General features: G+C 72.5%; 105 protein-coding genes and 1 tRNA gene (1 of these 106 cut by a window edge). 67 read left to right on the top strand and 39 right to left on the bottom strand.

Going from position 1 to position 114454, the window contains the following annotated elements; translation table 11 throughout:
- Positions 1-771 carry the 3' portion of an aKG-HExxH-type peptide beta-hydroxylase gene (locus AC27L3_RS21050; protein WP_487235603.1) on the top strand. The gene continues 570 nt to the left of window position 1, outside the view, so only the last 771 of its 1341 coding nucleotides appear in the window; its start codon lies off the left edge, out of view; it ends in the stop codon at positions 769-771.
- A gap of 57 nt (positions 772-828) precedes the next feature.
- Complete coding sequence (fxsT, locus tag AC27L3_RS21045; RefSeq protein WP_487235602.1) at positions 829-3861, top strand: FxSxx-COOH system tetratricopeptide repeat protein; 3033 nt, start codon at positions 829-831, stop codon at positions 3859-3861.
- 74 nt (positions 3862-3935) lie between these two features.
- Here the strand turns inward: fxsT and AC27L3_RS21040 are convergent, their stop codons facing one another.
- The 4 genes from AC27L3_RS21040 to AC27L3_RS21025 all read right to left on the bottom strand — a co-directional run bounded on the left by AC27L3_RS21040 (position 3936) and on the right by AC27L3_RS21025 (position 10673).
- Positions 3936-7757, bottom strand: a complete 3822-nt coding sequence (locus AC27L3_RS21040; RefSeq protein WP_487235601.1) for a multifunctional oxoglutarate decarboxylase/oxoglutarate dehydrogenase thiamine pyrophosphate-binding subunit/dihydrolipoyllysine-residue succinyltransferase subunit — start codon at positions 7755-7757, stop codon at positions 3936-3938.
- A gap of 234 nt (positions 7758-7991) precedes the next feature.
- On the bottom strand, positions 7992-9101 hold the full coding sequence (locus AC27L3_RS21035) for a sensor histidine kinase (protein WP_487235600.1): 1110 nt from the start codon (positions 9099-9101) through the stop codon (positions 7992-7994).
- 38 nt (positions 9102-9139) lie between these two features.
- A complete protein-coding gene (locus AC27L3_RS21030) occupies positions 9140-9877 on the bottom strand; it encodes a response regulator transcription factor (protein WP_344437289.1) in 738 nt (245 codons plus the stop codon).
- Positions 9878-9986: 109 nt separating this feature from the next.
- Positions 9987-10673 carry a spermidine synthase family protein gene (locus AC27L3_RS21025; protein ID WP_487235599.1) on the bottom strand — a complete coding sequence of 229 codons (687 nt, stop codon included), beginning with the start codon at positions 10671-10673 and terminating at the stop codon, positions 9987-9989.
- Positions 10674-10832: 159 nt separating this feature from the next.
- Here AC27L3_RS21025 and AC27L3_RS21020 point away from each other — a divergent pair, with 159 nt between their 5' ends.
- The 5 genes from AC27L3_RS21020 (at position 10833) to AC27L3_RS21000 (ending at position 18317) form a co-directional block, all read left to right on the top strand.
- Complete coding sequence (locus AC27L3_RS21020; RefSeq protein WP_487235598.1) at positions 10833-11492, top strand: rhomboid-like protein; 660 nt, start codon at positions 10833-10835, stop codon at positions 11490-11492.
- Positions 11493-11702: 210 nt separating this feature from the next.
- Entirely contained in the window at positions 11703-14099 is a 2397-nt protein-coding gene (gene lon, locus AC27L3_RS21015) for an endopeptidase La (RefSeq protein ID WP_487235597.1), read from the top strand.
- A gap of 109 nt (positions 14100-14208) precedes the next feature.
- Positions 14209-14790, top strand: coding sequence for a Uma2 family endonuclease (locus AC27L3_RS21010; RefSeq protein ID WP_487235596.1), 582 nt, complete (start codon positions 14209-14211; stop codon positions 14788-14790).
- Positions 14791-14843: 53 nt separating this feature from the next.
- Positions 14844-15374 carry a DinB family protein gene (locus AC27L3_RS21005; RefSeq protein ID WP_487235595.1) on the top strand — a complete coding sequence of 177 codons (531 nt, stop codon included), beginning with the start codon at positions 14844-14846 and terminating at the stop codon, positions 15372-15374.
- Between the two features lie 117 nt (positions 15375-15491).
- On the top strand, positions 15492-18317 hold the full coding sequence (locus AC27L3_RS21000) for a M4 family metallopeptidase (RefSeq protein ID WP_487235594.1): 2826 nt from the start codon (positions 15492-15494) through the stop codon (positions 18315-18317).
- Between the two features lie 101 nt (positions 18318-18418).
- Here the strand turns inward: AC27L3_RS21000 and AC27L3_RS20995 are convergent, their stop codons facing one another.
- Entirely contained in the window at positions 18419-19324 is a 906-nt protein-coding gene (locus AC27L3_RS20995) for a lysozyme (protein ID WP_487235593.1), read from the bottom strand.
- Positions 19325-19549: 225 nt separating this feature from the next.
- On the opposite strand from AC27L3_RS20995, the gene AC27L3_RS20990 reads away from it, so the two are divergent.
- Entirely contained in the window at positions 19550-20044 is a 495-nt protein-coding gene (locus AC27L3_RS20990; protein WP_487235592.1) for a MarR family winged helix-turn-helix transcriptional regulator, read from the top strand.
- Between the two features lie 228 nt (positions 20045-20272).
- On the opposite strand, the gene AC27L3_RS20985 is transcribed toward AC27L3_RS20990, so the two are convergent.
- Entirely contained in the window at positions 20273-21043 is a 771-nt protein-coding gene (locus AC27L3_RS20985) for a protein phosphatase 2C domain-containing protein (RefSeq protein ID WP_487235591.1), read from the bottom strand.
- 183 nt (positions 21044-21226) lie between these two features.
- On the opposite strand from AC27L3_RS20985, the gene AC27L3_RS20980 reads away from it, so the two are divergent.
- The 5 genes from AC27L3_RS20980 to AC27L3_RS20960 all read left to right on the top strand — a co-directional run bounded on the left by AC27L3_RS20980 (position 21227) and on the right by AC27L3_RS20960 (position 26875).
- Positions 21227-23920 (top strand): sensor histidine kinase, encoded by a 2694-nt coding sequence (locus AC27L3_RS20980; protein WP_487235590.1) that lies wholly within the window; start codon positions 21227-21229, stop codon positions 23918-23920.
- 86 nt (positions 23921-24006) lie between these two features.
- On the top strand, positions 24007-24513 hold the full coding sequence (locus AC27L3_RS20975; protein ID WP_487235659.1) for a roadblock/LC7 domain-containing protein: 507 nt from the start codon (positions 24007-24009) through the stop codon (positions 24511-24513).
- On the top strand, positions 24510-24914 hold the full coding sequence (locus AC27L3_RS20970) for a DUF742 domain-containing protein (protein WP_487235589.1): 405 nt from the start codon (positions 24510-24512) through the stop codon (positions 24912-24914). Before AC27L3_RS20975 ends, AC27L3_RS20970 begins: the two co-directional genes overlap by 4 nt.
- Positions 24895-25605 (top strand): GTP-binding protein, encoded by a 711-nt coding sequence (locus AC27L3_RS20965; RefSeq protein ID WP_487235588.1) that lies wholly within the window; start codon positions 24895-24897, stop codon positions 25603-25605. The genes AC27L3_RS20970 and AC27L3_RS20965 overlap by 20 nt, the downstream gene beginning before the upstream one ends.
- Before the next feature lie 7 nt (positions 25606-25612).
- Positions 25613-26875: a styrene monooxygenase/indole monooxygenase family protein gene (locus tag AC27L3_RS20960; protein WP_487235587.1), complete on the top strand. Its 1263-nt coding sequence runs from the start codon at positions 25613-25615 to the stop codon at positions 26873-26875.
- A 337-nt stretch (positions 26876-27212) separates the two neighbouring features.
- On the opposite strand, the gene AC27L3_RS20955 is transcribed toward AC27L3_RS20960, so the two are convergent.
- The 4 genes from AC27L3_RS20955 to AC27L3_RS20940 form a co-directional block, all read right to left on the bottom strand.
- Positions 27213-28256, bottom strand: a complete 1044-nt coding sequence (locus AC27L3_RS20955; protein ID WP_487235586.1) for a C40 family peptidase — start codon at positions 28254-28256, stop codon at positions 27213-27215.
- Positions 28257-28364: 108 nt separating this feature from the next.
- Entirely contained in the window at positions 28365-28661 is a 297-nt protein-coding gene (locus tag AC27L3_RS20950; RefSeq protein WP_487235585.1) for a hypothetical protein, read from the bottom strand.
- A gap of 23 nt (positions 28662-28684) precedes the next feature.
- Positions 28685-29419, bottom strand: coding sequence for a TetR/AcrR family transcriptional regulator (locus tag AC27L3_RS20945; RefSeq protein WP_487235584.1), 735 nt, complete (start codon positions 29417-29419; stop codon positions 28685-28687).
- A 111-nt stretch (positions 29420-29530) separates the two neighbouring features.
- Positions 29531-30454, bottom strand: coding sequence for an AurF N-oxygenase family protein (locus tag AC27L3_RS20940; RefSeq protein WP_487235583.1), 924 nt, complete (start codon positions 30452-30454; stop codon positions 29531-29533).
- Between the two features lie 244 nt (positions 30455-30698).
- Between AC27L3_RS20940 and AC27L3_RS20935 the strand changes: the two genes are divergently transcribed.
- Together AC27L3_RS20935 and AC27L3_RS20930 are read left to right on the top strand one after the other, a co-directional pair.
- Positions 30699-31793, top strand: coding sequence for a ferritin-like domain-containing protein (locus AC27L3_RS20935; RefSeq protein WP_487235582.1), 1095 nt, complete (start codon positions 30699-30701; stop codon positions 31791-31793).
- 150 nt (positions 31794-31943) lie between these two features.
- Entirely contained in the window at positions 31944-32750 is an 807-nt protein-coding gene (locus AC27L3_RS20930; RefSeq protein WP_487235581.1) for a polysaccharide deacetylase family protein, read from the top strand.
- On the opposite strand, the gene AC27L3_RS20925 is transcribed toward AC27L3_RS20930, so the two are convergent.
- Together AC27L3_RS20925 and AC27L3_RS20920 are read right to left on the bottom strand one after the other, a co-directional pair.
- Positions 32701-33966 carry a hypothetical protein gene (locus AC27L3_RS20925; protein ID WP_487235580.1) on the bottom strand — a complete coding sequence of 422 codons (1266 nt, stop codon included), beginning with the start codon at positions 33964-33966 and terminating at the stop codon, positions 32701-32703. The two genes, AC27L3_RS20930 and AC27L3_RS20925, sit on opposite strands and share 50 nt — an antisense overlap.
- An 80-nt stretch (positions 33967-34046) precedes the next feature.
- A tRNA-Arg gene (locus AC27L3_RS20920) sits at positions 34047-34118 on the bottom strand.
- A 114-nt stretch (positions 34119-34232) separates the two neighbouring features.
- Between AC27L3_RS20920 and AC27L3_RS20915 the strand changes: the two genes are divergently transcribed.
- The 25 genes from AC27L3_RS20915 to AC27L3_RS20795 all read left to right on the top strand — a co-directional run bounded on the left by AC27L3_RS20915 (position 34233) and on the right by AC27L3_RS20795 (position 59975).
- Positions 34233-34703, top strand: a complete 471-nt coding sequence (locus AC27L3_RS20915; RefSeq protein ID WP_487235579.1) for a response regulator — start codon at positions 34233-34235, stop codon at positions 34701-34703.
- A gap of 45 nt (positions 34704-34748) precedes the next feature.
- Positions 34749-35564 (top strand): ArgS-related anticodon-binding protein NrtL, encoded by an 816-nt coding sequence (nrtL, locus tag AC27L3_RS20910; RefSeq protein ID WP_487235578.1) that lies wholly within the window; start codon positions 34749-34751, stop codon positions 35562-35564.
- Positions 35565-35579: 15 nt separating this feature from the next.
- Positions 35580-36971: a diaminopimelate decarboxylase gene (lysA, locus tag AC27L3_RS20905; RefSeq protein ID WP_487235577.1), complete on the top strand. Its 1392-nt coding sequence runs from the start codon at positions 35580-35582 to the stop codon at positions 36969-36971.
- A 114-nt stretch (positions 36972-37085) separates the two neighbouring features.
- Positions 37086-38378, top strand: coding sequence for a homoserine dehydrogenase (locus tag AC27L3_RS20900; protein WP_487235576.1), 1293 nt, complete (start codon positions 37086-37088; stop codon positions 38376-38378).
- A 25-nt stretch (positions 38379-38403) separates the two neighbouring features.
- On the top strand, positions 38404-39498 hold the full coding sequence (gene thrC, locus AC27L3_RS20895) for a threonine synthase (protein ID WP_487235575.1): 1095 nt from the start codon (positions 38404-38406) through the stop codon (positions 39496-39498).
- A 358-nt stretch (positions 39499-39856) separates the two neighbouring features.
- Positions 39857-40771: a homoserine kinase gene (gene thrB / locus AC27L3_RS20890; protein WP_487235574.1), complete on the top strand. Its 915-nt coding sequence runs from the start codon at positions 39857-39859 to the stop codon at positions 40769-40771.
- 413 nt (positions 40772-41184) lie between these two features.
- On the top strand, positions 41185-43206 hold the full coding sequence (gene rho / locus AC27L3_RS20885; RefSeq protein WP_487235573.1) for a transcription termination factor Rho: 2022 nt from the start codon (positions 41185-41187) through the stop codon (positions 43204-43206).
- Positions 43207-43537: 331 nt separating this feature from the next.
- Entirely contained in the window at positions 43538-44656 is a 1119-nt protein-coding gene (locus tag AC27L3_RS20880) for an LCP family protein (RefSeq protein ID WP_487235572.1), read from the top strand.
- A 143-nt stretch (positions 44657-44799) separates the two neighbouring features.
- Complete coding sequence (gene rpmE, locus AC27L3_RS20875) at positions 44800-45024, top strand: 50S ribosomal protein L31 (RefSeq protein WP_487235571.1); 225 nt, start codon at positions 44800-44802, stop codon at positions 45022-45024.
- Positions 45025-45150: 126 nt separating this feature from the next.
- Entirely contained in the window at positions 45151-46230 is a 1080-nt protein-coding gene (prfA, locus tag AC27L3_RS20870) for a peptide chain release factor 1 (RefSeq protein WP_365965224.1), read from the top strand.
- A gap of 37 nt (positions 46231-46267) precedes the next feature.
- Positions 46268-47113 (top strand): peptide chain release factor N(5)-glutamine methyltransferase, encoded by an 846-nt coding sequence (prmC, locus tag AC27L3_RS20865; protein ID WP_365965223.1) that lies wholly within the window; start codon positions 46268-46270, stop codon positions 47111-47113.
- A gap of 69 nt (positions 47114-47182) precedes the next feature.
- A complete protein-coding gene (locus tag AC27L3_RS20860) occupies positions 47183-47830 on the top strand; it encodes an L-threonylcarbamoyladenylate synthase (protein WP_344437322.1) in 648 nt (215 codons plus the stop codon).
- Positions 47827-48480 (top strand): arsenate reductase/protein-tyrosine-phosphatase family protein, encoded by a 654-nt coding sequence (locus AC27L3_RS20855; RefSeq protein ID WP_487235570.1) that lies wholly within the window; start codon positions 47827-47829, stop codon positions 48478-48480. The genes AC27L3_RS20860 and AC27L3_RS20855 overlap by 4 nt, the downstream gene beginning before the upstream one ends.
- 100 nt (positions 48481-48580) lie before the next feature.
- Positions 48581-49891, top strand: a complete 1311-nt coding sequence (locus tag AC27L3_RS20850) for a serine hydroxymethyltransferase (protein WP_487235569.1) — start codon at positions 48581-48583, stop codon at positions 49889-49891.
- A gap of 112 nt (positions 49892-50003) precedes the next feature.
- On the top strand, positions 50004-51305 hold the full coding sequence (locus tag AC27L3_RS20845; protein ID WP_487235568.1) for an MraY family glycosyltransferase: 1302 nt from the start codon (positions 50004-50006) through the stop codon (positions 51303-51305).
- A 280-nt stretch (positions 51306-51585) separates the two neighbouring features.
- The gene (locus AC27L3_RS20840) at positions 51586-52020 is read left to right on the top strand and encodes a Cg1360 family ATP-synthase-associated protein (protein WP_487235567.1); all 435 of its coding nucleotides are present in this window, start codon (positions 51586-51588) and stop codon (positions 52018-52020) included.
- A 267-nt stretch (positions 52021-52287) separates the two neighbouring features.
- A complete protein-coding gene (gene atpB / locus AC27L3_RS20835; RefSeq protein WP_487235566.1) occupies positions 52288-53100 on the top strand; it encodes a F0F1 ATP synthase subunit A in 813 nt (270 codons plus the stop codon).
- A gap of 78 nt (positions 53101-53178) precedes the next feature.
- Complete coding sequence (gene atpE, locus AC27L3_RS20830; protein ID WP_365965217.1) at positions 53179-53430, top strand: ATP synthase F0 subunit C; 252 nt, start codon at positions 53179-53181, stop codon at positions 53428-53430.
- Positions 53431-53472: 42 nt separating this feature from the next.
- A complete protein-coding gene (locus tag AC27L3_RS20825) occupies positions 53473-54036 on the top strand; it encodes a F0F1 ATP synthase subunit B (protein ID WP_487235565.1) in 564 nt (187 codons plus the stop codon).
- Positions 54033-54848, top strand: a complete 816-nt coding sequence (locus AC27L3_RS20820) for a F0F1 ATP synthase subunit delta (RefSeq protein ID WP_487235564.1) — start codon at positions 54033-54035, stop codon at positions 54846-54848. The genes AC27L3_RS20825 and AC27L3_RS20820 overlap by 4 nt, the downstream gene beginning before the upstream one ends.
- A 120-nt stretch (positions 54849-54968) precedes the next feature.
- Positions 54969-56540, top strand: a complete 1572-nt coding sequence (atpA, locus tag AC27L3_RS20815; protein ID WP_365965214.1) for a F0F1 ATP synthase subunit alpha — start codon at positions 54969-54971, stop codon at positions 56538-56540.
- Positions 56541-56544: 4 nt separating this feature from the next.
- Positions 56545-57462, top strand: coding sequence for a F0F1 ATP synthase subunit gamma (locus AC27L3_RS20810; protein ID WP_487235563.1), 918 nt, complete (start codon positions 56545-56547; stop codon positions 57460-57462).
- A 4-nt stretch (positions 57463-57466) separates the two neighbouring features.
- On the top strand, positions 57467-58909 hold the full coding sequence (gene atpD, locus AC27L3_RS20805) for a F0F1 ATP synthase subunit beta (protein ID WP_365965212.1): 1443 nt from the start codon (positions 57467-57469) through the stop codon (positions 58907-58909).
- Between the two features lie 116 nt (positions 58910-59025).
- Positions 59026-59403 (top strand): F0F1 ATP synthase subunit epsilon, encoded by a 378-nt coding sequence (locus tag AC27L3_RS20800; RefSeq protein ID WP_487235562.1) that lies wholly within the window; start codon positions 59026-59028, stop codon positions 59401-59403.
- A 122-nt stretch (positions 59404-59525) separates the two neighbouring features.
- Entirely contained in the window at positions 59526-59975 is a 450-nt protein-coding gene (locus tag AC27L3_RS20795) for a DUF2550 domain-containing protein (RefSeq protein ID WP_344437337.1), read from the top strand.
- Positions 59976-60076: 101 nt separating this feature from the next.
- On the opposite strand, the gene AC27L3_RS20790 is transcribed toward AC27L3_RS20795, so the two are convergent.
- Positions 60077-60628, bottom strand: a complete 552-nt coding sequence (locus AC27L3_RS20790) for a hypothetical protein (RefSeq protein ID WP_487235561.1) — start codon at positions 60626-60628, stop codon at positions 60077-60079.
- A gap of 158 nt (positions 60629-60786) precedes the next feature.
- Here AC27L3_RS20790 and AC27L3_RS20785 point away from each other — a divergent pair, with 158 nt between their 5' ends.
- The 3 genes from AC27L3_RS20785 (at position 60787) to AC27L3_RS20775 (ending at position 64776) form a co-directional block, all read left to right on the top strand.
- Positions 60787-61992 (top strand): sensor histidine kinase, encoded by a 1206-nt coding sequence (locus tag AC27L3_RS20785; protein WP_487235560.1) that lies wholly within the window; start codon positions 60787-60789, stop codon positions 61990-61992.
- Positions 61989-62651: a response regulator gene (locus tag AC27L3_RS20780; protein WP_487235559.1), complete on the top strand. Its 663-nt coding sequence runs from the start codon at positions 61989-61991 to the stop codon at positions 62649-62651. Before AC27L3_RS20785 ends, AC27L3_RS20780 begins: the two co-directional genes overlap by 4 nt.
- Positions 62652-62817: 166 nt before the next feature.
- Positions 62818-64776 (top strand): glycosyl hydrolase family 18 protein, encoded by a 1959-nt coding sequence (locus AC27L3_RS20775; protein ID WP_487235658.1) that lies wholly within the window; start codon positions 62818-62820, stop codon positions 64774-64776.
- Positions 64777-64924: 148 nt separating this feature from the next.
- On the opposite strand, the gene AC27L3_RS20770 is transcribed toward AC27L3_RS20775, so the two are convergent.
- Genes AC27L3_RS20770 through AC27L3_RS20760 form a run of 3 tightly spaced genes read right to left on the bottom strand, consistent with a single transcriptional unit; the run spans position 64925 to position 67080 of the window.
- A complete protein-coding gene (locus tag AC27L3_RS20770) occupies positions 64925-65497 on the bottom strand; it encodes a cob(I)yrinic acid a,c-diamide adenosyltransferase (protein ID WP_487235558.1) in 573 nt (190 codons plus the stop codon).
- Between the two features lie 14 nt (positions 65498-65511).
- The gene (locus AC27L3_RS20765; protein ID WP_487235557.1) at positions 65512-66276 is read right to left on the bottom strand and encodes an ABC transporter permease; all 765 of its coding nucleotides are present in this window, start codon (positions 66274-66276) and stop codon (positions 65512-65514) included.
- Positions 66277-66285: 9 nt separating this feature from the next.
- Positions 66286-67080, bottom strand: a complete 795-nt coding sequence (locus AC27L3_RS20760; RefSeq protein ID WP_487235556.1) for an ABC transporter ATP-binding protein — start codon at positions 67078-67080, stop codon at positions 66286-66288.
- A gap of 80 nt (positions 67081-67160) precedes the next feature.
- Between AC27L3_RS20760 and AC27L3_RS20755 the strand changes: the two genes are divergently transcribed.
- From AC27L3_RS20755 to AC27L3_RS20740, 4 genes are all read left to right on the top strand, one after another.
- Positions 67161-67790, top strand: a complete 630-nt coding sequence (locus tag AC27L3_RS20755; protein WP_487235555.1) for a TetR/AcrR family transcriptional regulator — start codon at positions 67161-67163, stop codon at positions 67788-67790.
- Between the two features lie 182 nt (positions 67791-67972).
- A complete protein-coding gene (locus AC27L3_RS20750) occupies positions 67973-68821 on the top strand; it encodes a 3-hydroxyacyl-CoA dehydrogenase family protein (RefSeq protein WP_487235554.1) in 849 nt (282 codons plus the stop codon).
- 143 nt (positions 68822-68964) lie between these two features.
- Complete coding sequence (locus AC27L3_RS20745) at positions 68965-69330, top strand: STAS domain-containing protein (protein ID WP_487235553.1); 366 nt, start codon at positions 68965-68967, stop codon at positions 69328-69330.
- Between the two features lie 260 nt (positions 69331-69590).
- The gene (locus AC27L3_RS20740) at positions 69591-72236 is read left to right on the top strand and encodes an ATP-binding protein (RefSeq protein ID WP_487235552.1); all 2646 of its coding nucleotides are present in this window, start codon (positions 69591-69593) and stop codon (positions 72234-72236) included.
- Between the two features lie 375 nt (positions 72237-72611).
- Here the strand turns inward: AC27L3_RS20740 and nucS are convergent, their stop codons facing one another.
- Entirely contained in the window at positions 72612-73271 is a 660-nt protein-coding gene (nucS, locus tag AC27L3_RS20735) for an endonuclease NucS (RefSeq protein WP_487235551.1), read from the bottom strand.
- 208 nt (positions 73272-73479) lie between these two features.
- Here nucS and AC27L3_RS20730 point away from each other — a divergent pair, with 208 nt between their 5' ends.
- Positions 73480-73872 (top strand): SCO5389 family protein, encoded by a 393-nt coding sequence (locus AC27L3_RS20730; protein WP_487235550.1) that lies wholly within the window; start codon positions 73480-73482, stop codon positions 73870-73872.
- A 110-nt stretch (positions 73873-73982) separates the two neighbouring features.
- Here the strand turns inward: AC27L3_RS20730 and AC27L3_RS20725 are convergent, their stop codons facing one another.
- Positions 73983-75020 (bottom strand): LLM class flavin-dependent oxidoreductase, encoded by a 1038-nt coding sequence (locus AC27L3_RS20725; RefSeq protein WP_487235549.1) that lies wholly within the window; start codon positions 75018-75020, stop codon positions 73983-73985.
- A gap of 217 nt (positions 75021-75237) precedes the next feature.
- Here AC27L3_RS20725 and AC27L3_RS20720 point away from each other — a divergent pair, with 217 nt between their 5' ends.
- The gene (locus AC27L3_RS20720) at positions 75238-75570 is read left to right on the top strand and encodes an ATP/GTP-binding protein (protein WP_365965197.1); all 333 of its coding nucleotides are present in this window, start codon (positions 75238-75240) and stop codon (positions 75568-75570) included.
- A 16-nt stretch (positions 75571-75586) separates the two neighbouring features.
- Here AC27L3_RS20720 and AC27L3_RS20715 read toward each other — a convergent pair whose 3' ends face one another.
- From AC27L3_RS20715 to mce, 7 genes are all read right to left on the bottom strand, one after another.
- On the bottom strand, positions 75587-77017 hold the full coding sequence (locus AC27L3_RS20715; protein ID WP_487235548.1) for an ABC-2 transporter permease: 1431 nt from the start codon (positions 77015-77017) through the stop codon (positions 75587-75589).
- Positions 77014-78222 carry an ABC transporter ATP-binding protein gene (locus AC27L3_RS20710; protein ID WP_487235547.1) on the bottom strand — a complete coding sequence of 403 codons (1209 nt, stop codon included), beginning with the start codon at positions 78220-78222 and terminating at the stop codon, positions 77014-77016. Before AC27L3_RS20710 ends, AC27L3_RS20715 begins: the two co-directional genes overlap by 4 nt.
- A 109-nt stretch (positions 78223-78331) precedes the next feature.
- Positions 78332-79102, bottom strand: a complete 771-nt coding sequence (locus AC27L3_RS20705; protein WP_487235657.1) for an ABC transporter permease — start codon at positions 79100-79102, stop codon at positions 78332-78334.
- 2 nt (positions 79103-79104) lie between these two features.
- Positions 79105-80085, bottom strand: coding sequence for an ABC transporter ATP-binding protein (locus AC27L3_RS20700; protein ID WP_487235546.1), 981 nt, complete (start codon positions 80083-80085; stop codon positions 79105-79107).
- 100 nt (positions 80086-80185) lie between these two features.
- A complete protein-coding gene (locus tag AC27L3_RS20695) occupies positions 80186-81124 on the bottom strand; it encodes a coiled-coil domain-containing protein (RefSeq protein ID WP_344437353.1) in 939 nt (312 codons plus the stop codon).
- A 123-nt stretch (positions 81125-81247) separates the two neighbouring features.
- Positions 81248-86146: a polarized growth protein Scy gene (scy, locus tag AC27L3_RS20690; protein ID WP_487235545.1), complete on the bottom strand. Its 4899-nt coding sequence runs from the start codon at positions 86144-86146 to the stop codon at positions 81248-81250.
- Between the two features lie 163 nt (positions 86147-86309).
- Entirely contained in the window at positions 86310-86750 is a 441-nt protein-coding gene (gene mce, locus AC27L3_RS20685) for a methylmalonyl-CoA epimerase (protein ID WP_487235544.1), read from the bottom strand.
- A gap of 139 nt (positions 86751-86889) precedes the next feature.
- On the opposite strand from mce, the gene AC27L3_RS20680 reads away from it, so the two are divergent.
- Both AC27L3_RS20680 and meaB read left to right on the top strand, forming a co-directional pair.
- The gene (locus tag AC27L3_RS20680; RefSeq protein ID WP_487235543.1) at positions 86890-88101 is read left to right on the top strand and encodes an acetyl-CoA C-acetyltransferase; all 1212 of its coding nucleotides are present in this window, start codon (positions 86890-86892) and stop codon (positions 88099-88101) included.
- Between the two features lie 74 nt (positions 88102-88175).
- Entirely contained in the window at positions 88176-89135 is a 960-nt protein-coding gene (gene meaB / locus AC27L3_RS20675; protein ID WP_487235542.1) for a methylmalonyl Co-A mutase-associated GTPase MeaB, read from the top strand.
- Between the two features lie 126 nt (positions 89136-89261).
- Here the strand turns inward: meaB and AC27L3_RS20670 are convergent, their stop codons facing one another.
- Positions 89262-89747 carry an RICIN domain-containing protein gene (locus AC27L3_RS20670; protein WP_487235541.1) on the bottom strand — a complete coding sequence of 162 codons (486 nt, stop codon included), beginning with the start codon at positions 89745-89747 and terminating at the stop codon, positions 89262-89264.
- Between the two features lie 438 nt (positions 89748-90185).
- Between AC27L3_RS20670 and AC27L3_RS20665 the strand changes: the two genes are divergently transcribed.
- The 3 genes from AC27L3_RS20665 to AC27L3_RS20655 all read left to right on the top strand — a co-directional run bounded on the left by AC27L3_RS20665 (position 90186) and on the right by AC27L3_RS20655 (position 92071).
- A complete protein-coding gene (locus tag AC27L3_RS20665; protein ID WP_487235540.1) occupies positions 90186-91097 on the top strand; it encodes a hypothetical protein in 912 nt (303 codons plus the stop codon).
- A 150-nt stretch (positions 91098-91247) separates the two neighbouring features.
- Positions 91248-91544, top strand: coding sequence for a hypothetical protein (locus tag AC27L3_RS20660; RefSeq protein WP_487235539.1), 297 nt, complete (start codon positions 91248-91250; stop codon positions 91542-91544).
- A gap of 155 nt (positions 91545-91699) precedes the next feature.
- Positions 91700-92071: a helix-turn-helix domain-containing protein gene (locus AC27L3_RS20655; RefSeq protein WP_487235538.1), complete on the top strand. Its 372-nt coding sequence runs from the start codon at positions 91700-91702 to the stop codon at positions 92069-92071.
- Here the strand turns inward: AC27L3_RS20655 and AC27L3_RS20650 are convergent.
- From AC27L3_RS20650 to AC27L3_RS20635, 4 genes are all read right to left on the bottom strand, one after another.
- The gene (locus tag AC27L3_RS20650; RefSeq protein ID WP_487235537.1) at positions 92004-92321 is read right to left on the bottom strand and encodes a DUF397 domain-containing protein; all 318 of its coding nucleotides are present in this window, start codon (positions 92319-92321) and stop codon (positions 92004-92006) included. The genes AC27L3_RS20655 and AC27L3_RS20650 overlap by 68 nt on opposite strands.
- The gene (locus AC27L3_RS20645; RefSeq protein ID WP_487235536.1) at positions 92318-93127 is read right to left on the bottom strand and encodes a helix-turn-helix domain-containing protein; all 810 of its coding nucleotides are present in this window, start codon (positions 93125-93127) and stop codon (positions 92318-92320) included. The genes AC27L3_RS20650 and AC27L3_RS20645 overlap by 4 nt, the downstream gene beginning before the upstream one ends.
- 124 nt (positions 93128-93251) lie before the next feature.
- Complete coding sequence (locus AC27L3_RS20640; protein WP_487235535.1) at positions 93252-93443, bottom strand: hypothetical protein; 192 nt, start codon at positions 93441-93443, stop codon at positions 93252-93254.
- A 146-nt stretch (positions 93444-93589) separates the two neighbouring features.
- The gene (locus AC27L3_RS20635; RefSeq protein ID WP_487235534.1) at positions 93590-94153 is read right to left on the bottom strand and encodes a TetR/AcrR family transcriptional regulator; all 564 of its coding nucleotides are present in this window, start codon (positions 94151-94153) and stop codon (positions 93590-93592) included.
- Positions 94154-94218: 65 nt separating this feature from the next.
- Here AC27L3_RS20635 and AC27L3_RS20630 point away from each other — a divergent pair, with 65 nt between their 5' ends.
- Positions 94219-94713: an SRPBCC family protein gene (locus tag AC27L3_RS20630; protein ID WP_487235533.1), complete on the top strand. Its 495-nt coding sequence runs from the start codon at positions 94219-94221 to the stop codon at positions 94711-94713.
- Between the two features lie 57 nt (positions 94714-94770).
- Here the strand turns inward: AC27L3_RS20630 and AC27L3_RS20625 are convergent, their stop codons facing one another.
- From AC27L3_RS20625 to AC27L3_RS20610, 4 genes are all read right to left on the bottom strand, one after another.
- Complete coding sequence (locus tag AC27L3_RS20625; RefSeq protein ID WP_487235532.1) at positions 94771-95244, bottom strand: MarR family winged helix-turn-helix transcriptional regulator; 474 nt, start codon at positions 95242-95244, stop codon at positions 94771-94773.
- An 85-nt stretch (positions 95245-95329) separates the two neighbouring features.
- Positions 95330-96097 carry an AIM24 family protein gene (locus AC27L3_RS20620; protein ID WP_487235531.1) on the bottom strand — a complete coding sequence of 256 codons (768 nt, stop codon included), beginning with the start codon at positions 96095-96097 and terminating at the stop codon, positions 95330-95332.
- Positions 96097-96747, bottom strand: coding sequence for an AIM24 family protein (locus tag AC27L3_RS20615; protein ID WP_344437372.1), 651 nt, complete (start codon positions 96745-96747; stop codon positions 96097-96099). The genes AC27L3_RS20620 and AC27L3_RS20615 overlap by 1 nt, the downstream gene beginning before the upstream one ends.
- Positions 96747-97385 carry an AIM24 family protein gene (locus AC27L3_RS20610; protein WP_487235530.1) on the bottom strand — a complete coding sequence of 213 codons (639 nt, stop codon included), beginning with the start codon at positions 97383-97385 and terminating at the stop codon, positions 96747-96749. Before AC27L3_RS20610 ends, AC27L3_RS20615 begins: the two co-directional genes overlap by 1 nt.
- A gap of 180 nt (positions 97386-97565) precedes the next feature.
- Here AC27L3_RS20610 and AC27L3_RS20605 point away from each other — a divergent pair, with 180 nt between their 5' ends.
- From AC27L3_RS20605 to AC27L3_RS20595, 3 genes are all read left to right on the top strand, one after another.
- Complete coding sequence (locus AC27L3_RS20605; protein ID WP_487235529.1) at positions 97566-97910, top strand: DUF3817 domain-containing protein; 345 nt, start codon at positions 97566-97568, stop codon at positions 97908-97910.
- Positions 97907-98203 carry an MTH1187 family thiamine-binding protein gene (locus tag AC27L3_RS20600; protein ID WP_487235528.1) on the top strand — a complete coding sequence of 99 codons (297 nt, stop codon included), beginning with the start codon at positions 97907-97909 and terminating at the stop codon, positions 98201-98203. Before AC27L3_RS20605 ends, AC27L3_RS20600 begins: the two co-directional genes overlap by 4 nt.
- Positions 98204-98474: 271 nt before the next feature.
- Positions 98475-99143, top strand: a complete 669-nt coding sequence (locus AC27L3_RS20595) for a hypothetical protein (protein ID WP_487235527.1) — start codon at positions 98475-98477, stop codon at positions 99141-99143.
- Here AC27L3_RS20595 and AC27L3_RS20590 read toward each other — a convergent pair.
- A complete protein-coding gene (locus AC27L3_RS20590; RefSeq protein ID WP_487235526.1) occupies positions 99128-101944 on the bottom strand; it encodes a hypothetical protein in 2817 nt (938 codons plus the stop codon). The two genes, AC27L3_RS20595 and AC27L3_RS20590, sit on opposite strands and share 16 nt — an antisense overlap.
- The gene (locus AC27L3_RS20585; protein ID WP_487235525.1) at positions 101941-102360 is read right to left on the bottom strand and encodes a hypothetical protein; all 420 of its coding nucleotides are present in this window, start codon (positions 102358-102360) and stop codon (positions 101941-101943) included. Before AC27L3_RS20585 ends, AC27L3_RS20590 begins: the two co-directional genes overlap by 4 nt.
- A gap of 211 nt (positions 102361-102571) precedes the next feature.
- Here AC27L3_RS20585 and AC27L3_RS20580 point away from each other — a divergent pair, with 211 nt between their 5' ends.
- The 5 genes from AC27L3_RS20580 (at position 102572) to icmA (ending at position 106477) form a co-directional block, all read left to right on the top strand.
- Positions 102572-103246: a DUF4166 domain-containing protein gene (locus AC27L3_RS20580; RefSeq protein ID WP_487235524.1), complete on the top strand. Its 675-nt coding sequence runs from the start codon at positions 102572-102574 to the stop codon at positions 103244-103246.
- A 120-nt stretch (positions 103247-103366) separates the two neighbouring features.
- The gene (locus tag AC27L3_RS20575; protein ID WP_487235523.1) at positions 103367-103702 is read left to right on the top strand and encodes a hypothetical protein; all 336 of its coding nucleotides are present in this window, start codon (positions 103367-103369) and stop codon (positions 103700-103702) included.
- A 55-nt stretch (positions 103703-103757) separates the two neighbouring features.
- Entirely contained in the window at positions 103758-104273 is a 516-nt protein-coding gene (locus AC27L3_RS20570) for a MarR family winged helix-turn-helix transcriptional regulator (RefSeq protein WP_487235522.1), read from the top strand.
- A 43-nt stretch (positions 104274-104316) separates the two neighbouring features.
- The gene (locus tag AC27L3_RS20565) at positions 104317-104652 is read left to right on the top strand and encodes a DUF3817 domain-containing protein (protein ID WP_487235521.1); all 336 of its coding nucleotides are present in this window, start codon (positions 104317-104319) and stop codon (positions 104650-104652) included.
- Positions 104653-104776: 124 nt separating this feature from the next.
- Entirely contained in the window at positions 104777-106477 is a 1701-nt protein-coding gene (gene icmA, locus AC27L3_RS20560; protein WP_487235520.1) for a coenzyme B12-dependent isobutyryl-CoA mutase large subunit, read from the top strand.
- Positions 106478-106589: 112 nt separating this feature from the next.
- On the opposite strand, the gene AC27L3_RS20555 is transcribed toward icmA, so the two are convergent.
- A complete protein-coding gene (locus tag AC27L3_RS20555) occupies positions 106590-107237 on the bottom strand; it encodes a TetR/AcrR family transcriptional regulator (protein WP_365969754.1) in 648 nt (215 codons plus the stop codon).
- A gap of 244 nt (positions 107238-107481) precedes the next feature.
- Here AC27L3_RS20555 and AC27L3_RS20550 point away from each other — a divergent pair, with 244 nt between their 5' ends.
- The 4 genes from AC27L3_RS20550 to AC27L3_RS20535 all read left to right on the top strand — a co-directional run bounded on the left by AC27L3_RS20550 (position 107482) and on the right by AC27L3_RS20535 (position 111495).
- Entirely contained in the window at positions 107482-108453 is a 972-nt protein-coding gene (locus tag AC27L3_RS20550) for a tetratricopeptide repeat protein (protein WP_487235519.1), read from the top strand.
- Between the two features lie 576 nt (positions 108454-109029).
- Positions 109030-109674, top strand: a complete 645-nt coding sequence (locus AC27L3_RS20545; protein WP_487235518.1) for a DUF6230 family protein — start codon at positions 109030-109032, stop codon at positions 109672-109674.
- Between the two features lie 110 nt (positions 109675-109784).
- Complete coding sequence (locus AC27L3_RS20540) at positions 109785-110240, top strand: DUF6114 domain-containing protein (protein WP_487235517.1); 456 nt, start codon at positions 109785-109787, stop codon at positions 110238-110240.
- Positions 110230-111495 carry a hypothetical protein gene (locus AC27L3_RS20535; RefSeq protein WP_487235516.1) on the top strand — a complete coding sequence of 422 codons (1266 nt, stop codon included), beginning with the start codon at positions 110230-110232 and terminating at the stop codon, positions 111493-111495. The genes AC27L3_RS20540 and AC27L3_RS20535 overlap by 11 nt, the downstream gene beginning before the upstream one ends.
- Positions 111496-111551: 56 nt before the next feature.
- On the opposite strand, the gene pyk is transcribed toward AC27L3_RS20535, so the two are convergent.
- Both pyk and AC27L3_RS20525 read right to left on the bottom strand, forming a co-directional pair.
- Complete coding sequence (pyk, locus tag AC27L3_RS20530; RefSeq protein WP_487235515.1) at positions 111552-112979, bottom strand: pyruvate kinase; 1428 nt, start codon at positions 112977-112979, stop codon at positions 111552-111554.
- An 84-nt stretch (positions 112980-113063) separates the two neighbouring features.
- Positions 113064-114275 (bottom strand): acetate kinase, encoded by a 1212-nt coding sequence (locus tag AC27L3_RS20525; RefSeq protein ID WP_487235514.1) that lies wholly within the window; start codon positions 114273-114275, stop codon positions 113064-113066.
- Positions 114276-114454: the final 179 nt, after the last annotated feature.

Genomic DNA, 114454 nt, shown 5'->3' with positions numbered 1-114454 from the left:
CGCTCCGGCGGCCGGGTCACCGGCGCCGGGCCCGGCTGGCACGGCCTGGTGCGGCTGCCGGGCAGCACCGCCCGCCTGGAGGACCTCGACCCCTACCGCACCCCGCCCACCGGCGTCGGCCGCGCCGCACTGCCCCCCGCGGACCGCGGCACGCACCGCGCCTGGCCCCGCACGTGGCGCGCGGCGCTGACCCTGCTGCGCGACGCCGACCCCGCCCGCGCCGCCGAGGTGACGGCCCTGCTGCGCTGCCTGGTGCCGCTCGCGCCGCGCGACGGCGGCTCCGGCGCCAGCGCCACCTTCCGGGCGGCGCCCGGCGCGGTGCTGGCCACCCCGCCGGGCACGGCCGCGGCCCTGGCCGAGGTCCTCGTCCACGAGACCCAGCACAGCAAGCTCGCCGTCCTGCACGACCTCGCGCCCCTGCACCGCGCGAGCGCCGCCCCGCGCCACCGCGTGCCCTGGCGGCCCGACCCGAGGCCGCTCGGGGGCGTCCTGCAGGGGACGTACGCCCACCTCGCGCTCGCCGACTTCTGGGCCCGGGCGGCGCGCCGCCCGCACCTCGCGCCCCGTGCGCGGCACGGTGCCCGCGCCCGCCGCGATTCCTACCTCCGGCAGGTCGCGCAAGCCCTGCCCGTCCTGCTTGAATCGGCTGAACTGACCTCCGTCGGGCGGCAGTTCGCGGCCACCATGGAGCGACACCGGGCCTGTCTCGAACAGCCGGACGAGCGCGTCACGAAAACCGACGCACTGTCACGTGATGGTGACGTAGGGTAATCTTTGTCGGGCCGGCTCCCTGGCCGGTGCGGCGCGAAGGACAAGGGAGGCGTGCGGATGGCCACGCAGCGGCAGGCCGCCGGCACCGGCGCGCAGGGCACCGGCGCTCAAGGAGGGGGCGGCGAGCACTTCCTCGTCGTCTTCGCCGGGTTCCACCGGCCCTGGGCCACCTGGATCGCCCACCGCCTGGAGACCCACGGCCACCGGGTCAGCCTGCACCGCTGGGATCCGCCGCGCGAGATCCCCCTGGAATCCGCGCTGGGCGACCTGCTGCTGGCCTCCGGCCGCATACTGCTCGTCCTCAGCGACTGGTTCTTCCAGCTCGGCCCCCGGCCCGAGGGGGAGTGGAGCGAGGCCCTGCGCGGCGTCGTCGCCGCCAACGCCCAGCGCTTCGCCGCCGTCAACCTCACCAACCGCGCCCTGCTGCCCGCCACCGCCGTCCTCGAACCCGTCGACCTGTGGGGCATCGGCGCCCAGGAGGCCGAGCGCAGACTGCTCGGCAGGCTCGGGCTGCCCACCGGCGGCCCCCGCCGCCCGGTGCCGGCCGGCCCCGGCTCCCGCTACCCGGGCGACCCGCCGGCCGTCTGGGGCGAGGTCCCCCGCCGCAACGTCCGCTTCACCGGCCGCGACGACCTGCTCAACCGCCTCCAGCAACACCTCATGGACGCCGAGCACAGCACCGCCGTCGTCGCCCTGCTGGGCATGTCCGGCATCGGCAAGACCCAGATGGCCGCCGAGTACGCCCACCGCTTCAGCTCCGACTACGACGTCGTCTGGTGGGTCAACTCCGACACCCGCGGCACCCTGCGCGAACGCCTGGGCGAACTCGCCCCCGAGCTCGACCTGAACGCCGGCTCCGAGCCCGGCGAGCGCATCCGCGCCCTGAAGGAGGCCCTGCGCCGCGGCGACCCGCACGGCCGCTGGCTGCTGATCTTCGACGGCTGGGACGACCTCGAAGGCGCCGACGACGTCCTGCCCGAGGGCCCCGGCCACGTCCTGATCACCTCCCGCAACCGCGGCTGGGGCGAGGGCCGCGCCATGGTCCTCGACGTGCCGGGCTTCGAGCGCGGCGAGAGCACCGGCTACCTCATGCGCCGCGCCCCGCGGCTGACCGCCGCCGAGGCCGACGAGGTCGCCGCCGAGCTCGCCGACCTCCCCCTCGCCCTCGTCCAGGCCGCCGCCTGGCTCGGCGAGTCCGACATGGCGGTCGGCGACTACCTGCGCATGGTCCGCGACGGCGAGCTGTCCGAACTCGCCGACCAGACCGGCCTCGACGACGTCCCGCGCTCCTCCCTCACCTCCTGGTCGATACTGATCAACCGCCTGCGCGAGGCCCAGCCCCACGCCGTGGAGCTGCTCGCCCTGTGCGCCGCCTTCGCCCCCGGCCGCATCCCGATCGGCCTGGTGCGCCACCTGCCCGCCTCCGACCTGCCCGAGGGCCTGGCCTGGCTCGCCACCGACCTCGCCGGCTGGACCCGGGCCCTGGACACCCTCGTCAACTACTCCGTCTTCACCCGCGACACCCGCACCGCCCTCGCCGGCGAGGAACCCGGCCCCGAGCAGGAGTCCGTGCACATGCACCGGCTCGTCCACGACATCGTCGGCCGGCTCACCTCCCCCGGGGAACGGGCCCTGCACCGCAAGGTCGTCCGCCGCACCCTCGCCGCCGCCGACCCCGGCAACCCCCAGGACAGCCGGCTGTGGCCGCGCTACGCCGAGCTGCTGCCCCATCTCGAACCCTCCGGCGCCCTCGCCAGCCGCAACGAGCGCGTCCAGGAGACCGTGCTCAACCTGCTGCGCTACTGCCATCGCAGCGGCGAGTTCCGCACCGGCGTCCAGCTGGCCGAGCAGGTGCGCCAGGCATGGTCGGAGTTCCACCCGCCGGAGCACCCGCGCATGGGCGAACTCACCACCCAGCAGGGCAACATCCTGCGCGCGTACGGCTCCTTCCGCGCCGCCTACGAACTCGACCGCGAGCTGCTGGACCGGCTGCGCGCCGCCCCCCGCACCGAGGGCACCGCCCTGATGACCGCCACCAGCTGCCTGGCCGCCGACCAGCGCTACCTCGGCCAATACACCGAGGCCCTGCAGGCCCAGCGCGAGGTGCTGGAGACCGCCCTCGACCTGCTCGGCCCCGACGACTACCTGACCCTCCTCGCCCAGCACAACCTCGGCGCCGGCCTGCGCCTTCTCGGCCGCTACGCCGAGGCCTACGAGGTCGACCTCGAAACCCTGCGCAAACGCGAGTCCCTGCTGCGCGCCCGGCACCCCGCCACCCTCGTCTCCGGCAACGCCTGCGCCCGCGACCTGCGGCTCATGGGCCGCTACAACGACGCCCTGGCCCGCCAGGAGCTCGGCATGCGGCTGCACCTGCAGGTCCTGGGCCCCCAGCACCCGCAGACCCTGCGCGCCCGCCACAACCTCCTGCTGTGCCAGCGGCGCGCCGGAGTGCTGCAGGACGCCGGAGCCGCCATGGCCAGCCTGCTGGAACACACCGAGCAGGTGCACGGCCGCCGCCACTACGCCACCATCGGCCTCGTCGTCGACCACGGCAACTACGCCCGCGAGCACGGCGACCTCGGCCAGGCCCGCGAGCTCATCGCCGAGGGCGAGGCCGGCTTCCGCGAACTCCTCGGGCCCGCACACCCCATCAGTACCGGCATGCTCACCAACACCGGCCTGATCCTGCAGGCATCGGGCGACCGGGCCGAGGCCCTCAGCCTCTTCGAGGCCGCCCTGGCGGGCCTGACCGCCACCCTGGGGCCCGACCACCCGTGGGTGCTGGGCTGCGCCCTCAACACCGCCGGCGGGCGCAACTTCACCGGGCGGCTGGACGCCGCCCACGAGCTCAGCCGCGACACCCTGCGCCGGGCCCGGCAGGCCCTGGGCGACGACCACCCCTTCACCCTCTCGTGCGAGGTGGCGCTCGCCATGGACCTGCGGGGGCTGCGCGAGCACGAGGAGGCCGGCAAGGTCGAGGAGGACGCCCTGCAACGCCTCACCCGCACCCTCGGCGCCCAGCACCCCCACACCCTCGCCGCCCGCCAGCGCATCCGCCCGTACTGGGACTTCGAGCCCTACCTGGGCTGACGGCGCCGGGGAAACGGGCAGGGCCCGTACCACCGAAGTGGTACGGGCCCTGCTGTGCGGCCAGAGGCTCGGGCTTACGCCTCGAAGACCTCGGCCACGAGCTGCGCCTGCTCGGCCTGGTGACGCTTCGCCGAACCCACCGCCGGGGAGGACGAGTGCGGGCGGGAGATCCGCCGCAGCCGCTCCCGGGCCGGGATGTCGGCGCCGACCGCCAGGTCCAGGTGGTCGATCAGGTTGAGCGCGATGAACGGCCAGGCACCCTGGTTCGCCGGCTCCTCCTGCGCCCAGATGTACTTCTCGGCACCGGCGTACTTCTTGAGCTCCTCCTGCAGCTCCGCACCCGGCAGCGGGTACAGGCGCTCCAGACGGATGAGGGCGGTGTCCATGGCCCCGCGCTTGACCCGCTCGGCCTCCAGGTCGTAGTAGACCTTGCCGGAGCAGAAGACGACCTTGCGGACGTCCGCCGGGTTGACCGTGGAGTCGCCGATGACCGGGCGGAACCGGCCGCTCGTGAACTCCTCCGCCTTCGACGCCGCGGCCTTCAGACGCAGCATCGACTTCGGGGTGAAGACGATGAGCGGCTTGTGGTGCGGGTTGTGGACCTGCCAGCGCAGCAGGTGGAAGTAGTTCGACGGCAGCGTCGGCATGGCGACCGTCATGTTGTTCTGCGCGCACAGCTGGAGGAAGCGCTCGATGCGGGCCGAGGAGTGGTCCGGGCCCTGGCCCTCGTAGCCGTGCGGCAGCAGCAGGACGACGCCGGAGGTCTGGCCCCACTTCTGCTCGGAGGAGGAGATGAACTCGTCCGTCACCGACTGGGCGCCGTTGACGAAGTCACCGAACTGCGCCTCCCACATCACCAGCGCGTCCGGGCGGGCCAGCGAGTAGCCGTACTCGAAGCCCATCGCCGCGTACTCGCTGAGCAGCGAGTCGTAGACGTTGAAGCGCGCCTGGTCCTCGGAGAGGTAGAGCAGCGGGGTGTAGTCCTCGCCGGTCTCCCGGTCCACCAGCACCGCGTGGCGCTGGCCGAAGGTGCCGCGGCGGGAGTCCTGGCCGGCCAGGCGGACGGGGACGCCCTCCATCAGCAGCGAACCGAAGGCGAGGGTCTCGCCCATGGCCCAGTCGATGGTGCCGTCCTCGACGCTGGAGGCGCGCCGCTGCAGCTGCGGCAGCAGACGCGGGTGCACGGTGACGTGCTCCGGCAGGGTGACCTGGGACTCGGCGATCCGCTTGACGACCTCCTGGGAGATCGCGGTGTCCACGGCGACCGGGAACTCCGGCTCGGCGGCGGGCACCGGGGCCTGGGCCGGCTCCGACGTGGCGTCGCGGACCTCGGTGAAGACCTTCTCCAGCTGGCCCTGGTAGTCCTGCAGCGCCTGCTCGGCCTCCTCCAGGGTGATGTCGCCCCGGCCGATCAGCGACTCGGTGTACAGCTTGCGCACCGAGCGCTTCTTGTCGATCAGGTCGTACATCAGCGGCTGGGTGAACGAGGGGTTGTCGGCCTCGTTGTGGCCCCGGCGGCGGTAGCAGATCAGGTCGATGACGACGTCCTTGTTGAACGCCTGGCGGAACTCGAAGGCCAGCCGCGCCACGCGGACCACGGCCTCCGGGTCGTCACCGTTCACGTGGAAGATCGGCGCCTCGATCATGCGCGCGACGTCGGTGCAGTACAGCGACGAGCGCGAGGACTCCGGCGGCGCGGTGAAGCCGACCTGGTTGTTGATGACGATGTGCACGGTGCCGCCGGTGCGGTAGCCGCGCAGCTGCGACATGTTCAGCGTCTCCGCGACCACGCCCTGGCCCGCGAAGGCCGCGTCGCCGTGCAGCTGGATCGGCAGGACGGTGAAGTCCGTGCCGGCCTTGCCGATGATGTCCTGCTTGGCGCGGGCGATGCCCTCGACGACCGGGTCGACCGTCTCCAGGTGGGAGGGGTTGGCGGCCAGCGAGACCTTGATCTGCTCGCCGTCCAGGCCGGTGAAGGTGCCCTCGGCGCCCAGGTGGTACTTCACGTCGCCGGAGCCGTGCATCGACTTCGGGTCGAGGTTGCCCTCGAACTCGCGGAAGATCTGCGCGTAGGACTTGCCGACGATGTTCGCGAGCACGTTCAGCCGGCCGCGGTGGGCCATGCCGATGACGGCCTCGTCCAGGCGGGACTCGGCGGCCGCGTCCAGCACCGCGTCCAGCAGCGGGATGACGGACTCGCCGCCCTCCAGCGAGAAGCGCTTCTGGCCGACGTACTTCGTCTGCAGGAACGTCTCGAACGCCTCGGCCGCGTTCAGGCGGCGCAGGATGCGCAGCTGCTCCTCGCGCTCCGGCTTGTGGTGCGGGCGCTCGACGCGCTCCTGGATCCAGCGGCGCTGCTTGGGGTCCTGGATGTGCATGTACTCGATGCCGGTGGTGCGGCAGTACGAGTCGCGCAGCACGCCCAGGATGTCGCGCAGCTTCATCATCGACTTGCCGGCGAAGCCGCCGACGGCGAACTCGCGCTCCAGGTCCCACAGGGTGAGCCCGTGCTCGGTGATGTCGAGGTCGGGGTGCTTGCGCTGGCGGTACTCCAGCGGGTCGGTGTCGGCCATGACGTGGCCGCGGACCCGGTAGGAGTGGATCAGCTCGAAGACGCGGGCGGCCTTGGTGACGTCGTCGTCGTGGGAGGCGTCGATGTCCTTCAGCCAGCGGATCGGCTCGTAGGGGATCCGCAGCGCCTCGAAGATGTCGTCGTAGAAGTTGTTCTCGCCCAGCAGCAGCTGGTGCATGATCCGCAGGAACTCGCCCGACGCGGCGCCCTGGATGACGCGGTGGTCGTAGGTCGAGGTCAGGGTCATGACCTTCGAGATGCCCAGCTTGTTCAGGGCGTCCTGCGAGGTGCCCTGGAACTCGGCCGGGTACTCCATGGCGCCGACGCCCATGATGACGCTCTGGCCGGGCATCAGGCGCGGCACGGAGTGGACGGTGCCGATGCCGCCGGGGTTGGTGAGCGAGCACGTCACCCCGGTGAAGTCGTCCATCGTCAGCTTGTTGTTCCGGGCGCGGCGGACGATGTCCTCGTAGGCCTGCCAGAACTCGAAGAAGTTGAGGGTCTCGGCCTTCTTGATGGCCGCGACGACCAGCTGGCGCTCACCGTTCGGCTTGACCAGGTCGATGGCCAGACCGAGGTTGACGTGCGCGGGCTTGACGAGGGTCGGCTTGCCGTCCTTCTCCATGAAGGAGTAGTTCATCGACGGCATCAGCTTCATCGCCTGCACCATGGCGAAGCCGATGAGGTGGGTGAAGGAGACCTTCCCGCCCCGGGCGCGCTGCAGGTGGTTGTTGATGACGATGCGGTTGTCGAACAGCAGCTTGACCGGCACCGCGCGCACGCTGGTCGCGGTCGGCACCTCCAGGCTGGCGTTCATGTTCTTCGCCACGGCGGCGGAGGGGCCGCGCAGCGTCATGAACTCCGTCTCGGCGGCCGGGGCCGCCTCCTCGGCCTTGACGGCCTTCTTCACGACCGGCTTGGGCGCGACGGCCTTGGCCGGGGCAGCGGCGGCGGGCTTCGCAGCCGGAGCCGGGGCGGCCTGCGCGGGCTTCGCCGGGGCGGCCGGAACGGTTGCGGCCTGGGCCGCGGCCGGGGCGGCCGGGGTCGCAGCACCCGCACCAGCGGCCGGCGCGGCACCGGGCGCCGCGGGGGCGGCCGGGGCGGCCCCGGTCACCTCCGGCGTCGGCGGGGCCGACGCCGTGCCCGGCTTGTAGTCGGCGAAGAAGTCCCACCAGGCTCGGTCGACCGAGTTCGGGTCCTGGAGGTACTGCTGGTAGATCTCGTCGACGAGCCACTCATTGGGACCGAACACATCGGCAGGACTCTTGCCCTGCCCGGCTTGGTCGGTCGAGACGCTCGAGGTGTTGGGGGACTGTGGCGACACGGCGGCAACCGCCCTCTTCCGCTTCCTAAGGTGGTGGACAGCGGGAATAAAGGCTACGCCTGTCGGGACCCTTAATGCAGGCCACCCCGGCCAGTCGTCGCCTAAGTCACACTCTGCCCCGGGTTTCGGGGCATGGCGACGCGGGAAAACCCGGAGGTTCTGCTTCCTCCCGGGTTCCCCGATCACCGGACCGTGCCCCGGTCCGGTCGCGGATGTGTGCTCCCACCAACGACCCTACGCCAACCCGGCCCGCGGGGCCTGTCCCGGAAGCGTGACCTTGATGCGGCAGCCACGGGGCGACTCCGCCACCCCGATGCTCCCGCCGTGCAGGTCCACCGCCCAGCGCGCGATGGCCAGCCCCAGTCCGGTGCCCCCGTCACCCGGCTGGCCGGCCGGCTGGGCACCGGAGCCCCGGTTGAAGCGCTCGAAGACCCGGTCCCGTTCGGAGGCGGGGATGCCCGGGCCCTCGTCCAGCACCTCCAGGGCCAGGGACTGCGGCCCCTCCCCCCGGCGCGCCCGGACCGTCACTCGGCCGTGTGGGGGACTGTGCTTGACGGCGTTGTCCACCAGATTGGCGACCACCTGGTGCAGCCGCTCGACGTCCGCGTGGGCCGTCAGCTCCGGCGGCGCGACGTCCAGATGCAGGTGGACGTCCTTGCGGGCGCGCGGAGAGGAACCGCTGCCGCAGGCCATGCCGGCCTCCTTGAGCACCCCCGCCAGATACGGCCACACCTCGAAGCGCCGGGCGCGCAGCGGCACCACCCCGTTGTCCAGCCGGGACAGATCCAGCAGCTGCTCCACCAGCCGGCCCAGCCGCTCGGTCTGGCGCAGCGCCGTGCGCATCGTCTCCGGATCCGGCTCCGAGACCCCGTCCACCACGTTCTCCAGCACCCCCCGCAGACCGGCGATGGGGGTGCGCAGCTCGTGCGAGACGTTGGCCACCAGCTCCTTGCGGTGGGTGTCCACCGCCTCCAGGTCGGCCGCCATCCGGTTGAAGGCGTCCGCCAGGTCGCCGAACTCGTCCCGCCGCCGGGCCCGCACCCGGCGGGTGTAGTCCCCCTGCGCCATCGCCCGGGTGACCTCGGTCATCTCGTCCAGCGGGGCGGTCAGGCCGTGCGCCACGAACTGGGTGATCAGCAGCGAGGCGATGATCGAGAACACGGTGATCACCCGCAGCTCGGTCGCCGAGCGGATCGCCATGAACACCAGCAGGGTGGTGATCGCCACCGAGCCGATCACCAGGGCGCCGAGCGCCGCCTTGACCGACCGGTACGGATCCAGGGGCCGCAGGGCCAGCCAGAGCCGGCTGCCCAGCCCGGGCGGCGGGGTGCTGCCGTCAGTCATGCCGCCTCACCAGCCGTGCCTCACCCGTCATGCCGTCCTCACGCCGCCGGCGTCTCCAGGGCGTATCCCACCCCGTGCACCGTACGGATCCGCTCCGCGCCGATCTTGCGGCGCAGCGCCTTGATGTGACTGTCCACCGTGCGGGTGCCGGAGGCGTCCGCCCAGTCCCACACCTCCGCCAGCAGCTGCTCGCGCGAGAGCACCGCGCGCGGGGTGTTGGCCAGGCACACCAGCAGGTCGAACTCCGTCGGCGTCAGGTGCACGTCCCCGCCGCGCACCCGCACCCGGCGCTGGGCGTGGTCGATCTCCAGCTCGCCCAGCCGCAGGATGCCGCTGCGCGGGGTGTGCGCGGCCAGCGTGGCCCGCTCCACCCGGCGCAGCAGCACATGCACCCGCGCCGCCAGCTCCCGCATCGAGAACGGCTTGGTCATGTAGTCGTCCGCGCCGACCCCCAGCCCGACCAGCATGTCGGTCTCGTCGTCGCGCGCGGTCAGCATCAGGACGGGCACCGGCCGCTGCGCCTGCACCCGGCGGCACACCTCCAGCCCGTCGAAGCCCGGCAGCATCACGTCCAGCACCAGCAGGTCCGGTTGCCACGCCTCGGCGGTGTCGACGGCGGCGGGGCCGTCGCCCGCCGTACGCACCTGGAACCCCTCCGCCCGCAGCCGGGCCGCGATGGCATCGGTGATCGTGCGGTCGTCCTCGACGACCAGCACCCGGCGCTGTGCCCCGACGCTCGCCGCGGCACCGCTCGGGCCGATGTGTGTCTGTTCCATACGCCCCGCCCCTAGCGTCCTCCATGCGGAAATCCCGGCACCGGTGCCGGGAATCCCCGCCGGTCCTGCAGCTGTGCAAGGCAGGGTACGGGCACCCGGCGCGGCTCGGCTACGCGGCGCGGATCGCGAGGTGGACGACGTCCGGGACGCCTCGGGCAACCGCGATCTCTTCCGTCGTTACCCCGGCGAATCCGGCATTGCGAAGGGCTTGTTCGAACGCCGGCGAGGGCTGAGCCGACCACACGGCGAGCACCCCGCCGGGCGCCAGCCGCCGTCGGCAGGAGGCCAGTCCGGCGGGGGAGTAGAGGCTGTCGTTGTCCTCCGTGACGGTCCAGTCGGGGCCGTTGTCGATGTCCAGGCACAGCGCGTCGAAGAGGGGGCCCGACCGGTCCGCCAGGTACGCCACCAGGTCCGCGTGCACCACCTCCGTACGGGGATCGGCCAGGGCCGCGCCCGAGATCGCCGACAGCGGGCCGGCGCGGTGCCAGTCGATCACCGCCGCCTCGCGCTCGACCACCGTGATACGCCCCCAGCGCCGCTCGGCCGCCGCCCGGGCGAGCGAGAACCCCACCCCCAGTCCGCCGATCAGCACCGACGGCCCCTGCCGCCCCGCCGGCAGCGCGGCCAGCGCCGCGTCCACCAGCAGCCGCTCGGACCGCCCGTCCGAGGTGTCCATCAGGAAGCAGCCATTGGCGATGATCTCGTGGTGTCCGCCCCGGCGGCGCAGCACGACCTCACCGTGCGGCCCCTCACGGCGGTCGATCACGACCGGCGCATCAAACGAATCGACAGGCATTGCGTACCTCCTCGCGTCGTTGGCGAACCGGCCGACGCCGAAAAGCGTCAAGAGGTTGACAAAGGTGACCCGAGTCACGCCCCGGAGTTGATCCGGCGGCCGGTCCTGCACCTTAATGTTCAGATCCGGGAGGACGTGCACGGAAAGGGGCCTGACCGAGTGACTGCGGTTGACGCCGACAAGCGCCCCGCCGCGACCACCCCTCGCCGGAGCCTGATACGGCTGCTGCCCACCCCCACGGGCACGCCCTTCACCTTCTCCTACGGCCTCGTCCTGCTCGCCACCGCGATATACGCCGACCTCGGCGACCAGGCCACCGTCACGCAACTGCTGAAGGAATCCAGCACCGACGCGGCCCACCTCGCCGACCGTCCCGTCCTCGTCCTCCTCGCGAGCGCCCTGTGGGTGGCCGGCGGCCTGTACTCCGCCTACGGCCCCGCCCTCCTCCTCGTCCTCACCGCCCTCGAACGCCGCGTCGGCGGCGCCCGCACCGCCGGCGTCTTCCTCGCCGGACACGTCCTGGCCACCCTCGCCACGGAACTCCCCGTGGCGGGCGCGGTGGCGGCCGGCCGCCTCCCCGAGGCGTCCCTGCACCGCCTCGACTACGGCATCAGCTTCGGCCTCATGGCGTGCGTGGGCGCCCTGTCGGGCTTCCTGCCACGGGTGGGGCAGTGGCTGCTGCTGGGGGTGGCGGGGGCGATGTGCGCCCAGGACCTGATCGAACTCATCGACCCCATGTCGAGCTGGGGCCACCCCATAGCCCTCCTGATCGGCCTGGCCTGCCACCCCTTGCTGCGCGACCGCCCTGTCGGTGGCTGAGCCCGGGTGCCGCCCTCCCCCCGTCTCCCCGGGGGCTCCGCCCCCGGACCCCCGGTCCTCAAACGCCGGACGGGCTGCAATGCAGCCCGTCCGGCGTTTGAGGACCGGGCGCCAACCGTGATCGCTCACAGCGAACACCCGCCCGGGAACATCCCGCACCGGTCATGCATTGAGTCGGTACAGCTCAACTTGCCTGCCGAAGGGGAGATCATGGCTTCGACGTCCGCACCGCTCACCCTGCCCGTCCTGCCCCTCGACGACGAGGTCGTCCTGCCCGGGATGGTCGTTCCCCTCGACCTCTCGGACACCGAGGTCCGCGCCGCCGTCGAGGCCGCGCAGGCCGCCGCGGCGAGCGGCGCCAAGCCGCGTGTCCTGCTCGTGCCGCGCGTCGACGGCACGTACGCCGGCACCGGCACGCTCGGCACCGTCGAGCAGGTGGGCCGGCTCTCCGACGGCGACCCCGGCGCGCTGATCCGCGGTGTGCGCCGGGTCCGGATCGGTGCCGGTACGACCGGCCCGGGCGCCGCCCTGTGGGTGGAGGGCACCGCCGTGGAGGAGGTCACCCCCGACCCGCTGCCGGGCGCGGTGACCGAGTTGATGAAGGAGTACAAGGCCCTCGCCACCAGCTGGCTGCGCAAGCGCGGCGCCTGGCAGGTCGTGGACCGGGTGCAGCAGATCGACGATCCGGGTCAGCTCGCCGACAACTCGGGTTATTCCCCGTTCCTGACCGTGGCCCAGCGCGTGGAGCTGCTGGAGACCGCGGATCCGGTCGCCCGTCTGAAGCTGGCCGTCAAGCGCCTCGGTGAGCACCTCGCCGAGCAGGACGTCGCGGAGTCCATCGCGAAGGACGTCCAGAAGGGCGTGGACAAGCAGCAGCGCGAGTTCCTGCTGCGCCGCCAGCTGGAGGCCGTCCGCAAGGAGCTCGCCGAGCTCAACGGGGACCCGGAGAGCGAGTCGGAGGACTACCGCGCCCGCGTCGAGGCCGCCGACCTGCCGGACAAGGTGCGCCAGGCGGCCCTGAAGGAGGTCGACAAGCTCGAACGCGCCTCCGACCAGAGCCCCGAGAGCGGCTGGATCCGCACCTGGCTGGACACGGTCCTGGAGATGCCGTGGAACGAGCGCAGCGAGGACGCCTACGACATTCCCGGCGCCAAGGCCGTTCTCGACGCGGATCACGCGGGCCTGGAGGACGTCAAGGAGCGGATCACCGAGTACCTGGCGGTGCGCAAGCGGCGCGCCGACCGGGGGCTGGGCGTGGTCGGCGGGCGGCGCGGGGGCGCGGTGCTCGCGCTCGTCGGCCCGCCCGGCGTGGGCAAGACCAGCCTCGGCGAGAGCGTGGCCCGTGCGATGGGCCGGAAGTTCGTCCGGGTCGCCCTTGGCGGCGTGCGCGACGAGGCGGAGATCCGCGGCCACCGCCGTACGTACGTCGGTGCCCTGCCGGGCCGCATCGTGCGGGCGATCAAGGAGGCCGGCTCCATGAACCCGGTCGTCCTGCTCGACGAGATCGACAAGGTCGGCTCCGACTTCCGCGGCGACCCGGCCGCGGCCCTGCTCGAAGTGCTGGACCCGGCCCAGAACCACACCTTCCGCGACCACTACCTGGAGGTCGAGCTCGACCTGTCCGACGTGGTCTTCCTCGCCACCGCCAACGTCCTCGAAGCCATCCCCGAGGCGCTCCTGGACCGCATGGAGCTGGTGCGCCTGGACGGCTACACGGAGGACGAGAAGGTCGTCATCGCCCGCGACCACCTGCTGCGCCGGCAGCTGGAGCGGGCGGGGCTGGCGCCGGAGGAGGTCGTCGTCGAGGACGCCGCGCTGCGCAAGCTCGCCGGCGAGTACACCCGCGAGGCGGGCGTGCGCAACCTGGAACGCTCCATCGCCCGGCTCCTGCGCAAGGTCGCGGCCAAGCACGAGCTGGGGGAGCAGGAGCTGCCGTTCACCATCGGCGTGGAGCAGCTGCGCCCGCTCATCGGCCGGCCCCACCACACGCCCGAGTCCGCGCAGGACCCGGCCGAGCGCCGTACGTCCGTGCCGGGCGTGGCCACCGGCCTGGCGGTCACCGGCGCGGGCGGCGACGTCCTCTTCGTCGAGGCGTCGCTGGCCGACCCGGAGACGGGCGGCGCGGGTCTGACGCTCACGGGCCAGCTGGGCGACGTCATGAAGGAGTCGGCGCAGATCGCCCTGTCCTTCCTGCGCTCCCACGGTGCCGAGCTGGAGCTGCCCGTGGGCGACTTCAAGGAGCGCGGCGTCCACCTGCACGTGCCCGCCGGGGCCGTGCCGAAGGACGGGCCGAGCGCCGGCATCACCATGACCACCGCCCTGGCCTCCCTCCTGTCCGGCCGCCAGGTGCGCCCGGACGTGGCGATGACGGGCGAGGTCTCGCTGACGGGCCGGGTCCTGCCGATCGGCGGCGTGAAGCAGAAGTTGCTGGCCGCGCACCGCGCGGGCATCACGACGGTGATCATCCCCAAGCGCAACGAGCCGGACCTCGACGACGTCCCGGCCGAGGTCCTGGCCGCGCTCGACGTGCACGCGGTCTCGGACGTGCGCCGGGTGCTGGAGCTGGCCCTGACCCCGGCGACGGCCACCGTGCCGCTGGCGGCGTAGCGGCGCGCGATGTGACGCACCTCTCCCGCTGCCCGGCGTGCCGGGAACGGCGTGCGTATCGTTGTACTGCGCGGCTGCTGACATCAGTGGCAGCGGGGAGGAGCGCCAAGTGACCATCGTGCTGACCGACAGGACCAAGATGGCCGGCGAGCAGAGCTTCGACGACATGTTCGAGCTTCTCTACGAGATCGTCCCCGAGGGGTACAAGGGCGAGATCGTCGAGGGGGCTGTTCATATGTCGCCGCAGAGGCCAACGCACTGGGGAATCATTCGGGCCGTGCTGCGTCAACTGGAGGCGCACTTCGGAGAGGACAGCATCATTCAGTGCGACGTCCGCCTCGACCTGCCGGGCTACCGCAACGGTTTCGCCCCGGACCTGTTCAAGCTCTCCGACGGGGCCGAGAAGGACGACAAGGGCAAGTGGCGTTATCAGGACGTCGAGTTCGTCTTCGAAGTGATCTCGCGCGAGACCGCCGACAGCGACTACGGCAAGAAGAAGGCCGCCTACGCCGCCGGTGAGATCCCGGTGTACGTCATCGCGGACCCGTACACCGGGCAGTGCCATGTGTACACGGTCCCCAAGGACGGCGAGTTCCGCGCCTACCGCAAGCTCGACTTCGGCGACCCGATCGACCTGACCGACACCCCTCTGGGGCTCACGCTCTCCACGGCCAAGTTCCCGCGGGACTGAGGTCGCTGCGCGAGGGGTGACCGGCCGGGCCCGTCCGTGCCAGGGTGAGGCCCATGGTCTCGATGCCGGACGGGCGGGTCGTGCCGCCCCTGCACGCAGATGAACGGGCCATGCTGGAGGCATGGCTGGACTTCCACCGTGAGACCCTCGCGCTGAAGTGCGCGGGGCTCGACGACAAGCAGCTGCGTACCGCCTCCGCCGAGCCGTCGTCCATGACGCTGCTCGGTCTGGTGCGGCACATGGCCGAGGTCGAACGGAACTGGTTCCGGCGGATCTTCGCCGGCCGGCCGGACACGCCCTGGTTGTACGGGGAGGCCAAGGACCAGGGCTTCGTCCTCGACACCGACGAGGGCATCGACGAGGCCCTGGCCGCCTGGCGGGCGGAGATCGCCGCGGCCCGGGAGCTCGTCGCCGGTGCCTCGCTCGACGACTGCGGCACGCTCACGGAGGAGGGCGTGCGCTTCATGGGCGAGGAGCGGGTCTCGCTGCGCTGGATCCTCCTCCACCTCGTCGAGGAGTACGCCCGCCACAACGGCCACGCCGATCTGCTGCGCGAGCGCATCGACGGTGCTACCGGCTCGTAGACCCCGGCCGAAATCAACCCCCCACTCCGCACGCCCCATTGATCGGCTCCCGCCTCACGGGTTGCATATGCGCCGACCACAGAAATTCCGGCGTTCCGTACGTACGGAGGGGGAACCTTGCGCAGTTCCAGAGCTCGTTCAGGAAGACCGGTAGTCAAGAGCGGAATAGCAGGGGCGGCAGCGCTGGTGAGCGCTGCCGCCCTTGTCGTCGGTGCGCTGCCGGCCCAGGCCCTCGCGGCCGGGAGCGGCAGCGGCGGCGACCCGGCGGACGTCGTTCCGGGGAAGGGAACCTCCACCCCTTCCCTGGTCGACGGCATCCGGGACGCCGCCAAGGCCACGGGCAGCGCGGCCGATGCGGCCCGGGGGCACCTCGCGGACAAGAAGAACCGTTACCGCATAGCGAATCCGGCCCGTGACCTCACGCCCGTGCAGACCCTCGCCGCGGGGACGACGGAGACCGTCCGGCTGCAGCAGAAGCACCGCGGCGTCGAGGTCCTCGGCGGGCAGTACGTCGTCCGGATGGAGAAGAAGGACGGCAAGCGCGTCGTCACCGGCACCTCCGGCAAGTACTTCACCGCGCTGACCACCGGCACCACGCCCGACGTCGGCGAGGAGCTCGCCGTCCGGCGGGCCGTCGGCGCCGTCACGGCGCAGCTCGGCGCCAAGAAGCTCAAGGCCAAGGCCGGCGGGCCGGCCCTGACGGGTACCGCCCGCGGCCTCGTCGTCATCCCCAAGGGCCCCGGCGTCCTCACCCAGCACGTCACCGTCCGCGGCGTGGACCCCGCCACCGGCGAGCCGGTGCTGCGCGAGGTTTACATCGACGCCAAGGCCGGCTTCCCGGTCCTGCAGTACAGCGGGATCAAGACCTTCGGCGCGCCGAAGGCGCAGCCGGCCCCCGGCGCCCCGGCCGGTGACGCCAAGGAGGGCAGGGCCCCCGACGGCGGGCGCAACCCCGGCCTCCAGGGCTCGGGCGTGAAGTACGACGGCACGACGGTCGAGCTGGAGTTGTTCTTCGACACCGCGCGCGGCGAGTACGTGATGAACGACCACGCGCGGATGTGGGACACCAGCAAGAACGTGATCTCGACCTGGGACGTCCGCGGCAAGGACGTCACCGAGGTCAGCGGCACCTGGCCCGAGGGCATCAAGGAGTTCGGCTCCAAGACGCCGCAGTTCGGCAAGGACGCCACCGAATCCGGCGCGGTCGATGCGCACTGGGCGGCCGGCAAGGTCTACGACTACTACAAGAAGGTCCACGGCCGCGACAGCCTGGACGGCCGCGGCATGGCCATCAACTCCCTCGTCGGCGTCTCGTACTTCGGCATGCCGTACGTCAACGCCTTCTGGGACGGCACCAAGATGGTGTACGGCGGCGGCGACAAGGAGTTCCGGACGCTCTCCGCCGACCTCGACGTGGTCGGTCACGAGATGACGCACGGCGTCGTGGAGAACTCCGCCAACCTCGTCTACGCCGGCCAGTCCGGCGCCCTCAACGAGGCCCTCGCGGACTACTTCGGCAACGCCATCGCCGTCGACGCGGCCGGCATGTCGATGGACGACCCGGACGCGGGCCTGCTGGGCGGCAACCTGTGCCGTACCAAGTCGCCGCGCGACTGCGCCTTCCGCGACCTCAACGACGGGGCGACGACGGCCAAGAACTTCACGGGCACCTCCTTCGCCTACGACAACGGCGGCGTGCACCTGAACTCCACGATCTTCTCGGGCGCCCTGTGGGACATCCGCGAGGACCTCGGCCGCACGCTCGCCGACAAGATCGCCTACAAGGCGCTCACGGAGTACATGACCCCGCTCGACGGCTTCACCGAGGGCCGCAACGCGGTCATCGCGGCCGCCCGGGCCCTGAACGTCACCGGGCAGCAGCTGAACGTCGTCAAGCGCTCCTTCAACGCCCACGGCATCGTCCCGAACTGGGAGCAGGCCCTGGGCGTCGACTCCGACCAGCTGCTGGGCCGGCTGAACACCGCCGAGACCGGCGTGGGCGCCGGCGGCGGCTGGTGGGCCGCGGCCAAGTCGAACGACGACGGCACCGAGGCGTACTCGGTGTGGGCCGGACGTACGGACGGCTCCGGCACGCCCAAGCTGATCAGCCCGAACGACGGGCGCTTCCACGTCAACCCGGCGACCGACGGGAAGACGGTGGTCTGGTCGGCGTACAGCCCGGCCGGCATCGACGTGCTCTCCCGGCCGCTGGCCGGCGGCCCGGTCAAGAAGCTCTACAGCACCCCCGACACCGTCTCCGGCGTGCGCGTCGAGGGTCAGGTCGTGGTGCTGGAGAAGATGGACCTCTTCGGATCCCGCCACGTGGGCTACCTGCGTCCGGGTGACAAGCAGCCCACCTGGGTGGACGGCGGCACCTCCGACGTCGGCTCCGCGGCGCCCTCGATCAGCCACGGCCGCATCGCGTACGCCAAGTCCTACCGCGACGGCGAGGACTACCGCAGCGGCGTGGAGGTCCTCGACCTCGCCGGCGGCACGCGCACGCTGATGAAGCAGCTCGGGCAGCCCCAGGCCGTCGGGCAGACGGCCATCACCGGCAAGCACGTCTACTGGCTGGCCGACGAGAACGTGGACGACGGCCAGGTGGCCGTGCGCCGGGCGAACCTCGACGGCAGCGGCACGGTGGACGTGAGCCCGGAGAAGGGCGAGCGGGCGCTGTACGCCTTCGACGTCACCGCCTCCGACGACGCGGTGACCGTCTCGGCCCAGGTGCCGGACAGCCGCGCCCGCAACGAGTCGCTGGCCAAGCTGTGGCAGTTCGGCGCGGACGCCACCGGCGCCACCGCCCCCGCCCGGGTCTCCTGCAACCGCGGTGAGCAGATCGGCGCGGCCGCGGCCGGCGGCAAGCAGGTGGTGTGGATCGACGGCACCACCGGCTACACCGATCTGGTGACCCGCACCCGTCCCGCGGGCCACTGCGGCTGACTCCCGACGGAGGCGGCTGGCGGACCGCCCGTCCGGCCGACGCCCGTCCGGGCCCCCGGCGCGCCGATGCGCGCCGGGGGCCCGGTGGCGTACGTGCGCCGTCACCCGTAGGCGAGCGCCTTGAGCCGGGAGTAGGAGCCGTTGAAGCGGTTGTGGTCGCCCACCGTGCTGCCGCTGTCCGTGTACTGCCAGAGGGTGTGGAAGCCCCATCCGTTGGGCAGCTCGCCGGCGGAGGAGCCGTAGCGCGGGATCCACAGGGGGTTGTACGAACCGAAGCCCCCGTAGTTGCCGGTGCACCGCTTCCACCACGTGGTGGTGGTGTAGACGACGGCGTCGCGCCCGGTGCGCGCCCGGAAGGTGGCGAAGAAGTCGGCCATCCAGCCGATCAGGTCGCCGGCGCTCATGCCGTAGCACGTGTCGCCATAGGGGTTGTACTCCATGTCGAGCACGCCCGGCAGCGTCCGGCCGTCGCCCGACCAGCCGCCGCCGTGGTCGACGAAGAAGTCGGCCTGCTCGGCGCCGCTGGAGTTGGCGGGCAGGGCGAAGTGGTACGCGCCGCGGATCATGCCGCGGTCGTAGGAGCCGTTGTACTGCTGGGCGAAGTAGGGGTTGGTGTAGCTGGTGCCCTCGGTGGCCTTGACGTAGGCGAAGCGGGCGCCCTTGTTCCACAGGGTGGACCAGGCGACGTTGCCGTTGTGGCTGCTGACGTCCACTCCCTCGACGGTGGGGACGCCGGCCGAGCCCTCGTCGGTCTGCGGGCCGCTCTCGTGGGCGCGGACGGTCGAGCCCATCCAGTCGCGCTCGGGGTGGACGGGTTGGATGCCCGCACCGGCCGCGGGCGCCGCGGTGTCGGGCAGGGTCAGCGGGACGAGCAGGGCGAGGAGCAGGGTGAGTGCGAAGAGCAGGGGGACGGACCGGATGCGGCGGGCGTGGGCGGTGTGGGGGGCGCGTGGGGTCGCCGATCTCGGAGGAATCGGGCGACCCGGGCCGGAACGATGCTCGGGCATATGGTGCCTCCGAAGCCAAGGGTGGGGGGAGGGTGGGGGAGAGTTCAATGGCCAACCGATTGGTATGACCATGCCATTAATCAAGCTACGGACGGAGACGCGCAGCGCGATAGGGACCCGGGGTGCTGCCGTTGGTCTAATCCTGCGAAATACTGACCGAGCTGCGGCGACACGACGCGGCCAAACCGGATTTTTCAGCGGCTGAAAGCAGGAGAGGGCGTCCACGTGCACCAGACCGGTAACCCGCTTCCCGAGGACGGCGGCCCCCACGGCTGCGCCGGTGCCGGCGAGGACGAGGCCTTCCTCGCCCTGGAGCGCGAGCTCGCGGTCTTCCTGCGCCGCGCCCGGGCCACCTCGGGCGAGCTGGCCCGGCAGGTCCACCCCGACCTCGAGCCCGCCGCCTACGGCCTGCTGGTCCGTCTGGAGGAGTCCGGCCGGCAGCGCGCCACCGATCTGGCCGCCTACTTCGGGGTGGGCAAGGCCACGATGAGCCGTCAGCTGCGGGCCCTGGAGGAGCTCGGCCTCGTCAGCCGCGACCCCGACCCCGCCGACGGCCGGGCCTCCCTCATCCGGATCACCGAGGAGGGCCGCGCCCGGTTCACCCGCGTGCGCGACGCCCGCAGGGCGCAGTACGTGAGCCGGTTCGCCGACTGGGACCGCGCCGAGGTCGCCGAGCTCGCCCGCCTGATGCACCAGATGAACGAGCGCGCCGAGTCCTAGACCGCGTCCGGCGCCCCGTCTGCGGGAGCGTCGTGGCTTGTCGCGCAGTTCCCCGCACCCCTTACGGGGCACTGCACCGGCCCACGGCGCCCTGTAGGGGCGCGGGGCGGTGTCGATCTGCGGCTGCCGCCGCGTGGGCGCGATCGGCCACTGACGGCCCGCAGTCGACGCGCCACCCCGAGGCCCGGGTGAAGCCCCGCGCCCCTACGGGGCGCCGGGGCGCCGGGGCTACAGCTGAACGTACACCGCCGTCGCGTCGTCGTGCGGCTTGCCCCGGGGGAAGGCGCGGCACCGCGCGTCGGCCGCCTCCGCCTGCCGTACGCGCTCGACGAGCGCCTGGGGACCCTCCTTCGCCAGGAGCGCGAAGCACTCCGCCCACGCGCCCTCGCGGAAGACCTCCACCCAGCGGGATGCGCCGTCCGTCAGTGCGGCCAGCGCACGGACGGCCTCGCGCGCCGTCGTCCCCGTGACCGCGCGGGCGGCCACGCCCGGGTCGGCCGCGGCCGTGAAGAAGCCGCCCTCCGCATTGCGCTGGTCGTCCGTCACCGGGCCGAGCGCCACCAGCCGGTCGAGGCGGTCGTCGAGCACCGCGCGCACCTCGCCGTCGGCCCCCTCCAGCAGCAGCACCGAGTCCGACAGCACCAGGTGCTCGACCACCTCCGCGTCCCAGCGCACGGCCACCACCGTGGCCTGCGGGGTCAGTCGGGCGGACAGGTCGCAGGTGTCCCGGTGGGCCTGTGCCGTGCGCGCCACCGCCTCCGACAGGCACGTGCCGAGCGGCATCAGCCGCTCGCCGGCGGCCAGTTCCAGCAGCGTCGTACCCAACCGCGTGGTGAACCAGGGCACTCCGTGCACGCATCCCGTCCCGCGCGCCGGCGGCGTCACCCCGTCGAGGACGACGAGCGCCCCGCCGGCGCCCGAGGCGGGCAGGGCGACGGCCGCGAAATCCTCGTTCGGGCGGCCCGAATCCCCTGGCTGACCGGCAAGTTCGATGCGCATGCGACCAGTGTGCCGGATGCCCGAATTTCCGTGCCCTTCGACGCGCATCCTTCCGGCGCGCCGCGCTGTTGATGTAGTGGGGGCACTTGCCGGGGGGATGCGGTGGGTGACACCCGACAGGGGTCAGATCGGTCAGGGTCAGTCGGCGGTGCGCCGGACGACGAGAGCAGATTGCGAGCACCGGTGCGGAAGAAGCGACTTCGCGGCGGCCAGCGCGAACAGCAGACCACGGCAGTGCCGGAGCGCACCGCCCGCGTACGCAACCGGCTCATCGCCTCCGTGGCCGTCGTCTCCCTCGCCGCCCTCGGCGCGGGCGCCTTCGGCATCGCCGACGCCATACGCGACCTCGCCGACTCCCGCGACCTCGCCGCCGGTGCCGCCACCGGCAGCGGCGCGGTCGCCCTCGCCCACTCCCTGGCCGACGAGCGCGACGCCATGACCGAGTTCGTCGCGGGCGGCCGCTCCGGTGCGCCCGTGCCGGTGGCCGCCTCCGAGGAGCAACGCGCCCGCGTCGACCGGCAGATCCAGGAGTTCGGCCCCGGCGCGCCTGCCGCCCTGCGCCACCGCCTGGCCGGCCTGCCCGAGCTGCGCCGCCGCGCCCTGGCCGGCCCCGGCGACGCGCTCGGCGTCTTCACCGCGTACACCGCCACCGTCCAGGCGCTGCACGACGCCGAGTCCGACGTCGTCCAGCGTCTGCCGGCACGCGCCCGGTCGGCCGAGGCCACGGCCCTGCCCGCGCTCGGCCGCGCCGGCGAGGCGGCGTCCGCCACCCGGGCCCTGTTCGCCGCCGCCCTGGCCGCCCACGGCACCCAGCCCGGCTACGGCCAGGCCGCCCTGCAGCAACGGCTGCGGGAGCAGGCGGCCCTCGCCGACTTCCGCCGGCTCGCCCCGGCCGCCCTGCGCGCCGAGTACGCCCGCACGGTCGCCGGGCCGCAGACCGCCGCGGCGGAGGCCCGGCTCGACCGGCTCCCCGAGCGGCCCCAGCCCGCACCGGCCGAGCTGGAGCGGCCCGGCCCCGTGCGGGCCCAGCTCACCGCGCGCCTGGAGCAGCTGCGCGGCCTGGAATCGACCCTCGCCACCGAGGAGATGGCCCGGCTCGGGGCCCTGCGCGACCGCGACGCGACCGCCCTGCAGGTGCGCTGCGCGCTCGCCGCGCTGGCCTTCCTGCTCGTCGTGGCCACCGGGGTGCAGTCGGCCCGCTCCGTCACCCGGCCGCTGGCCGCGCTGCGCCTCGGGGCGCGCCGCCTGTGCGCCGAGCCGGGGGCCCGCGAGCCGCTCTCCTTCCGTGGCCGCGACGACGAGTTCGCCGAGATCGGCCGCTCCGTCAACGTCCTGCACGGCACCGTCGTGCGGCTGCGCGAGCGCATCGCCCTCCTGGAGGGCGAGCGCAACCGCCTCGACGTCGCCCGCCAGGATCTGGCGGAGGAGCGCGACGCGCTGCGCGAGCGCTGCCACGAGCTCGACGAGCGCATGAGCGGGCTCTCCGGCCGGGTGCACACCACCTTCGTCGGCCTGTCCCGGCGCACCCTCGGCCTCGTCGAGCGCCAGCTGACCGTCATCGAGTCCATGGAGGCCCACGAAGCGGATCCCGACCGGCTGGAGGTGCTCTTCACCCTCGACCACCTCGCCACCCGCATGCGCCGCTACAACGAGAACCTGCTCACCCTCGCCGGCGCCGAGCACTCCGGCGGCCACGCCACCCCCGTCCCGCTGCTGGACGTGCTGCGCGCGGCCGTCAGCGAGATCGACCGGTACGAAAGGGTGCGCATCCACTCCCTGCCCGCCCGCGCCCAGGTCGCCGGCTTCGCCGCCGACGACATCAGCCACCTGGTCGCCGAGCTCCTGGAGAACGCCACCGCCTTCTCCCCGCCCGACGTCCAGGTCCAGGTCTCCGGCTGGCTGCTGGAGAACGGCGAAGTGATGCTCTCCGTCCAGGACGAGGGCATCGGCATGGCGCCCGAGCGCCTCGACGAGCTCAACGCCCGCCTGGCCCAGGCCGGTCCCGGGCCCCGCGCGGAGGCCCCGGGCGCTCACGACGAGCCCGTCATGGGGCTCGGCCTGTACGTCGCGGCCCGGCTCGCCGCCCGGCACGGCATCCGCGTCCAGCTGCGCGAGCAGCGGCCCGGCGGCATCACCGCCGTCGTGGTGCTGCCCGGCCGGCTGCTGCCCGCCGAGCCGCCCGCGATGAGCGACCCGGCCGCCGCGCCACCCGTCCCCGGTGCGGCCCGCACCGGGCCGCCCACCGACCTGCCCGGGGCCGCCGCCGAGGTCAACTCCCACGTGCTCCAGGGGCGTTCCTTCCATCCACCGTCCGTGCCCGGGCCGCGCCGCGCGGCCCCATGGGCCCACCAGGACGAGCAGACCATCCAACTGACCACCATTCGCAAGCCCGTACCGCCGGAGGCTGCGCACCGGCACGCCGCGCAGCCTCATCCGGCGCACTCCCCCCACCCCGCCGCCCACTCCCCGTACGTCACCCACGCCTCGCCCCCCGAGTACGGTCACCCGGGCCACGCGCCCGTCGTGCCGCCCTCGCCGCACCCCGACTCCCGGCTGCAGCCCGAGCCCCGGCACACGTCGCCGGCCGCTCCCGGCGTCACCGGTACGGGTCTGCCGCGGCGCACCCCCAGGGTGGTCGCCCAGAAGCCCGTTCCGCTGAGCGTGCGGCAGGGCGTCGACCCCGAGGCCCTGCGCCGCAAGCTCGCCGGCTTCCAGCAGGGCGCGCGCGAGGGGCGCCGGGACGCCGAGGAGGAATGGGCGACGGAAGTGGCACCGGGGTTGACGCGCCGTGATCACGGCATCGCCGATCGTGGTACTGATCGGGGACGAGCGGGGGCGCCGGACGAGGGCGGCACTGTCGAGGAGGCACGCGGTTGACTGCATTTTCCCAGGGGGCGACGCCCGTCACCCCCACCTGCACCACGGGCGGCACCACGGCCCGCGCCGCCGCGGGCCGCGCCGGGATCCCGGCCCTGGCCCTGAGCGACGAGGCCCGCAGCCTGCACTGGCTGCTGACCGACCTGGTCGAGGAGGTGCCCGGCGTGCGATCGGTCGCCGTGGTCTCCTCCGACGGCCTGCTGCTGCTCTCGTCGTCCCCCGACCACCGGGCCGCCGCCCCGTACGGGCAGCAGCACGACCAGGCGCCCGGCCGGCACCCCGGCCCGCCGTACGGGCCGCGCGGCTCGACCGCCGACCTGGCCACCATCGTCGCCGGCCTGGGCAGCCTGACCACCGGCGCGGCGGCCCTCATGGACGGCGGCCCGGTCAAGCAGACCATGGTCGCCATGGACGGCGGCGGGCTGTTCGTCATGACCATCAGCGACGGCTCGCTCCTCGGCGTCCACACCACGCCCGACTGCGACATGGCCGTCGTGGCCTACCACATGGCCCTCTTCGTCGGCCGGGCCGGACACGTCCTGACCCCCGAACTCCGCAGGGAGCTGCGCAAGTCGGTGGAGGCGGGCACATGACCGCCCCCGCCCTGTGCGCCCCGGCGGGCCCCGTGCCCCCGCGCAGGACGGCCCGCGTCCGCCCGTACTCGCTGACCGGCGGGCGCACCCGCTGCGGGCACGTGCTGCTGCTGGAGACCTTCGTGGCCGCGCCGGACGGCGGCGACGGCGCCACCGGCGCCGGCGGCGGGCTGGCCGCCCGGGTGCTGCCCGAGGTGCGGGCCGTGCTCGGGCTGTGCCGCCGGCTGCGCTCGGTCGCCGAGGTCGCCGCCCTGCTGAAGATGCCGCTGGGCGTCGTCCGTCTCCTCCTCGCCGACCTCGCCGAACAGGGAAGGATCCGCGTCTACGGCACCGGTCACGTCACCGGGCGGCCCGACCGCGCACTGCTCGAAAGGGTGCTGAGTGGACTTCGCAGCCTCTGACACCGGGGAGCACACCCGGGAGCACACCGGCCGGGGCACCACCGGCCCCGCCACCGGCCTCGCCGGGCGGACGCCGAGCTGGCAGACCGACCTCAGCCGCGCCCCCGCCGCCACCAAGATCGTCATCGCGGGGGGCTTCGGCGTCGGCAAGACCACCTTCGTCGGCTCGGTCTCCGAGATCACCCCCCTGCGCACCGAGGCCCTCATGACGGCCGCCGCCGAGGGCCTGGACGACGTCACCGCCGTGCCGCAGAAGGCGACGACCACCGTCGCCATGGACTTCGGCAGGATCACCCTGGAATCCGACCTCGTGCTCTACCTGTTCGGCACCCCCGGCCAGCAGCGCTTCTGGTTCATGTGGGACGACCTGGTGCGCGGGGCCATCGGCGCCGTCGTGCTGGCCGACACCCGGCGCCTGGCCGACTGCTTCCCGGCCCTCGACTACTTCGAGAGCTGCGCCCTGCCGTACGTCGTCGCCGTCAACCACTTCGACGACGCGCCCCGGCACGCCCCCGAGGAGGTGCGCGAGGCCCTCGCCCTCGCCCCGGACGTCCCCGTCCTCGCCATCGACGCGCGGCGCCGGATCTCCGTCGTCGACACGCTGGTCACCCTCGTGCGCCGGGCCCTCGCCCTGAGCCCCGGCCCGGCCGCGCCGGCCGGCGCCCGGGCCACCACAGCGGAGCGGAGCTGAGCCGGCGGTGCGACGGATCCTCATAGTGGGCGCCGGCCAGGCGGGACTCCAACTCGCCCTGGGCCTGCAGGCCAAGGGCTACGACGTCACCGTCATGGCGAACCGCAGCGCCGAGGAGATCCGCACCGGGCGGGTGATGTCCACCCAGATGATGTTCCGCACGGCCCTGCGCTACGAGCGCGAGCTGGGCCTGAACTTCTGGGAGGGCCTCGCCCCCCGGGTCGAGGGCCTCGGCGTGTCCGTGGCCGGCACGGCCCCCGGTGTGCCCGGGGTGCAGCGGCCCGTCGACTGGACGGGCCGGCTCGACGGCCCCGCCCAGTCGGTCGACCAACGCGTGAAGATGGCCGGCTGGCTCGACGCCTTCGCCGAGCGCGGCGGCCGCGTCGTCGTGCACAGCGCGACCGTCTCCGACCTCGACTTCCTCGCCCCCCGCTACGACCTGGTGATCGTCGCCGCGGGCAAGGGCGAGATCGTCTCGCTCTTCGACCGCGACCCCGCCCGCTCCCCGTACACCGCGCCGCAGCGCTGCCTGGCCCTGGTGTACGTGCACGGCCTCGGCCCGCACGAGGGGCACCCGGCCGGCGACGTGGCGCGCTGGAGCCTGGTGCCCGGCGTCGGCGAGCTGTGGGTCATCCCCGCGCTGACCACCTCCGGCCGCGCCGACATCCTCTTCTGGGAGGGCGTGCCGGGCGGGCCCGTCGACGGCTTCACCGGCGCCTGCGGGCCGCGCGAACACCTGGCGCTGACCCTGGAGCTGCTGGAGCGGTTCGTGCCGTGGGAGTACGGGCGCGCCACCGCCGTCGAGCCCACCGACGCCGGTGCGGCCCTGGCCGGACGCTACACCCCGGTCGTCCGCGACCCGGTCGGCCGCCTGCCCTCCGGCGGCCTGGTGCTGGGCGCCGGGGACGCCGTCGTCGTCAACGACCCGCTCACCGGCCAGGGCGCCAACTGCGCCGCCAAGTGCGCCACCTCCTACCTCGCCTCGATCCTGGAGCGCGGCGAGGAGCCGTTCGACGCGGACTGGATGCGCACGGCCTTCGAGCGGTACTGGTCCTCGGCCCGGCACGCCACCCGCTGGACGAACGCGATGCTCGCCCCCCAGCAGCCGCACGTGCGCGCCCTGATCGGCGCGGCGGCCGGCGTGCAGCCGGTGGCGGACCGGTTCGCCAACGGCTTCGACGACCCCTCCGACTTCGACGACTACTTCTTCGACGCGGCGAGGGCGGAGGCATACGTGGCCCGCGCAGCAGCGGACCAGAGCGCCCCGTAGGGGCGCGGGGCAGTGCCGATCCGTGCGGGTGCGTCGTGGCTTGTCGCGCAGTTCCCCGCGCCCCTTCAGGGCGCCGTGGTCGCCGCCTGGCGAGGGCGCGCCGGATGCGCCCCAGGTCTGTCCGGCGGGTCTTCGTCGCGGGGCGCCCACGTGCGCCCCGTCAGGGGCGCGGGGAACTGCGCGACAAGCCACGGCGCGCCCGCAGACGGGGTGCCGTGCTTCGCCCGGGCCCCGGGGTGGCGCGTCGGCTGCGGGCCGTCGGTGGCCGATCGCGCAGTTCCCCGCGCCCCTACGGGGCGCCGTGGCGGCCGCCTGGCGAGGGGGCGCCGGACAGGCCCTAGACGTCCGGGCGCACGGCGCCCAGCAGGGGGTTGGAGGCGAGGGGGGAGACCTTGACGACGTCGCCCGTGCGCGGCGCCTGTATCACCTGGCCGTCCCCGAGATAGAGGGCCACGTGCGTGGCGCCCTCGAAGTACAGCACCAGGTCGCCGGGGCGCAGTTGCCCGAGCGGTATCCGGCGCAGCGTCCGCCACTGCTCCTGGCTGGTGCGCGGTATCGGGTTGCCCGCGTGGGCCCAGGCCTGCGAGGTGAGGCCGGAGCAGTCGAAGGAGTCCGGGCCGGCCGCGCCCCACACGTACGGCTTGCCGACCTGCGCCAGCGCGTACTGCACGGCCAGGCCGCCGGCGCGCGAGGGGGCCTGCGGCCCGCCGAGCGCGCCGGACGCCAGCAGTCGGCGCTGGGCGTCGCCGACGTCGCGCGCCTCCAGGCTGCGCAGCTCGGCGAGCTGGTCCGGGGTGAGCGAGGCCAGCAGTCGTTCGACCTCGCCCAGCCGCTTGCGGACGGTGTCGCGCTGCTGCGCCTGCGTGGCGGCGAGGGTCTGCTGGACGTCGAGCGCCTTGCGGGCCTTGGAGGCGAGGGCGGCGGACTGCTGCTCGTCCTGGGTCAGCCGCTCGACGGCCCGGGCCCGGTGGCCGGCCGCGCGCCGGATGGCGTGGGAGCGGTCGGCGGCCTGCCGGGGGTCGCGGCTGAGCAGGAATTCCATGTACGGCGAGATGCCGCCCGTGGTGCCCCGGTACTGCTCGCGGGCGATCCGGCCCACGTCCTCGCGGCTGGAGGTGAGCGCGACGCGGGCGTCGGCGAGCTGCTCGTTGAGCTTGTCGACCTCGGCGCGCTGCCGCTTGAGCTTGTCGTCGGTGGCGTTGTACGCCTCGGATGCCTCCTCGGCCTGCCGGTACAGCGTCCGCAGCCGGTTCAGCAGGGAGCTGACCGGCTGCCCGGGAGGGTCGGCGGGCGCCGCGCCGGCCACCGGCGCCGGTCCGGCGAGCAGCGTGCTCGCCAGCAGCGCCGCCGTGCACACGATGCGCACGATGCGTCCTGACACTGGTTCACCTCCGGGCACGGGCGTGGGCGGGCGCCCCGCACGCCGCAGGAGGATCTTGCCATGTCCGGTATGACTAATAAGAGTGCAGTGTCGGGTCGGGCGGACCCTTCACTCCGGCGGACGCGTCCCGGGGGCCCTGCCCGGCCTGCCCCACGGCAGCCGCAGCCCCGGACCGGGCCGGCCCTCCGGGTCGTACGTGTACTTCCACCCCTTCGGCAGGCCCAGCCGGCGCGTCGTGGCCGCCGGCATCCGCCGGTAGACCAGCACGACCGGTGGCGTGCCCGGCTCCATGGCCGGCACCGGCACCTCGTACGTCTTCGGCGGCAGCCCGTTCAGGCCGACGAGGACGTCCAGCACCCGGCCGTCCAGGGGCCCGCCCTCGAAGAGGGTCTTCTCGCTTCTCACGCCCCCAGTCTGCCCCCTGTTCCTCATCGGTGCAGGTGACCGGCCTCCTCGATCAGCGGCGCCAGCCGCCGGGCGAGGTCGCCGACCGGCCCCTGCGCCGGTTCTGCCGCCAGCGCCGCCCGGGCCACCTCGCCCGTCTGCGCGTCCCCCGCACCGGTCGTCAGCAGCAGCGCCACGAACTGCTCCACCAGCCAGTCGCGCAGCTCGTCCCGCGGCGGCAGCTTGCCCTCGTCCAGCCACGTCAGGGATGCGGCCTCGACCGTCGCGATCCACGCGCGCACCATCAGGCGCAGCCGTACGCCCGGGTCGGGCACCGACAGGTGCTTGAGGATCTGGGCCGCCGCGGCCCGGCGCACCTCGTCGACGATGGCTCCCGTACGGCCCGTACCCGACGTCTCGGCGACACTGCCGCCCCGCAGCAGCGCGCTGAACCCCGCGTCGTGCTCGTCGACGAAGGCGAGGTAGCGGTCCAGCACCGCCCCCAGCCGCCCGGACAGCGGCCCCGCCTCCGGCTCGGCGAAGCACAGTTCCAGATCGTCGGCGGCGCTGCGCAGGGCCGCCTCGTACAACTGCTGCTTGCCGCCGGGGAAATAGCGGTAGACCAGCGGCCGGGAGACGCGCGCGGCAGCCGCGACCTCGTCGAGCGAGACGTCCTCGGGGGCCCGGTGGGCGAACAGCGCCAGGGCCGTCGCGATGAGCTGGGCCCGGCGTTCGGAGACGCTGAGCCTGCGGTAGGAGGCGGTTCCGCTGCCGGTCATGGACGGCAGGGTAACGGCCGCCCCCTGCCGGCCTGCAGGGCGCGCGGCCCCGGGTCCGGCGCCCGGGCCCGGCTCATCGCGACGGCCCTGGCCCCGGCCCCGCGCCCGGGCTCAGGCCAGGAGCCCGGAGCTGCGCCACAGGCGGCCGCCGGCCCCGCGCAGCAGGCCGATCTCGCCGAGGAAGTCCGTCAGGCGCTTCGCGCCCGCCTGCATCACCTTGCGGCGGTGCGCGCTGGCCTTGACCTGGGCGACGGCCTCGTGGCGGTTCAGGCCCACCTCCGTGTACACGCGCGGGTTGATGAAGGCCACGGAGAAGACGCGGGCCGCCTCCCCCGCGCTCACCCGCGTCAGGTGCGCCTCCCAGCGCGGGCAGTGCGCCATCTGCCGCCGGAGCTCCTCGCGCGCGTACCGCACGTGCCGGGCCTCCTCCACGACGTGGATGCGCGTGACCCCGCGCACGAGCGGCTGGACGCGCGCGTCGGGGAAGGTCAGGCGCTGCATGTGGTCGAGGATCTCCTCGCCGAGCAGCGTGCACGTGAACGAACCCGGGGTGGTGGAGACGGTCTTCAGGACGCGGGCGAGGTTGTGGTGGCGCCGGGAGACCGGGTACGTGGGCGTGCCCAGGGTGCGGATCATCCGGGCGAACATCTTGGAGTGCCGGCACTCGTCGGCTATCTCGGTGAGCGCGTACCCGACGTGGGAGCTGGTGACGGGCTTGTCGTAGATGTGCCGGACCAGCAGCTGCATCAGGATGATCTCGAACCAGATGCCGAGCGAGGCGAGCGAGGCGATCTCGTGCCGGGACAGCTCGATGCGCTGCTCCTGCGACATCCGCCGCCACAGCGGGGTGCCGTAGAGGGAGACCAGCTCCGGCGGGCAGAACCACAGGCCCGGTTCGAACGGCGCGTCCCAGTCGAGCTCGGTGTCGGGGTCGAAGGAGTGCCGGGCGGAGGACTCGAGCAGCCGCTCGGCGACGCGCTCGCGGTCCTTGAGGGGTCCGAACGCGTCGTGGTGCCGGTCGGGCGCGGTCGTCATGACGGCCTTCCCCTTCATTCGAATGCGAAGTCGTCGATCTGGTCTTCGAGTTACCGACGGTAGGTTCTTATGAGACTGCTTGTCAGCAAGCGGAGTCAAGCCCCTGGTGAACCTCTTGTGCGCCCCGTACGGGCCCCTTGCGATCGCCTTGCGAGCCACGCAGGCAGGTTCATTGACCCCGCACCGCACGCGTGTGAGCCTGCAGAGGACCCCGCAGGCGCAGTCGACTCGGGAGGCATCGGCCATGACGCACGACCTGTACACCCACCCGCCCGCCGGAGCCGTCTGGGAAGTGCCGGCCTCCGGCGCCGCCCGGTTCAGCTGGGACTACGACGAGGGACGCGAACGGCTCCTGGCCCTGTACCAGAAGGGCAAGGACAAGCAGTGGGACTCCACCAAGCGCATCGCCTGGGACACCGAGGTCGACCCCTACGACCCGCTCGGCGTGCCGGACGAGAACCTCACCGTCTTCGGTACGCCGTACTGGGACAAGATGAGCGAGCAGAACAAGCGCGATCTGCGCCGGCACTACGCCTCCTGGCAGTTCAGCCAGTTCCTGCACGGTGAGCAGGGGGCGCTGGTGTGCGCGACACGCATCGTCGAGGCCGTGCCCGACCTGGACGCGAAGTTCTACTCCGCCACCCAGGCCATGGACGAGGCACGGCACGTGGAGATCTACAGCCGCTTCCTGCACGAGAAGATCGGCATGCTCTACCCGGTCAACCCCAACCTGCAGTCGCTGCTGGAGGACACTCTGCGCGACTCCCGCTGGGACATGCCCTGCCTGGGGATGCAGGTCCTGATCGAGGGCCTGGCGCTGGCGGCGTTCGGCATGCTGCGGGACTCGACCGACAAGCCGCTGCCCAAGCAGATCCTCGCCTACGTCATGCAGGACGAGGCGCGCCACGTCGCCTTCGGCCGCATGGCCCTGCGCGACTACTACCGGCAGTTGTCGGACGCCGAGCGGCGCGAGCGCGAGGAGTTCGTCATCGAGGGCTGCTACCTCATGCGCGACCGGCTGCGCGGCGAGGAGGTACTGGCCGATTTCGGCATCCCGGCCGCCGAGGCCGCCGAACTGAGCGAGCGCTCCGAATACCTGCAGATCTTCCGCAAGTTGCTCTTCAGTCGCATCGTGCCGTGTGTGAAGGACATCGGCCTGTGGGGCGAACGACTCCAGCGTGCCTACGCGGACATGGGCGTCTTCGAGATGGGCGACGCCAACCTCGACGGACTCATGGCCCAGGACGAGGAGATCGCCGAACAGCTCGACGCCCGCCGCTTCGCCGCCGAGGAGGAGGCCCGCGCGTCGGAGGTGGCGCAAACGATCGCGGAAGCGTAACGACGGTGGGGCAACGGGGGAAAATGCGCAAGGTTTGCGCCTTACTTGTCTGAGTTCTGTGAGCGATGGCGCGTTAGGGAACGCTTTGGGGTACATCGCCGTCTTAGGCGGGCAGAACTCAGGTACGTGCACGAGGGGGTGGGGGACACCATGACCCGACTGTCCGCCCGTAGGAGGCACTTCGTGATCGCGGCGGGGGGAGTGCTGGCTCTCGCCGGAGTGATATCAGGTTCCGTCGCCGTCGCCACCGAAGGCCACGGCGGCCACCAGGGCGCCGCACGAGCCTCCCGGCTCCCGCCGCGCGCCGACAGCACACCACCCACCTCCGCCCCGCCCACCACGAGCGGGCCGGTCTCCGCCGACATCAGCCACGAGACCGAGCCGGGCGGCCGCACCGTGGCCCTCACCATCGACGACGGCCCCGACCCCAAGTGGACGCCGATGACCCTCGACCTGCTCAAACACGAGGGCGTCAAGGCCACCTTCTGCATGATCGGCCCCCAGGCCCGCGCCCACCCGGACCTCGTCAAGCGCGTCGTCGCCGAGGGCCACCGCCTGTGCGACCACTCCGTCGACCACAACACCGCGATGGACAAGCGCTCCGAGGACTACCAGAAGCAGCAGATCCTCGACGCCAAGAAGATGATCGAAGCCGCGGCCGGCGGCACCGCCGCCGTCCCCTACTACCGTGCCCCGGGCGGCGCCTTCACCCCGTACAGCCGCAAACTCGCCGCCGACAACGGCATGCGCCCCCTCGGCTGGGGCGTCGACACCCGCGACTGGCAGCGCCCCGGCGTCGACCGCATCGTCGAAACCGTCAAACGCGAACTCCCGGGCGGCCCCGTCATCCTCTTCCACGACGGCGGCGGAGACCGCAGCCAGAGCGTCGAGGCCCTCTCCCGCTGCATCACCTGGCTGAAGGCGGAAGGTTACGGCTTCGCCTTCCCGAAGGCCTGACGGGACGCGTGATCAGCCACGTTCCGCCGACGACAAGGAGGGCGAAGACGGCAAGACCCGCGCCGAGGGCGGTGATCAGCCACAACCGGTCGCGCAGCGGGATCGCACCGTTCAGCGTCACCTGCAGGGAACCCACCGCAAAGGCGATCGCGGCCGTGAACACGGCGACGAGTTCCACCGCCCGCACGGCCGACGATCGCGTCTGCTGCAACTCCGCCTCCACCCGCTCCCAGCGCAGCCGGTGCTCGGCCTCGCGCCCCTCCATCCGGCGCTGGAACTCCGCCTCCCGGCCGGCCCGCAGCCGGGCATCCAGCACGGTCGTACGCAACCCCAGGTACTGCTCCTGCAGCAGCCGGTGACTGCCACGGCTCCCGACGGCCGGCAGCAGGGCCAGCGCCCGATCGACGCTCTCCAGCGCCTCGTCGTACACACCGCACAAGTACTGGCCGTAGGCCAGCCGGAACCGGAAGAGGTGATCCGCGGCGTACTCCGCGACGGCCTCCTGCGCCCGCGAGCGCAGCAGCTCGCCCTGGCCGTCGAAGGGGGCGGCGGTGTGGATGCCGTTCAGGCACACGTCCACCACATGCCGGGTACGCCGCGCGCCCGCGCCCCACGCCTCGTCCAGCAGCCCGGTGGCGTACTCCGCCGTCAGCGCCCGGCTGCCGAACGCGGCGAACGCTCGCAGCGCCGTGAACAGCGGATCACTGCGGTGCGGACCGGCCGCCAGGGCCAGCAGGGACGACTCGAGGAACGTGTGGAGCTCGTCGAAGCAGAAGTTCGCGCGCAGTTTTCCCGCGTGGTACAGGGTGGCGAAGTGGGCGATGTCGCCGGGGGCGGTGTCCCGGGCCACGATCTCTCCCGTCGCCTCGGCGAGTTCGGCGGCCGATTCCACGGTGTCCCTGGTGATGAAGGCGTAGCCCAGGCTCCACTTCTCCAGCACCTCCGTGCGCACCCCGGCCGCCACATGGGCCCCCAGCCAGGCGGCACACGCCGCCGCGGTGCGCACACCCGGCACCCGCAGGAACCGCAGCCGCCAGTACCGGTCCGCACAGATCAGCCGGGCATCGGCCGCGAAGTCCGCCGACACCACGTCGAACGGCGGCTCCACCCCCGCCGCCACCAGCTCCTCCGCCGCCTCCTCGCACACCCGGTCCAGCTCCCGCGAGTCCCCGCCCCGCACCTCGTCCAGCCGCGCGGTCAACGACGCGGAATCCATCGCAACTCCCCCCAGTCCCTGAACGACAAAGCCCCGGACCCAGCGATGCTGGGTCCGGGGCTTCGGCACTTCCGTGGAAGTGCCCCCGGCAGGATTCGAACCTGCGCACACGGCTCCGGAGGCCGTTGCTCTATCCCCTGAGCTACGGGGGCGTGTCGTCCGCCTCGCGCTCTCGCGCCCGGCGACGGGTAGAACAGTACCAGCTCCGGGCGGGTGGGCTGCAACCGTGATCGAAAAGCGGGGGTGGTCGCCCGGGTGGGGTGGAAGTGCGCAAACGCCGGACGCGAGGAGGGGGGCGCGCCTACGCTCGGGGTGTGCCTGGCTTGTCCGGCCGGGTCCTTGTCGTCGACGACAACAAGGTCATCCGGCAGTTGATCAGGGTCAACCTCGAGCTGGAGGGGTTCGAGGTCGTGACCGCGGCCGATGGTGCCGAGTGCCTGGAGATCGTGCACCGGGTGCGTCCCGACGTGGTGACCCTGGATGTGGTGATGCCCCGGCTCGACGGGCTGCGCACGGCCGCGCTGCTGCGGGGCGACGTACGGACGCGGGACATACCGATTCTCGTCATCAGCGCCTGCACCCGGCCCGAGATGGACAGCGGGCGCTCGGCCGGGGTGGATGCGTTCCTGGCCAAGCCGTTCGAGCCCGCGGAGATGGTGCGGGTCGTGCGGCGGCTGGCGGGGTGGCACGGGGCGGTGGCGCCGGGGGATGTGGAGCCGGTCCGTCCCGCTGGGTGAAACCGGTTCGCGGAAGGGCACCCCCTCTCGCCTAGGCTTGGCCCCGTGACCCCCGCCGATCTTTCCCGCGCCGTGCTGGACAGCGTGCGTCGCGCCGTCGAGGCCGACGAGCTGGACGCGGTCGTGCCCGAGCGGGTCGCCGTGCGCGTGCCGCCGCGGCCGGGGTGCGGGGACTACGCGACCAACGTCGCCCTCCGTCTCGCCAAGGACAGCGGCCGGCCCGCCCTGCAGATCGCCGAAGTGCTGCGCCGCCGGCTCGCCGGGCACCCGGGGATCGCCCGCGTCGACGTCGCCGGGCCCGGTTTCCTCAACGTCACGCTCCACGGGGGCTCCGGGGCCGACATCGTGCGGGCCGCCTCGGCGACCGGCACCGCCGAGCCGCTGCCGCTCGCGCCGTCCGCCGCGCTCGTCGCGCGCCTGGGCGCCGACGCCGCCCGCTGGTCCCTGGTCAGCCCGCCCGGCCTGGACCGCGAGCTGCTGCTGGTGCAGCGCGAGGCCAACCCGCTCTTCCGCGTGCGGTACGCCCACTCCCGTACGTGCGCACTGACGCGGGGCGCCGGCCTGCTCGGGTTTGCCGGCGAGGCGGGGGAGACCGGTGATGCCGGTGCGCAGCCGTTGATCGGCGAGCTGGGGGAGCACCCCCGCATCACCGCCGCCCGCGACGCCGACCGGCTCGCCCGGCACCTGGAGCGGATCGCCGACGCCTTCCTGCGGTGGCAGGCCGAGTGCGACACGCTGCCCCGCGGTGAGGAGAAACCCTCGGCCGTCCACCGTGCCCGTCTGGCCCTCGCCCAGGCCACGGGGGCGGTGCTCGCCGACGGCCTGCACCAGCTCGGCATCTCCGCACCCGCACATCTCTGAGGGGACACACCACTCATGAGCCGTTCCGCACATCCCGCCGGGCCCCGTTACGCCGACGTCCTCCCCGAGGGCCACTACAGCCCGCCGCCCACCGACCTCAATGCGCTCGACGCCCGCGTGTGGTCCCGTACCGTCGCCCGGGACGCCGACGGCGTGATCACCGTGGCCGGGCTGCGGGTGACCGACCTGGCCGAGGAGTTCGGCACGCCCGCGTTCTTCCTCGACGAGGAGGACTTCCGCGCCCGCTGCCGCGCCTGGCGGGACGCCTTCGGCGACGAGGCCGACGTCTTCTACGCCGGCAAGGCCTTTCTCTCGCGCGCCATCGTGCGGTGGCTGTACGAAGAAGGGCTGAACCTCGACGTCTGCTCCGGTGGCGAGCTCCTGACCGCCCTCGAGGCCGGCATGCCCGCCGAGCGCATCGCCCTGCACGGCAACAACAAGTCCACCGAGGAGATCACCCGCGCCGTCGAGGCCGGCGTCGGGCGGATCGTCGTCGACTCCTTCCAGGAGCTGGCGCGCGTCGCGCACATCGCCGAGCGGGCGGGCAGGCGGCAGCGGGTGCAGATCCGGGTGACCGTCGGCGTGGAGGCGCACACCCACGAGTTCATCGCCACCGCCCACGAGGACCAGAAGTTCGGGCTGGCGCTGGCCGGCGGGCAGGCCGCCGAGGCCGTGCGGCGGGCGCTGAAGCTGGACGGGGTCGAGCTGGTGGGCATCCACTCCCACATCGGCTCGCAGATCTTCGACACCTCCGGCTTCGAGGTCGCCGCCCACCGCGTCGTCGGGCTGCTGAAGGAGATCCACGAGGAGCACGGCGTCCAGCTGCCCGAGATCGACCTCGGCGGTGGCCTGGGCATCGCGTACACCTCGGACGACGACCCGCGCGAGCCGCACGAGATCGCCACCGCCCTGCGGGCCATCGTCACCCGCGAGTGCGCGGCCGCGGGCCTGGCCGTGCCGCGGATCTCCGTGGAGCCGGGCCGCGCGGTGGTCGGCCCGACGGCCTTCACGCTGTACGAGGTCGGCACGGTCAAGGAGCTGCCGGGCCTGCGCACGTACGTGAGCGTCGACGGCGGCATGTCGGACAACATCCGTACGGCGCTGTACGACGCGGAGTACTCCGTCGCGCTGGCCTCCCGCACCTCCACCGCCGAACCGATGCTCACGCGTGTCGTCGGCAAGCACTGCGAGAGCGGCGACATCGTCGTCAAGGACGCCTTCCTGCCGGCCGACGTCGCGCCCGGCGACCTGCTGGCCGTGCCGGCCACGGGTGCCTACTGCCGCTCGATGGCCAGCAACTACAACCACGCACTGCGCCCGCCGGTCGTCGCCGTCCGCGACGGCGGGGCGCGGGTGATCGTCCGGCGCGAGACGGAGGAGGATCTCCTCCGTCTGGACGTCGGCTGAACCACATGGGCACGACCATGTGAACAAACGTCTCGGATACTGGACCGGAGCGGGAATCTCCCTTCCAGTGGGTGAGACTGGTAACCGCCTATTTGTAATGAGAAACGAGGTCGCATGATGCGTACGCGTCCGCTGAAAGTGGCGCTGCTGGGCTGTGGAGTGGTCGGCTCCGAGGTGACGCGCATCATGACGACGCACGCCGACGACCTCGCGCAGCGCGTCGGCGCCCCCGTGGAGCTCGCCGGCATCGCCGTCCGCCGCCCCGACCGGGTACGCGCGGGGGTGCCCGCCGAGCTCATCACCACCGATGCCACCGCCCTGGTCAAACGGGGCGACATCGACGTCGTGGTCGAGGTCATCGGCGGCATCGAGCCCGCCCGCACCCTGATCACCACGGCCTTCCGACACGGCGCGAGCGTCGTCTCCGCCAACAAGGCGCTGCTCGCCCAGGACGGCGCGGCCCTGCACGCCGCCGCCGAGCAGCAGGGTGTGGACCTGTACTACGAGGCCGCCGTGGCCGGCGCCATCCCGCTGATCCGGCCGCTGCGCGAGTCCATGGCCGGCGACAAGGTCAACCGCGTCCTCGGCATCGTCAACGGCACCACCAACTTCATCCTCGACCGGATGGACACCAGCGGCGCCGGCTACTCCGAGGCGCTCGACGAGGCCACCGCCCTCGGCTACGCCGAGGCCGACCCGACCGCCGACGTCGAGGGCTACGACGCGGCCGCCAAGGCGGCCATCCTGGCGGGCATCGCCTTCCACACCCGCGTCCGCCTCGACGACGTCCATCGCGAGGGAATGACCGAGGTCACCGCGGCGGACTTCGCATCCGCGAAGAAGATGGGCTGCACCATCAAGCTGCTGGCCATCTGCGAGCGCGCCGCCGACGGGCAGTCGGTCACCGCCCGGGTGCACCCGGCGATGATCCCGCTCAGCCACCCGCTGGCCTCCGTGCGCGAGGCGTACAACGCGGTGTTCGTCGAGGCCGAGGCGGCGGGACGGCTGATGTTCTACGGCCCCGGCGCGGGCGGCGCGCCCACGGCCTCCGCGGTCCTCGGCGACCTCGTCGCCGTCTGCCGCAACCGGCTCGCCGAGGCCACCGGCCCCGGCGAATCCGCCTACACCCGGCTCCCGGTGAGCCCGATGGGCGACGTCGTCACCCGCTACCACATCAGCCTCGACGTGGCCGACCGGCCCGGCGTCCTGGCGCAGGTCGCCACGGTCTTCGCCGAGCACGGCGTGTCCATCGACACCGTCCGTCAGCAGGGCAAGGACGGCGAGGCGTCCCTCGTCGTGGTCACGCACCGGGCCACGGACGCGGCCCTGTCGGCCACGGTGGAGGCCCTGCGCCGGCTGGACACCGTCCGCGGGGTGGCCAGCACCATGCGGGTCGAGGGCGAGTAAGGACCTGAAGGGGATTACGAAAGCAATGTCTGCCAACAACGGCCGCTCCGGCGGCGCCCCCGCCACCCGCCAGTGGCGCGGGATCATCGAGGAATACCGCGACCGGCTGCCGGTCACCGCCGACACGCCGGTGGTCACCCTGCGCGAGGGCGGTACGCCGCTGGTCCCGGCCCAGGTCCTCTCCGAGCGCACCGGCTGCGAGGTCCACCTCAAGGTCGAGGGCGCCAACCCCACCGGGTCCTTCAAGGACCGCGGCATGACCATGGCCATCACCCGGGCGAAGGAAGAGGGAGCGCGCGCCGTCATCTGCGCCTCCACGGGCAACACCTCCGCCTCGGCCGCGGCCTACGCGGTACGCGCCGGCATGGTCTGCGCCGTCCTGGTGCCCCAGGGCAAGATCGCCCTGGGCAAGATGGGCCAGGCCCTCGTCCACGGCGCGCGCATTCTGCAGGTCGACGGCAACTTCGACGACTGCCTGACGCTGGCCCGCGAACTCTCCGACAACTACCCCGTCGCGCTGGTCAATTCGGTCAATCCGGTGCGAATCGAGGGCCAGAAGACGGCCGCCTTCGAAATCGTCGACGCGCTCGGCGACGCGCCCGACATCCACGTGCTGCCGGTCGGCAACGCGGGCAACATCACGGCCTACTGGAAGGGCTACCGCGAGTACGCGGCGGACGGCATCGCCGCCCGCACCCCGCGGATGTGGGGCTACCAGGCGGCCGGTTCGGCGCCGATCGTGCGCGGCGAGCCGGTGAAGGAGCCGCACACCATCGCCACGGCCATCCGCATCGGCAACCCGGCGTCCTGGCAGTACGCGGAGGCCGCGCGGGACGAGTCGGGCGGGCTCATCGACGAGGTGACGGACCGGCAGATCCTGGCCGCCTACCGGCTGTTGGCCGCGCAGGAGGGCGTTTTCGTGGAGCCCGCCTCTGCGGCCAGCGTGGCGGGGCTGCTCAAGGCGGCCGAGGCCGGGCTCGTCGATCCGGGGCAGCGGATCGTGTGCACGGTGACGGGCAACGGGCTCAAGGATCCCGACTGGGCTGTTGCGGGTGCGCCGCAGCCGGTCACCATTCCGGTGTCCGCGGGTGCGGCTGCGGAGCGGCTCGGGCTGGCCTAGTCGCCCGGGTGCGGGCGGGTGGGCGGTTGTGCCCACCCGTTCCTCCCCCGGCTACCGCTGGGAGGTGCCCCCAGCGGAATGATTGCCCACAACCCGGCGGCGGGGTGCCGTCCCACAACCCGGTGGCGGAACGACTGCCCACAACCCGGCGGCAACCTGGGCAGATGCACAGGTAGCGGTGCGACACGCATCGTGCGCCTCCTGTGCGCCCTATGTCGTCACTGAACCTTCCTTCGATAGGCTGTGCTCACACCGCCCCGTCGCTGACCGTGCCGTCCCCACGCGGTATTGCCGTCGCGACCACTTGCGGATGTCGCAACGCACCAATTACGGCCACACCAAGGAGAGTCATCGAGCGATGGCCGGTCCCGCCTTCCGCGCCGCCGCCGTCCGAGTGCGCACCCCCGCCACCAGCGCCAATCTCGGTCCCGGCTTCGACGCCCTCGGCCTGTCCCTGGGTCTGTACGACGATGTCGTGGTCCGGGTGGCGGAATCGGGGCTGCACATCGACATCGCCGGCGAGGGTGCCGACACCCTCCCGCGCGACGAGGGGCACCTCCTCGTACGGTCCCTGCGCACCACGTTCGACCTGCTCGGCGGCCAGCCGCGCGGGCTGGAGATCGTCTGTGCCAACCGCATCCCGCACGGGCGGGGCATGGGTTCCTCCGCCGCGGCCATCTGCGCGGGCATCGTCGCGGCCCGCGCGGTGACCATAGGCGGGGCCGACAGGCTCGACGACACGGCGATGCTCGAGCTGGCCACGGAGCTGGAGGGCCACCCCGACAATGTCGCCGCATGCCTGTTCGGTGGCTTCACGGTCGCCTGGACGGAGGGCGGAGTGGCCCGTGCCGTGCGGATGGACCCGGCGGATTCCATCGTTCCGGTGGTCTTCGTCCCGTCGAGAGCCGTGCTCACCGAGACGGCCCGGGGGCTGCTGCCGCGCAGCGTCCCCCATGTGGACGCGGCCGCCAACGCGGGCCGCGCGGCACTGCTCGTCGAGGCCCTGACCAGGCGTCCCGAGCTGCTGCTGCCGGCCACGGAGGACCGGCTGCACCAGGAGTACCGCGCCCCGGCGATGCCGGAGAGCGTGGCCCTGGTCAACCGACTGCGGGGGGACGGCGTCCCCGCGGTCATCTCCGGTGCGGGCCCCACGGTGCTCGCGCTGGTCGAGGACGCTGCGGCCGACAAGGTCGCACGGCTGGCGGGCGAGGGATGGGCGGCCAACCGGCTGACCCTCGACGCCGGGGGGACGAGCGTGCTGCCGCTCGCCTGACCAGTGGCGCCCGGGGGACCGGGCCCACGAAAAACGCGGTTGCCGGTCTTTGAGAGGGGGAATGTTTGTGGGATCCGGTAGTGTTAACCTCAAGTCTGCACCCGAAGCCACTACGGCTTGGTGCTGTGTGTCCCGATCAGGGACCGCTTTTCTTCCGGGAGCCTCCCCAACTGCCTGAGCAGCCTGCCTGAGCAGTTTCGAGCACGCTCCGGAATCGGCGTGGGCGACATGAGTGAAGCGTTATGTCGTGCCCTTCCCTCATTCTTCACGCCGGCACCAATGAATTGATTCTTCCGCCGTAACACCGGCGGACCACCGCCCCGGCCGGTCCGCACATCAGGACCGCAGCCGGACAGCACAACCGGTCGCCGAGCCAAGACAGGCCGACGCCCGCTCCAGGGAAGGACCCCTTCGTGAGCGACACCACCGATCTGATGGGCGTGAACGCCGCAGGCACTTCTGACAGTGCTGTCGGCAATGCCTCCGCGCCCGCCACGGACGCTCCCGCCGCGCCTGCCACCGGTGCTGCCACCGCCCCCAAGCGGCGCCGCTCGGGCACGGGCCTCGACGCCATGGTTCTGGCCGAGCTCCAGCAGCTCGCCTCCAGCCTCGGCATCAGGGGCACCGCGCGGATGCGCAAAGGCCAGCTGATCGAGGTCATCAAGGAGAAGCAGGCCGGCGCCTCCGCCGCGCCCGCCAAGTCGGAGGCCGCCGACGCGGCCGCCGAGACCAAGCCCAAGCGCCGTACGACCTCCCGGGCCCGTACGGGCGAGGCCGCGGCCGACAAGCCCGCCGAGAAGGCTGCCCAGCAGCAGATCGAGATCCCGGGCCAGCCCGCCGGGGACGAGGCCCCGGCCGGCGAGCGCCGCCGCCGGCGCGCCACCGCGCCCGCCGGCAGCCCCGACGGCGCCACCGCCGCCGCGGAGGCCCCCCGCACCGAGGCCCGTACGGAGGTGCGCACCGAGGAGCGTGCCGAGGCCAAGGCCGAGGCCGCCGTCGAGACGGCCGAGGGCAAGGGCGCCAAGGGCGAGCGCCAGGACCGCGGCGAGCGCGGTCAGAAGGGCGACCGCCGGGAGCGTCAGCGCGACCGCCGCGGCCGTGACGGCGACGCCGGTCAGCAGCAGGGCGGCGGCGCCCGCCAGCAGCAGCGCGACGGCGGCCGCCAGGGCGGCCCCGCGCAGGACGAGGACGACTTCGAGGGCGGCCGTCGCGGCCGTCGCGGCCGCTACCGCGACCGTCGTGGCCGTCGTGGCCGTGACGACTTCGCGGGCGAGCCGCAGCTGGCCGAGGACGACGTCCTGATCCCCGTCGCGGGCATCCTCGACATCCTCGACAACTACGCCTTCATCCGTACCTCCGGCTACCTGCCGGGTCCGAACGACGTCTACGTCTCCCTCGCCCAGGTCCGCAAGAACGGCCTGCGCAAGGGCGACCACGTCACCGGTGCGGTGCGTCAGCCCAAGGACGGCGAGCGGCGCGAGAAGTTCAACGCGCTGGTCCGCCTGGACTCGGTCAACGGCATGGCGCCGGAGACCGGCCGCGGCCGTCCGGAGTTCGGCAAGCTCACCCCGCTCTACCCGCAGGAGCGCCTGCGTCTGGAGACGGACCCGGGCGTGCTGACGACGCGCATCATCGACCTGGTCGCGCCCATCGGCAAGGGCCAGCGCGGTCTGATCGTGGCCCCGCCGAAGACCGGCAAGACCATGATCATGCAGGCGATCGCCAACGCGATCACCACCAACAACCCCGAGTGCCACCTGATGGTCGTCCTGGTCGACGAGCGTCCGGAAGAGGTCACCGACATGCAGCGGTCGGTCAAGGGCGAGGTCATCTCCTCGACCTTCGACCGCCCGGCCGAGGACCACACCACGGTCGCCGAGCTGGCCATCGAGCGCGCCAAGCGCCTGGTGGAGCTGGGTCACGACGTGGTCGTCCTGCTGGACTCGATCACCCGTCTGGGCCGCGCCTACAACCTGGCCGCCCCGGCCTCGGGCCGCATCCTGTCCGGTGGTGTCGACTCCACCGCCCTCTACCCGCCGAAGAAGTTCTTCGGTGCGGCGCGCAACATCGAGGACGGCGGCTCGCTGACCATCCTGGCCACCGCGCTGGTCGAGACCGGCTCGCGCATGGACGAGGTGATCTTCGAGGAGTTCAAGGGCACCGGCAACATGGAGCTCAAGCTCGACCGGAAGCTCGCCGACAAGCGCATCTTCCCGGCCGTGGACGTGGACCCCTCCGGCACCCGCAAGGAGGAGATCCTCCTCGGCGGCGAGGAGCTGGCCATCGTCTGGAAGCTCCGCCGGGTGCTGCACGCCCTGGACTCGCAGCAGGCCATCGAGCTGCTTCTCGACAAGATGAAGCAGACGAAGTCCAACGCCGAGTTCCTGATGCAGATCGCCAAGAACACGCCCAACCCGGGCAACGGCAACGACTGACGCCTCGCGCGGCAGTAACCGGAACCTCCTCGTCAGTGCTGACGGGGAGGTTCCGTCGTTCCGGGGGCCGACGGCGGTGCATCTGCGCGGCGTCGTGATCTTCCTGTGACATTTTGAGACATCCGCCACAGGCGCGAAAGCGTCACCGCACCCCGAAACACCTCGGCCACATGGCCTAAACCGCAGGTAGGAGCCGTAGAACAGGCAAAACGGGCGCTGGCCGGGCCGATCTTTTCTTAGCTTCTCCTCAGACACCGCTGTGCAACCCTGGCGCATACTTCCCCGTCAACCAGCAGGGGGCAGCCGAAGACCAGCGGAGGACTGAGAGCGCATGGCCGACGAGACCACGGGTAGGCGGGCCGGATCGCATCGCCGGCGCGCCGGCGGGAAGCGCGGCCGTCGTCGTAAGCCTCCGGTGCGCCGCAAGGGCAGGCGAATAGCCCTCTGGAGCGCCGGCGCGCTGCTCCTGCTGGGCGGTACGGGCGCGGGGCTGCTGTACATGAAGCTCAACGGCAACCTCAGCAGCGTCGACATCAACGCCGCCCTGGGCAAGAACCGGCCGGACAACGTCGACAACGGCTCGATGGACATCCTCGTCCTCGGCTCCGACTCCCGCGCCGGCGCCAACGGCAAGTACGGCCGCGACGAGGGCAGCTCCCGCTCCGACACCGCGATGATCGTCCACGTCTACGCGGGTCACAAGCAGGCCAGCGTGGTCTCCATCCCGCGCGACACGATCGTCTCCCGCCCCGAGTGCACCACCCAGAGCGGCAAGACGGTCCCCGCGGTCAAGCGGGAGCAGTTCAACGAGGCGTACTCCATCGGCGGCGCGGTCTGCGCGGTCAAGACCGTCGAGGCCATGACCAACATCCGCATGGACCACTACCTGGAGGTCGACTTCGCCGGCTTCCAGAACCTGATCGACAAGCTGGGCGGCGTCGAGGTCACCACGACCAAGCCCATCAACGACCGGTGGAGCCACCTGAAGCTGGACGCGGGCACCCACACCCTCACCGGCGAGCAGGCCCTGGGCCTGGTGCGCACCCGGCACGGCGTGGGCGACGGCAGCGACCTGGGCCGCATCAAGCTGCAGCAGGCCTTCATCAAGGCGCTGATCAACCAGGTCAAGCACGTGGGCCTGTTCACCAACCCCACCAAGCTCTACGGGATCGCCGACACCGCCACCAAGGCGCTGACCACCGACAAGGACCTCGCCTCGGTGGACAAGCTCTACGGCTTCGCCAACGGTCTGAAGGGCATCGGTCCCGACCAGATGCGCATGGTGACGCTGCCGGTCGGCCCCGACCCCCGCGACCAGGACCGCGTCGTGCCGCTGGAGGAGCCCACCGCCCAGCTGTGGCAGGCGCTGCGGGCCGACCAGCCGGTCCCCGACAGCGTGCTGAAGGTCGGCGACGGGGCAAAGACGCAGGCCGACGGCGTGGTGAAGTAGCCCGGCGGGGGCCCGGGAATACCGGGCCGCCGACCCCCGTTTTGGGGGATACGGCCAGTACTGGCAGACTGGTACGTCGGCCCCGGTTCACGCACGGCAATCCCGCCCTGCGACCCGGTGCCCTCCCGAACCTAGGAGAACCCTTGAAGCGCGACATCCACCCGGAGTACGTGGAGACCCAGGTCAGCTGCACCTGTGGCGCCTCCTTCACCACCCGTAGCACGATCGAGGCCGGCACCATCCGTGCCGAGGTCTGCTCCGAGTGCCACCCGTTCTACACGGGCAAGCAGAAGATCCTCGACACCGGTGGCCGTGTGGCGCGGTTCGAGGCCCGCTTCGGCAAGAACGCCGGGTCCGCCAAGAAGTAGCGGCCCGCTGGCGCCGGTCCTCGTCCCGCCCCTCCGTGGGTGGGGTGGACCGGCGCTTTGTCGTCGTCCGGCAGGCCCCCCTCCCGCACGCCCGCGGGCCCCTTACCTCCGCTTGAAGGAAACCTGATGTTCGAGGCTGTCGAGGACCTCATCGGCGAGCACGCCGACCTCGAGAAGCGGCTCGCCGACCCCGCCGTGCACGCGGACCAGGCCAATGCCCGCAAGCTCAACAAGCGCTACGCCGAGCTGACCCCGATCGTCGCCACCTACCGCTCCTGGAAGCAGGTCGGGGACGACATCGACACCGCGCGCGAGCTCGCCGCCGAGGACCCGGACTTCGCGGCCGAGGTGAAGGAGCTGGAGAAGCGGCGCGAGGAGCTCACCGAGAAGATGCGCCTGCTGCTGGTCCCCCGCGACCCCAGCGACGACAAGGACGTCATCCTGGAGATCAAGGCCGGCGCCGGTGGCGACGAGTCCGCGCTCTTCGCCGGCGACCTGCTGCGCATGTACCTGCGCTACGCCGAGCGCGTCGGCTGGAAGACCGAGATCATCGACGCCACCGAGTCCGAGCTGGGCGGCTACAAGGACGTCCAGGTCGCGGTGAAGACCAAGGGCGGCAACGGCGCCACCGAGCCCGGCCAGGGCGTGTGGGCCCGGCTGAAGTACGAGGGCGGTGTGCACCGCGTCCAGCGCGTGCCCGCCACCGAGTCGCAGGGCCGCATCCACACCTCCGCCGCCGGCGTCCTCGTCACGCCCGAGGCCGAGGAGGTCGACGTCGAGATCAACATGAACGACCTGCGGATCGACGTCTACCGCTCCTCCGGCCCCGGCGGCCAGTCGGTCAACACCACCGACTCCGCGGTGCGCATCACCCACCTGCCCACCGGTGTGGTCGCCTCCTGCCAGAACGAGAAGAGCCAGCTGCAGAACAAGGAGCAGGCCATGCGCATCCTGCGCTCCCGCCTGCTGGCCGCGGCCCAGGAGAAGGCCGAGGCGGAGGCCGCGGACGCCCGGCGCAGCCAGGTCCGCACCGTCGACCGCTCGGAGAAGATCCGGACCTACAACTTCCCGGAGAACCGCATTTCCGACCACCGTGTCGGGTTCAAGGCGTACAACTTGGACCAGGTGCTCGACGGTGAGCTGGACGCGGTCATCCAGGCGTGCGTCGACGCCGACGCGGCGGCCAAGCTCGCCTCGGCCCAGTAGCCGTACGAGAAGCGACCCGGATCAGGAGGAAGGCCCAGTGAACCTGCTGCTCGCCGAGGTGGCGCAGGCCACCCAGCGGCTGGCCGACGCCGGCGTGCCCTCCCCGCGCTTCGACGCGGAGGAGCTCGCCGCCTTCGTGCACGGCGTCAAACGGGGTGAGCTGCACAACGTCGCCGACGCCGACTTCGACGCCCGCTACTGGGAGGCCGTCGCGCGCCGCGAGGCCCGCGAGCCGCTGCAGCACATCACCGGGCGCGCCTTCTTCCGGTACCTGGAGCTGCAGGTCGGCCCCGGCGTCTTCGTGCCCCGGCCGGAGACCGAGTCGGTCGTCGGCTGGGCCATAGACGCCGTGCGCGCCATGGACGTGGTCGAGCCCCTGATCGTCGACCTGTGCACCGGGTCGGGCGCCATCGCGCTCGCCCTCGCCCAGGAGGTGCCCCGCTCCCGGGTGCACGCCGTCGAGCTGGACGAGACCGCGCTCGGCTGGGCCCGCCGCAACACCGAGGGCTCCCGGGTGCACCTGCACCACGGCAACGCGCTGACCGCCCTGCCCGAGCTGGACGGCCAGGTCGACCTGGTGATCTCCAACCCGCCGTACATCCCGCTCACCGAGTGGGAGTACGTCGCCCCCGAGGCCCGCGACCACGACCCGGAGCTCGCCCTGTTCTCCGGCGAGGACGGCCTGGACACCATCCGCGGCCTGGAGCGCACCGCGCACCGGCTGCTGCGTCCCGGCGGCATCGTCGTCGTCGAACACGCCGACACCCAGGGCGGTCAGGTGCCGTGGATCTTCGCCGAGGAGCGGGGCTGGGCCGACGCCGCCGACCACCCCGACCTCAACAATCGCCCGCGCTTCGCCACGGCCCGCAAGGCGACGCCGTGACGCCCTCCGGCGCACCCGGGCGACCCCACCCCCACCCTTCCGTCCCTTCCGTACGAGGAGGCCAGTGACATGGCACGGCGATACGACTGCAGCGACGCGACCGACCGCAGGACCGGTCTGCGCGAGGCGGCCGCCGCGGTCCGCCGCGGCGAGCTGGTCGTGCTGCCCACCGACACCGTCTACGGCATCGGTGCGGACGCCTTCAGCCGCGAGGCCGTCGGCGACCTCCTGCAGGCCAAGGGCCGGGGCCGGGGCATGCCCTCGCCCGTCCTCGTCGGCTCGCCCAACACCCTGCACGGGCTCGTCACCGACTTCTCCGAGCAGGCCTGGGAGCTCGTCGACGCCTTCTGGCCCGGTGCGCTCACCCTCGTCGCCAAGCACCAGCCGTCGCTGACCTGGGACCTGGGCGAGACCCGCGGCACGGTGGCCGTGCGCATGCCGCTGCACCCCGTCGCCATCGAGCTGCTGACCGAGTTCGGGCCCATGGCCGTCTCCAGCGCCAACCTCACCGGCCACCCCGCCCCGCAGACCTGCGACGCCGCGCAGGAGATGCTCGGCGACTCCGTCTCCGTCTACCTCGACGGCGGCGCCACCCCCGCCGACGTGCCGTCCTCCATCGTGGACGTCACCGGCAAGGTGCCCGTCCTGCTGCGCGCCGGCGCCGTCAGCGCCGAGCAGCTGCGCGAGGTGGTACCCGACCTCGAGGTGGCCAATTGATCGCCCCGCAGGGGCGTGGCATAGCGGAGCCGGAGACATCCGCCGACATCTTCCGCATCCTCCACGTCAGCACCGGCAACGTGTGCCGCTCGCCGATCACCGAGCGGCTGACCCGGCACGCCCTCACGCACCGCCTCGGCGACCCGTTCGCCGGGGGCCTGGTGGTGGAGAGCGCCGGCACCTGGGGCCACGAAGGCGCCCCCATGGAGGCGCACGCCGCGACGGTCCTCGCCGACTTCGGCGCCGACCCGCACGGCTTCACCGGCCGGGAGCTGCTGGACGAGCACGTCATCCGCGCCGACCTGGTCCTGACCGCCACCCGAGACCACCGCGCCCAGGTCATCTCCATGGGCCACTCGGCGGGGCTGCGCACCTTCACGCTCAAGGAGTTCACCCGGCTGGTGCGGGCCATAGACCCCGCGACCCTGCCCGACCCGCGGCAGGCCGGCGGGGTGGTCGAGCGCGCCCGCGCCCTGGTGCAGGCCGCCGCCGCGCTGCGCGGCTGGCTGCTGGCGCCGAGCGCGGAGGCGGACGAGGTGCACGACCCCTACGGCGCCCCGATCACCTTCTTCCGCTCCATCGGCGACGAGATCAACCAGGCGCTGGACCCGGTCGTCACCGCGCTCACGGGGGTCTCCGGCCGGCCCTAGCCGCGACCTTCCGGGCATATGGCACTTTGCGGGCCTACATTGGGAGGACAGGCCCTTCCGGGACCGCCCGCCCATCGCACCGCACAGCCGGGAGCCAGCGATGCCCGTGCCCACCACCCCCGCACCCGTCGGCAGCACCGGGCCCCTGGCCGCCGCACAGGACCTGCCGCGCCCCTCCTGGGACGGCGGCTTCACCGCCCTGACCCGGCAGGACCCCGAGATCGCCGGACTGCTCCTGGCCGAGGCCGAGCGCCAGGCCACCGGGCTGCAGCTCATCGCCGCCGAGAACTTCACCTCGCCCGCCGTCCTGGCCGCCCTCGGCTCGCCGCTCACCAACAAGTACGCCGAGGGCTACCCCGGCGCCCGCCACCACGGCGGCTGCGAGCTCGTCGACCTCGCCGAGGGCCTGGCCGTCGAGCGCGCCCGGCACCTGTTCGGCGCCGCGCACGCCAACGTCCAGCCGCACTCCGGCACCGCCGCCGTCCTCGCCGCCTACGCCGCGCTGCTGACCCCCGGCGACACGGTGCTGGCCATGGGCCTGCAGCAGGGCGGGCACCTCACCCACGGCTCCCCGGTGAACTTCTCCGGTCGCTGGTACGACTTCGTCGGCTACGGCGTCGACGAGGCCACCGGCCTGCTCGACTACGACCGGGTGCACGACCTGGCCCGCACCCACCGGCCGCGGGCGATCGTGTGCGGCTCGACCTCCTACCCGCGCCACCCCGACTACGCGGCCTTCCGCCGCATCGCCGACGAGGTGGGCGCCCACCTGATCGTGGACGCCGCCCACCCCATGGGCCTGGTCGCCGGGGGAGCGGCGCCGAACCCCGTGCCGTACGCCGACGTGGTCTGCGCCACCACGCACAAGGTGCTGCGCGGCCCGCGCGGCGGCCTGCTGCTGTGCGGCCCCGAGCTCGCCCAGCGCGTGGACCGCGCCCTGTTCCCCTTCACCCAGGGCGGCGCCCAGATGCACACGGTCGCCGCCAAGGCCGTCGCCCTCGCCGAGGCGGCGACCCCCGCCTTCGGCGCGTACGCCCACCAGGTCGTGGCCAACGCCCGCCGGCTCGCGGCCACCCTGGCCGCCGAGGGCGTCCCCGTGGTCACCGGGGGCACCGACACCCACCTGGTGGTCGCCGACGTCTCCACGCTCGCCCTGGACGCCGCCACGGCCCGCCGCAGGCTGACGGCGGCCGCCATGGTGCTGGACGTCTGCGGGCTGCCCCGCGGCAGCGCGCGCGGCCTGCGCATGGGCACCGCGGCCGTCACCACGCAGGGGATGGGCGAGAGCGAGATGGAACTCGTCGGCACCCTGCTCGCGAAGGTGCTGCGCGGGGAGATGCTGGAGGCCGACGCCCGCGCCGAGGTGGCGGATCTGGCCGGAAGGTTCCCCCCGTATCGCTCCCAGATGTGATCATTTGGAACCCCGTCGGGGCGGTGGGCGTCTTGGTGGGCATTCACGGTTCCGGGGCGGACGCGAATATGGTGTGAGGCTGTGATGTCCAGCGCTATCCCTGGGGCAGCCCGTGCGTGAATACCTGCTGACGTTGTGCGTCACCGCGGCGGTCACCTACCTGCTGACGGGCCCGGTGCGGAAGTTCGCGATCGTGGCGGGCGCCATGCCCGAGATCCGCGCGCGCGACGTGCACCGGGAACCGACGCCGCGGCTCGGCGGTATCGCGATGTTCGGCGGGTTGTGCGCGGGTCTGCTGGTCGCCGCGCACCTGTCCAACCTCAAGTCCGTCTTCGAGCTGTCCAACGAGCCCAGAGCCCTGTTGTCGGGCGCGGGCCTGATCTGGATCCTCGGCGTGCTCGACGACAAGTGGGGCGTGGACGCCCTGGTCAAGCTGGGCGGCCAGATGATCGCCGCCGGCGTGATGGTGCTGCAGGGTCTGACGATCCTGTTCATCCCCGTGCCCGGCGTCGGCACGGTCTCGCTGACCCCCATGCAGGGCACGCTGCTCACGGTCGCCCTCGTCGTGATCACCATCAACGCGGTGAACTTCGTCGACGGCCTGGACGGCCTGGCGGCCGGCATGGTGTGCATCGCCGCCGCCGCGTTCTTCATGTACGCCTACCGCATGTGGTACGGCCACGGGCTGGAGTCCGCCGCCCCCGGCACGCTGATCGCCGCCGTGCTCATGGGCATGTGCCTGGGCTTCCTGCCGCACAACATGCACCCCGCGCGCATCTTCATGGGCGACTCCGGCTCGATGCTCATCGGCCTGGTCATGGCCGCGGGAGCCATCTCCATCACCGGCCAGGTCGACCCCGACGCCCTCAAGCTGTGGGCGGGCTCCGAGCGGGCGGCCGTGCAGGCGATGGTCCCGGTCTACATCCCGCTGCTGCTGCCGCTGACCGTCATCGCGGTGCCGGTCGCCGACCTGCTGCTGGCCATCGTGCGGCGCACATGGAAGGGCCAGTCGCCGTTCGCCGCGGACCGCGGCCACCTGCACCACCGGCTGCTGGAGATCGGCCACTCCCACAGCCGGGCCGTGTGGATCATGTACTTCTGGTCGGCGCTGATCGGCTTCGGCACGGTGGCCTACTCGGTGAACTCCGCCAGTGTCTGGATCCTGCTGGTCATCGTCGCGCTCAGCGCCGTGGGCCTGGTGCTGCTGCTGATGCCGCGCTTCACGCCGCGCGCCCCGCTGTGGGCCCAGCGCTTCGTCCCGCCGCGCTACCGCCGCCGTGTGCCCGCGGCGCCGGCCCCCGCCGCCCGCAGCGGCGAGGGGGAGGAACGCGAGCCGGTGCCCGCGGGGCTGCACGGGGCCACCGCGGTCGGCGACCGCTCCCGCTTCGCACATGCACGCGGGGGCAAGAACTGAAGGACGCCGAATACGCCGAAGGCACCGATCGGCGTCCTCTAGCAGACGAAATGCGGCTCCGTCAGCCCTGTGACCAGCGCATTGACCCCTGCGTGTGACATGCGGCACACGATGTAGGTAAAGACCTCATCAAATAGTTTGTGATACCGTTCACGAAACCCTTGGTAGAGCCGAAGGACCGTAGTGCGGCGGCCCTTCGCTGCGAGGTGCCACCTCATTCCCGGGGATACGCTCAGTCACGACGAATCGTTGCTTCCGACCTTCGCCGGAGAAACCCTTCATGCAGTCCAACGACGCCCGAACACTTCTGCAGTGCGCCGTTCCGACCGCCCTCACCGGTGTGGTGGCCGTCGTCGTCGGCTTCGTGCTCGCCGGCGCCAAGGGTGGCATCGGTGCGACCGTGGGAGTCGCCCTCACCGGCGCGGTCATGGCCTCCGGCCTGGTCATCCTGCAGCGCACCGCCAGGAATCTGCCGCACCTTTTCCAGGCCATGGGGCTGCTGCTCTACATGACCCAGATGCTGCTGGTGGCCGTCTTTCTGATGGTGTTCAAGGACACCACGCTCTTCGACACCAAGGTTTTCGCCTTCACGCTGCTCGCCGCGACCCTCGTGTGGATCGGGGCGCAGGCGCGCGCGTACATGAAGGCCAAGATCCTTTATGTGGAGACGTCCCGCGAGACCGAGAAGACCTCGCCCGCCGGTTCTCCGTCATGAGCGGTAGGCCCGGGATAAAGGCTCGCGTGCTCACCTGCTATCGTCCGATGCCATCTGAGGTGCAGCGGACGCAGGCAGCCGAAACCCCGAGTCCCGCGGGGCAGAGCCGGCAGCCCGTGCAGCTGACGCCTGCGATGCATCTCGGCCCCACCCGGCCGATCTGCCGCACCCCCATTCGTAAGACCAGTCCAGTGCCGTTCCGTGGCTGCACGCCGCGCCGACACAACGAGGTTGCCGTACCTATGCGCCACGCTGAAGGAGCTCGCGGTGAGTGCTGACCAGACGCTGCTCGCCTTCGAGACCGATTGCCACATCTTCAACGGGTGCGGCTTCCCGGCCCCAGGGCTCCACTCGTTCGTCTTCGAGCCGCTCTTCACGATCGGCGGTTACGAGTTCAACAAGCCGATGCTGCTGGCCATCCTGGGCTCGCTCATCATCGTGGGGTTCTTCTGGGCAGCATTCGGCAGGGCCAAGGTGGTCCCGGGCAAGCTGCAGATGGTCGGTGAGGCCGGCTACGACTTCGTGCGCCGCGGCATCGTCTACGAGGCGCTCGGCAAGAAGCACGGCGAGAAGTACGTGCCGTTCATGGTCTCGCTGTTCTTCTTCGTCTGGATGATGAACGTCTGGTCGATCATCCCGGTGGCTTCGTTCCCGGTGACGTCGATCATCGCCTACCCCGCCGGTCTGGCCCTGGTCGTCTACGTCATGTGGGTCTTCCTGACCTTCAAGAAGCACGGCTTCGTGGGCGGCTGGAAGAACATCACCGGCTACGACAAGGAGCTGGGCGCCGTCCTGCCGCTGATCGTGGCGATCGAGGCCCTGTCGAACCTGATCATCCGGCCCTTCACCCACGCGGTCCGGCTCTTCGCCAACATGTTCGCCGGCCACCTGCTGATCGTGATGTTCACCATCGCCAGCTGGTACCTGCTGAACGGCATCGGCATCGCCTATGCGGGTGCGTCATTCCTGATGACGATCGCCATGACCGCCTTCGAGCTCTTCATCCAGGCCGTCCAGGCGTACATCTTCGTCCTCCTGGCCACCAGCTACATCCAGGGCGCGCTCTCCGAGCACCACTGAGCCCCCGCCTCGTCCCAGCCCCAACAGACGTCCGGTGGCCAACCCCCACCGGTCCGTGAAAGAGAAGGAAGTAACGGCATGTCCGCTGCTCTCGAAATGGTCAACCTCGCCTCCAAGGACGCCTTCACCGGCAGCGCCAGCGCCATCGGCTACGGCCTGGCCGCCATCGGCCCGGGCGTCGGCGTCGGCATCATCTTCGGCAACGGCACCCAGGCCCTGGCCCGTCAGCCCGAGGCGGCCGGCCTGATCCGCACCAACCAGATCATGGGCTTCGCCTTCTGTGAGGCGCTCGCCCTGATCGGCATCGTCATGGGCTTCGTGTTCCAGTAAACCGATCCCAGCGACAACCCCTTTTCGACGAAAGGCACTGATGTGTACGCCCTGACGCACCTGGCGTCCGAGGAGATGGAGAACCCTCTCCTCCCGCCGATGCCAGAGCTCATCATCGGCCTGATCGCCTTCCTCATCGTCTTCGGGTTCCTCGGCAAGAAGCTCCTCCCGAACATCAACAAGGTTCTGGAGGAGCGCCGGGCGGCCATCGAGGGCGGCATGGAGAAGGCCGAGGCCGCGCAGGCCGAGGCTCAGCAGGTTCTCGAGGACTACCGGGCCCAGCTCGCCGACGCCCGCCACGAGGCTGCGCGTCTGCGCCAGGAGGCGCAGGAGCAGGGCGTCGCGCTGATCGCCGAGATGCGGCTCGAGGGCCAGCGGCAGCGTGAGGAGATCATCGCCGCCGGTCACGCCCAGATCGAGGCCGACCGCAAGGCCGCCGCGGCCACGCTGCGCCAGGACGTCGGCCAGCTGGCCATCGACCTGGCCGGCCGGATCGTCGGCGAGTCCCTGACGGACGCCGAGCGCCAGAGCCGGACCATCGACCGCTTCCTCGACGCGCTCGAGGCCAAGGCGAGCGACGAGACGAAGGCCGAGGCCAAGCGATGAGCCTTGCGAGCCGGGAGGCCCTGGCCTCCGCACGGGAGCGCCTCGACGCGCTGGCGGACAACACGGCCGTGGACGCCGCGAAGCTCGCCGAGGAGCTGGCCGCAGTGACCGCGCTGCTCGACCGCGAGGTCTCGCTGCGCCGGGTCCTGACCGACCCGGCGCAGTCCGGCGAGGCCAAGGCGGAGCTGGCGCGCCGGCTGCTGGGCGGCCAGGTGGGCGACGAGTCCGTCGAACTGGTCGGCGGCATGGTCCGTTCCCGCTGGTCGCGCTCGCGCGACCTGGTGGACGCGATCGAGGAGCTGGCCTCCGGCGCCGACCTGATCGCCGCCGAGCGGGCCGGTGACCTGGACGACGTCGAGGACGAGGTGTTCCGCTTCGGCCGCATCGTCGCGTCGAACCCGGAGCTGCGCGCCGCGCTGGCCGACAAGGTCGCGGACCGCCGCGCCAAGGCCGAGCTGGTCCGCGAGCTGCTGGGGGGCCGGGCCAACCCGGTCACCGAGCGCCTCGTGCTCCGGCTGGTGACCGCGCCGCGTGGACGTAGCCTGGACGGTGGGCTGAACGCCCTCTCCAAGCTGGCTGCCGACCGCCGCAACCGCATGGTCGCGGAGGTCACCTCCGCGGTGCCGCTCAGCGACCAGCAGAAGCAGCGCCTCGGCGAGGCGCTCGCCACGCTGTACGGGCGACGCGTCCACCTCAACCTGGACGTCGACCCCGAGATCATCGGTGGCATCCAGGTGCGGATCGGCGACGAGGTCGTCAACGGCACGATCGCGGACCGGCTCGCCGAGGCGAGCCGCCGGATGGCCGGCTGACCAGCCACCAACTCAAGAGCATGTACTGACGGCCCGGGTTGGGCCGACGGTGTCCTCTGGGGGACAGTCCCCAGACCCCCAGAATTACTTCGGGCCCAACAAGGAGAGCAGGGAACCCAGATGGCGGAGCTCACGATCCGGCCGGAGGAGATCCGGGACGCACTGGAGAACTTTGTCCAGGCGTACAAGCCGGACGCGGCCTCGCGCGAGGAGGTCGGTACGGTCAGCGTTGCCGGCGACGGCATCGCGAAGGTCGAGGGCCTTCCCTCGGCCATGGCGAACGAGCTGCTGCGGTTCGAGGACGGCACCCTCGGTCTCGCCCTCAACCTCGAGGAGCGCGAGATCGGTGCGGTCGTCCTCGGCGAGTTCAGCGGCATCGAGGAGGGCCAGCCGGTGCAGCGCACCGGTGAGGTGCTCTCCGTCGCGGTGGGCGAGGGCTACCTCGGCCGCGTCGTCGACCCGCTGGGCAACCCGATCGACGGCCTCGGCGAGATCGCGACCGAGGGCCGCCGCGCCCTCGAACTGCAGGCCCCCGGCGTCATGGTCCGCAAGTCGGTCCACGAGCCGATGGAGACCGGCTACAAGGCCGTCGACGCCATGACCCCGGTCGGCCGTGGCCAGCGTCAGCTGATCATCGGTGACCGTCAGACCGGCAAGACCGCGCTCGCGATCGACACGATCATCAACCAGCGCGACAACTGGCGCACCGGCGACCCGAAGAAGCAGGTCCGCTGCATCTACGTCGCCATCGGCCAGAAGGGCTCCACCATCGCCGGCGTGCGCCGCGCGCTGGAGGAGAACGGCGCCCTGGAGTACACGACGATCGTCGCCGCTCCCGCGTCCGACCCGGCCGGCTTCAAGTACCTCGCCCCCTACACCGGCTCGGCCATCGGCCAGCACTGGATGTACCAGGGCAAGCACGTCCTGATCGTCTTCGACGACCTGTCGAAGCAGGCCGACGCCTACCGCGCCGTCTCCCTGCTGCTGCGCCGCCCGCCGGGCCGCGAGGCCTACCCGGGTGACGTCTTCTACCTGCACTCGCGTCTGCTGGAGCGCTGCGCCAAGCTCTCCGACGACATGGGCGCCGGTTCGATGACGGGTCTGCCGATCGTCGAGACCAAGGCCAACGACGTCTCGGCGTTCATCCCGACCAACGTCATCTCCATCACCGACGGCCAGTGCTTCCTGGAGTCCGACCTGTTCAACGCCGGCCAGCGCCCGGCCCTGAACGTCGGTATCTCGGTCTCCCGTGTCGGTGGCTCGGCCCAGCACAAGGCCATGAAGCAGGTCTCCGGCCGCCTCCGCGTGGACCTGGCCCAGTACCGCGAGCTGGAGGCGTTCGCCGCCTTCGGTTCCGACCTGGACGCCGCGTCGAAGGCCGCCCTGGAGCGCGGCAAGCGCATGGTGGAGCTGCTCAAGCAGTCCCAGTACGCCCCGTACTCCACCGAGGACCAGGTCGTCTCGATCTGGGCCGGCACCACGGGCAAGATGGACGACGTCCCGGTCGAGGACATCCGTCGCTTCGAGCGCGAGCTGCTGGACTACCTGCGTCGCGAGCACGGCGGTCTGATGACCTCCATCCGCGAGGGCGGCAAGATGTCCGACGACACGCTGCAGGCCGTGGGCGACGCGATCGCGGCGTTCAAGCAGCAGTTCGAGACCTCGGACGGCAAGCTGCTGGGCGAGGGCTGAGCATATGGGTGCCCAGCTCCGGGTCTACAAGAGGCGGATCAAGTCCGTCTCCGCGACCAAGAAGATCACCAAGGCGATGGAGATGATCGCCGCCTCGCGCATCGTCAAGGCGCAGCGCCAGGTGGCGGCCTCCACTCCGTACGCCAGTGAGCTCACCCGGGCAGTGACCGCGGTTGCCACCGGGTCCAACACCAAGCACGCCCTGACGACCGAGGTCGACAACCCGGTCCGGGCCGCGGTCCTGCTCGTCACGAGCGACCGCGGTCTGGCCGGCGGCTACTCCTCGAACGCGATCAAGTCCGCCGAGCGGCTCACCGAGCGGCTCAAGGCGGAGGGCAAGGACGTCGTCACGTACATCGTCGGCCGCAAGGGCGTCGCGTACTACGGCTTCCGCGAGCGCCCGGTCGCCGGTTCGTGGACGGGCTTCACCGACAGCCCGACCTACGCCGACGCCAAGCGGGTCGCCGGTCCCCTCATCGAGGCGGTCCGGCAGGACACCGCCGAGGGCGGCGTGGACGAGCTGCACATCGTCTTCACGGAATTCGTGTCGATGATGACGCAGACGCCGGTCGACAACCGGCTGCTGCCGCTGAGCCTCGAAGCCACGGCGGAGGAGTCCGAGGCGGTCAAGGACAAGATCCTGCCGCTGTACGACTTCGAGCCGTCCGACGAGGGTGTGCTCGACGCGCTGCTGCCGCGGTACGTCGAGTCCCGGATCTACAACGCCCTGCTGCAGGCCGCCGCCTCCGAGCACGCGGCCCGCCGCCGGGCGATGAAGTCGGCGACCGACAACGCCGAAGAGCTCATCAAGTCGCTCACGCGGCTTGCCAATGCGGCCCGACAGGCCGACATCACCCAGGAAATCAGCGAGATCGTCGGTGGCGCGAGCGCCCTGGCCGACGCGACCGCGGGGAGTGACTGAAACAATGACCACCACTGTTGAGACGGCCGCCGCGACGGGCCGCGTCGCCCGGGTCATCGGCCCGGTCGTCGACGTGGAGTTCCCCGTCGACGCGATGCCGGAGATCTACAACGCGCTGACCGTCGAGGTCTCCGACCCGGCCGAGGCCGGCAAGAAGAAGACCCTGACCCTCGAGGTCGCGCAGCACCTGGGCGAGGGCCTGGTCCGCGCCATCTCCATGGAGCCCACCGACGGTCTGGTCCGCCAGGCCGCGGTGACCGACACCGGCGACGGCATCACCGTCCCCGTCGGTGACGTCACCAAGGGCCGGGTGTTCAACACCCTGGGCCGCATCCTGAACGAGCCCGAGGCCGAGTCCGAGGTCACCGAGCGCTGGTCCATCCACCGCAAGGCCCCGGCGTTCGACCAGCTCGAGTCGAAGACCGAGATGTTCGAGACGGGTCTGAAGGTCGTCGACCTGCTGACCCCGTACGTCAAGGGCGGCAAGATCGGTCTGTTCGGTGGTGCCGGTGTCGGCAAGACCGTTCTGATCCAGGAAATGATCATGCGTGTGGCCAAGCTGCACGATGGTGTTTCCGTCTTCGCCGGCGTCGGCGAGCGCACCCGTGAGGGCAACGACCTCATCCAGGAGATGGAGGAGTCGGGCGTTCTCGACAAGACCGCCCTGGTCTTCGGTCAGATGGACGAGCCCCCGGGCACCCGTCTGCGCGTCGCCCTGGCCGGTCTGACCATGGCGGAGTACTTCCGCGATGTGCAGAAGCAGGACGTGCTGTTCTTCATCGACAACATCTTCCGCTTCACCCAGGCCGGTTCCGAGGTCTCCACGCTGCTGGGCCGCATGCCCTCCGCCGTGGGTTACCAGCCGAACCTCGCGGACGAGATGGGCCTCCTGCAGGAGCGCATCACCTCGACCCGTGGTCACTCGATCACCTCCATGCAGGCGATCTACGTCCCCGCGGACGACCTGACCGACCCGGCCCCGGCGACGACCTTCGCCCACCTGGACGCCACGACCGTTCTGTCGCGTCCGATCTCGGAGAAGGGCATCTACCCGGCGGTCGACCCGCTGGACTCGACGTCCCGCATCCTGGACCCGCGCTACATCGCGCAGGACCACTACGAGTGCGCCTCCCGCGTCAAGGGGATCCTGCAGAAGTACAAGGACCTCCAGGACATCATCGCGATCCTCGGTATCGACGAGCTGGGCGAAGAGGACAAGCTGGTCGTCCACCGCGCCCGCCGCGTCGAGCGCTTCCTGTCGCAGAACACCCACGCGGCGAAGCAGTTCACCGGTGTCGACGGTTCGGACGTTCCGCTGGACGAGTCCATCGCCGCGTTCAACGCGATCTGCGACGGTGAGTTCGACCACTTCCCGGAGCAGGCCTTCTTCATGTGCGGTGGCCTTGAGGACCTGAAGAAGAACGCCAAGGAGCTGGGCGTCTCCTAAGGGCCCTCGCGCCCTGACGTCCGGGGGCGGGGCACTCCCGCCCCCGGACGTCACGTCCCCTATTCTTTGACCCAACACCCGTCGCACCCGGCGGGTGTAAGACCCGAGGAGCCACGTTGGCTGCTGAGCTGCACGTCGAGCTGGTCGCGGCGGACCGAAGCGTCTGGTCCGGCGAGGCCACCCTGGTCATCGCGCGTACCACATCGGGTGACATCGGCGTCATGCCCGGCCACCAGCCGCTGCTCGGTGTGCTGGAGTCCGGCCCGGTGACCATCAAGACCACCGACGGCGCCACCGTCGTCGCGGCGGTGCACGGCGGTTTCATCTCGTTCGCGGACGACAAGCTCTCGCTGCTCGCCGAGATCGCGGAGCTCGCCGACGAGATCGACGTCGAGCGCGCCGAGCGGGCGCTCGAGCGCGCCAAGGCGGAGGCCGACGCCGCCGCCGAGCGGCGCGCGGACGTCCGGCTGAAGGCGGTCACGGGCGTTCGCTAGCCCGTATCCGCTTCGAGTACGACCCTCAGCCGCGGGCCGGCCTGGAACATTCCAGGGCGGTCCGCGGCTGAGGCAATAACGCAGGTGCGGTTGCTCTAGATGATGCGAGGAGGTCGGTGGAGATGGTCCTCGCTCTGCTCGTGAGCGGCATCGTCGTACTGCTGGTGTTGCTGGGGCTCTTCGTCTTCGGGCTGCGCAGGCGGCTCATCCAGCGGTCCGGCGGCACGTTCGACTGCAGCCTGCGCTGGAACGTTCCGGAGGACGACCCCGAACCCGCCGGCAAGGGCTGGGTGTACGGGGTCGCCCGCTACAGCGGCGACCGCATCGAGTGGTTCCGCGTCTTCTCCTATGCGCCCCGCCCGCGCCGCGTGCTGGAGCGGGACTCGATCGAGGTACTGGAGCGCCGCACTCCCCAGGGCGAGGAGGAGCTGGCGCTCCTTTCGGATGCGATCGTGCTGGGGTGCGCGCACCGGGGCACGCGCCTGGAGCTCGCCATGAGCGAGGACGCGCTGACGGGCTTCCTCGCGTGGCTGGAGGCGGCGCCCCCCGGCCAGCGCGTCAACGTGGCCTAGGGCCGTGCCCCGTCAGGGGGCGCCCCATAGGGGCGCGGGGAAGTGCGCGACAAGCCACGACGCGCCCGCAGTCGGGGTCGTGCCTCGCCTGCGGGCTGGACCTAGACGGTCGCGTCGTCCTTCTTCGGCTCCTTGGGCCAGAGCGTGTAGCTGACGGCGATGGCCAGGTTGATGCCGGCCACCCACAGCATCCTCGTCTGCCACTCCCGCAGGGAGCTGATGTCGCCGGAGCCACCCACGTACCAGGCGGCGCACTGCAGCAGGGCGATCGCGATCGCCGACGCCAGAATCCACTTGCCCGCCGTCCGCCACTCGTGCACCGTGCGGGCCGTCCCGTACTTCGGCGGCTTGACCGGCGGCGGGCCGCCCGCGAAGCGGTGGGCGAAGCGCTGGTCGACCCACTTGATCGTGGAGTGCCCCAGCGCCACCGAGAAGCCGATGTAGACCGCCGCCAGGCCGTGCTTCCAGTCGGCCGTGGCGCCGTTCCTCAGGTCGATCGCCGTCGCGATCAGCAGCACCAGCTCCAGCACCGGCTCCAGCAGCAGTACCGCGACCCCCGTGCGCGGCATGCGGGCCAGGTAGCGCAGGCTCAGCCCGGCGGCCAGCAGGACCCAGAAGCCGATCTCGCAGGCGACGACCAGCGTGACTATCACGTTCCTCTCCCTTCCTCCCCACCAGCGTCCGGCCCGCGGGGCCCGATTTCGTCGTCGTACGCGGTGATCCGGCACTGCATCCTTCGATGTAGCGGGCGGGCCTCGGCCCAGCCGGGGAGCGGACGATTCCACCCCCTGCGACGTGCTGAGATGGACCCATGCCCGGCCCCTTCACGCTGCCCGATCGCCCGCACCGCGACGACGTGCTCATCGCCGTCGCCGGGCTGGTGGGCGGGCTGGTGCTGTGGTTCCTGGGGCTGCGGGGACACAGGAGCTGGGTGCCGGGGCTCTCGCCCCGGTGGGCGCTGCTCGCCCTGGTGGTCATGGCGGCCCTGGAACTGCTGCGGCGCACCATGCCGGAGCCGGCCCTGGTGGTCGGCACGCTCGTCTTCGCGGTGGACCTGGCGACCGGCGTGAACCTGCTCGCCACGCTGCTGATGTTCACCGACCTGATCTACGCGGCCGTGTTGTACGGCCCCCCGGGCGCCGCCCGCCGGGTGCCGCGGACGTGCGAGGCCCTGACCCTCGTGGCGACAGTGGTCGCCCTCGCGGTGGCCCGCAAGCCCGAGGCCCTGCTCGTCGGCGTGGGCGTCGCCGTGGTCGCGGTGGCCCCGGCCTGGACCGGCGTCGCCGTGCGCACCCACCGCGACGCCGCCCGCGTGGCCCGGCTCAACGCCGAGCGCACCGCGCTGCTGGCGGAGATGGACCGCCGTGAGGCGGTCGGCGCCGAGCGGGCCCGCATGGCGCGGGAGCTGCACGACATGGTGGCCGGGCACCTGTCCGCCATCGCCATCCACTCCTCGGCGGCGCTCTCCATCGACGAGCCGGCCGCCTCGCGCGAGGCGCTCGGCGTCATCCGGGAGAACAGCGTCCAGGGCCTGGCCGAGATGCGGCGTCTGATCGGGCTGCTGCGGGACACGACCGGGGCCGAGGAGCCGGCGGCCACGCCCACGCTGGCGGGCCTGGACGCGCTGGTGGAGCGGGCCAGGGCGGCCGTGGCGGACGAGCGCTTCGCCTTCCGGCTCGACGACGCCCGCGGCCCGGGCGCGCTGCCCGCGCCGGTCGAGCTCGCGGCGTACCGCATCGTGCAGGAGTCGCTGACCAACGCCGTCAAGCACGCGGCCCCCGGCGAGGTGCGGGTGCAGCTGGCGCGGGCCGTGGACGGCTCGGGAGGGCTGACGGTACGGGTGACCAGCGTGCTGGGCGACGGGCCCAGGCACCGGGCGCCGGGCGCGGGGGCGGGCGTGGTCGGCATGCGCGAGCGCGTGGAGCTGCTCGGCGGCCGGCTGACCGTCGGCCCGGGGGACGGCGGCGTGTGGGAGGTACGGGCCGAACTGCCCGTGGACGAGGAGGACGCAGGATGATCCGGGTACTGGTGGCCGAGGACCAGGCGGCGGTGCGGTCCGGGCTGGTCCTCATCCTGAGGTCGGCGCCCGGCATCGAGGTGGCCGGGGAGGCGGCGGACGGCGAGGAGGCCGTGCGCCTGGCCCGCGAGCTGCGGCCGGACGTGGTGCTGATGGACGTGCAGATGCCGCGCCTGGACGGGGTGTCGGCGACCCGTCTCATCACGGGCGAGCAACTGGCCGACGTCCTCGTGCTGACCACCTTCGACCTGGACGAGTACGTCTTCGGCGCGCTGCGGGCGGGCGCGGCCGGCTTCCTGCTCAAGGACAGCGAGGCCGCCGACCTGGTGGCGGCGGTGCGCACGGTGGCGCGCGGCGAGGGGCTGATCTCGCCGGCGGTGACGCGGCGTCTGATCGCGGAGTTCGCCCGGCCCACGCCCCCGCGGGCCGCGGAGGACGGGCCGCACGCCGAGCTGCTCGCCTCCCTCACGCGGCGGGAGCGGGAGGTGCTGGTGTGCGTGGGGGAGGGGCTGTCGAACGCCGAGATCGCGGGGCGGCTGGGCATGGCGGAGGCCACGGTGAAGACCCATGTGAGCCGGCTGCTGGCGAAGCTGGGGCTGCGCAGCAGGGTGCAGGCGGCGGTGCTGGCCCGGGAGTCGGGTCTGGTCCAGACCTCTTGACCATTGGTACGGACCTTTTTACGCTCCGCTCACACGCACACCCCGCACCTCCATCTCGTACACCCCCCACTTGCCCGAACCTCACTTGAGGGAGCACCCCTTGAGCACGAGAACCTCGGCACGCCCCTTCCTCGCGGCCCTCGCCGCCCTCCTCCTCCCCATCGGCATGCTCGTCGCCCTGGCCGGCCCGGCCCACGCCGCGCCCGGCGCCACGGCGACCTTCGTCAAGACATCCGACTGGGGGACCGGCTTCCAGGGACAGTGGACGGTCAAGAACACCGGCACCACGACCATCGACTCCTGGACCGTCGAATGGGACTTCCCCACCGGCACCACGGTCGGCTCCTACTGGGACGCCCTCGTCGGCAACTCCGGCGGCCACTACACCGCCAGGAACCGCGAGTACAACGGCACCATCGCGCCCGGTGCGAGCGTGAGCTTCGGCTTCGTCGCCGCCGGTGACGCCGCCCCGGCCGGCTGCAAGCTCAACGGCGGCCCCTGCGACGGTGCGCCCCCCGGCGGCGACAACCCGCCCTCCGCGCCCGGCACCCCCCAGGCCACCACCGTCACCGACACCACCGTCGGCCTGAGGTGGGCGCCCGCCACGGACGACAAGGGCGTGAAGAACTACGACGTCTACCGGGGCACCACCAAGGTCGCGACCGTGGCCAAGCTCTCCTGGACCGACTCCGGCCTGAGCGCCGGCACCGCGTACACGTACACCGTCGTCGCCCGCGACACCGCCGACCAGACCGGGCCGGCCAGTGCACCGCTGACCGTCCGCACCACCGGCGGGGGCACCGACCCGCAGCCCGGCACCGGGTACGCCCGCGTGGGCTACTTCGTGCAGTGGGGCATCTACGGGCGCGGCTACACCGTCAAGTCCCTCGACACCACCGGAGCCGCCCGCCGGCTCACCCACCTCAACTACGCCTTCTCCAACATCGACCCCGTCAACCTGACCTGTCTCAACGGCGTCACCAAGGCCACCAGCCCCAATCCGCAGGACCCCAGCCAGGGCGACGGCGCCGGGGACTCCTGGGCCGACTACGAGAAGGGCTTCGCCGCCGGCGAGTCCGTCGACGGCGTCGGCGACACGTGGGACCAGCCGCTGGCCGGCAACTTCAACCAGCTGAAGAAGCTCAAGGCCAAGTACCCCTCGCTGAAGATCAACATGTCCATCGGCGGCTGGACCTACAGCAAGTACTTCTCGGACGTCGCCAAGACCGACGCCTCGCGGCAGAAGTTCGTGAAGTCCTGCATCGACATGTACCTCAAGGGCAATCTGCCCGTCACCAACGGACGCGGCGGCCAGGGCGCCGCGGCCGGCATCTTCGACGGCTTCGACATCGACTGGGAGTGGCCCGGATCCGAGGGACACGCGGGCAACCACGTCTCCAAGGACGACAAGGCCAACAACACCCTGCTGTTCGCCGAATTCCGCCGCCAGCTGGACGCGCTGAGCACCACCACCGGTAAGAAGTACCTGCTCACCGCCTTCACCCCGGCCGACCCCGCGAAGATCGACGCCGGCTGGGACATCACCACCAAGGACGGCACGCCCAGCGTCTTCGACTCCATGGACTTCGCCAACGTCCAGGGCTACGACTTCCACGGCTCCGGCAGCGACAACAGCTGGGAGCCCCACCGCACGGGTCACCAGGGGAACCTCTACACCGACCCCGACGACCCGTACACGACGAAGTTCAGCGTCGACACGACGGTCCGCACCTACCTCGACGCGGGCGTCGCCCCCCGCCAGGTCGTCCTCGGCCTCGCCTTCTACGGCCGCGGCTGGCAGCAGGTGGCCGACGGCGGCGCCCACGGCGCCTGGCAGACCGCGGGCGGCGCGGCCCCCGGCCAGTTCCCCGAGGAGGCCGGCACCCGCGGCTACGACAACCTCCTCGCCTCCGTACCCAACCTGACCGTCTACCACGACGAGAAGGCGGTCGCCACGTACGGCTACACCGGTGCGGGCGGCCAGTGGTGGACCTTCGACGACGCGTGGTCGATCGGCAAGAAGACGGCCTGGCTGAAGGGGAAGGGGCTGGGCGGCGTGATGATCTGGGAGATGTCGGGCGACACCGGCACGCTGATGACGGCCGTCGACGACGGCCTGCGCTAGCGCCTGCGGCGGGCCTTTTCCCCACCCCGCCCCTTCCCGAAACCGGGGCTCCGCCCCGGACCCTGGTCCTCAATCGCCGGACGGGCTGAAATCAGCCCGTCCGGCGATTGAGGACACCGGGCGAAGCCCGGTCCGCGGGGCGCAGCCCCTAGCGGTTCTCGCCCGGGACCCACAGGACGTCGCCGAGCTCCTGGTTCGCCGTCCGGGCCAGGATGAACAGCAGGTCCGACAGGCGGTTGAGGTACTTGGCGGTCAGCGGGTTCATGATGTCGCCGTGCATCTCCAGCGCCGCCCACGTCGAGCGCTCCGCCCGCCGGACCACCGTGCACGCCTGGTGCAGCAGTGCCGCTCCCGGCGTGCCCCCCGGCAGGATGAAGCTGCGCAGCTTCTCCAGCGGGGCCAGGAAGTGGTCGCAGTCGGCTTCCAGCTTGTCGATGTAGGCCTGCTCCACCCGCAGCGGGGGGTGCTTGGGGTCCTCGACGACCGGCGTGGCCAGGTCGGCGCCCACGTCGAAGAGGTCGTTCTGCACCCGTACGAGCACCTTCACGACCTCCTCGGGCAGCTGCCCGAGCGCGACGGCCACGCCGATCGCCGCGTTCGCCTCGTTGGTGTCCGCGTAGGCGGCGATGCGGGTGTCGGTCTTCACGGTGCGGCTCATGTCGCCGAGGGCGGTGGTGCCGTCGTCGCCGGTGCGGGTGTAGATGCGCGTCAGATTGACCATGGCCCCGAGCGTAGTCACGCCCCGACCCGGCGGAAGTACCGCGTGCCGGCCGCCACGGAAACCGTCGCGAGCGCCACCGCGGCCAGGACGCCGTACAGCAGCGCCGGCGCCGTGTAGTTCCCGGCGAACGCGGCCCGGGCCCCGTCCACCAGATAGCGCAGCGGCATCAGGTGCGAGAGCGCGTCGAGCCAGCCGGGCGCGAGGGACATCGGCAGCAGCAGCCCGGAGAGCAGCATGGCGGGCAGGCTGACCGCGTTGACGAGCGGGGCGAAGGACTGCGGCGCGGCCGCCTTCATGGCCAGCGCGTAGGACAGTGCCGCCAGGGACAGGGCCAGCAGGGCCGTGAGGGCGAGGCCGACGAGGACGCCGGGCACGGGGGCGCGCAGGCCCAGCGCGAAGGCGACGAGGACGAGCACGGCTCCCTGCACGGTGAGCAGCGCCGCATCCCGCAGCACCCGGCCGAGCAGCAGGGCCGCCCGGCTGACGGGGGTGACCCGCATGCGGTCGACGACGCCGTGCTGCTTGTCGACGATCAGGCTCATGCCGGCGAAGGACGCGCCGAAGAGCGCCAGTTGCAGCAGCAGCCCGGGGACGAGGACCCGCCAGGAGTCGTGCCCGGGGGCGCCGATCGGCAGGCCGGTGAGCAGGGGTCCGTACAGGACGAGGTAGAGGGAGGGCATGAGTGCGCCGAAGGTCATGGCGGCCTTGGAGCGCAGGGTCTGCCGTGCGCAGCGGGCGAAGACCAGGGCGGTGTCGGAGAACAGGGACAGGGCGGGCAAGGAGGGCTCCTAGACGGCTACGGGGGCGGTGTCCTGCGGGGCGGGGCGGCGGCCGGTGATGGCGAGGAAGGCGTCCTGGAGGCTCGCCCCGGCCGAGCCGGCGTGACGGGACTTCAGTTCGGCCGGGGTGCCCTCGGCCACCACCGCGCCGTGGTCGATGACGACGAGCCGGTCGGCGAGGGCGTCGGCCTCGTCGAGGTAGTGGGTCGTCAGCAGCACCGCGGTGCCCTGCTCGGCGCGGATGCGGCGCACCAGCTCCCACAGGTCGGTGCGGCTGCCGGGGTCGAGGCCGGTGGTGGGTTCGTCGAGGAAGAGGACCTCGGGGCGGTGGACGAGGGCCATGGCGATGTCCAGGCGGCGCCGCTGCCCGCCGGAGAGCGCGCCGCACGGCCGCTCCAGCAGGTCGCCGAGGCCGAGCAGGCCGGCGAGCTCGGCCGCCCGGGCCTGTGCGACCTGCTTGCGCAGCCGGTACAGCCGGCCCTGGGTGACCAGTTCCTCCCGTACGGACACGGCGGGGTCGACGCCGCCGGCCTGGGCGACAAGGCCGATGCGGGCGCGTACGCCGTGCGGGTCGCGCCGCAGGTCGCGGCCGGCGACGGTCGCGGTGCCCCCGGTGGGGGCGAGGAGCGTGGTGAGCATCCGCAGGGTGGTGGTCTTGCCGGCGCCGTTGGGCCCGAGGAGCCCGACGATCTCGCCGCGCCCGACCCTCAGGTCGATGCCGCGCACGGCCTCGACGGGGCCGCGCGGGGTGGGGAAGGTCCGGGTGAGCCCGGAGACGGAGACGCTGTCGATGACGCTGTCCATGCCGACAGAAAAGCAGGGTCACTGAAATTTTGCAATGACCCCAAGTTTTGAGAGTGTGCAGAAAAGCTACGATGAGGGACATGACCGAAGGGCTCAGGGAACGCAAGAAGCGGCAGACCAGGCAGCACATCTCGGACGTCGCGACGGGCCTGTTCCTGGAGCGCGGCTTCGACGCGGTGACGATCGCCGAGATCGCCGCGGCGGCGGACGTCTCCGTCAACACCGTCTACAACTACTTCCCGGCCAAGGAGGACCTCTTCCTCGACCGCGAGGACGACGCCGTCGACTGGCTGGCCGCGGTCGTCCGCGGGCGCCCGGAGGGGGAGTCGCCGGCCCGTGCGGTGCTGCGCGCGCTGCGGGCCGAGGCCGCCGCCGTCTCGCCGCGGCTGGGGCTGGTCGACGGCTACGACCGCTTCGTGCGCGTCATCGAGGACTCGCCGGCCCTGCGCGCCCGCGTCCTCGGCCTGCGCGGCCGTGCGACGGCGGCCCTGACCGAGGCGCTGGTGCGCGAGAGCCCGGGCGAGGAGACCGTGGCCGGGCTGGTGGCCGGTCAGCTGGGGTGGATCCAGGCGCAGGTGGTGGAGTTCGTCCAGCGCGAGATGGTGGCGGGCCGCACCGCGGCGCGGACCTCGCGCGCCGCCCTGGCCCTGCTCGACGAGATCGAGGAGCTGCTGAGCGCCAAGGTCCTGGAGTACCCGGCGCGGCGGTGACGTCTGAGGTCAGGGGGGCTCAACTGTGGTGTGGGACATAGGGCGTGGCCGTCTCAGTGTGATGTCCGTCATTCGGGACGTGACGCGCATCTCTTACCGCCCAACGGCGCGTCGCCGGGCGCTAAGGTCCGGGCGGAGAGCCGTAATGCACACGCACACGCACAGGGAGTAAGGGGACAGCCGTGGCCAAGAAGCTCGCCGTCATCGGCGCCGGACTGATGGGATCCGGGATCGCGCAGGTGTCCGCGCAGGCCGGGTGGGACGTCGTGCTGCGGGATGTCACCGACGCCGCCCTCAAGCGTGGCACCGACGGCATCAAGGTCTCGTACGACAAGTTCGTCTCCAAGGGGAAGCTGACGGCCGAGGAGGCCGAGCAGGCGCTGGCGCGCATCACGCCCACGACCGAGCTGGACGCGGCCGCGGACGCCGACATCGTCGTGGAGGCGGTGTTCGAGGACATCGACACCAAGCGCGAGATCTTCGGTGCCCTGGACCGGCTGGTGAAGGAGGAGGCCGTGCTCGCCTCCAACACCTCCGCCATCCCCATCACCAAGATCGCGGCCGCCACGAAGCGCCCCGAGCGCGTCGTCGGCGCCCACTTCTTCTCGCCGGTGCCGATGATGCAGCTGTGCGAGCTGGTGCGCGGTCACAAGACCAGCGACGAAACGCTCGCCAAGGCGCGCGAGTTCGCCGAGGGCGTGGGCAAGACCTGCATCGTCGTCAACCGCGACGTCGCCGGCTTCGTCACCACCCGCCTGATCTCCGCGCTCGTCGTCGAGGCGACGAAGCTGTACGAGTCGGGCGTGGCCAGCGCCGAGGACATCGACATCGCCTGCAAGCTGGGCTTCGGTCACGCCATGGGCCCGCTGGCCACCGCGGACCTGACGGGCGTGGACATCCTGCTGCACGCCACCGGGAACATCTACACCGAGTGCCAGGACGAGAAGTTCGCCCCGCCGGAGCTCATGCGCCGCATGGTCGACGCCGGCGACCTCGGCCGCAAGAGCGGGCAGGGCTTTTACCAGTACTGAGCCACTGCGGCCAGTGAGCCTCACCCCGTGGGGTGAATTCGGCATCGGTTCGCTTACAGACGGCAACTTTGTCCTGTGAGAGGCAGTCAGTTCTTTAGAACCCTCCACCACATCTCACTCAGGCAGCACTCCGGGGAGCGCATATGCACATCAGGGGCGACCATGCCGAACTGGTCGTCGGGGGACGCCTCGACGTCCGCAGTGCGGCGGACGCCCGTACGGTCCTGCACTCCGCCCTCGACGCCGGCCGCGGGGACCTCGTCCTCGACCTGACCGAGCTCGACTCCTGGGACGCCACCGGGCTCGGCGTCATCATGGGCGCCCACCGCCGCGCCGGACGCACCGGCCGGCGGCTCGTCCTGCGCGGCGTGCCGGACCGCATGCAGCGCGTGCTGGTCGCCACCCGGCTCCACCGCATCCTCGCCATCGAGGACGGCACCGGAGCCGGCGTGGCGACCGCCCCCGCCCCCGCCCGCGAACACTCCCGCGACACCGGCCGCCCCTCCTGACACCCCCGCGGGCCACCGCCGTGACAAGGGGCGCCGCCCGCGCCAGGTGAGCCCCCTGCGGCACGAGTACCCCGATCCTCACGAGACTGTGACGTCCCACGGCGCCGTCGCACCCCCCGCGTCGTAGATACTGTGGCCAGGTCTGTTCGGTTTCCCGCCGCCACCACGGCCCGCCGGCGGGCACCGGGCCGCACGGCGAAGGGGCGCGGACAGGCCCGAGCGCACGACGGCACGCCACGCATCTTGGGGGCTTCACCAGCATGGACCCGACGAACCGCGGATCCGAGGAATTCCACGACGCCGAGCACGCTCCCGCGCAGCCGCAGGACGATGCAGCACCCAAGCGCCGCTCGCCCCGCGACGCGGCACCGGCGCCGGACGTCCCCGGCGGGCAGGGCCCGGTCCGTGTCGTCCAGCTCGTCAGCGGCGACTACCTGCTGACCGTCAACCCCGTCGACGGCAGCGAGATAGAGCCCTGCCCGCCCGGCTCCCTGCCGGCCCGCCCCGAACGCCACGGCCCCGAGCAGCGCGCCGAACTGCGCCGCGCCGCCGCACCCCCGCCGCCCGCCCGCCAGGCCGGACCCCGGCTGCCCCTGCTGCACCGCGCCGAGGAGCGCGAGCGGCTCGGCCGCCTCCTCACCCGCGGCCGCTCCGTACGCCTGACCGGCCCCGCAGGCTCCGGGCGCAGCGTCCTGCTCGACGCCGTCGCCGAGGACTGCGAGGGCCTCGCCCCCGACGGCGTCGTCCGCCTCAACGGCTACCGCCGCAGCGCCACCGACCTGCTGCACGAGCTGTTCACCGCCGTCCACCACGCCCCCCTGCACCGGCTCGACCGGGCCGAACTGCTCGCCGCCGTGAGCGAGATCGGCGCCGTCGTCGTCCTGGACGACCTCGAATTCGGCGGCAGCGCACTCGACGAACTCCTCGACGCCACCCCCGAGTGCGCCTTCCTCTTCGCCGCCACCCCCGACGTCCCCGCGCCCTCGGCCGACTCCCATGTCGAGGAGGTCTTCCTCGGCGGCCTCGACCGCACCGGCTGCCTGGAACTGCTGGAACACGCCGTCGGCCGGGCCCTGACCGACGAGGAGGCCAACTGGGCGGCGGACCTGTGGTTCGAGTCCGAGGGCCTGCCGCTGCGCTTCGTCCAGGCCGGCGCCCTGCTGCGGCAGCGCGACGCCCTGGCCGCCGCCCCCTCCGCCGTCGAGGAGTTCGGCGTCTTCGCCGAGCGCCCGTACGCGAAGGCGGGCGCGAGCGACGAGGAGGACACCGACGGCGACCCCGGCACCCCGGACGAGGCCGCCAAGGGCCCGCTGCCGACCCTCGCCCAGGCGGCCGCCCCCGCACCGCTGCTCGCCTCCCGCCTCGACGAGGCCGCACGCCAGACCCTGCGCTTCGCGGTCGCCCTCGGCGGCGCGGTGCCGCACCAGGCCCACCTGCCCGCCCTCGTCGGCGACACCCACGCCGACGCCGCCATCGGCGAACTCCTCGCCTGCGGCCTGCTCACCACCGTCGGCGCCCACTACCGGCTCGCGACCGGCGTCGCCGAGCAGCTCCTCGCCGAGTACGGCGAGGACTGGGCGGCCGAGGCCGCCGCCAAGGCCCACACCACCGCCCAGCACTACGCCTGGTGGGCCGGCCACCCCTCCGTCACCCCCGAACGCATCGCCCACGAGGCCGACACCGTCCTCGCCGCGCTCGGCGCCCTGACCGGCGACGCCGAGGCCCCGCACCGGGCGACCGCCGTCCTGCTCGCCCGCACCGCGGCGCCCGCCTTCGCGGCCGCACTGCACTGGGGCGCCTGGGAGCGCAGCCTGCGCTACGGGCAGCAGGCGGCCCGGCTCGCGGGCGAGGTGGGCGAAGAAGCGTATTTCCACCACGAGTTGGGCGTCCTCGCCCTGTGCACCGGCAACCTCGACCGGGCCCGCGCCGAGCTGGAGGCCTCCATCGGCCTGCGCGGCGTCCTCGCCGACAAGCGCGGCGCCGTCGCCGGACGGCGCGCCCTCGCGCTCGTCGCCGACCGCTCCGGACTCGCGGCGGGCGCCGTGGCCGCGGCCACGGCCGGCCGTACGGGCGGCGGGCGCACCGGCGTCGTACCGCCCCTGCCGCCGCTGCCCCACACCCCGCCCGGCGAAGAGGTGCCGGCCGCCCGCAGCGAACAGTCGGCGGCCCCGCCGGCGACGCCGGGCGCCGGGCAGGTGCCCGGGCCCCGGGCGGCCGACGAGACGACGGCGGTCATCAAGCGGATGGCCGCGCGGCCGGGGGCGCCCGCCGCACCGGCGGCACCCGGCGGCACCGGGCCCGTACGGCGGACGTGGCTGCACAAGATCACGGACCGCAGCAACCGGCGCAACCTCGCCGCGGCCGGCGCGGGCGCGGTCCTCGCCGCCGTCCTCGCCGCGGTCGTCACCCTCGGCGCCGCCTCGGGCGGCGACGCGCCACGGCACCCCGACACGGTCAAGCCCGGGCAGTCCGCCTCCCAGCAGGACGGCGATGCCGGACTCGACGCGGACGAGCCGGAGAACGGCGGCACCGGGGGCGGCGGACAGGTGCCGGCCCGCAAGGCCAGGCCGGGGGAGACCCCGGGCGAGGGACCCGGCAGCGCCACGGCGACGCCCGGGCCGAGCGCCTCCTCCGGTGGCGCGCAGCCCACGCCCTCGCAGGGCACGCCCGCCCCGACGGGGTCGTCCGGCGGGACGGGGAGGCCGTCGCCGAGCCCCAGCCGGACGTCCGGCTCGGGCAGCCCGTCGCCGAAGCCGACGCCGACGGCGGATCCGCAGCCGACGAAGTCGGGAGGCGGGGAGACCAAGCCGACGCCGCCGACGCAGCCGACGACTCCGTCGTCGGGCGTCTCGACCTCGGCGAGCGGCCCCGCCCCCAGCGGCAAGCCCTCCGCGCCGGTGGCCTAGCGGCCACTTCGGCGGATCCCGCAGTGCCCCTGACGGGGCACTGCGGGATACCAGGGCGCCCCGTAGGGGCGCGGGGAACTGCGCGACAAGCCACGATGCGCCCGCAGTGGGGCCCGGCATGGTGCGTCGGCTGCGGGCCGTCGGTGGCCGATCGCGCAGTTCCCCGCGCCCCTTCGGGGCACTGCGTGATCCGGCGGATCTTCGTCACCGGTACCAGGGCGCCCCGAAGGGGCGCGGGGCGGCGTCGATCTGCGGCTGCCGCCGCGTGGGCGCGACAAGCCACGATGCGCCCGCAGGGCCCCGGAGTGGTGCGTCGGCTGCAGGCCGTCGGTGGCCGATCGCGCCCCCGCGGCGGTAGCCGCATGCAGGGCGGGGTCAGAACAAGCGCAGCTTGTCGTCCTCGATGCCGCGGAGGCCGTCGTAGTCGAGGACGACGCAGCCGATGCCGCGGTCCGTGGCGAGGACGCGGGCCTGGGGCTTGATCTCCTGGGCCGCGAAGATCCCCCGTACGGGGGCCAGGTGCGGGTCGCGGTTCAGCAGCTCGAGGTACCGGGTCAGCTGCTCGACGCCGTCGATCTCGCCGCGCCGCTTGATCTCGACCGCGACCGTCTGTCCGTCCGCGTCGCGGCACAGGATGTCCACCGGACCGATCGCCGTCGGGTACTCGCGGCGGATCAGGGTGTAGCCGTCGCCGAGGGTCTCGATGCGGTCCGCGAGGAGCTCCTGGAGGTGGGCCTCCACGCCGTCCTTGATCAGACCGGGGTCGACGCCCAGTTCATGGGAGGAGTCGTGCAGCACTTCCTCCATGGTGATGATGAGCTTCTCGCCCGCCTTGTTGATCACCGTCCAGCGGCCCTCCTCCTCCTTGAGGGTGCAGGGCGGGGACATCCAGTTCAGGGGCTTGTAGGCCCGGTCGTCGGCGTGGATGCTGACGCTGCCGTCCGCCTTGACCAGGATCAGGCGGGGGGCGGAGGGCAGGTGGGCGGTGAGACGGCCCGCGTAGTCCACGGAACAACGGGCGATGACGAGACGCATGGTCAGTCACGCTACTCGACTCCCGCCACTTCACGCGATTCGCCCTGGAAGGGCCCCTACGGCTTTGGCCAGTTGTCGGTGTTCTCCTGGTGGGGCAGCAGTGGCCGGATTACCGTTGAAGCGGGCGGTCGCCGTACGAGCACGGGGCGTCGTCGTCCGCTCGCCCATTCCTTAAGACCCCGCGAGCGGGGTCGCGAGAGGAGAACCCATGTCGCTCGACGTCTCACCGGCCCTCCTATCCAAGGCCGAGCGAGGCGAGGTCGACGAAGCGGAGTTCGTCGACTGCGTCCGGACGTCCCTGCCCTACGCGTGGGACATGATCAGTTCGCTGGTGGAGCGGCTCGCGACGGAAGGCGGCGAGTTCGCCGACAACCAGACCCCGCCGCCGGACGAATACGCGCGCGGCCAGCTGCTGCGCGCCTTGGCGAGTGACGCGATCCGCGGTGCCCTGCAGCGGCACTTCGGGGTCCGCCTGGCATTCCAGAACTGCCACCGGGTGGCCGTCTTCCCCGTGGATCCCACGGCGGACGAGCGCCTGGCCCGCTTCACCACCGTGCGGGCCCAGCTGCTGAACCAGTCGCCGGAGCTCCGCGACTGCTGAGGCGATCGTGCTGCCGCTTCGAGGGCGTGGGGAGGTGCGCGCACACGGGGGGCGGCAGCTCCGGCCGGGGGAGGGCCGGGACACGGCGGGCCGGGTACGGAACGTACGGGTCAGCCGAGCAGGGGCAGCACCTCGGCGCCGAGCCGGCGCAGGTTCTCCTCGGTGGCCGTGAGGTCGCCCGAGCCCTCGGCGAGCAGGGCGAACCGGCTGATGCCCGTGCGCTCGGCGGTCGCCGCCAGCCGGTCCGCGCACATCCGGGGGGAGCCGACGGGGTGCAGTTCGCAGAGCAGCTCCGTGTAGGCGTGGGGGTCGCGCATCCGGCGCTCCCTGCCGTCGACCGTCACATGGGCCGCCAGACCCTGCTGCAGCCACCCCGGCATCGCCTTCATCAGCGTCTCGGCCGCCTCCTGCCGCCGGTCCGCGATCTGCACCACCCCGGCCGCCACATGGCCGGCCGCCGCCACCTCCTGCGGGGAACGACCCGCCTCCCGGGCACACTTGCGCCACAGGGCCACCATCTCGCCCTTCTCCTCGTCCGTGCTGTGCATGCCGAGCAGCATCGGCAGCCCGTGCCGGGCGGCCAGCCGGACGCTTGCGGGCGAGGTGCAGGCGACGACCAGACCGGGGCGCACCGGCTCGCCGGCCGCGTCCAGCAGATCGTCGGGGCGGGGCACGACGGGCACCTCGCGGAAGGCGAACCGCTCGCCGGAGCTGCCGACGCGCGGCTCCCGCAGCCAGCGCATCAGCAATTCGAGGGATTCCGGGAAGCCCTCCTCGAACGCCTCCAGGCCCGCGTTGAACACCTCCAGATCCACCCACGGCCCGCCGCGGCCCACCCCCAGGGTGAACCTGCCGCCCGACATCAGGTGCAGCAGCGCCGCCTGTTCGCCCAGCGCCACCGGGTGCGTCGTCGTCAGCACGCTCACGGCCGTCCCGACGTGCAGCGTCCGGGTACGGCCGAGCAGCAGCGCCGCCAGCGTCACCGCCGACGGGCACACCCCGTACGGCACGAAGTGGTGCTCCGCCAGCCAGACCGCGTCCAGCCCGGCCTCCTCGGCGACCTCCGCCGTGCGCACCGCCCGGTGCAGGGCCTCCGCATGCCCCTGCCCCGGGAACTGTGCCGCCAGGACGAAAGCTCCAACGCGCATCGCTCTTGTCCCTCCAGGCGACCGACGCGGGGATGAGTCAGGATGAGTCCCCCCGAGGCAATAACGGCCGACACGTGCCAAAGGTACGGGTGCGCATGAAGTTTTCATGATGATCGGACGGTAAGCGTCATACCGGCGGCAGGAAGCCGGAAGGAGCGGTGCGGCCCGCCGCGTAGGCTGGTCACGACCCCCGGTCCCGACCCTTCGAGGTGCCCCTGTGTCCCCGCGCCGAAACCGCCCGCGAGGCGGTGCCGACAAGCAAGCCGCCCTGCCGCGCGACCTCGACGGCGAGCGCTACGGCCTGGAGCGCACCGAGAGCTGGCAGGGCGAGGAGTGGGCGGTGCGCACCATCGGCGGCGGCGCGGCCGCCAAGCACTACCGCTGCCCCGGCTGCGACCAGGAAATCCCGCCCGGAGTACCGCACCTGGTGATCTGGCCGCGCTTCGGCGGCGGCGTCGAGGACCGGCGGCACTGGCACAAGTCCTGCTGGAACGCGCGAGACCGCCGGAGCGCCAGGCTCCAGCGGTCTCGCAACGCACCTCGCTACTGACTCACGCGTCCCGCTCTCACGCGTCCCGCTTGAGCAGGGCGGTGTAGGCGCCGCCCAGCGAGACCGCGGCCGCGATGGCCACGATGAGCACCGGCATCCAGCCGATGGGACCGTCCGCGGTGAAGTCCTGCGGACCCGAGTCGGGCACGTACAGACCGATCAGCTGCACCGGCACCGAGTACTCGATGAGCGCCTCGCGCACGTCCATCAGGCTCTCGCTGTACATGAACATCGCCATGACGTACGGCAGCAGGATCACGCCCAGCATGCTCGTGATCGCCCCCGCGGAGTGCCGCACGAGCGCACCGACACCCAGCGCCACGAGACCGAGCGCCGCCATGAACAGGCTCACCCCGACCGTCGCCCGCAACCAGTCGTCCACCGTGGGCTGCACCGCGATGCGGTCCGCGAGCACCGCCGCATGCAGCGCGGCCACGACGGACGTACTGACGAGCGTCACCACGAACGTGAGCGACGCGAAGACGATCGCCTTGGCCGTCAGCACCCGCGCCCGGTCCGGGCAGGCGGTCAACGTCGTACGGATCAGACCCGTGCCGTACTCGACGGAGATCGCGAGCACGCCGAGCGTGATCACACAGATCGTCGCCAGCAGCACGCCGTACATGCCGAACAGCGGCAGCGGCGTCCGGCTGACGGAAGCGTCGCCACCGCCCAGGACGGCGGCGATGAGCCCGCCGATACCGACGATCAGCGCGATCATGACGCCCAGCGTCCACATCGTCGACCGCACGGACCGGATCTTCGTCCACTCGGCGAGCAGCGCGTCGCCGAGCGTCGCCTTCCGCACGGGAATCGGCGACACGTAGCCGCCTCCGGCGGCGGGAGCCTGACCGGGCCAGTAGCCCGGCGTGGCGGCCCCCTGGGCGGGGTGACCGTAGCCGCCCTGTGCCTGCGGCGCGGCTGCCGCCGGTGCGCCCACGGGCACCTGGGCGTGGCCGGGCGCCCCGGCGCCTGGCGCGGGCGCCTGCGGCGGGGCCAGCGGGTACGAGGAGGCTGCGGCCGGCCGGGCCGGGGCCTGCGCCGTCGCGCCGTCGGCCCCTGCGAGGGCTTGGGGCACCCCGGCGGGCTGCGGCTGCGCCGCTGCTCCCGCCGACGGGTTCGTCCGTGCCTGCGGCGCGGCAGCGGGCTGCGGGGCCGGGGCCTGCGCTGCCGCGCCGTCGGCGCCTGTGGGCGCCTGGGGCGCCTCGGTGGGCTGCGGCTGCGCCGCTGCTCCCGCCGGGGCGAACCCATCGGGCTGCGGCTGCGGCTGCCGGGTCGGGGCCTGCGGTGCGGCACCGTCGGTGCCTGCGGGCCGCGGGGTGGTCGGGGCCTGGGGCGGGGCTTCCGGGGTGCCCTTGGGCGCCTCGGCGCCCGGTGCGGGCGCCTGCGGGGTGGGGTCGGGGTTCGGCCGGCCCTGCGGCACGGGCTGCGGGGGCGGGGTGGTCATCGTGCGTCCTCGCTGTCGCGCTTGGTCAGGTCGGGTGCGGGCGCCGCCGGCGCCGGAGCGGCCGCAGCCGGCGCGCCCGGCGCGCCCTGCGGCGCCGCCGTGCCGTACGGTGCTGCTGCCCCGCCCGGCGGGCCGTACGGCGCCTGGGGGGTGTTCTGCGCGTACGGGTTCGGGCGTTCGCCCGGGAGGACCGGGTAGGCCGTTTCCGCCCAGCCCGCCTGGACGGGGGCCGGGGGCTGCCAGGCCCCCGGGGCGGGGGGCGGGGGCAGGAAGCCCGAGCGCTGGTCCGTCGTCGAGCGGTAGTCGACCGCGCCCTGCGTCATGCGCATGTACGCCTCCTCCAGGGAGGCCTGGTGCGGGGAGAGCTCCCACAGCCGTACGTCCGCCCCGTGGGCGACGTCGCTGATGCGCGGCAGGGGCAGGCCGGTGACGCGCAGGGCGCCGTCCGGCTCGGGCAGGACGTGGGCGCCGGCCTCGACGAGGGCGCCGGTGAGCTTGTCGCGGGCGGCCGGTTCACCCTCCGGCGTGCGCACGCGCGCGAAGTCGGCGGAGTTGGCGGAGATGAAGTCCTTGACGCTCATGTCGGCCATGAGCTGGCCGCGTCCGATGACGATGAGGTGGTCGGCGGTCAGCGCCATCTCGCTCATCAGGTGGGAGGAGACGAAGACGGTGCGGCCCTCGGCGGCGAGGCGTTTCATGAGGTTGCGCACCCACAGGATGCCCTCGGGGTCGAGTCCGTTGACGGGCTCGTCGAAGAGCAGCACCTGGGGGTCGCCGAGCAGGGCGGCGGCGATGCCCAGGCGCTGGCCCATGCCGAGGGAGAAGCCCTTGGTGCGGCGCTTGGCGACGTCCTGCAGGCCGACGACGCCGAGGACCTCGTCGACGCGGCGGGCGGGGATGCCGGAGAGCTGGGCGAGGGAGAGCAGGTGGTTGCGGGCGCTGCGGCCGCCGTGCACGGCCTTGGCGTCGAGGAGGGCGCCGACCTGGCGGGGCGCGTTGGGCAGCTTGTGGAAGGGGTGGCCACTGATGGTGACGCGGCCCGCGGTGGGGTTGTCCAGGCCCAGGATCATGCGCATGGTCGTGGACTTGCCGGACCCGTTGGGGCCCAGGAAGCCGGTGACTGCGCCGGGCCGTACCTGGAAGGTCAGGTTGTGCACGGCCGTCTTGGCGCCGTAGCGCTTCGTCAGGCCGACTGCCTCGATCATCTCCGCCCCTCGCGAGCTTCGAGCGTACGTGCGTGGAGGAGGCAAAAAGCCCCTAAAGGTTAGGAGGGTAATCGAGAGGTTGACGGTTCCCGGTGCGGGTGGGGCGGGGTCACGCGTCGCGGGTGCGCAGGACCGCGTACCCGCCGGCCAGCGCGGCCACCACCCACAGCACCATGATCGTGAAGCCGCCCCAGGGCCCGTAGGGCGCGTCGCTGCCGGCGGTGACGACCTGCATGACCTTCTGGCCGGCCTGGTCGGGCAGGTACTGGCCGACCTTGCGGGTGGCGGAGACGTTGCCGAGGATCGCCGAGATGAGGAAGAAGAAGGGCATGAGGATGCCCAGGGCCAGCATGGGGCTGCGCAGCATGGTGGCGACGCCCATGGAGAAGACGGCGATGAGGGTCATGTAGAGGCCGCCGCCGATGACGGCGCGCAGGACGCCCGGCTCCCCGAGGGAGGTGCTGTGGTCGCCGAGCATCGCCTGGCCGGCGAAGAACGCCGCGAAACTCGTGATCATTGCGATGACGAGGGCCAGCAGCCCGGCAATAACGATCTTGCAGAAGAGGAAAATGCCGCGCTGCGGCACGGCGGCCAGCGACGGGCGGATCATTCCGGTGCTGTATTCGTTGGAAACGACCAGCACCCCGAAAACGATCAATGCGAGCTGGCCGAGTCCCATGCCGGCGAAACTCGTGAACGTCGGATCGAAACGGATCTTGTCGCGCACCGGCATCCGCTCGAAGCTGCGGTTGGTCAATGCGCTGATCAGCAGGGAAAGGGCGACGGTGACCACGACCGCGACGCCCAGCGTCCACACCGTCGACCGCACGGATTTGATCTTCGTCCATTCCGAGCGGAGGACCTGGCCCACCACCGCCATGGTCACGACCCCTTCCTGCGCCAGTCCGCGCCCCACGCCTTCGGTGGCGGCGCACCGCCCGGCACCGCCGCCCGGTGGTTCTCGTGGGCGTGGTACTCCACCGCCTGCGCCGTCAGCCGCATGAAGGCCTCCTCCAGGGAGGCCGACTGGGAGCTGAGCTCGTGCAGCACGATCTGGTGCCGTGCCGCCAGCTCGCCCAGATGCGCGGCGTCCTCGCCCTCGACCTCCAGCACGCCCTCGCCCGCGGGGACGTGGTCGATGCCCGCCCCGTGCAGCACTTCCCGCAGGCGCTCGTGGTCCGGGGAGCGCATGCGCACGTACGACCGGGAGTTCTCCCGGATGAAGTCGCTCATGCCGGTGTCGGCCAGCAGCTTCCCCTGGCCGATGACGATGAGGTGGTCGGCGGTCAGCGCCATCTCGCTCATCAGGTGCGAGGAGACGAAGACCGTACGGCCCTGGGCCGCCAGGTCCTTCATCAGGTTGCGGATCCAGTGGATGCCCTCGGGGTCGAGCCCGTTGACCGGCTCGTCGAACATCAGGATCCGCGGATCGCCCAGCAGCGCGGCGGCGATGCCCAGCCGCTGGCCCATGCCCAGCGAGAAGCCCTTGGTGCGCTTCCTCGCCACCGAGGCCAGGCCCACGGTGTCGAGCACCTCGGCCACCCGGGCCCGCGGGATGCCGTTGGACTGCGCCAGACACAGCAGGTGGTTGCGCGCGCTGCGGCCGCCGTGCACGGCCTTGGCGTCGAGCAGGGCGCCCACCGTCTTCAGCGGGTCGTGCAGCTGCCGGTAGTGCCGGCCGTCGATGCGGACCGTTCCCCCGGTCGGGTGGTCCAGGCCGAGCATCATCCGCATCGTCGTGGACTTGCCCGCGCCGTTGGGCCCCAGGAAGCCGGTGACGACGCCCGGGCGCACGGTGAACGTGAGCCGGTCCACGGCACGCACGTCGCCGTAGTCCTTCGTCAGCCCCTCGACCTCGATCACTCGGCCACGGTAAGGGCGTCCGCGGTACCCCGCCACCGGGCGAAACACCGCGGAACGCCCACCACCGGTTCCCCGGTCGAGCGACCGACCGGACGTGCCCTCAGCGGCTCTGCTGGGCCGGGACGCCGCGCGTGATCGGCTCGTCGTCGCCCGGCACCCCGGCCGCGGCCACCGCCGCGCCGGTCAGCGTGGCCAGCATCTCGCGGACGTTGGTCAGCTGGGCGTTGATGCTGTCGCGGCGGTTGGTCAGCGCCGCCAGCTCCCGCTCGGACTCGCTGCGGATGCGGTCCGCCTTGGCATTGGCGTCGGCCACGATGTCCTCGGCCTGACGCTGCGCCGTCTCCACCGTCTGACGGGCCCGCCGCTCGGCGTCAGTGCGCAGCTTCTCCGCCTCCAGGCGCAGCTGCTCGGCACGGTGCTCGATCTCCGCCAGCCGCTTCTCCGCCTTGGCCTGGCGGGAGGCGAGGTCGCGCTCGGACTGCTCGCGGCGCTTGGCGAGGTTGGTCTCGAAGTCCGCGGCGGCCTGCGCGGCCTTGGCGCGGGTCTCCTCGAAGAGGGCGTCGGCCTCCTCGCGCTTGGACTGGGCGTCCTTCTGCGCCTCGGCCCGCAGCGTGGCCGCGTCGCCCTTGGCCTTCTCGATGATCCGGGCGCCCTCGTCCTCCGCCTTGGCCTTGCGGTCGGCGGCGAAGGCCTCGGCGTCGTTGCGGACCTGCTGGGCGGCCGACTCGGCCAGCTCCCGGTGCTGCTCGGCGGCCCGCCGGGCCTCCTCGCGCAGGTCCTTGGCCTCCTCCTCGGCCAGCCGGAGGATCTTCTCGACCCGCGCGCCGAGCCCCGCGTACGACGGCTCGGCGTCATTGATCTGCGCCTGGGCGTTCTGCGTTTCGAGGTGGAGCTCCTCGATGCGCTTTTCCAGGGAGGTGATCCGGGCCAGCGCGCTGTCACGGTCCGCTACGAGCTTGGCAATGCGGTCGTCCACCTGGCCGCGGTCGTATCCACGCCGCACCAACTCGAAGCCGAAGGGAGAGGAAGTGTCGCTCATGGGGTTCCTGTCATTGGAGACCGGTGAGGTGTTGAGGAAATCCTAGGGGCGTGAGCGGCGCGTCATGGAGCAGATGGATAAGGACAGTTGGGGAATCTGGAAAATGACCCCTCGATTGAGTGGCTACTTCCGATCGTGCTTGCCACCCGAACGAGTTGCGCCGGCACCCACGGCCGCCTTCACCCCGCCGTCCTTCGAGCCGCCCGCCCCCGGGGACTCAAATGATTCCAACGCCTCCAACACGTCCTGGACACGGGAAATCTCCGCCTGAATGTCCTCGCGCCGGCGAACCAGCACCTCCAACTCCCGCTTCGCTTCCTCCAGAAGCCCGTCCGCCTCCGCCTGAGCCTCGGTGCGCAGGCGCTCGGCCTCGCGTACGGCGGCGGCCCTCTTCTGCTCCGCCTCCTTGATCAGCCCGTCCGCCTTCTTCACGGCGGTGATCCGCACCTTGCTGGCCTCGCTGTTGGCGTCCGAGATCAACTTCTCGGCCTTCGCCTCCGCCTCCGCCAGCTGCTCGGTGGCCGCCGCGACGAGCTTGTCGCAGCGCTCGCCGGCCGACGCCATCGCCTCGGCCGCCTCCGCCCGGGCCCGCTCGTGCAGCTCCTCCACGTCGCTCTCGATGCGCGAGCGCAGCTCCTCGGCCCGCTCCCTTATCGCGGTGGCGTCCCCGCGCGCCTCGGCCAGCAGCGTGTCGGCGTCCGTACGCGCCTGCTCCACCAGCTCGTTGCCGCGGCCGGTGGCCTCCCGGACGATCCGCTCGGCCTCCTTGCGGGCCGCGCCCACCATGGCGTCGGCCTGCTCCTCGGCCGCCGCGGCGGCCCGCACGGCCTCCTCCTGGGCCTTGGCGACCAGCGCGTCCGCCTGCTCGGCGGCCTCCGCCCGACGCTGGGCCGCGGCCTCCCGCGCGGCGTCGACGGTCGCCTCGCCCTCGGCCCGCGCCTCCGCGCGCAGCCGCTCGGCCTCCAGCACCGCGTCGGCCTTGATCTTCGCCGAGTCGGCGCGCGTGCTGTTGGCGTTCTCCTGCGCCTCCGCGAGCGCCTGCGCCGCCTCCGTGGCCATCCGCTCGGCCTCGGCCGCGGCCTCGGCGATCAGGGCGTCCGCCTGCTCGGCGGCCTCCGCCCGGCGGGCACCGGCCGCCTCCCGCGCCTCGTCGAGCACCCGGTTCGCCTCGGCCCGGGCGCCCTCCAGCGCCGCCTCGGCGTCCGCGCGCAGCCGCTCGGCCTGCTCGGTCGCCTCGGTCAGGGCACGCTCGGCCTGCTCGGCGGCCTCCGCCCGGTGCGCCTCGGCGGCCCGGCGGGCCTCCTCGGCCGCCGCGGCGGCCTGCTCGGCCATCCGCTCGGCCTCGGCCGTGGCCCCGGTGATCAGCTCGTCCGCCTGCTCGGCGGCCTCGGCCCGGCGGGCGTTCGCCGCCTCGCGGGCCTTGTCGAGGATGCGGTCGGCGTCGTCCTGCGCGGACGAGGTCAGCTCCGCCGCCTCGTTGATGATGCGCTCGGCCTCGGCCCGGCCCTCGGAACGGATCCTGTTGGCGTCGTCGCGGGCCTCCGCCCGGGTGCGCGCCGCGTCCTGCTCCGCCGACGCCAGCGCGTCGGAGGCGTCCGTGCGCATCTGCTGCGCCCGCGCGGACGCGTCCGCGACCAGCCGCTCCGCCTCCGCCGTCGCCTTCGCGACCAGCGCGTCGGCCTTCTCCTGCGCCTTCGTCCTCTTCTCGGCCGCCTCCGCCGTCAGTCGCTCCGCCTCCGCGGCGGCCTCGGCGATCAGGGCGTCCGCCTGCTCGGCGGCCTCCGCCCGGCGGGCGCCCGCGGCCTCGCGGGCCTCGTCGACCGTACGGGCTGCCTCGGCGCGCAGCCGCTCGGCGTCCGCCTCGGCCTCCGCCCGGTGGGCCTCGGCCGCCCGGCGGGCCTCCTCCTCGAAGCGCGCCGCCTCCTGGCGGGCCGCCTCGACCATCTCGGCCGCCTCGGCGATCAGCCGGTCCGCGTCCGCCGCCGCCTCCGCACGGTGCGCCTCGGCCGCCTCGCGGGCCTCCTCGACGCTGCGGGCGGCCTGCTCGGCCATCCGCTCCGCCTCGCTCGTCGCCTCGGCGATGAGCTCGTCGGCCTGCTGGGCCGCCTCCGTACGCCGCGCGTTGGCCGCCTCGCGGGCCTCGTCGACCGTACGGGCCGCATCGAGACGCAGCCGCTCGGCCTCCGCCTCCGCCTCGGCACGGTGCGCCGCGGCGGCCTCCTTGGCCTGCTCCTCGAAGCGGGCCGCCTCCGCCTTCGCGGTCTCCGTCAGCTCCGTCGCCTCCGCGACGATGCGCTCCGCCTCGCCCGTCGCCTCGGCGATGAGCTCGTCCGCCTGCTGGGCGGCCTCCGAACGGCGCGCGTTGGCCGCCTCCCGGGCCTCCTGCAGCGCCCGCGCGGCCTCGTCCGACAGCCGCTCGGCCTCGGCCCGCGCCTCGGCGACCGTACGCTCCGCCAGCTCGCGGGCCTCGTCCAGGGCCGCCGTGGCCTCCGCACGCGTCCGGGCGGCGTCCTCGTCGGCCCGCTCGCGCTCCGCGTACGCCTCGGCCCGCACCCGGTCCGCCTCGATCTGGGCGTCGGTGACGGTGCGTTCGGCATTGTGCTCGGCCGCCGACCGCAGGCCCGCGATCTCCTCCTCGGCCTCCTCGCGCAGCCCGGCCACCGACTCGCGCACCTGCTGCGCGGTCTGCTCGGCGGCGGCCACGAGCTCGCTCGCCCGCGCCTCCGCCTCCTCGACCAGGCGCCGGCCCTCCTCCTGCGCCTCGGCGACCCGCTTGCGCGCCGACGCCAGCAGCTCCTCGCTCTGCTCGTGCGCCGCCGCACGCTCCGCCTGCGCCTGCGCCCGGGCACCGGACAGCAGCTCCTCGGCCTCCCGGCGGCGCCGGGCGGCCTCCTCCTGCGCGGCGGTCAGCGCCTCCGCGGCCTCGGCGGCCGTGCGCTCGGCGACGGCATGCGCCTCCGCCCGCACCCGGTCGGCGCTCTCCTGCGCCTCCGTGCGCAGCCGCTCGGCCTCGGCCTCGGCCTCCTCGCGCAGCCGCGTCCCCGCGGCCTCGCCCTCGGTCCGCGCCCGCGCCGCCTCCTCGGTGGCCTCGGTGCGCAGCCGCTCCGCCTCGTCCTCCGCCTGCGCCTGCAGGGTGCGCGCCCGCTCGGCGGCCTCCGTGCGCAGCCGCTCGCTCTCCTCGGCCGCCTCCTTGCGCAGCCGCTCGGCCTCCGCACGGGCCTCGCGCAGCGCCGTCTCGGCCGCCTCCACGCGCTCGGCGGCCTCCGTGCGCAGCCGCTCCAGCTCCGCCTCGGCCTCCTCGGCGCGCGCCTGCGCGGCCCGCTCGGCCTCCTCGCGCAGCGCCCGCGCGGCCTCCTCGGCCTCCGTCCGTACGCGCTCGGCGTCGCCGGCGGCCTCGGTGGCCGTCTCCTCCGCCTCCGTACGCGCCCGCTCCAGGGCCTCCTCCGCCTGCTTGCGCAGGGCGGCGGCCCGCTCGGCGGCCTCGGTGCGCACCCGCTCGGACTCGGCAGTGGCCCCCGAGCGCGTCTCCTCGGCGTCCGCCTTGGCCTTGACCAGCAGCTCCTCGGCGGTCTTCGCCGCCTCCTCGATCTGCTGCAGCGCCTCGCGCCGCGCCTCCTCGCGGATGCGCTCGCCCTCGGCCACCGCCTCCGCCCGCAGCTGCTCGGCCTCGCCGCGCAGCCGGCGTGCCTCCTCCTGCAGCTCGACGGTGCGCGCCCGGTACTCGGCGGTGTCGTCCTTCGCCTCGCCCTTGAGCTGCTCGGCGGTGTCGGCGGCCTCGGCCCGCAGCCGCTCGGCCTCGGCCTCGGCCTCCTTGCGGATCCGCTCGGACTCCTCGGCCGCCGCCTTGCGCGCCGCCCGGGCGTCCTCCGTGGCCTTCGCCAGCACCTCCTCCGCCGTCCGGGCGGCCTGCGCCAGGGCGGCCGCGGAGTCCTCGGCGACGGCGCTGCGCGCCTTCTCGGCGGCCTCGGCCACCAGCCGCTCGGCCTCCGCCGCGGCGTCCGCCCGCAGCTGCTCGGCCTCGGCCTTGAGGGCCTCGGCCTCCTTGGTGGCCTCGCTCACCAGGCGGGCGATCTCCGCCCGCGCCGTACGGGTGCGCTGCTCGTTGTCCGTCTCGGTGGCCGCAAGGCGCCGGGTCGCGGCCTCCTTGGCCTCCGTGACCAGCTTCTCGGCCTCCGCGCGCGCCTCGCGCAGGGCGGTGTCCGCCTCCTGCATGCGCGCCTCGGCCGCCCGGGTCAGCTCGCTCGCCGTACTGCGGGCCTGGTCGGTCTCCGTCGTGGTGGCCATCCGCAGCCGCTCGGCGTGGTCGGTGGCCTCCTGCGCCTGCGCGGAGGCGGCCGCCAGCAGCCGCTCGGCGTCCGTACGGGCCCGGCGCAGGATCGCTTCGGCTTCCGCCCGGGCCTCCTCCGCGGCGGCCCCGAGCCGGCCGCTGGCCTGCTCGGTCAGCCGCTGCGCCTCCGCCCGGGCGGCCGCGAGGGCGGCCTCCGCCTCGGCGCGGGACTCCTCCAGCAGCCGCCGGGCCTGCGCCTCGGTGCGCGCCCGCAGCTGCTCGGCCCAGGCGACGTTCTCGTTGACGTGCGACTCGACGGTGCGGCGGCGCTCGTTGAGCTCCTCGTCCAGGCGCTGGCGCCGGGCGACCGCCTCGGCGTGCAGCTCGGCCTCCATGCGGGCCTGCCGCTCGGCCTGCTCCTGCAGCAACCGCTGCGTCTGCGCCCGCGCCTCGCGCAGCTCGCGCTCGGCGTCGCTGCGCAGCTGCTCGGCCTGGATCTGCGCATTGCGCAGCAGCTGCTCGGCCTGGTAACCGATGTCCGCCGAGTCGTAGGCGGGACGGTGGGCGAGCTGACGGCGCGCCTCGTGGAGCTTGGCGCGCAGGACCTCGACCTGGTAGCCGAGGTCGTCGGCATGCTGGACCGCCTTCTCCCGCTCCGTCTTCAGCCGCTCCATCTCGGCCTCGAACTGCGAGAGATGGTCGAGTTCAGCCCGTTGACTCTCCTGGCGCTCGTAGCCCCGCACAGTGCGGTCCATCCGTCCCCTGGTCGCATCGGCGGCCGGCCCCGTACTGCGTCGGTGGTGGAACCCGGAGCCCGCCCTTCCGAAGAAATGGTGTCAGATCATCGGTACAGCCCGGTCCGGGGACCCTGGGGGCCCCGGCCGAACCTGCACTCTACCGGCCGGGGGGAGGGCGCGGTCAGTGCTCCGCGGTCCCGGCAGCCGCCGAGGTGACCAGTTCCGTCAGCACGCCGTGACAGTCCTTGGGGTGCAGGAAGGTGATGCGCGAATCCATCGAGCCCCGGCGCGGCTCGTCGTACAGCACCCGCACGCCCTTGCCGCGGATCGCGGCCGCGTCCCCGTCGACGTCCGCCGTGCCGAACGCGATGTGGTGGACGCCCTCGCCGTTCTTCGCCAGCCACTTGCCCACCGGGGAGTCCTCCCGGATCGGCTCCAGCAGCTGCAGGTAGGAGGCACCGCCGTCGTCGGTGCCGTTGATTTTCAGCATGGCCTCGCGGACACCCTGCTCCTCGTTGACCTCGGTGTGGAACACCTCGAAGCCGTACGTGGCACGGTAGAACTCGACGGTGGCGTCGAGGTCGGAGCAGGCGATCCCGATGTGGTCGATGCGCGTCAGCATGGCTTCAGTGCACCGCTGCCGGTGCGGTTACGCAACGTGCGCGCGATCACACCGTCGGGCCGGTGACCGCCGGGTGACCGCTCAGTACATTGACGGGAACCGTCGTTAACATCCCTCTCCGCTCGAAGGGGCAGCGCCCATGTCAGGAACGAACGGAAATTCCGGTACGACCTCCGTCATCGTCTCGGGCGCCCGCACGCCCATGGGCCGCCTGCTGGGCTCCCTGCGCAGCTTCTCCGGGGCCGAGCTGGGCGCCTTCGCCATCAAGGCCGCCCTCGACCGAGCCGGGATAGGGGGTGACCAGGTCCAGTACGTGATCATGGGCCAGGTGCTGCAGGCCGGCGCCGGGCAGATCCCCGCCCGCCAGGCCGCCGTCAAGGCCGGCATCCCCATGTCCGTCCCGGCCCTGACCATCAACAAGGTCTGCCTCTCGGGCCTGGACGCCATCGCCCTGGCCGACCAGCTCATCCGCGCGGGCGAGTTCGACATCGTCGTCGCCGGCGGCCAGGAGTCGATGACGAACGCCCCGCACCTGCTGCCCAAGTCCCGCGAGGGCTACAAGTACGGCGCCGTCGAGATGCTCGACGCCATGGCCCACGACGGGCTCACGGACTCCTTCGAGAACATCGCCATGGGTGAATCGACGGAGAAGCACAACACCCGTCTGGGTATCCGCCGCCCCGAGCAGGACGAGTTCGCCGCCCTGTCCCACCAGCGGGCCGCCGCCGCCCAGAAGAACGGCCTGTTCGAGGCCGAGATCACCCCCGTCGAGATCCCCCAGCGCAAGGGCGACCCCGTCCTGTTCAGCAAGGACGAGGGCATCCGCCCCGAGACCACGGCCGAGGGACTGGGCAAGCTGCGCCCCGCCTTCGCCAAGGACGGCACCATCACCGCCGGCACCTCCTCGCAGATCTCCGACGGCGCCGCCGCCGTGGTCGTGATGAGCAAGGCCAGGGCCGAGGAGCTGGGCCTGGCCTGGATCGCCGAGATCGGCGCCCACGGCAACGTCGCCGGCCCCGACAACTCCCTGCAGTCCCAGCCGTCCAACGCCATCCGGCACGCGCTGGGCAAGGAGGGCATCGGCGTCGAGGACCTCGACCTGATCGAGATCAACGAGGCGTTCGCGGCCGTTGCGGTGCAGTCCATGAAGGATCTGGGCGTATCCCCTGAAAAGGTGAACGTCAACGGCGGAGCCATCGCGCTCGGCCACCCGATCGGCATGTCCGGCGCCCGCATCGTGCTGCACCTCGCCCTCGAACTGAAGCGGCGCGGCGGCGGCACCGGCGCCGCGGCCCTGTGCGGCGGCGGCGGCCAGGGCGACGCCCTGATCATCCGCGTGCCCGGCAACTGACCCCTCCCGGACCCCTCGGACCCCGTCGGGGACCCCCTCGGTCCCCGTCGGACCCCCTCGCGACAGGAGCAGCCATGGTGGACGTCCCCGCACTCGTCGAACAGGCGCGTGAGGGCCGCCCGCGCGCGGTGGCCCGCCTGATCTCCCTGGTGGAGGGGGCGTCCCCGCAGCTGCGCGAGGTCATGGCGGCGCTCGCGCCGCTGACCGGCGGCGCCTACGTGGTGGGCCTGACCGGCTCGCCGGGCGTCGGCAAGTCCACCTCCACCTCCGCCCTGGTCAGCGCGTACCGCCGGATGGGCAAGCGGGTCGGCGTCCTCGCCGTCGACCCCTCCTCGCCCTTCTCCGGCGGCGCGCTGCTCGGCGACCGCGTACGGATGTCCGAGCACGCCTCCGACCCCGGCGTCTACATCCGCTCCATGGCCACCCGCGGCCACCTCGGCGGCCTCGCCTGGGCCGCCCCCCAGGCCATCCGCGTCCTGGACGCGGCCGGCTGCGACGTGATCCTCGTCGAGACGGTGGGCGTCGGGCAGTCGGAGGTGGAGATCGCCTCCCAGGCCGACACCTCCGTCGTGCTGCTCGCCCCCGGCATGGGCGACGGCATCCAGGCCGCCAAGGCCGGCATCCTCGAGATCGGCGACGTGTACGTCGTGAACAAGGCCGACCGCGACGGGGCCGACGCCACCGCCCGCGAGCTCAACCACATGCTGGGCCTGGGCGAGGCACGGGGCCCCGGCGACTGGCGGCCCCCCATCGTCAAGACCGTCGCCGCGCGCGGCGAGGGCACCGACGAGGTCGTCGAGGCGCTCGACAAGCACCGCGCCTGGATGGAGGAGCGGGGCGTCCTCGCCGAGCGGCGGCTGCGCCGCGCGGCCCACGAGGTCGAGACGATTGCCGTCACGGCTTTGCGGGAGCGCATCGGCGACCTGCGCGGCGACCGCCGGCTGGCCGCGCTCGCGGACCGCGTCGTGAGCGGCACGCTCGACCCGTACGCGGCGGCGGACGAATTGGTTGCGGGTCTGACCGAGCGGGTATAGGCCATGCGAAATGAGCCCGGCGAATTCCGGTCGCCGGGCTCATTTCCTTGCTCGCCGGCTTGCTTCGTGCACCGGGTACTTCGTTTACCGGGCACTTCGTCTACCGGGTTACTCCATGCACCGGGGTTACTTCATGTAGAGGCCCCAGGTCTGGGCGGCCCGGCCCGAGCCCCGGGCCTCGATCGTCACCGGCTGGTCGAGCCCGTGACCCTGGAGCACCTCACCGCGGAACTTGCGGCTCTCGATGGGCGTGTTGTCCGCCCGGGTGTCCAGCAGCCAGCGCTGGGCGAGGTTCCCGCTGTTGCACGGGCTCTGCGTGATCTTCTGCCCGCGCCCGGTGGCCGCGAGGCACTTGCCGAAGTGCGTGCCCCGGATCGTGTACGACCCGTCGTCCAGCTGCGTCAGCTGGAACACCTGCCAGCTGTGCCGGGCGTCGCGGGTGAGGACGTCGTGCCCCGCGTACTCGTCCAGGTTGGTGTCGTCGCTGTAGACCTGGATCGACGTGGTGATCGGCGCCTTGACGGCGGCGTCCGCCGCGGCGGGCACGGCGGCCAGGCCCGTCAGGGTGCCGGCGGCGGCGAGGGCGAGGGCGATCTTGCGGCTCGTGGTCATGCCGTTTTCCCTTCCATGGATTTTCGTGGGTCGGGCTTTACGACGTTCGGAAAGCTATGTGCTGGGGAGGGAGGGGAACCAGAGCGGTTCGGGACATATGCCGGGTAAAAGGTACGGATTTCAACTCGCCCTGCATTCCCGCGGATCGGGTCATGCCGGCAAGCGTGCGAACCGGCCGCTTGTGCCCTGGCCTCATCACGGGGGTACGGCCTGCGGGAACGGGAGGCCCGGTCCGTCTTCCGGCACGCGGGGCGCCGCATTTCCGGCCATCGCGATCGCGAAGTCGGTGCCTGGAGTCGTCCCGTTCGGGTGGCGGGAGCGGCTGGCCGATGTCAATCCCCGTTCCGGGGGGTGTCCGGGCGCTTCGGGTGACGGCTAGGGTCGCGCCCGACAGGCACCAGCCACAGTGCGACAGCAGTGGAAAGGCGGGCCGGAGAGATGAAGAGCCGAAGAGACGTCCTACGCGCCGCAACCGCAGCGGCCGGCGCAGCCGCCCTCGGCACCCTCGGCACGGGCAGGGCAACAGCGGCCGGAACACACGCCGCCACCTTCACGGACGCCTCCGGTCTGGCGACCGTGTCCGTCTTCGCCCACACCGGAAGCCCCGCACGGCAGCACTGGATCGACAAGACCACCACCGTCGGCGACGGCGACATGATCGCCATCGGCGGCGGCGCCACCGCGACGGACGCCAACCCCGGCGCCCTGCTCACCGCCTCCTACCCCACCGGCGACCTCTGGGGCTGGACCGTCAGCTCCAAGGACCACCTCCAGGTGCACTACCACCAGCTCACCTCGTACGTGATCGGGCTGAAGATCGCCGGCATGAGCCGCGACCAGCTCGCGCGGGCCGTCCTCGTCACCCCCGCCGACAGCGGCGCCGAACCGTGGCCCACGGCCGAAGCACGCATCTGGTCCAACAACCACGTCCTCGTCGGCGGCGGCTTCCGCGTGGACTGGCACGGCGCCGGCAACCTCGCCACCGCCTCCTTCCCCTCCTCCGACAGCACCTGGCAGGCCCGCTCCAAGGACCACGGCCAGTCCGACCCCTGCAGCATCCGCTCCTACGCCATCGCCCTCCCGCGGCACCTGCCCGTCGGCCGCGTCGAGGTCGCCCGCATCCCCGTCGACGGCGGCCCCGACGCCCACCCCCAGGCCACCGCCACCCTGCCACCCGGCTACGTCCTCACCGGCGGAGGCGGCGACGTGCACTGGAGCGGCGCCGGCAACCTGCTCTGGCGCCTCGAACCCTCACGGTGGGCCCCCAGCTTCACCGCGGCCTCCAAGGACCACCTGTGGTCCAGCCCCGCCACCATCACCGCATGGGCGCTCGGCATCCGCATCGTCTGACGCCGTCCCGCACGCCGTCCGACTCGGGACCCACCCGCGCGGGACTTCCCTCCCGGCCCGCACCCGCACGCCCGGGGCGCTGAACTTCCGCCGCCGCGATTCCGCTCCCACCATCGGGGCAGGCAGAAGCCGAGAGAGAGGGAACCCCCCATGAAAACGCGGACCTTCCGCCTGGCACCGGCGGTGGCGGCGGCCACCGCGGTGCTCCTGACCGCCACGGCGGGGGCGGCCGTAGCGGCACCGTCGGATGAGTCCCCGAGCGCAAGCACCAGCGCCGGCGCCACCCCGGCCGACGGCTGGACCAAGCGCGGCCACTACGACGACGAGAACACCTGCGTGGAGGCGGGCAAGAAGGGCCAGAGCCACGGCGACTGGCACGAGTACAAGTGCAAGCGCGAATACGACAACGACCACTACCGCTACTACTGGTGGCTGTACACCCACTGACGAGCGCGGCAGACCGTGCCCCCCCGGGCGAGCCGCCCGGGGGCCACGGCCGGGGGACGCCATGCGGGTGATGCGGCGCGCATCTCGTACGGGTTCGCGCGGGATCGTCTATCGTGCTGCCGGCGGACTTCCGAACGGATCCGGGGAGAGAGCTCATGAACCACTCCCAGTGGAAGACCCGCCGCACGAGGAAGCTCCTGGGTGAGGTGGTGGAGGAGACCGTCGCCTACACCGAGGCGGGGCACGCGTTCGCCCTGGGGCAGGCCGTGTACGACCGCCGCAGCGAGCTCGGCCTGTCACAGAGCGAACTGGCACGGCGGGCCGGGATGACCCAAGCCCAGATCTCCCACATCGAGGGCGGCGACTCCGTTCCGACCCTGGCCCTGCTCACCCGTCTGGCCAAGGCGCTCGACGCCTCGTTGACCATCGACCTGGACGGCGACACGTCGGCCTTCGTCTTCACGCCTCACGGAGGCCGGCCGGAGACCGATGGGGGATCACCGCGGGGGCGCTCGTCCGCCGCTTGAGGGCTCCCACCCCCGCCCCGGCGACGAACGCCGCCCATGCGGCGGCGGGTATGGAGAGCTGCGGCCCGCCGCGCCGTTTGGAGTCACGTATGTGGACGGTGCGCGGGGTGGCGGCGACTTCGACGCAGGCGCTGCCGTCACTGCCGCTGTGAGTGGACTTCGCCCATGGAAGGGAGACTTCGACGCACTCACCGCCCCCCTCGCCGTCGCTGTAGCTCGACTTGAACCACGACCGGTGCTTGAGCGTCATCCCTCGGCCAACCTTCTGATGTACGCCGCTGAATCCTTCATGTTCAGCGCCTGAGCGCGAAGCATGCCGTAGCGCTGCGAGAAGTCACTCACCGTCTCACGCTCCGCGAAGAGGGAGTTGAACCCCTGCCCCTCTACATAGGCGCACAGCTCACGGTTTTCGGATTCCAGCAGCGTCATCGGTCCATGGAGGCAGCTGTGGGAGGCGCCTTCGGCGAGCAGAACCTGGATGGTCACGTTGCGCTGTTCGCCGACTTCGAGCAGGTGGCGCAGCTGCCCCTTCATCACCTTCGGCCCGCCGACCCCGGTACGGAGTGCGGCCTCGTACATGACGAAGCTGAACAGCACGGTCGGTACCTTGAGCCGTTCCTGTCGCCGCATCCGGGTCTCCCAACGATCATCGATCGTCTGGTCATCCACGGGGGGCCAGTGGCTGCTGAACAAACTGCGTGCGTACTCCTCGGTCTGGAGCAGTCCGGGAACGAGGAGCGTCTGGTAGTGGTGCTGCGCGATCGCCCGCGCTTCCGCATCCGCGAACAGATGCGTGACCCAAGGTGCCTTGTCCGGCTGCAGATACGCCAGCGCCGCCCGCAGCTTCCCCCGCGCCCCGCACATGTCGTCGGCGACCTCCAGGAGCCGCTGGGTGGGGCGCCGGCGCCCCTGTTCCATCGAGCTCACCGTCTCGCACCCGTACCCCGCCTCCTGCGCCAGCTGCTCGCGGCTGATGCCGGCCTCCGTGCGCCAGAGCTTCACCTGGTTGCCGCACAGCCGCCAGGCCATCGGTGGCTGAGAGGTCTCACTCGTCACGGCCCCGCCCCTTCCCTCCGCACTCATGTCCGTAGCAACGGACCGTAAGGCGGGCAAGACACCCACGCGCCGCAAGCGGCCGGAGGTTCTCACCTCCGGGTGAAAAAACGGGAGGTTTCCGCGGTCAGGACGGACCGTCGAACAGGCCCCAGCCGTCCTCGCCCAGAGCCTCGCCGATGGTCGCGGTGGGGATGACGAGAGAGCCGGCTGCCCATTCGATCGCCAGCGCTTCGGGCGTGCGTCCCAGGACGGCGGCCAGGTCGCGGAGGATGTCCGGCTCGGGCGGAGCCGGCGGCTCGACGGGTTGCTCGCCCATGGTCTGTTCGCCCCTTCGGTCGTTGTGTTCCGGTTGTCACGGACCGTATGGCAGGCCCGGAGCGAAGGGCCGTTCTCGCCTCATAATCCCGTCGGCCGCCCGGCCGTGGAGCGCGGCCGTAGCCGCAGGTTGTCGCCCCCCCCGGGTCAGGACTCCCCACCTGCCAGCAGTGCCGCCGCCGACTCCTCCGCCAATGCCTCGGCGTGCGGCGGAAGCGGTTCGCCTGCGCGGAGGTGGCGGCGGACCACGGCCAGGGGGAGGTCGATCAGGGCGAGGAAGGCGCGGTCGAAGGCGGCAGGGTCGTCGCCGGCCAGGGCCGCCAGCGCCGCGCGGATGCGGGCGTTGCCCTCGTTCGCGCGGTGGGCGTACTGCGGGGGCCAGTCGGCGCGGCCGAAGTCCTGGGGGCCGTACAGCAGGAGGGCCGCCTCCTGGGGGTGGGTGCGGCTCCAGGCGACCACGTGGCGGGCCGCCGCGGCCGGTGATTCGTCCAGGGCGCGGATGTAGCCGTGCTGGAAGCGTTCGACCGTGCGCAGCCACACCTCGGCCAGGAGCACGGCGCGGCTGGGGAAGCGGTGGTACACCGAGCCGCTCGGTGCGCCCACGGCCTTGGCCACTGCCGACATGGTCACGCCCGCGGGGCCTGCGGTTGCCGCGAGGTGGACGGCGGCGTCCAGGAGTTGGTCCGTGTCGAAGCGGGGTGGTCTCGGCATGAATTGGAGAGTACTCTCCAGAGTTATTGGAGATGTGTCTCTAAAACGGGGAGGCAGTCAACGTCATGGGTGGCGTCTACAACGTGCACGAGCGCTCGCTGGCCGCGGAGCCGGCCGAGGTCGGGGTGCTGATCGACGGTCTCGCGAGCGGGAACGACCGGCTCTGGCCGGGCGCGCCCTGGCCGCCGATGCGGCTGGACCGGCCGCTGGGGGTGGGGGCCAGGGGCGGACACGGTCCGGTGCGCTACAGCGTGGCCGCTTACGTGCCGTCCGTCTGGGTGCGGTTCGCCTTCGAGGGGCCGCGCGGTTTCGACGGTTTCCACGAGTTCGCCGTGCTGAGCGGTGCGGACGGCCGGACGCGGCTGCGGCACACCCTCGCCAAGGAGGCCCGCGGGTCGGCCCGGCTGACCTGGCCCCTGTTCTGGCGGTGGCTGCACGACGCGTGCGTCGAGGAGAGTCTGGACCGCGCCGAGCGGGCGCTCACCGGCACGGTTGCCCGGCCGGCACGGCGGAGCCCGTACGTGCGCGTACTGCTGCGCCTGTTCCGCCTGCTCCGCTGAAAAACGCCTCGCCCGCGCCGCACAACGGGGGTGTGCGGCGCGGGCGAGGGCCGGAGGTCACTTGGTGCGCGTGGTGCGCAGGTGGTTGGCCACCGGCAGCAGGGAGGTGTGGAGTGCCTTGAGTTCCTCCGGTGTCATCAGGTCGATGAAGTGCTCGCGCACGGAGGCGACATGGTGGGGCGCCACCTTGCGCATCGTCTCCCAGCCGAGGTCGGTCAGGACGGCGAACAGGCCGCGCCGGTCGGACTCGCAGTTGACGCGGCGGACCAGGCCCGCGTTCTCCATGCGGGTGATCTGGTGGGAGAGGCGGCTCTTGGACTGCAGGGTCGCGGTCGCGAGGTCGCTCATCCGCATCCGGTGGTCTTTCGACTCCGACAGGTTGACCAGGATCTCGTAGTCGTTGTTGGTGAGGCCGAAGGGCTGCAGATCGCGTTCGAGCTGGTGCATCAGCAGCCGGCTCACCTCCAGGTGGGCACGCCAGGCGGCCTGCTCCTCGTCGGTGAGCCAGCGGGTGCCGTTCTCGGTGTCCATAGATGGATTCTACCTAAAGGAAGTTGAAAGATTAACTAACATTAAAGGTCATGCGTTCGACCCGTCACACTCCGCAGGGTACCGCTCACAGCCCGAAGCGGCGCTGGAGGTCGCCGAGCTGGCCCGGCAATCGGGGGGTCATTGGCTGATTCCCGGGGCTTGCGTGCGGCACGCCGGCCTGCTCCGGCGGCCCGTCCCCGGTGGCGATCTCCTCCATCAACTGCTCGGTGGACTGCAGCAGCACCGTGCCCGCGCCCACGAACTCGAACTGGTGCTCCTCGCCCGAGGCGCCTCCCAGCCCCGTCAGCCGGCGCACCCCGCCCATGACCCCCCGCAAGTACTGGTGGTCGTAGTGGTGGCAGGGGGACGGGCAGTCGGCCCAGCCCACCAGCGCCTGCGGGTCGACGCGGATGGGCGGCTCGGCGAAGACGACCGGTCCGTTGGAGGCCGCGACGAACTTGCCCGTGCCGATCAGCGTCAGAAAGCCCGGGATGATCGACTGCTTGAGCGCGAGCGACGGCTCGAAGGCGAGCAGGTTGCCGGAGCGGACGGTGAGGTTGCCGTCCTCCAGGTCGTAGGAGTTGACGTCGAAGCCCCGGTCGGCCAGCAGCATCCTGCCCTGGCCCTCGGCGACCACCCAGTCCGCGGCGTGCAGCGGCGAGTGGAAGCTGCCGGCGATCAGCCGGTCGAGGGGACCGTGGCCGATGCCGTGGAAGTCGATCCGCCCGTAGTAGGCGATCATCTTCCCCTTCTGCAGGAACCACTGCCCCTTGAGGTCGACGCAGAAGGCGTACGGGTTGACGTTGTCGTTGGCCGGCAGCGTGGTGGCGTCGTGGACGACGGGACCGTTCATCACAGCTTCTCCTCCGACGCCTGGACGTAGACGGTGCCGGTGCCGGACAGCTCCAGCCGGAACGCCTCGCCGCTGCCGCGGCCGACGACTTCGCGCCAGCCGAGGGCGGTGGTGAGCTTGTTGCGCACGTCGCCGCGGTGGGCGACGTACGCCTGCGGGTCGACGACGACCGGCCGCTGCGGGCCGATCGGCAGCTCGATGAAGCCGCCGTGGGCCATCACCGCCACCGCACCGTGCCCCTTGAGAGTGGTGGTGAACAGGCCCTGCCCGGTGACCTGGCCGCGCACCATGCCCATCACGCCGCCCTGGGAACCCATGAACATCGTCCCCTGCTGCAGCGTGCCGTCGAAGGCCAGCAGGCGGTCGGCCTCGACGTAGAGCGTGTCGCCGGTGAGATCGATGACGTGCACGTGGTGACCGCCGTGGCCGAACATCACCGTGCCGTTGCCCTCGACCGTCATCAGGGGCGTGGCCTCGTTCGCGATACGGCGGCCGATCATCCCCATCACGCCGCCCGCGCCGCCGGTGATGCTGGGGGTGAAGGACACCTCCCCCTTGTAGGCGAGCATGGCCCCGCGCTGGCTGAACAGCCGCTGCCCGGGCACGACGCTGGCCTCGACCATGCGCGAGTTCAGGAGCCGGAACGGCATTACAGCTGCCCCCCGATCGTGTTGCGCTCGCTCGGCTGGACGTAGACGAGCCCGTCGCCCTCGAAGCGGATCTGGAACGCCTCGCCCGACCCCTCGCCGATGAAGGTGCGGAAGTTCACCCCCGACTGGAAGTGCTGGCGCAGCCGGCCGGTGTGCGCGATGTACGCGCCCGGGTCGACCTGCAGCGGCATCTGCGGGGTGACCCGCAGAACGATCGCGGTGCCGTCGGAGAGGATCGCCGCCTGGCCCGAGCCCTCGACGGTCGTGGTGAACAGGCCGTTGCCCTGGGAGGCGCCGCGCAGCCCGGTGAAGGTGGTGCCGGTGCGCAGCGAGGAGTCCGTGCACAGGAGGTTGCTCGCCTCGACGTACAGCGTCTCGCCGCGCAGCGTCACGAGGTTGATCTCGCTCGCGCGGTCGGCGAAGTAGCAGGTGCCGTGCCCCTTCACCTCCATGACTTCCATCTGTTCGCCGGTGAGCCGGCGGGTGACCATGCCGCGCAGGCCGTCACCGCCGCCGGTCATCTTCTTGAACGTCATCTCGCCCTCGTACGCGACCATCGACCCGTTCTTGGCCTTGACCGCGTCGCCGTTCATGTCGACGGCGAGGACCTTGCTCCCGTGGAGCCGAAACTGAGCCACGCCTGCAGACGCTAGCGGCAGGACATACCCCGCGAACAGGCCCCTAGACGCCCCTAGACGTCCCTAGGCCCTGGAATGGACCCGAATGCTGTGATCGAAGGTGGGCCTGCAACAATGGGAGAGCTTGTGAATGCTGTCACAAGCTGTGACCGTTTCGCCACGCGACCGAAGGTGTGCCCCGTGGACCTCAAGACAGCCTCCGCCCTGCGCCGGCTCCGCCTGGTCTCCGCCCCGGAGGCCGTTTCCTTCATCCTCCTGCTCATCTGCTCCGCCCTGAAGCGGACCACCGACTTCAACGCCGTACCCGCCATGGGCGCGATCCACGGCATCCTCTTCATCCTCTACGTCGTCTTCCTGGCCGACGCCTGGAACAAGACCAAGTGGCCCCTGAAGACCGGCGCCCTCTACTTCGTCCTCTCCGTCCTGCCGACCGGCGGCTTCTTCGCCGACCGCATGCTGCGCCGCGAGGCCGAGGCCAGCGTGATCGCCGCCCGCGCCCGCAAGGAAGGCGTGGTCAACGCATGATCGTCGCCTTCTCCGTCACCCCCATCGGGGTCGGCGAGGACGTCGGCGAATACGTCGCCGAAGCGGTGCGCGTCGTCCGCGCCTCCGGCCTGCCGAACCGTACGGACGCGATGTTCACCTCCCTGGAGGGCGACTGGGACGAGGTCATGGACGTCGTCAAGCGCGCCGTGGCCGCCGTCGAGGCCCGCTGCGGCCGCGTCTCCCTCGTCCTCAAGGCCGACATCCGCCCCGGCGTCACGAACGGCCTGACCACCAAGGTCGAAACGGTCGAACGCCACCTCGGCGCCCCGTAGGGGCGCGGGCCCATCCGGCGGCAGCGCCCCGTCAGGGGCGCGGGGAACTGCGCGATCGGCCACCGACGGCCTGCAGTCGACATGCCGTCCCGGACCCTGCGGGTGCGTCGTGGCTTGTCGCGCCCACGCGGCGGCAGCCGCAGATCGACGCTGCCCCGCGCCCCTTCGGGGCGCAGCCGCCGTTTGTTGCAGAAGCCTGTGTTCCGGCCGGGGGCGGTGGGACTCTGGCTCCCGGGGCGGCGCGGCGCGCCGCCGGCGGGGGAGGCCGGGGATGGACGCAGAGGTCGTCGTACGCGCGGTGTCGGCCGGCGCCGCCGTGATCGTGCTCCTCGCCCTGCCGAGGGCCTTCCGTTCCGCCTTCACCCCGCCGCACCGCCTGCCGAAGGCCGCCTTCCTGGCGGCCATGGTGGGACTGTGCCTGTGGACGGCCCACAGCCGGGGCCCCGGCTGGTTCGTCCCGGCGCTGTACGCCGACCTGGGCCTCAGCGCTGCATGGGCGCTCCTCGCGCCGTTCGCCCGTGTGCGCCGGGCCCGCCCCGCCGACCCGCTGCAGCTGAGCCACACCCTTCAGCGGGCCGCCCGGCACGAGGGTCCCCAGTGGATCGGGCTGTACGTCGCCTTCACCGGGTCGCTCTTCTTGATCGTCGCGCAGCCGCAGTTCCGGCAGTGGGCCGTCACTCTCACCGGCATCGGCTGTCCGCTGTGCTTCGTCGAGGACCAGCTGTGCCGCATCCTGGGCGACGACACCCCGGCGGTCGCCGCGTACCGCGCCCATCTGCGGGCCGGCAGCAACCGGCACGTGGTGCTCCGGCGGGACGCCTCCGGCGTCCCCTGGGAGGTGAAGATGCTCGCCAAGGACGCCTACCGGCGCCCGCCGCACACCCCGTCGTGCCCCGTCCACGGCCCGCTGACGGGGCTCGCGCGTCAGCGACCGGCCTGATCCGGCCGGACCACCCACGCCCGCAGCTGCCGGATCTGTTCGAGCAGGGCGCCGCCCCGGGCCGGGTTGCCGGCGGCCGCCCGCCGGGCGAGTGCCTCCGCCTCCTCCAGGGCCGCCAGGGCGCCCGCCACATCCCCGGCCGCTCCCGCCTTCGTCTCGGCCAGCAGGCCCAGCGCCAGGGCGAGTTCGACCCCTGCGACAGCCGGATCCGCCGTGGCGGCCTCGCGGAGCAGGCCGACGGCCTCCTCCCCGGCGGCCAGTGCCTCGCGGTGCCGCCCCAGCTCGTTCAGCCGGCTGCCGTACGTGCCGAGCGCGGCGCCCAGGTCGGCCCGGTGCACGGGGCTCTCACGGGCCAGCTCGCGCCACAGGCGTACCGCCTCCTCCGCCGCCCGCAGGCCGCCGCGTGCGTCCCCTGCCAGGTGCACGTTCAGGTTGCTCAGGGCCCGGGCCAGTTCGGGCCGGAAGTACGCGGGGTTGCCCTGCGCCGGCTGCCGCAGCAGGGCCACGGCCTCCTTGCTCGCGCGCGCCGCGCCCGTGAAGTCCCCGGCGGCGGCCCGGCGGCGGCCCAGGTTGTTCAACTGCAGGGCCAGGAAAGGCCGGTGGCGCGCCGGATCCTTGCGGGAGAGCCCGCGCAGCAGGCGTACCGCCTCCTCCGTGACGCGCAGCGCCTCCTTGTGCCGGAAGAGGCGGCCCAGCAGGATGCCGTGCTCGCTGAGCGCGGCGGCCAGCCGGTGGCCGTTGATCCGGGGATCGGCGCGGGCCAGCGCGCGGTAGAGCCCTACGGCCTCCCGCGACGGCTGCAGCGCCTCCTGGTGCCGTCCCAGGCGCAGCAGCGCGTTGGTGAGGCCGGCCAGCGCCCCCGCGAGGGGCGCCGCGGCACCCGAGGCGAACAGGCTGTCCCGCTGGGCCGTACGGACGAGCCCCACGGCCTCCTGCGCCGCCGCCAGCGCCTCCTCGCCGCGCCCGAGCCCGGCCAGGGACAAGCCGAGGTTCACCAGCGAGAAGGAGAGCCACACGACGACGAACGCCGCGTCCTTGTGCTGCTGGAGGTCCTCGATGCCCTGCCGCAGGCGCTCCCGCCGCAGGAGAAGGCCCGCCCCCTTCCGCCCCCGCGGGGGCATCGGCGGCAGGGGGCGGGCCGCGGCCAGGTCCCGGTACAGGCGCACGGCCTCCTCGTTGGCCTGCACCGCCTCCTGGTACAGGCCGGCCGCCAGCAGGCGCCCGCCCAGGCCGAACCACAGCAGCGCCCGGGCGAGCGGGTCCTGCGTGCGCTCCAGCCGGCAGGCGGTCAGGCGCCGGGTCACCGCGGCGATGCCCGGCGCCAGGTCGGCGACGTCGAGCTCCGGGAAGCGCGAGGCGACGGCCTCCAGCACGTCGATGCCCGCATCGGGTACGGCCGCCAGGTCGCTCAGGGCGGAACTGCCCGCGGCCACCGCCAGCTCCGGGGCCTTGAGGAGCGCCGGGAACAGGTGGCCGGGGCCCAGGTGCGGCCAGCGCCGGGCCGCCGCGGTCAGGAAGCCGACGGCGCGCGGCACCCACACCGGCGGCGGGCCGTCCCGGCCGGCGCCTTCGGTGCCGAGCAGCTGCGAGGCCGTCGCCGGGGCCCACGCCTGGGCCGGGTGATCGGCGGTGTGGCCGGGGAAGGCCAGCGCGAGGAAGTCCTCGGCGAGCCGGTCCGGGGCGAGGGGTTCCAGGACGGTGTCGCGGGCCGGATCGGCCGGTGGGTAGCAGATCGCGTGATCGGTGAGGATCCGCTCCGGCGGTGGCCGGTCCAGGCCCTGCGCCGCCAGCACGGCGGTACCGGTCGGGCGGCTCACCGCGCCGGTCAGGGCGGCGGTGAACACCGCCCGGTGCATCACCGCCGGCGGGGTGCGGAAGGCCCGAGCGCCCGGGCCGAGCTCGTGCGTGCCGTCCCCGTGCAACCGGGCCCAGTGCAGCTGCTCCCGGTCCAGGAGGTAGCCGGTCAGGCCCGCCACGTCCCGCGGCGGACGGCGCCCTGCGCGGTGCGCGTCGACGGCGACGAGGGCGGCCATGTGCACCGCCAGCGTCAGCCCGTACTCCTCGTCCTCCAGCGGCCCCGGCGGCGGCGCGGCCGCCCCCGGATCCGCGAGGCCGTACCGGGCGGCGAAGCCCGCCCGCGCCACCGCGAACATCTCCCCGCGCTGCCCCGACCCCTCCGCCAGCGGCGCCAGCGCCCGGCTCGACAGGTGCGGCTGGTGCCCGGCCAGCGCGGCGCGCAGCGGCGGCCAGGGATCGAGCGTACGGGCCAGCAGGAGCACCCTGGCCGGTACGTCCGGGTGGTGCAGCAGCGCATTGCTCAGCAGCCACGTCAGATGCGACTGCGGCCAGCGGTCGGCGTAGTCGACGACCAGCAGCACCCCGGCGAACCCGTCCGGCCGCAGGTCCTCGCTCCGGCCGGGCACCAGCACCGAACCCGGCCCGTGCGTGGCCGTCACCGCCTTCCAGCCCGCCGCGAGCGACGCATCGGCGAAACGGTGCGCCAGACGCGTCTTGCCCTGCCCGCCCGGAGCGTGCAGCCACCGCACGGCCAGCCGCGGCCGGCTCTCCCGCCACGTGCGCAACTCCTCCAACTCGCCCTGCCGGCCGGTGAAGCCGACCACGGCGAACCGGGCGTCCAGCATCCGGCTCGGCAACTCCGCCAGCCACGCGCCGTCGGCCTCCGGGGCGGGGCGGTGGTTGTGCAGGACGTACACCGGCAGACCGTCGCCGAAGACGTGGAGGTCCGCGCCGATCACGCCGTGGGCGTACCCGGCGGCGACGGTGATGTTCTGCTCGATCACGACCTGTCGGGCCCGGCTTCATGGATGACGATGCTGCCGTTGACGACGGCGTTGGCCCGGCCGCTGTCGCGCACGTCGACGTTCTGCACCGCCGTCCACTGCGGCTGCGCGGCCCGTTCCGCCGCCACCCACGCCCGCAACTCCGCCACCGCCTCGGGATCCCGTCGCACCAGCGACGCCAGCTGGAACTCCCACAGCGCGAGCAGACTCCGCCGCGCCGCCGTGCTGTCCTCCGCCCGGGCCACCAGCTCCGCACCGGACGCCAACTGCGCCTCGACTGCCGCCCGTTCCCCGGCATCCGCCCGCCGGAACAGCCGCACGAACCGCGCCCGGACGGCCTCCCATCCGTCGGTCGCCATGGCCGCCACCAACGCCCCGGCCCCCGCCGAGGCCAGCTCCGCCATCTCCTCCACCACGGTGCCCCCTGCCCGTTCACGTTGTTGGGGCGAGTGTGCACGGCCGTGCGGCGGCATGTCGCCGTTTCGGACCGCACCGACCGAGACCGGAACGGGCCGAATTCCGTCGTACGTTGCCACGATCCCGTAGCACCTGCTGCCACAACCACCCGATAGGCGTTTGAATTTGAGCGACTGATTAAATCGACCGCTCAAGAAGGAGCGCCCGCTCATGACCTCGATCTTCCAGCGCGCCATGGGCGCCGACTTCGAGCGACTCCACCCCCGCATCCGGCAGCGCTTCTCGGTCGGCCTCGACAGCGGCGAGGCGTGCGTCGGACACGGCGTGATGGACGAGGTCCTGCACGGCCGCGGCTGGGTGCGCCCCTTCCTCGCCCTGGGCGCGAGCCGCAACATCCTCCTGCCGCGCGCCGGCCGGAAGATCCCCTTCACCATCGAGAACGTCCCCTACCGCGACTCCTACGGGCGCGAGACGGTCACCTTCGTACGCACCTTCCGCTTCCCCGACGGGCCGCGGCGCTTCGACGCGACGATGATCCACAGCCCCGGACGCGACTGCATCGTCGACTACCTCGGCACCCACCAGCACCTCGCCACCGACCTGCACTTCTCCGCCGACCCCACGGGAGCCCTGATCATCCGCTCCGGCGAGCACCGCTTCCGCGAGGGCCCGCTGGACGCCCGCGTCCCCGGCCTCCTCGCCGGCGATGCGCTCGTGCGCGAGACGTACGACGACGCGGCCGACTGCTTCCGCATCGAGGTCCGCGTCACCAACCGCCGCTTCGGCTTCCTCTTCGGCTACCGCGGCTCCTTCACCGCCGCACACCTCCCCGCCACGGCCCCCAGGCAGGGCCTGCGCCCGATACGGGAGGAAGCCCGCGCCTGAGGCGGGCCGCGGGATGGACGCCGGGCGGGTACGCCGCGTATGCGGCACCGTCGGCGTGGGGCGTGGGGCGGGAGGTCGTACGATCTCGCTGATCAGGTGATCAGGGAGGCGGTCCTGGCAGTGTTCGGTAGCGGGCGGAAGAACTTCGACCCCGGCGTCATCGTCCTGCGCGACTCGCAGGCCGTCGCCGAGGCCATCGACGCGGCGCTGGCCGCCGCGGGGCCCGAGGAGCGGCCGGGGCTGGAGCGGGCGGCTGCGCTCGTGGCGGCGCATGCGGCGCGGCCGGAGCGGGAGGTGCGTGCGGAGTGGACGCGCGGCATCCTCGGCGCCGCGGGCGTCGATCCGCGGACGCACGAGGTGCACGCCGTGCGGGCGCTGCGCAAGGCGGAGCCGGGGCTGAGCCTGAAGGCGGCGGTGGTGCTCGTCAGGGAGGCGGCGGAAGCCTGCGGGCAGTAGTCCCGAATTCCGAGACGACCCCGGTCGCCGGGGGGCCGCCGGGTACGCTCGGAGCGTGCCCAAGCCGCTCAGCCTCCCCTTCGATCCCATCGCCCGCGCCGACGAGCTGTGGAAGCAGCGGTGGGGTTCGGTGCCGTCCATGGGGGCGATCACCTCGGTCATGCGCGCCCACCAGATCCTGCTGGGCCAGGTGGACGCGGTGGTCAAGCCGTACGGGCTGACGTTCGCGCGCTACGAGGCGCTGGTGCTGCTGACGTTCTCCAAGGCGGGCGAGCTGCCGATGTCGAAGATCGGCGAGCGGCTGATGGTGCACCCCACGTCGGTGACCAACACCGTCGACCGGCTGGTCGCGCAGGGGCTGGTCGCCAAGCGCCCCAATCCCAACGACGGCCGCGGCACGCTGGCCAGCATCACGGACAAGGGCCGCGAGGTCGTGGAGTCGGCCACGCGCGACCTGATGGCGATGGACTTCGGCCTGAGCGCGTACGACGCGGACGAGTGCGGGCGGATCTTCGAGATGCTGCGGCCGCTGCGGGTGGCCGCGGGGGATTTCACCGAGCCGGAGGAGTAGGGCGGCGAAGATCGCCCCGGATCGCACCGTTACGCTCGTGGGCATGAAACAAAGCGTGCTGACCCGCTACCGGGTGATGGCCTACGTCACCGGTGTGCTGCTGGTCCTCCTGACGATCGGCATGATCGCCAAATACGGGCTGGACATGGACGTCTCGGGTCCGGTCCGCGTCATCGCCATCGCCCACGGCTGGCTGTTCGTCGTCTACCTCGTCTTCGCCTTCGACATGGCCTCGAAGGCCAAGTGGTCGTTCGGCCGGCTGGTGTGGACGCTGGTCGCCGGCACGATCCCGCTGGCGGCGTTCTTCGTCGAGCGCAAGGCGACGCGCGACCTGGAGCCGCTGGTGGCCGCGGAGGCCGCCGGCCCCGCCCGCGCCTGACGCCCGCCGCCCCGCAACGCCCCGGACGACGACCCTTGTCTCCGGGGCGTTCGTGCGCGAGAATTTAGTAGGACGTCCTAGTAAATCTGGTTGGGGCAGGGCACGAGAGGCGGACGACACGACCATGGACGCAGCAGCCATCGAGGCCGGGCGCAGCCGCTGGCAGGCGCGGTTCGACGCCGCGCGCACGCGCGACGCGGACTTCACCACCCTCTCCGGCGCCGAGGTCGAGCCCGTCTACGGCCCGCGCCCCGGCGACACCTACGAGGGCTTCGAGCGGATCGGCTGGCCCGGGGAGTACCCGTTCACCCGCGGCCTGTACGCGGCCGGCTACCGCGGCCGCACCTGGACCATCCGGCAGTTCGCCGGTTTCGGCAACGCCGAGCAGACCAACGAGCGCTACAAGATGATCCTGGGCAACGGCGGCGGCGGGCTGTCCGTGGCCTTCGACATGCCCACCCTCATGGGGCGCGACTCCGACGACCCGCGCTCGCTCGGCGAGGTCGGCCACTGCGGTGTGGCGATCGACTCCGCCGCCGACATGGAGGTCCTCTTCAAGGACATCCCGCTCGGCGACGTCACCACCTCCATGACGATCAGCGGCCCGGCCGTCCCGGCCTTCTGCATGTACCTCGTCGCCGCCGAGCGCCAGGGCGTCGACACCTCCGTCCTCAACGGCACGCTGCAGACGGACATCTTCAAGGAGTACATCGCGCAGAAGGAGTGGCTCTTCCAGCCCGAGCCCCACCTGCGCCTGATCGGCGACCTGATGGAGCACTGCACGCGCCACATCCCCGCCTACAAGCCGCTGTCCGTCTCCGGCTACCACATCCGCGAGGCGGGGGCCACGGCCGCGCAGGAGCTCGCGTACACGCTCGCCGACGGCTTCGGCTACGTCGAGCTGGGCCTCTCCCGCGGCCTGGACGTCGACGCCTTCGCGCCCGGCCTGTCCTTCTTCTTCGACGCCCACGTCGACTTCTTCGAGGAGATCGCCAAGTTCCGCGCCGCCCGGCGCATCTGGGCGCGCTGGATGAAGGAGGTGTACGGCGCGAAGACGGACAAGGCCCAGTGGCTGCGCTTCCACACCCAGACCGCCGGCGTCTCCCTCACCGCCCAGCAGCCGTACAACAACGTGGTGCGCACCGCCGTGGAGGCCCTCGCCGCGGTGCTCGGCGGCACCAACTCGCTGCACACCAACGCCCTCGACGAGACCCTGGCCCTGCCCAGCGAGCAGGCCGCCGAGATCGCCCTGCGCACCCAGCAGGTGCTGATGGAGGAGACCGGCGTCACCAATGTCGCCGATCCGCTGGGCGGCTCCTGGTACGTCGAGCAGCTCACCGACCGCATCGAGGCCGACGCCGAGAAGATCTTCGACCAGATCAAGGAGCGCGGCCTGCGCGCCCACCCCGACGGCCGGCACCCCATCGGCCCCATCACCTCCGGCATCCTGCGCGGCATCGAGGACGGCTGGTTCACCGGTGAGATCGCCGAGAGCGCCTTCCGCTACCAGCAGGCCCTGGAGAAGGGCGCCAAGCGCGTCGTCGGCGTCAACTGCCACCACGGATCGGTCACCGGCGACCTGGAGATCCTGCGCGTCAGCCACGAGGTCGAGCGCGAGCAGGTGCGCGTGCTGGCCGACCGCAAGGCCCACCGGGACGACGCCCGGGTGCGCGCGGCCCTGGAGGCCATGCTCGCCGCCGCCCGCGACGGCTCCAACATGATCGAGCCGATGCTGGAGGCGGTCCGGGCCGAGGCCACGCTCGGCGAGATCTGCGGCGTCCTGCGCGAGGAGTGGGGCACCTACACCGAGCCCGCCGGCTTCTGAGCGGCGGCGACACCCCCGGACGACACTCCCGCCCGACACCCCCTGCCGCGCCCCGCGCGCAGGGGGCGTCGTCGACTTCCGGCCAACCGCGGGGCGCGGCGGGCGTACGGGATCAGGCGCCGCCGGCCGCCGCGGCGAGGCCGCCCACCAGGAGGGCGGCGAAGCCGCGGGCCCAGGCGGCGTCCACGGGTTCGGCACTGACGAGCGTCCGGTGGACGACGGCGCCCGCGATGACGTCGAAGATCAGGTCGGCGGTGCGGGCCGCCCCGGCCGGGTCGGGCTCCAAGGGCAGCTCCCCGCGGGCCTGGGCGCGCTCGCGGCCGAGGAGCACCAGCGCCTTCTGCCGGTCGACGATGGCGGAGCGGATGCGCTCGCGCAGCGCGTCGTCGCGCGTGGACTCGGCCACCACGGCCATCAGGGCCGTCTTGGTCTCCGGCCGCTCCAGCAGGGCCGCGAACTGCAGCACCACGCCCTCGATGTCGGCCAGCAGGCAGCCGCGGTCGGGCAGCTCCAGGTGCTCGTCGAACAGCGCCGCCACCGCGTCCACGACCAGCTCGTTCTTGCCCGCCCAGCGGCGGTAGAGGGTGGTCTTGGCGACCTTGGCGCGGGCCGCGACGTCGCCCATGGTCAGCTTTCCCCAGCCGAGCTCGACCAGCGCCTCGCGCGTCGCACCGAGGATCGCGCGGTCGGCCTCCGTGCTGCGCGGCCGGCCCGTGCGGCCGCCGGCGCGGCGCGGCGCGGGGGAGGGGGCTGAGCTCATGAACGGGACCTTACCGTCCGGTAGCCCCTCTGGTCCGGACCTCGCCCCCCGAGGTGTGAGGCAGATCACCGGCGGCGGGGGTCCGTGGCGGGGGCCGTCCAGTTACGCTACGGCTCGTAGCGTAAGGGAGCGACAACCACGGCGCCGAGTGGGGACCCGGCGTCAATCCAGCCCCCGGCGTTTTTCCGCTTCTTTCTGATTCATCGTTTTCCGCTTCAGCGTGCCGAGGGGGGAGGATGGGGCCATGCAGCCACGGAACATGTCCATGAGTGGAGTGGTCGACCTCGCCGCGGTGAAGGCGGCCGGGGAGGCGAAGAAGAAGGCCGAGCAGGCGCGTGCCGAGGCCGAGCGCCGGGGCGGCGGTGCGCCGGCCGCCGGTGCGGGCGCCCTCGTCTTCGACGCCACCGAGGCCGGGTTCGAGCAGGAGGTCCTGCAGCGCTCCGCCGAGGTGCCCGTCGTCATCCAGTTCTGGGCCGAATGGTGCCAGCCGTGCAAGCAGCTGATGCCGGTCCTGGAGCGGCTCGCCGCGGAGTACGCGGGCCGGTTCGTCCTGGCCAAGGTCGACGTCGAGGCCAACCAGCTGCTGGCGCAGCAGTTCGGCATCCAGTCCGTCCCGGCGGTCTTCGCGGTGGTGGCGGGCCAGGCCCTGCCGCTCTTCCAGGGCGCCCTTCCCGACACGCAGATCCGCCCGGTGCTGGACCAGCTGGTCCAGATCGCCGAGGAGCGCTTCGGCATCGTCGGCGGCCTCCCGGGGGCGGACGAGGGCGAGGCGTACGCCGCACCGGCGGCCCCCGCCGGCCCGTACGACACCGCCCTGAGCGCCGCCCACGAGGCGCTGGACGCGGGTGACCTGGGCGGTGCGATGCGGGCGTACGAGAACGTGCTCTCCGACGACCCGGCCAACGCGGAGGCGAAGCTGGGCCTGGCCCAGGCGCAGCTGCTGCAGCGCGTGCAGGGCGTGGACGCCCAGCAGGTGCGCAAGGCGGCGGCCGACGCCCCGGGCGATGTGCAGGCGCAGATCGCCGCGGCCGACCTGGACCTGGTCGGCGGGCACGTCGAGGACGCCTTCGGGCGGCTGATCGACACGATCCGGCGGACGGCGGGCGAGGACCGCGAGGCGGCCCGGGTGCGGCTGCTGGAGCTGTTCGAGGTGATCGGTCCGGACGACCCGCGGGTGACGGCGGCGCGCACCGCGCTCTCGCGCGCGCTGTTCTGATGCCCCTCGTTCTGGTGTTCCGCGGGGCACCCCGCGTGCCCCAGGCGGCACAGTCGCCGCGCTTTGCCAAAACTTGGTAAACGGTCGGTCTGTTACTGCGAGTAGGAGGAACCCGGGCTTTCGCCCGGGTTCTTCTGTTTTTCTCCCCCGATGTGCGTGCACGCTCCGAGACGCTCCGCCCTCCGGTCGATGCCGGCCGGTCTCCCGGTGGTTATCCGTCCGTTACTCGCGAGTAATCAACCCCTTGTGCCCCGGGCCCGAATGGACCACGATCGCCCCAGCCCGGTCCATCCCCCGCGGATGGGTCCCCACCGGGCGGGCCGGCGGGACGTGCCCGGCGGTCGATGGGGACAGGGGGGTCCCTGCCGTGCAACGGCAGGGCCTGTCCCGGCGGTTGCGCGAAGGCGTGGCCAACGTGGTTGTCGCTCGGGGGTGAACGCCGGTGTGTGTCGGGCGCGGTTGGCGCCGCATCGTGCGACGGCGCTCTTCTTCCCGAGGACGTAGCTCTTCTCCCACTTCCGGGTGCGGGTCTTTTCGAGGCCGGCCCGGGGTGTACGTCCGAGAAGGAGGAAAGTCGTGAAGTCCCTAACTCGCGGTGGGACCAGATGGCGCCGGTTCGCGGTCGTCATGGTGCCCAGCGTCGCGGCGTCGGCCGCGATAGGCGTGGCGATCGCGCAGGGCGCGCTGGCGGCGTCGTTCAGCGTGTCGGGCCAGCAGTTCCAGGTGACCGCGGAGCGGCTGGAGGGCACCGGATTCGTCCAGTACGGAGCCATGGACGAGACCGGCAAGGGCCGGCAGGCGGTGGCGGTGGTGGGGCTCGACTCCGCCAAGATCACCAGCCTGTGCCAGGCGGTCACCGTGCCCACCCCGTTCGGCAGCGTGTCCATGGTGCTGAAGGCCGGCACGGGCGCCAAGGACGACGGCGGCAAGGTGAAGGCCACCAAGCTCTTCATCGACGCCAACGATCTGCAGGCCGACGCCCGGTTCGACGAGGTCGACATCGGCGTCTCGGTGGACGCCACCACCAAGGGTCCCGGCCCGGCCAAGCCGGGCGAGAACGGCCGCGGCGCCTATGTGCCCGGCTCCTTCGCCCAGCAGGCCAAGTCGGTGGAGTTCAACCACGTCGACCAGAAGGCATGGGCGACCTCCGCCGGCACCTTCACCCTGCCGGGTCTGAAGATGAACGTCAGCATGGGCGACACGGCCTGCCCGAAGAGCTGACGCGCGCCGGAACCGGACGGGTACGGGTGGGCGGATGCGCGCGCTCCCGTGCCCGTGGCCGGCACGACCCCCCTCGCACCACCGATTCGCCAGTCCTAGGAGCTGTATCCATGAGCGCCGACACGCGACCACGGCTGATCGTCTCTCTCGGCCGCACCCGCCGTTCGTTCTGGGACTGGCGGGGCCACCGCCCCTTCTGGGGCGGGCTCTTGTGCATCCTGGCCGGGGTCCCGATCATGTACATCCCGTACCAGACCATGACGCTCGGCGACCTGCACATCCGGCTGGCCACCACCGCCGGCGCCGGTTCGCTGATCATCGGCGTGCTCCTGATCGTGCTCGGGCTGACCATGTGGTTCCAGCCGCAGTCGCGCGTCTTCGCCGGGGTCGCCGCGATCCTGCTGGCCCTGGTCTCCCTGGTCGTCTCCAACTTCGGGGCGTTCCTGCTGGGATTCCTGCTGGCCCTGATCGGCGGCGGGCTGGGCGTGTCCTGGGTGCCGGCGAAGAAGCAGCAGCCCGTGGCGGCGGCGGGGGCACAGCCCGACGGGGGTCCGCGTGGCGACTGACGAGGAGCGCCCCGTGGCGGGGCCCCGGCACGCGGCACCGAGAAAGCCGCTGCTGGCCCGGCTGCACATGCCGGCCGGCAAGGCCATCGCGCTCGCGGCGATGCCGAGCGCGGTCCTGATGGGCATCGGGCTCACGCCGACCCTGGCGCAGGCGAAGCCCGTCGCCCCGGCGAATCCTTTCGGCGAGGCGGGCTGCGTCACGGCGCCGGACAAGGCGCCGGAGCCGACGGAGTCGGCGGAGTCGCCGAAGGCCACGCCGGATCCGGACCCGGAGCCGTCCGCCGGGACGGCGGACAGTACGCCGGGGACGAGCGCGGACCGGAGCCCGAGCCCGGCGCCGAGCGCCGGTGCGCGGACGAAGCCGGCCGCGCAACCGGCGCCGAAGCCGGCCCCCACGCCGACTCCGACACCCACGCCGACACCCACCCCGACGCCCACGCCGTCGAAGGCGAAGAACCCTCTCGACCCGCTGGGACTGGGGGACGTCCTGGGCGGCATCCTGTCGGGCGGCCGCAAGGCCGAGCCGCAGCCGACCGAGCCGCCGAGGCCCGCGCCGTCGACGGCCCCGACCGCCGCGCCGGCCGTGCCCTCCGCGCCGGCACCGGCGGCCAAGCCGCCGGCGGCACCGTCGCCGTCGGCCACGTCCCGGGCCGGGACCGGCCCCAAGGCGCCGGCCACGCCCGGGGCGACCGCGCCGTCGCCGGAGGCGTCCGGCACACCCTCGCCGCAGGCGTCCGGCACGGCCTCCGCCGACCCCGGCAAGCCGCTGCCGCCCTGCCCGCCCGGCACCGTCGTCGACGAGAACGAGCACCGCGCCTTCCCCAACCAGCCCTGGTACCTGGAGGCGAGCACGCTCACCCTCCACGGGCTGACCTACGAGGGCGTCAAGCAGATCACCATGGTGAACGGGCAGAAGAAGAGCGTCCTGAAGTTCACCGCGGACTCGCTCGACATCAAGGACCTGCACCAGATCGTCAACAACCAGGGCATGCAGTACCACGTGGCCGGGATCGGGACGACCTCGACGGTCGGCAGCGGGCGGATCACGATGTACACGGAGGAGCTCAAGGGCAATCTGCTCGGGCTCATCCCCTCGACGCAGTCGCCCTCCAGCCCGCCGCCGCTGATCCCCGGGGTGAAGCTGCCGATCCCGATCTTCTTCACCAACGTGAAGATCCGTCAGTCGGGACAGTACGGCGGGACGCTGCACATCCCCAACCTGCACCAGTACCTGACGCCGGGCACGTACCCGTAGCAGCAGCACGAAGGCCGCCACCCCCGACGGGGGTGGCGGCCTTGTCGAGCGTCGCGTCAGCGGGTCTCGCCGCCGAGGTGGTGGACGCGCACCATGTTGGTGGTGCCCGGGACGCCGGGCGGGGAGCCCGCCGTGATGATCATGACGTCGCCCTCGCTGTAGCGGTGCAGCTTCAGCAGCTCCGCGTCGACCAGGTCGACCATCGCGTCGGTGTTGTCCACGTGCGGGACGACGAACGTCTCGACGCCCCAGCTCAGGGCGAGCTGGTTGCGGGTCGCGGCGTCCGTGGTGAAGGCCAGGATCGGCTGGGCCGCGCGGTAGCGGGACAGCCGGCGGGCCGTGTCGCCGGACTTGGTGAACGCCACCAGCGCCTTGCCGCCGAGGAAGTCGGCGATCTCGCAGGCGGCGCGGGCCACCGAGCCGCCCTGGGTGCGCGGCTTCTTGCCCGGCACCAGCGGCTGCAGGCCCTTGGAGAGCAGCTCCTGCTCGGCGGCCTCGACGATGCGCGACATCGTCTTGACCGTCTCGATCGGGTAGGCGCCGACCGACGACTCGGCCGAGAGCATGACCGCGTCCGCGCCGTCCAGGATCGCGTTGGCGACGTCGGACGCCTCGGCGCGGGTCGGCCGGGAGTTGGTGATCATCGACTCCATCATCTGGGTCGCGACGATCACCGGCTTGGCGTTGCGGCGGCACATCTCGATCAGGCGCTTCTGCACCAGCGGGACGCGCTCCAGCGGGTACTCCACCGCGAGGTCGCCGCGGGCCACCATCACGCCGTCGAAGGCCATGACGACCTCGGCCATGTTCTCGACGGCCTGCGGCTTCTCGACCTTGGCGATCACCGGGACGCGGCGGCCGACCTCGTCCATGACGCGGTGGACGTCCTGGACGTCCTTGGCGTCGCGGACGAAGGACAGGGCGACCATGTCGCAGCCCATCGCGAGCGCGAACTTCAGGTCCTCGACGTCCTTCTCGGACAGCGCCGGGACGTTCACCGCCGCGCCGGGCAGGTTGATGCCCTTGTGGTCGGAGATGACGCCGCCCTCGATGACGATCGTCTTCACCCGCGGGCCGTCGACCTCGGTGACGCGCAGCTCGACGTTGCCGTCGTTGATCAGGACCTGGTCGCCCTTGGCGACGTCGCCCGGCAGGCCCTTGTACGTGGTGCCGCAGATCGTCCGGTCACCGGGGACGTCCTCGGTGGTGATGACGAACTCGTCGCCGCGCACGAGCTCGACGGGACCGTCCGCGAAGGTCTCCAGGCGGATCTTCGGGCCCTGGAGGTCGGCGAGGACGCCGACCGCGCGCCCGGTCTCCTCGCTGGCCTTGCGGAGGCGGTGGTACCGCTCCTCGTGCTCCGCGTGGGACCCGTGGCTCATGTTGAAGCGGGCCACGTTCATGCCGGCCTCGATCAGCGTCTTCAGCTGGTCGTAGGAGTCGACGGCGGGGCCCAGGGTGCAGACGATTTTGGAACGGCGCATGGGGCAGATCCTATCGGTTTGTTTCGGAGCGGAATATTCGAGCTGTGGGAACGACCAAGATCGGATCCGGCCGTTCCCCATCACCTAGGCGCTGACCAGCGCGTACGTCTGAGCGGCGATCTCCAGCTCCTCGTCCGTGGGGACGACGGCCACCGCGACCCGCGCGTACTCGGGGGAGATCAGCCGCGCCTCGCCGGAGCGGATGCCGTTCAGGCCCGCGTCCACGGCCAGTCCCAGCTCCTCCAGGCCCGCCACCGCGGCCTCGCGCACGGGCGCCGCGTTCTCGCCCACGCCGGCGGTGAAGGCCACGGCGTCGACCCTGCCCAGGACGGCGTAGTAGGCGCCGATGTACTTCTTCAGCCGGTGCACGTAGATGTCGAAGGCGAGCTGCGCCTGCTCGTCGCCCTCGTCGATGCGCCGGCGGATCTCGCGCATGTCGTTGTCGCCGCACAGTCCGATCAGACCGCTCTTCTTGTTCAGGAGCGAGTCGATCTCGTCGATGGACATGCCGGCGTTGCGCGCCAGGTGGAAGATCACGGCCGGGTCCAGGTCACCGGAACGGGTGCCCATGACCAGGCCCTCCAGCGGCGTCAGGCCCATGGAGGTGTCGACGCAGCGGCCGCCGCGCACGGCGGAGGCGGAGGCGCCGTTGCCCAGGTGCAGGACGATGACGTTGACCTCCTCGGGCGCCTTGCCCAGCAGCTCGGCGGTCTTGCGCGAGACGTACGCGTGCGAGGTGCCGTGGAAGCCGTAGCGGCGTACGCGGTGGGCGTCGGCGGTCTCGACGTCCAGGGCGTAGCGGGCGGCGGCCTCCGGCATCGTCGTGTGGAAGGCGGTGTCGAAGACGGCGACCTGCGGCAGGTCCGGGCGCAGGTCGCGGGCGGTGCGGATGCCGGTGATGTTGGCCGGGTTGTGCAGCGGGGCGACCGGGATCAGGCGCTCGATCTCGGCGACGACCTCGTCGGTGATCAGGGTCGGCTCGGTGAACAGGCTGCCGCCGTGCACCACGCGGTGACCGATGGCGGCCAGCTCCGGGGAGTCCAGGCCCAGGCCGTCGGCGGCCAGCTCCTCGGCGACGGCGTCCAGGGCGGCGGCGTGGTCGGCGATGGGCGCGACGCGCTCGCGCTTGTCGCCGCCGGTCGCCAGCGGGGTGTGCGCCAGCCGCGAGGTCTCCTCGCCGATGCGCTCGACGAGACCGGCGGCCAGGCGGGCCCCGTCGGCCATGTCGAGCAGCTGGTACTTCAGCGAGGACGAGCCGGAGTTGAGGACGAGGACGCGGGTGGCGGTGGAAGTCATGGAGGCTTTCCGGTAGCGGGTGATCAAGGGGAGGGGGCGGGGGGGGGGGGGGGGGGGGGGGGGGGGGGCCCCCCCCCCCCCCCCCCCCCCCGCGCAGGGGGCGCGCGCGCCCCCCCCCCCCCCCGCCCCCCCGCCCCCCCCCCCCCCCCCCCCCCCCCCCCCCCCGGGGAGAGGTCAAG

It is taken from the genome of Streptomyces sp. PKA51 (assembly GCF_057552455.1).
This window is presented reverse-complemented; position numbering and strand designations above follow the sequence as displayed.

Coding starts and splice junctions, on each gene's coding strand:
- scy (WP_487235545.1), bottom strand. CDS start 86,146: ATGGACCGCACTGTGCGGGGCTACGAGCGCCAGGAGAGTCAACGGGCT.
- AC27L3_RS20860 (WP_344437322.1), top strand. CDS start 47,183: ATGGCACGGCGATACGACTGCAGCGACGCGACCGACCGCAGGACCGGT.
- AC27L3_RS21005 (WP_487235595.1), top strand. CDS start 14,844: ATGGTCTCGATGCCGGACGGGCGGGTCGTGCCGCCCCTGCACGCAGAT.
- AC27L3_RS20935 (WP_487235582.1), top strand. CDS start 30,699: ATGACGCACGACCTGTACACCCACCCGCCCGCCGGAGCCGTCTGGGAA.
- AC27L3_RS20695 (WP_344437353.1), bottom strand. CDS start 81,124: ATGAGCGACACTTCCTCTCCCTTCGGCTTCGAGTTGGTGCGGCGTGGA.
- AC27L3_RS20840 (WP_487235567.1), top strand. CDS start 51,586: ATGCAGTCCAACGACGCCCGAACACTTCTGCAGTGCGCCGTTCCGACC.
- AC27L3_RS20970 (WP_487235589.1), top strand. CDS start 24,510: ATGACCGCCCCCGCCCTGTGCGCCCCGGCGGGCCCCGTGCCCCCGCGC.
- atpD (WP_365965212.1), top strand. CDS start 57,467: ATGACCACCACTGTTGAGACGGCCGCCGCGACGGGCCGCGTCGCCCGG.
- AC27L3_RS20775 (WP_487235658.1), top strand. CDS start 62,818: ATGCTCGTCGCCCTGGCCGGCCCGGCCCACGCCGCGCCCGGCGCCACG.
- AC27L3_RS20810 (WP_487235563.1), top strand. CDS start 56,545: ATGGGTGCCCAGCTCCGGGTCTACAAGAGGCGGATCAAGTCCGTCTCC.
- AC27L3_RS20670 (WP_487235541.1), bottom strand. CDS start 89,747: ATGACCACGAGCCGCAAGATCGCCCTCGCCCTCGCCGCCGCCGGCACC.
- AC27L3_RS20820 (WP_487235564.1), top strand. CDS start 54,033: ATGAGCCTTGCGAGCCGGGAGGCCCTGGCCTCCGCACGGGAGCGCCTC.
- AC27L3_RS20595 (WP_487235527.1), top strand. CDS start 98,475: ATGGACGCAGAGGTCGTCGTACGCGCGGTGTCGGCCGGCGCCGCCGTG.
- AC27L3_RS20725 (WP_487235549.1), bottom strand. CDS start 75,020: ATGCGCGTTGGAGCTTTCGTCCTGGCGGCACAGTTCCCGGGGCAGGGG.
- AC27L3_RS20555 (WP_365969754.1), bottom strand. CDS start 107,237: ATGAGCTCAGCCCCCTCCCCCGCGCCGCGCCGCGCCGGCGGCCGCACG.
- AC27L3_RS20745 (WP_487235553.1), top strand. CDS start 68,965: ATGCACATCAGGGGCGACCATGCCGAACTGGTCGTCGGGGGACGCCTC.
- fxsT (WP_487235602.1), top strand. CDS start 829: ATGGCCACGCAGCGGCAGGCCGCCGGCACCGGCGCGCAGGGCACCGGC.
- meaB (WP_487235542.1), top strand. CDS start 88,176: ATGGTGGACGTCCCCGCACTCGTCGAACAGGCGCGTGAGGGCCGCCCG.
- AC27L3_RS20795 (WP_344437337.1), top strand. CDS start 59,526: ATGGTCCTCGCTCTGCTCGTGAGCGGCATCGTCGTACTGCTGGTGTTG.
- AC27L3_RS20945 (WP_487235584.1), bottom strand. CDS start 29,419: ATGACCGGCAGCGGAACCGCCTCCTACCGCAGGCTCAGCGTCTCCGAA.
- AC27L3_RS20940 (WP_487235583.1), bottom strand. CDS start 30,454: ATGACGACCGCGCCCGACCGGCACCACGACGCGTTCGGACCCCTCAAG.
- AC27L3_RS20630 (WP_487235533.1), top strand. CDS start 94,219: ATGGGTGGCGTCTACAACGTGCACGAGCGCTCGCTGGCCGCGGAGCCG.
- mce (WP_487235544.1), bottom strand. CDS start 86,750: ATGCTGACGCGCATCGACCACATCGGGATCGCCTGCTCCGACCTCGAC.
- AC27L3_RS20850 (WP_487235569.1), top strand. CDS start 48,581: ATGCCCGTGCCCACCACCCCCGCACCCGTCGGCAGCACCGGGCCCCTG.
- AC27L3_RS20995 (WP_487235593.1), bottom strand. CDS start 19,324: ATGCCCGAGCATCGTTCCGGCCCGGGTCGCCCGATTCCTCCGAGATCG.
- AC27L3_RS20635 (WP_487235534.1), bottom strand. CDS start 94,153: ATGCCGAGACCACCCCGCTTCGACACGGACCAACTCCTGGACGCCGCC.
- AC27L3_RS20785 (WP_487235560.1), top strand. CDS start 60,787: ATGCCCGGCCCCTTCACGCTGCCCGATCGCCCGCACCGCGACGACGTG.
- AC27L3_RS20580 (WP_487235524.1), top strand. CDS start 102,572: ATGACCTCGATCTTCCAGCGCGCCATGGGCGCCGACTTCGAGCGACTC.
- AC27L3_RS20730 (WP_487235550.1), top strand. CDS start 73,480: ATGTCGCTCGACGTCTCACCGGCCCTCCTATCCAAGGCCGAGCGAGGC.
- AC27L3_RS20680 (WP_487235543.1), top strand. CDS start 86,890: ATGTCAGGAACGAACGGAAATTCCGGTACGACCTCCGTCATCGTCTCG.
- AC27L3_RS20880 (WP_487235572.1), top strand. CDS start 43,538: ATGGCCGACGAGACCACGGGTAGGCGGGCCGGATCGCATCGCCGGCGC.
- atpE (WP_365965217.1), top strand. CDS start 53,179: ATGTCCGCTGCTCTCGAAATGGTCAACCTCGCCTCCAAGGACGCCTTC.
- AC27L3_RS20655 (WP_487235538.1), top strand. CDS start 91,700: ATGAACCACTCCCAGTGGAAGACCCGCCGCACGAGGAAGCTCCTGGGT.
- AC27L3_RS20925 (WP_487235580.1), bottom strand. CDS start 33,966: ATGGATTCCGCGTCGTTGACCGCGCGGCTGGACGAGGTGCGGGGCGGG.
- AC27L3_RS20625 (WP_487235532.1), bottom strand. CDS start 95,244: ATGGACACCGAGAACGGCACCCGCTGGCTCACCGACGAGGAGCAGGCC.
- lon (WP_487235597.1), top strand. CDS start 11,703: ATGGCTTCGACGTCCGCACCGCTCACCCTGCCCGTCCTGCCCCTCGAC.
- AC27L3_RS20985 (WP_487235591.1), bottom strand. CDS start 21,043: ATGCGCATCGAACTTGCCGGTCAGCCAGGGGATTCGGGCCGCCCGAAC.
- prfA (WP_365965224.1), top strand. CDS start 45,151: ATGTTCGAGGCTGTCGAGGACCTCATCGGCGAGCACGCCGACCTCGAG.
- AC27L3_RS20760 (WP_487235556.1), bottom strand. CDS start 67,080: ATGGACAGCGTCATCGACAGCGTCTCCGTCTCCGGGCTCACCCGGACC.
- AC27L3_RS20620 (WP_487235531.1), bottom strand. CDS start 96,097: ATGAACGGTCCCGTCGTCCACGACGCCACCACGCTGCCGGCCAACGAC.
- AC27L3_RS20770 (WP_487235558.1), bottom strand. CDS start 65,497: ATGGTCAATCTGACGCGCATCTACACCCGCACCGGCGACGACGGCACC.
- AC27L3_RS20660 (WP_487235539.1), top strand. CDS start 91,248: ATGAAAACGCGGACCTTCCGCCTGGCACCGGCGGTGGCGGCGGCCACC.
- AC27L3_RS21035 (WP_487235600.1), bottom strand. CDS start 9,101: ATGACTGACGGCAGCACCCCGCCGCCCGGGCTGGGCAGCCGGCTCTGG.
- AC27L3_RS20640 (WP_487235535.1), bottom strand. CDS start 93,443: ATGGGCGAGCAACCCGTCGAGCCGCCGGCTCCGCCCGAGCCGGACATC.
- AC27L3_RS20780 (WP_487235559.1), top strand. CDS start 61,989: ATGATCCGGGTACTGGTGGCCGAGGACCAGGCGGCGGTGCGGTCCGGG.
- AC27L3_RS20900 (WP_487235576.1), top strand. CDS start 37,086: ATGATGCGTACGCGTCCGCTGAAAGTGGCGCTGCTGGGCTGTGGAGTG.
- AC27L3_RS20755 (WP_487235555.1), top strand. CDS start 67,161: ATGACCGAAGGGCTCAGGGAACGCAAGAAGCGGCAGACCAGGCAGCAC.
- AC27L3_RS20710 (WP_487235547.1), bottom strand. CDS start 78,222: ATGATCGAGGCAGTCGGCCTGACGAAGCGCTACGGCGCCAAGACGGCC.
- AC27L3_RS20650 (WP_487235537.1), bottom strand. CDS start 92,321: ATGACGCTCAAGCACCGGTCGTGGTTCAAGTCGAGCTACAGCGACGGC.
- nucS (WP_487235551.1), bottom strand. CDS start 73,271: ATGCGTCTCGTCATCGCCCGTTGTTCCGTGGACTACGCGGGCCGTCTC.
- thrB (WP_487235574.1), top strand. CDS start 39,857: ATGGCCGGTCCCGCCTTCCGCGCCGCCGCCGTCCGAGTGCGCACCCCC.
- AC27L3_RS20550 (WP_487235519.1), top strand. CDS start 107,482: ATGCAGCCACGGAACATGTCCATGAGTGGAGTGGTCGACCTCGCCGCG.
- AC27L3_RS20715 (WP_487235548.1), bottom strand. CDS start 77,017: ATGACCACCCCGCCCCCGCAGCCCGTGCCGCAGGGCCGGCCGAACCCC.
- pyk (WP_487235515.1), bottom strand. CDS start 112,979: ATGCGCCGTTCCAAAATCGTCTGCACCCTGGGCCCCGCCGTCGACTCC.
- icmA (WP_487235520.1), top strand. CDS start 104,777: ATGGACGCAGCAGCCATCGAGGCCGGGCGCAGCCGCTGGCAGGCGCGG.
- lysA (WP_487235577.1), top strand. CDS start 35,580: ATGAGCCGTTCCGCACATCCCGCCGGGCCCCGTTACGCCGACGTCCTC.
- AC27L3_RS20525 (WP_487235514.1), bottom strand. CDS start 114,275: ATGACTTCCACCGCCACCCGCGTCCTCGTCCTCAACTCCGGCTCGTCC.
- thrC (WP_487235575.1), top strand. CDS start 38,404: ATGTCTGCCAACAACGGCCGCTCCGGCGGCGCCCCCGCCACCCGCCAG.
- AC27L3_RS20740 (WP_487235552.1), top strand. CDS start 69,591: ATGGACCCGACGAACCGCGGATCCGAGGAATTCCACGACGCCGAGCAC.
- AC27L3_RS20565 (WP_487235521.1), top strand. CDS start 104,317: ATGAAACAAAGCGTGCTGACCCGCTACCGGGTGATGGCCTACGTCACC.
- AC27L3_RS21030 (WP_344437289.1), bottom strand. CDS start 9,877: ATGGAACAGACACACATCGGCCCGAGCGGTGCCGCGGCGAGCGTCGGG.
- AC27L3_RS20600 (WP_487235528.1), top strand. CDS start 97,907: ATGATCGTCGCCTTCTCCGTCACCCCCATCGGGGTCGGCGAGGACGTC.
- AC27L3_RS20705 (WP_487235657.1), bottom strand. CDS start 79,102: ATGGCGGTGGTGGGCCAGGTCCTCCGCTCGGAATGGACGAAGATCAAA.
- atpA (WP_365965214.1), top strand. CDS start 54,969: ATGGCGGAGCTCACGATCCGGCCGGAGGAGATCCGGGACGCACTGGAG.
- AC27L3_RS20930 (WP_487235581.1), top strand. CDS start 31,944: ATGACCCGACTGTCCGCCCGTAGGAGGCACTTCGTGATCGCGGCGGGG.
- AC27L3_RS20615 (WP_344437372.1), bottom strand. CDS start 96,747: ATGCCGTTCCGGCTCCTGAACTCGCGCATGGTCGAGGCCAGCGTCGTG.
- AC27L3_RS20540 (WP_487235517.1), top strand. CDS start 109,785: ATGAGCGCCGACACGCGACCACGGCTGATCGTCTCTCTCGGCCGCACC.
- AC27L3_RS21025 (WP_487235599.1), bottom strand. CDS start 10,673: ATGCCTGTCGATTCGTTTGATGCGCCGGTCGTGATCGACCGCCGTGAG.
- AC27L3_RS20665 (WP_487235540.1), top strand. CDS start 90,186: ATGAAGAGCCGAAGAGACGTCCTACGCGCCGCAACCGCAGCGGCCGGC.